We start from the raw sequence: 106148 nt of genomic DNA on the forward strand, positions 1-106148 counted from the left end.
GCAACCAGCACCATGGCGATAGCCACCATGACTTTATCCGCCACCGGATCCAGGAAGGCGCCAAACCGGGTGCTCTGATTCCAGCGACGGGCCAGAAAACCATCAAACCAGTCGGTCACGGCGGCGACAAAGAAAATCAGCGCGCAGGCAAACGGCGCCCAGCTAAAGGGGAGATAAAACGCCAGCACAAAGAACGGGATCAGGATGACGCGAAACAGAGTAAGCAACGTAGGGATATTAAATTGCATAGTGACGGGTAACTATCTGTTGTAAGTAAAAATTAGCCCTATGTTGCTACAGAGCCCCTAATGTTTCAACGAGTAGAAGATCTTTTCTGCCAGACCGTGAGAGATGCCCGGTACTTTGGCAATTTCCTCGACGCTGGCCTGCTGCAGCCCCTGCAGCCCTCCCATATACTTCAGCAGCATCTGGCGACGCTTCGGCCCCACTCCCTCGATAGTCTCAAGCGAGCTGGTGCTCTTCACTTTCGCCCGTTTTTTACGATGTCCGGAAATCGCATGATCGTGCGATTCATCGCGGATGTGCTGGATTACGTGCAGGGCGGGCGAATCCGGCGGCAGGCTAAACCCCTCACCTTCCGGTTCAAAGAATAACGTTTCCAGGCCGGCTTTACGATCGCTGCCTTTCGCCACGCCCAGCAGCAGCGGATGATGTTTATCCCAGGGAACGTCCAGTTCGGCAAACACCGCTTTCGCCTGTGCCAGCTGCCCCTTTCCGCCGTCGATCAGGATCACATCCGGAATTTTGTTGTCATCAATCACTTTACCATAGCGTCGACGCAGGACCTGATTCATCGCCGCATAGTCATCCCCAGGGGTGATGCCGGTGATATTGTAGCGTCGGTACTCCGCACGCAGTGGGCCATTGCTGTCAAACACCACGCAGGACGCCACGGTCTGCTCGCCCATAGTGTGGCTGATATCAAAGCACTCCATCCGCTTCACGGCCGGCAGCTCCAGCACGGTGGCCAGCGCCTGCAGACGCTGATGAATGGTCGACTGCTGAGACAACTTGGTGGTTAACGCCGTCGCGGCATTGGTGCGCGCCAGCTTAAGGTAACGCGCCCGGTCGCCGCGCGGTTTAGTCTGCACATTGATTCGGCGCCCCGCCAGCTCCGACAGCGAATCGGCCAGCAGCGTCTTATCGCCGAGGTTGAAGTCGAGCAAAATCTCGCCCGGCAGGGTGCGCATCTGGCTACCCTGCAGGTAGAACTGACCGACAAACGTCTCCACGACCTCTCCCAGCTCAGTGCCGCCCGGGACTTTCGGGAAGTAGCTCCGGCTGCCCAGCACTTTGCCCTGGCGGATAAACAGCACATGGACGCAGGCCATTCCGGACTCAAAGGCGACGCCGATAACGTCGAGATCGTCGCCGGTGTTAGAAACAAACTGTTTCTCCGTCACCCGGCGCACGGCCTGAATCTGGTCGCGAATGCGCGCGGCCTCTTCAAACTCCAGACTTTGGCTCGCTTTCTCCATTCTGGCGATGAGCTGGGTCAGGACCTGATCGTCCTTGCCGGCAAGGAACAGCCGTACATATTCAACCTGCTGAGCATACTCTTCTTCGCTGACCAGCCCCGCCACGCACGGCCCCAGACAGCGGCCAATCTGATACTGCAGGCAGGGACGCGAGCGGTTGCGATAGACGCTATTTTCACACTGGCGAACAGGGAAAATTTTCTGCAGCAGCGCCAGGGTCTCCCGCACGGCATAGCCGTTGGGGAAAGGACCAAAGTACTCGCCTTTCGCATGTTTGGCGCCGCGATGCATCGCCAGACGTGGATGAGTATCACCGCTGAGGAAAATAAAAGGATAAGACTTATCATCGCGCAACAGCACGTTGTAACGTGGCTGGTACAGCTTGATATAGTTGTGCTCCAGCAGTAGCGCTTCCGTCTCGGTGTGGGTGACGGTCACGTCAATCTGCGCAATCAGCGCCACCAGCGCTTCGGTTTTACGCGACGCGAGATTGCTGCGGAAATAGCTGCTGAGCCGCTTTTTCAGATCTTTGGCTTTGCCAACATAGATGACGGTCCCGCCAGCATCATACATCCGATACACACCGGGCTGGCTGGTCACCGTTTTCAGGAAAGCTTTTGCGTCAAAAACATCACTCACTGGCTTGCTAACGACTCCGCATTACACAGGCCATGGCGAATTGCCAGGTGGGTCAGCTCCACATCGCCATGAATGTTTAATTTGCTGAACATTCGGTAGCGATAGCTGTTAACCGTTTTGGGACTCAGATTGAGCTGCTCTGAGATCTCATTCACCTTCTGACCTTTGGTGATCATCAGCATAATCTGCAATTCGCGTTCAGACAAACTGGCAAACGGCGATTCCGTTTTTTCCGGTTCAATCTGACTTAGCGCCATTTGCTGAGCAATATCGGAAGCAATGTAACGTTGTCCGGACGCCACGCAACGGATCGCATTCACCACTTCCTGCGGCGCTGCCCCCTTACTGAGATAGCCCGCCGCCCCCGCCTGCATGACCTTGGCAGGTAGAGGATTCTCGGTATGCACGGTGAGCATGATCACTTTCGTGCCCGCCACGGAGCGCGCGATTTTGCGCGTGGCTTCAAGACCACCGATCCCGGGCATGTTCATGTCCATCAGGACGACATCTGCGGAATTAGCCCGGCACCACTTCACGGCGTCCTCGCCGCAACAGGCTTCGCCAGCGACTTTAATCCCTTTTATATCTTCCAGAATGCGTCGTATCCCTGCGCGCACCAGTTCGTGGTCATCAACAAGAAGAACGTTGATCAAAGGAATAATCTCCAGAATGAGGGATAACGCTACTGATACTTTATCTCCCACATATTACCGGGTTTTATTGCTAATTTAAAAGGCAAAAAAATGCCCTCGCCTCGATTTGACTCTCATTTATGGCAATGTCTGTGCACACACAGTGGAAAGTCATTGAGAACAGTCAGTTGCCATGGTCTTATTTTTTAACAATCCTCATACAGAAAGCACAAAAAACACAACAGATTACGTAGCGCATAAATAGGAGGCAAAATATGTAACAAATATTAACGTGCTAAATAAATGGAATAAATTAATGGCAGTCTGGCGGCTATTACGTATTATCCGAAGCACGGAATCATTCACAGCTCAGATGAGAGAACAGAAATTAAGCACTCCTTTTTTTTCCGTCGCTTGTGGTATACTGCGCGGCCTTCACATTGGGTAAGGCGCATTAGCGCAGCGAGTAAACGAGGATATCGATGAGCACACCAGATTTTTCCACTGCAGAAAATAATCAAGAACTGGCGCAGGAAGTCTCCTGCATGAAAGCGCTGATAACGCTGATGCTGCAGGCGATGGGCCAGGCGGATGCGGGTCGCGTGATTATTAAAATGGAAAAGCAGATCGCGCAGATGGAAGATGAGGCTCAGGCCGCCGTATTCTCCAGCACCGTTAAGCAAATTAAACAAGCTTACCGTCAGTAATCCTGTGCCGGCTGAAAGTATCCCTGACAGCCGGTGTCACGTCTGGCACGCAGAACGACAGGCGCTCTCAGATTAACCCTGTCGCCACCGCATAACAGGCTATCTGCGTTTTGTTCGGCGCATTGAATTTCCGTTGCATATTCTTCTGGTGGAAATTCACCGTATTTTCCGAAATAGAAAGAATCATCGCCACCTCCGCCGAGGTCTTCCCTTCCGCGGTCCATTTCAGAATTTCCAGTTCACGGCGGCTGAACTTCATTTCCGGCGGCATCACCATCTCATCTTCCAGACGCAGGAGCGTCAACAAGCTTAGCTCTGTCAGCATGCGCAGGCGCATCTCCAGTTCATCTTCAGGATAAGCGTCCGGCAAACGGTTATTCGCGGAGACGGAGAGAAAACCCTGCGCATGGTTGGGCAAGGTCAGGCACTGGGTCACCCCTTTTTTCAGACCATGATCGCGGGCGCCGTCCCATAATGCCGCCGCATCGCGAAACAGCCCATCCTCCCATGGCAGATGACCGCGCATAAAATTCTCCGGGCGTAATACCGGATCTATCGCGAAATAGTTCTCGGCCTGGTAGTGCGACATCCATGCGCGGGGATAGGTCGACTGGAAGGTGACGCGGGGGCGAGTGAAAGGCACCGGGTGGCGTACACAAAGCGTGTAGTAATCATATTCCAGCGCTTCGGTTTCTCGTTGCAGGAGATTATAAACCTCCTCACCAGCGGCCACGGACTGAAATTGATGCAGCATATCCCGCCGCCAGCTGAAAAAATCATTGTCCCTCATAGCTGTGCAAATAACTCCTGATTGATAATCATTATTATAAATACAGAAAACTAACACATAAATCTTATTTATATGTATAAAATATTGTCGCCGTCGCATTTATTAGTCTGAAGGCTTGCCTTTTTCCCGTTCTCAGCGCAGAACCTCGTGCCCACTTTCTTGTCATTTTCTACACCCTACAAAGGGGGGATGGGAAGCGGTGTATACGGCCACAGGGAGAAATCGCACAAAGAGGTGACGACGAGCGTGGCGCGCCGCAGGGAAGACAGGCTGTACGCGGCGGCCCTCCCCAGGAAAGCCGCCGCGCCAGCGCATAGTTTACTGCATCAGAAATTTTTCGAGGAACTGGCGAGTGCGCGGCTGCTGCGGGGAGGCGAACAACGCTTTCGCCTCTCCCTGCTCGACAATGCGCCCTTGATCCATAAAGATGGCCCGGTCGGCAACGTCACGAGCGAAACTCATCTCATGGGTCACAATGACCATGGTGCGTTTCTCCTGCGCCAGTTGCCGGATAGTGTTGAGCACCTCCCCCACCAGCTCAGGATCGAGGGCTGAGGTCGGTTCATCAAACAGGATCACGTCCGGACGCATGGCCAGCGCGCGAGCAATAGCCACCCGCTGTTGTTGACCGCCGGAGAGGCGACGCGGATAGCTATTCTCTTTACCGCTGAGACCCACTTTCGCCAGCAGATCGCGCGCCCGCACAATCGACTCCTGCTTATCTTCACCTTTTACGATGACCGGCCCCTCAATAATATTCTCCAGCACCGTACGGTGGGGAAACAGATTAAAGTTCTGGAAGACAAAGCCAACATGCTGGCGTAGTCGGCGGATGAGTCCTTTCTGTGACCCCATGCTGCGGCCGGCGTCGATGGTCACATCGCCAACGCGGATGGTGCCGCTCTCCGGTTGCTCCAGCAGGTTGATGCTGCGCAACAGCGTGGTTTTACCCGAGCCGCTGGGGCCGATGATCGCCACCACTTCCCCTTTCTGTACCTCCAGGTCGATACCGTGGAGCACCGTCTGGCCATGGAATTTCTTCACCAGGCTTTTCACTTCTATCGCACTCATTTCGGATCACGCTCCTGGCGGTTCAGCTGGTTTTCAAAATAGTTCTGCAGCGAGGAGAGGACGGTCGCCATCACCCAGTAAATCAGAGAGGCCGCCAGATACATGGTGAAGACCTCCAGGGTTCGGGAAGTGATAAGCTGCGCCTGACGGAACAGCTCCGGCACCTGGATCGTCGCCGCCAGCGAGGTATCTTTTACCAGGCTGATAAAACTGTTGGACAGCGGCGGCAAAGCGACCCGCGCCGCCTGGGGTAAGATGGCCCGGCGCATTGTCTGCCACGGCGTCATGCCGATACTGGCCGCCGCTTCCCATTGCCCTTTGTCGATCGAAGCGATGGCCGCGCGCAGGGTTTCCGCCGCGTAGGCCGCCGTATTGAGCGACAGGCCGATCATCGCCGCCGGAATCGGGTCAAGCTCGATGCCAAACTGCGGCAAGCCGTAGTAGATCATAAACAGCTGGGCGATAAGCGGCGTGCCGCGAAAAATGGAGATATACATGCGCGCCAGCCATTTTACCGGCCAGAGGGGCGACATGCGCATCAGCGCCAGGATAAAGCCCAGCACCAGGCCGAAAAACATCCCGCCAATGCTCAGCTGCAGCGTAAAGACGGCCCCTTTGAGCAGAAAAGGAGCGGAATCGATGACCAGTTGGATACTTTCTTGCATGCTGTCGTTTCTGTATTAGAGGTGAGGATGATAGGCAAACAGCGCCGGCGCCCCGCCGGTATGGACGAACAAAATCGGTCCTTCATCCTTAAAACGCTTCTGCGTAATGCCGTCGATAAGCCCGGCCATCGCTTTGCCGGTATAGACCGGATCGAGCAAAATACCTTCCAGCTCCGCCAGTAGCTTCACGGCGGCCATGCCTTCCTCGTTCGGCGTACCGTAGCCTGGGGCAAAGTAATCATCCCACAGGGTGATGTCGGCTTTCGCCTGCAGCTCGAGGCTGCTGGCCACGGCCTGCTGCAGCGCCACCACTTTTGGCAGCTGGTCAGCAACAGAGCGCGATACCGTCACCCCAATCAGTTCCGCCTGCGGCATCAACTGTTCGAGCCCCACAGCCAGCCCGGCATGCGTACCGGCGCTGCCGGAAGCCACCACCACCGATGAGATCTCCACCGCGCCTTCGCACTGCTGGGCAATTTCCAGCGCGCTTTCCACATAGCCTAACGCCCCGAGCGCATTGGATCCGCCGACCGGGATGACGTAGGGGCGATATCCCTGCGCCTCGATGCGGGTCGCCAGCTCGTCGAGCTGAGCGGCAGGATTGGAAAGGGCATCGCACATCTCAACCTGGGTGTTAAACAGATCCAGCAGCAGGCGGTTGCCATTGCTCAGATAGTTCTCCGCCCGAGTGCCGATGGGGTTTTCCAGTAGCGCCACGCAGTGCAGCCCCAGTTTCGCGGCGACCGCCGCCGTCTGACGCACATGGTTGGACTGGATCGCGCCGGCGGTAATTAAGGTATCCGCCCCTTCACGCAGCGCATCGGCGGCGAGAAACTCCAGCTTGCGCAGTTTGTTGCCCCCCATTGCCAGCGGCGTTGTATCATCGCGTTTGATAAAAATCTCGCGCCCAAGGTGATCGGACAAACGCGGCAGATACTCCAGCGGCGTCGGTGCGCCAATTAATTCCAGACGCGGAAAGCGGGTTAAATTTTGCAGTGACATGGCCCCTCCTGACTCAGTTATGCTTCATTATGCACACAGTTACGCGCTAAATAAAAAAAGGCGCTTCCAGGAGCGCCTTTTTTCACCACTGACCGTTATTTCGTCACGTCAGCGCCAAACCATTTCTCTGACAACGCCTTCAGGGAGCCATCTTTCTGCATATCCGCAATCGCGGCGTCTACCGCTTTCAGCAGATCGTCGTTGCCTTTGCGCAGCGCCACGCCAGCCTCCTGACGGGAGAACGCATCACCGGTTACCGCCAGCGTATTGTTGGTTTTCTTCACCAGATCCAGCGCGGCCAGACGGTCAACCAGAATGGCGTCAATACGGCCTACGCGCAGATCCTGGTATTTCGTCGGGTCATCATCATAGGTGCGGACATCAACGCCCTGGACGTTCTGACGCAGCCACTCTTCATAGTTAGTGCCCAGTCCGACGCCGACTTTCTTGCCTTTCAGATCCGCCGCGGTTTTAATCGCGCCTTCGTTACCTTTCTTCACCAGCGCCTGCACGCCAGAGATGGTGTACGGGGTTGAGAAATCGTATTTCTTCTTACGCTCATCGGAGATAGTGACCTGGTTAATCACTACGTCGATACGTTTGGAGTCCAGCGAAGCCAGCATACCGTCCCATTTGGTCGGTTTGAGATCGGCTTTCACACCAAGATGTTTCGCCAGCTCGTTGGCAAACTCCACTTCAAATCCGGTCAGCTTGCCGTCATCACCCTGGAAGCTAAAAGGAGGATAGGTGCCTTCGAGGCCCACACGCAGGGTACCGCGCTCTTTAACCTGATTGAGCAGGTTCTCCGCTGCAAAAGTTTTCACGCTAACGCCAGCCATCAAAACAACGGCCATCGCGCCCATCAGCGCCTGACGACCCAGAAGTGCTAATTTCATAGATACCCCGAAGGTTAGGATTTTCCTGTAGTGTAAGGCGCTTAACAGCCTCACACCAACATCGTTACGCTACATCTTATGCCAATTTATTATATATGATCCCTGTTAGGGTATAGCGAAAATCAGGGCTTTCCTCACCCGTTTTGCGGGATATCTCCCATACTGCAAAGGTCAGCCTGTTGACGTCTGGAGCATGGAAGATGAAAAACCCCACTTTGTTGCAATGTTTTCACTGGTACTACCCCGCCGGCGGCGAATTGTGGCGTGAAGTCGAAGCGCTGGCCCCCAGTCTGAATGAAATCGGCATCAATATGGTCTGGTTGCCGCCCGCCTATAAAGGCGCCTCGGGCGGTTATTCCGTCGGCTATGACACCTACGATCTCTTCGACCTCGGTGAGTTTGATCAAAAGGGCTCAGTCGCCACCAAATATGGCGATAAAGCGCAGCTGCTGGCGGCGATGAAGGCTCTGAAAGAGCATGATATCGCCGTGCTTCTGGATGTGGTGGTGAACCACAAAATGGGCGCCGATGAAAAAGAAACCCTGCAGGTGCAGCGCGTCGATGAGCAGGATCGCACCCAGATTGCCGAGGAGATCATTGAATGCGAGGCATGGACTCGCTATACCTTTCCGGTGCGAGCCGGGCAGTATTCGCAATTTGTCTGGGACTACAAATGCTTTAGCGGCATCGATCACATTGAGAACCCGACGGAAGATGGCGTGTTTAAAATCGTCAACGATTACACCGGCGAAGGCTGGAACGAGCAGGTCGACGATGAGCTTGGCAACTTCGACTACCTGATGGGTGCCAACATTGATTTTCGTAATCACGCCGTTACCGAGGAGATCAAATACTGGGCGCGCTGGGTCATGGAGCAGACCGGCTGCGATGGTTTTCGTCTTGACGCCGTGAAGCATATCCCCGCCTGGTTTTACAAAGTGTGGATCGAGCACGTCCAGGAGGTGGCGCCGCAGCCGCTGTTTATTGTCGCGGAATACTGGTCCCATGAGGTGGAAAAGCTCCAGCAGTATATCGACCTGGTCGAGGGCAAGACGATGCTGTTCGATGCCCCGCTGCAGATGAAATTTCATGAAGCCTCACGCCAGGGACGCGACTATGACATGAGCCAGATCTTCAGCGGCACGCTGGTGGAAGCCGACCCTTTTCACGCTGTGACGCTGGTGACAAACCATGATACGCAGCCGCTGCAGGCCCTTGAGGCGCCGGTTGAACCCTGGTTCAAGCCCCTTGCCTATGCGCTGATCCTGCTGCGTGAAAATGGCGTGCCGTCGGTCTTTTATGCCGATCTTTTCGGCGCATCCTATGAAGATACCGGCGGCGATGGACAAACCTACGCCATTGAGATGCCCGTTATCGAACAACTGCATGAACTGATCGACGCCCGTCAGCGCTTTGCTCACGGCGTGCAAACGCTGTGGTTCGATCACCCCAACTGTATTGCCTTCAGCCGTAGCGGCACCGACGAGGATCCCGGCTGCGTGGTAGTGATGTCCAATGGTGATGAGGGAGAAAAAAACCTGACGCTGGGTGAGAACTATGGCAATAAACGCTGGCGGGATTTTCTCGGCAACCGGGAAGAGATTGTCGAAACCGACGACGACGGTAGCGCGACCTTTACCTGCAACGGGGGCAGCGTGAGCGTGTGGGTGATGGAAGCCGTGCTGTAGTCAGCGGGCGATGTACCTGGCGGGCCGAACGGGCCCGCCGGAACCTCAGCGCGCGGAAGCCGGCGCGCTGACGGTCCCTGTCGTACGCGCTTTGGCCCACGCCTTTTCGCACTCGGGGGTGAGGCGTTCAACGCGGGTCAACGTCATACGGTCGTAGGAGAGGGTATTGCCCTCACGCTCGATCGGATAGATATCCAGGGAAGCCGTAACATTATAGATCTGGTTATCGCGGTTCATCAGTTTACCCGGCTGCGCGATTACGCGCTGCCACTGGCGGCAGTCGAAGGTATCCCCTGCTTTGGTGACGATCAGGCTGGCGATCGCGTCAGGGCTCATCATTTCACTCTGCGGCCCTTTCGATTGCCAGTAGCCCTCAAGGCCAGCCGGCGCCGGCGCTTTAACGACGTCATCGTAATGATCAACCTGCACACATCCGGCCAGCGCCAACACCATGCCAGCAAAAACTAACTGTTTCATCATTCATCCCACAAGCCGATAAAAAAGTATTGTGGCATTAAAGCGTTAAGCCTTCCACCCCCGCCCCCGGCGGAAAAACCGGGCAAGACAGAAGCCGGCAATCCGACCTTCATTTGAAATAAGGAAATTCCGAAAATAAAATATTGTTTGGGGCCTAACCATAGCATCTGTGGGCACTTTTTGTTTTTAATCCGCTCACACTACCGGTTCTCGACTTTACTTTAAGAGTTTTCCTGGCAAATTATATGCATAGATGCGGAATAGTTTAATGGAACTAATGGGTTCTTTCTTAAACCTACTATATACCGCTCGCAAGGACTGCTTCACAAAGTGAGTGTGAAGTGAATATCGTTACGTGTTGATTGAGGATGGGTCATGTCAACGATGATTATGGATTTGTGCAGCTATACCCGGTTAGGCTTAACGGGTTATCTGACCAGTCGGGGAATTAAAAAACAGGAAATCGTTGAGGTCCATTGCGCGGCAGATCTGCAAAAACATTGCGCCTCGTGCTGTCCGGCAGTGGTGTTTCTTAATGAAGACTGCTTCGTGCATGATGATGAAAGTAATGGCATTATTCGCCAGATCATTACGCAAAACCCGGCGACGCTGTTTGTTATCTTTATGTCGCTGGCAAACATTCATTTTGACCGCTATTTGCGGGTACGGAAAAACCTGCTGATCAGTTCGAAATCGATAACGCCAAAAGACCTTGATGTTATTCTGGTTAATTATCTTAAATACAAAAACAGCAGTCTGGGGCAATTAAATTTACCGACTTTATCGCTGAGTAAGACTGAATCCAATATGCTGCAAATGTGGATGGCCGGGCATGGCACGTCGCAAATTTCAACGCAAATGAACATCAAAGCGAAGACGGTATCGTCACATAAAGGCAATATTAAAAAGAAAATACAGACGCACAATAAACAGGTGATTTACCATATCGTTCGGCTTACCGAAAACGTCACTTCAGGTATTCAGGTGAACCTGCGCTGAAACAAACTGGCGGTGGTTCCGCCAGTCCCGTTTTATGAGGTTTCTTTTTCGACGAAGATCCCATCCGGGTGCCCCACTTCATTGAAAAACCAGATCCCCAAAGGATAGTCTTCCAGCGAAACCAGATACATCGTCCCTTCACTAAACGACTCAATTGCCAGCACTACCCCCGATCGACGTGGGCCACCGTCGGTCTTCACCGTGACACGATCGTTCACCTGCATATTCAATCTCCTCTATTTTTCAGCCAGTGTAGAACAAAACCACGCAACTCGCAGCGTTGCGGCCCATGACTGTTGTTTTTTTAGACTGACTATACTTAAAGAGGCTTGAGCGACGCTCAGCGAGGGGGTAATGATGAAGAATCGATTGACAGGCCAGGCCGGGAACGACGTTGATATCAATGTTGATGCTCTGCTGGCAGCGATTAATGAGATTAGCGAAAGCGAGGTCCATCGCACACTGGATGACCCGCATCGTGCCAGTATTGATGGTCGAGGAGCCCATACCTGGCGCGAACTGGCGGAGGCCTTCGAGCTCGATATTCACGATTTCAGCGCCAGTGAAGTCAACCGCTAACGGTGGGCGAAAAAAATCCCGACTCGCAGGAGTCGGGATCAAACTTGCTAATGCAAGAAGCACTTGAAAATTCGTTACACCGGGAAATCCGATGCGTTAAAACATTATCCTCAATTATTTTGCATGACAAGAGATATTCATGGCGCAAATTATTGAGAATGTTGGCGCTTTGCAAGGAACGGGGCTACAGGGCTGATGCGAGAAGGCTTCGCCGCAAACCGGTTTCATTCGATAGCGAGATCCCTGTCGAACACTTTAAGAAAAATCTCATTTTAGCTGATTCGGGCGAAACGTTTTGCTCACGCTTCGCTGTCGAAACAGACCTGATTGCGGCCGTTCTGCTTTGCCTGATAGAGACGACGATCGGCTACCGACTGCAAGGCTTCAAACTGATACTCCCCCTGCTCTTCACTGGCACTGACCCCCAGCGACGCACTGACCCGCAGCGTCACATTGTTATGCAAAAAGACCTCCCGGCGCTGGATACGCAGGCGTAGCCGCTCTGCCACCACCGCCGCTTCCTGAAGCGTGGTATCCGGCAGCACGACACAAAACTCCTCCCCACCCACGCGGCCCAGCAAATCGCCCTCACGAACGGTGCTGGCAAGGGTACTGGCCACCGTCGATAGCACTCTGTCGCCCGCCTGATGACCATAGCGATCGTTAATGCGTTTGAAGTGATCCAGATCGAGCTGGATCACCGCCAGCGGTCGTCCACTGCGCTGGCAGGCGCTGGCTACCACCATCGCCTGTTCAAACAGCGCCCCGCGATTGAGCAGACGGGTTAAGGCATCGTGCCATGCCTGCCATTCGAGGGAGGTTTGCAGGACGCTCATATTGCGGACCATGCGGCGGATCACCAGCCAGGAGAGCAATAGCATCAAGGTGAAGAGAACCCACATCAGGGTCAGAGCGATGGTGATGGTGCCAAAATTGCCCCGCACGCCTTCCCGCAGAGTGTGGATCCGCAGCAGCACGCCGTCAAAATTGCGCAGTTTGGCCCAGCTGATATAGCGCGTCAGCAAGCGCAGTCCCCCCTGGTTATAATGGACAAACGCGCGGCTGAGCAACTCCTGTTCACGGGGGGACAAAAGCGTCAGGACATTCCCCGGCGCGGAAGAGGCCAGCAGGTTCAAATGGCTATCATAAAGCTGGTACTCCCCCTCCTGCCCCCCCTGCATGGCGCTGACCAAAAATGCTTTTATTTCACTGACCGAGAAGTCCATCGCCAGCACCCCGCGCCAGTAGCCGGCGAAATCCAGCGGTATCGAGGCGGTGACCACTTGCTCTTCCAGCTGTGGATCGTCGTCAGGAAAGGTTTGCCAGATAACGCCCCGCCCCGGATTATTCCGCTGGCTCTGTCGGGTAAACCAGAGGGCGCCGATGGCTTGCGAATAGTGGGTCATCACCTGCGACTCGTCCCGCAGCGGCAGGGTCGAAGTGAAAAAGCCACTGCGGGAGATATACTGCATTCGCTCAGCGAAATCGCGGTTATGTTGCGTCAGATTCAACAGATACCCCAGCTCCAGCGTCGCCATCAGTTCATCAGCCGCGAGCGGATCGTCCTTCAGCAGCATAGGGTTGTTGCCAACGACGCTGCCCGAGACGCCAAACACCGGCAGCGTACGACGGTTCGGCAGCGCCACACGCCAGGCTTCCTGATGGCGCTGGCTCAGATAGCGCTGGCTGGCACTACGCAATACGTCGATATCGAGCGGCTGTTCAAGCGCAGACTGCATACCATGGCGAAAAAACATCATCCGGTCGATGTTGAACTGCAGCAGTCCATCCATTTCATGGGCGACATTAGCCAGATTATTACGCTGGTTGGCCACGTAGGCCTCTTCCAGGACGTTGATTTCACGCCAGATCAGTAACGTGGAGAAAAAAAGCACCACGATAAAACAAACGTTAACCACATGCGCCGGGCGAGTCAGGTGGCGGAGCTTTTTCATCTTCAACCGAAGTGGCTTATCCATCATTCTCTCGCAGTACGTAGCGCAAACCTGACGACGTCAGCGCCCCGGTTCTGTCGATGCCGGGCGCGCTTTTAGCGTAGACGACGCAGCGCCGTCGCGCTGTGTGCAACCACACTACTTCACCGACCGGCGCAGGCTGCTCACCACTTTCACGCCCGCCAGCACCACTGCACCAATGATAAAACCCAGCACCAGGTTGGCAATGACCGGCAGCAGGGAAGCCAATATCCCGCCCAGCCCCGCGCTCCAGTGCTCAATGGCATGATGCAGTGGCGCAATGCCGTGAACCACAATTCCGCCACCAACAAGGAACATGGCCAGTGTCCCGACGATGGAGAGCACTTTCATCAGCCAGGGGGCTACCACTAACAATCCTTTGCCCAGCCATTGCGCCAGCGCAGCGCGTTTCTCCGCCAGCCAGTAACCCATGTCGTCCAGCTTAACGATCACGCCCACCAGGCCATAGACCCCGATAGTGACCAGAATCGCGATCCCGGAGAGGATCAGGATCTGATTGAGCAGCGGCGCTTCCGCCACAATGCCGAGGGTGATGGCGACAATTTCCGCGGACAAAATAAAATCGGTGCGAATCGCCCCTTTCACTTTGTCACGCTCAAAGGCCAGCGGATCACGTTCCGCCAGCGCCTGAAGACGCTGCTGCCGTTGCGCAGGATCCTCTTTGTGCTTGCGCGCCTCCAGGCTGTGAAGCACCTTCTCCATCCCTTCAAAACAGAGGAACGCGCCTCCCAGCATCAACAGCGGCGTAATCGCCCAGGGAATAAAAGCGCTGATCAATAGCGCCAGCGGCACGAGGATCACTTTATTAACGAACGAACCTTTCGCCACGCCCCAGACGACCGGCAGTTCACGATTCGCTCGCACGCCGGTCACCTGCTGAGCATTGAGCGACAGATCGTCCCCCAATACCCCGGCTGTTTTTTTCGCCGCCAGCTTGCCCATCACGGAAATATCATCCAGTAGCGTGGCGATATCATCGAGTAACGTTAAAAGACTACTTCCTGCCAAAATAATTTCCTTCTCTTTTCATCAATGTCTCCCTCGAGTATGCGTTAAAAAACGGCCGGTGCCCAAGGTACAATTAGTCAATATAAATTTAACAAACTCGCGCAAATTAAGCGCTCGCCAGCACGATAGTTTTCACGTTTACTATATGTCCCCTTTCTATCTCTGCACCGTCGTGAGGAAGTATGTCTACCCGTCAGCTGTTACCGCTTATCGGGGCGCTGTTTGCGCTGTATATCATTTGGGGCTCTACCTATTTTGCCATCGCCGTCGGCGTCGCCAGCTGGCCGCCGCTGATGATGGCCGGTATTCGCTTTCTCTCTGCCGGCGTGCTACTGCTGGGCTGGCTGCTGGCCACCGGCCATAAGCTGCCAGCGCGCCGGCCGTTGCTTAACGCCGCGCTGATCGGGATTTTGTTGCTTGCCGTCGGCAACGGCTTCGTCACCCTCGCCGAACATCAGCACGTCCCGTCAGGGATCGCGGCGGTGATGGTTGCCACTGTTCCGCTGTTCACCCTGTGCTTCAGCCGCTTTTTCGGCATCGCCACCCGTAAACTGGAATGGCTGGGCATTGCCATTGGCCTGGCGGGTATCGTGATGCTCAATAGCGGTGGCAATTTAAACGGTAATCCGTGGGGCGCACTGCTGATCCTGGTGGGTTCGCTAAGCTGGGCGTTCGGTTCGGTTTACGGGTCGCGGATTGAGCTGCCAACCGGCATGATGGCGGGGGCTATCGAGATGCTCGCCGCCGGGATCGTCCTGCTGGTCGCGTCATGGCTGACCGGTGAGACGTTAACCCATGTCCCCTCATGGTCCGGGATCGCCGCCCTGGCCTACCTGGCTATCTTTGGCTCGCTAATCGCCATCAACGCCTACATGTTTTTGATCCGCAACGTCACCCCGGCGGTAGCCACCAGCTATGCCTACGTTAACCCGGTGGTGGCCGTCTTGCTCGGCACCGGGTTTGGCGGTGAAAGCCTGTCGCTCATTGAATGGTTGGCGCTGGCAGTGATTATTTTCGCCGTAGTGCTGGTGACGCTGGGAAAATATCTCTTCCCCGCTCGCAGCGAGGCTACTCCTTGTAAGGCGTCGAAGTAAACGCCAGCTCGCGGATCCCTTGCGTATCGATCTGCGCGTCGTGCCCGGCGCCGCAGATCCACTCTTCCAGACGCTCGGTGAGCGCCTCATCATTTAGTTTCAGCCGGCCGCGCAGGGCGCATTCCCAGATGATAAGCATCCGCCAGCCCTGCTCAGCCAGCTGTTGCCGGTCGCGGGCATCGCGCGCCACATTGCCGGCGATTTTATCCAGCCAAAACGCCGTCCGTGTGGCCGGTACCTTAAACAGATAACAGTCATGGTGATGCCAGAAACAGCCGTGAGTAAAGATAACGCAACGGTAGTCGGGCAAGGCGAAATCGGGGCGTCCCGGCAGCGCGCGATCCTGGGCGACAAAGGTGAATCCCGCCCCGGCCAGCAGCGCCGCTATCCGCTTTTCAATCGCCGTATCGCGCGTAGCGATAGCCCGCATATTTTTACTGCGCGTGGCTTTATCGTGAACATCCGCCATCGTTATCATCCGCTTCGCGACGCGCCACCGCCTGGGCGATACGCGGCGCCAGGAGCTTCGCCACCGCGGCGAAGACCGGAACCACCACCGAGTTGCCGAACTGACGATAGGCCTGGGTATCCGACACCGGAATGCGGAAACGCGAACCCTGGGGCGATTCAAAGCCCATCAGCCGGGCGCATTCGCGCGGTGTCAACCGGCGAGGCCGCCGCTGTTGGTTCTGCGGATCGTCAAAATGCTGCTCGCCCAACGGCCGGTCCCAGCCGCGATCGACGAGAATTTCGGCACCGTCTTTATAGTAGCGGGCAGACAGCGTTCGAGCCACGCTGTGGGGATTACCGGGGTCTACCAGGCCATAACCAAAGCCATTACCCCGCGCCTGATGCTTGCGGGCATAACGATAGAGATATTTCCACAGCACCGGCGTAAGGATAAATTTGGCATCCACTGTCGGCTCCAGCAGCTCGCCAAATGTCGGCCGCACCGCCGGATAGAGCGCAGCGATATCGCGCAGCGTAAATCCTTCATGCAGCTGCAGGTCGCGGCGGAAACCCACCAGCACGATGCGCTCCCGGTGCTGTGGTAAGAAATGGCGCCCGTCGATGACCTTAGGGTCATCCGGCCCGGTATGCCCGGCATCGGCCACCTCATACCCCAGCTCATCCAGCGTCTGCATGATGATGCGGAAGGTGCGCCCCTGATCGTGGCTTTTGAGGTTTTTGACATTCTCCAGCACAAAAATCGCCGGCTGACGCGCGGCGATGATTCTCACCACATCAAAAAACAGTGTCCCCTGGGTTTCGCAGGCAAAGCCGTGCGCGCGGCCCATGGCATTTTTTTTGGAGACGCCGGCAAGTGAAAAAGGCTGGCAGGGAAAGCCGGCCAGCAAGACATCATGCTGAGGAATAGTCTCGCGGATATGCTGCGCCGCTTCGTCATCGCTGACATCGGGGCGGTGGCTGAGCGTGACATCGCGGATATCTTCATTAAAACGATGCTGCTGCGGATCACAGTACCAGTTGGCCTTGTAGGTACGCACCGCGTGCTTGTTCCACTCGCTGGTAAAGACGCACTGCCCGCCAATGGCTTCAAAACCGTTGCGGATCCCGCCGATACCGGCAAACAGATCGACAAAGCGGAACGCATAATGCGGGTGATGAGCTGGCGGCGCCGGCAGCAGCGTCGCCAGATGGGTGACCTCCTGCGGACGCAAACGCCCCGCCGCGCGGGGGAGCGCCGCCACGCGCTTGAGGATCGCCGCGCTCCAGTGCTGTTCGCCGACGCTTACCAGTTCGGCGACCAGCGTTTTCACATCATAGATCGTCATCAGCTGACGCAGCAGCGCCTGAGCCTCTTCCCCGGCCTGCTCTGCCAGCGGCAACGACCTGTTTTCCTTAATTAACTTTTGCGGCATATCCTCAACCAGCGCGGACGATTTTTGCAGAGAGTACCATAAATCACTGGTCGGTTGACGCCTGCGGTGCAAAGCGGCGCAAAACCGCTTCATCCAGCGCCCGCGGCTCCCCCTGCAGCTCGGCGCTGAGCTTGGCCATAAATTCGACGAGGAAGCGGGCATTGTGCTGCGCCATCTCTTTTCCCCTGGCCGTCTGCATGGTCTCCGGCAGGCGCAGGAGTTTGCACTGGAAATGGTCAAGGGCATATCTGCGGTCATCCAGCGCCCGCCGGTCAGCAAACGGATCTTCAGCATCAAACAAGATGGTATTCAGGGCGCCGGCGACGGCGAAGACGCGCGCCAGACCAATCGCCCCCAGCGACTCAAGACGGTCGGCGTCCTGGACGATTTTCGCCTCCAGCGTGCGCGGGGGGATCGCCGCGCTGAAGCTGTGCGCCTCGATGGCATGGCTGACCGCCGCGTAACGCTCCACGGGAAAATCGGCAAAAGAGGATTGCAGGATCGCGAGGGTTTTCTCGGCGGCCATCATCGAGGAACGGCTACGCTCCGGATGATTCTTCGGCAAGCTGACGATGTCATGAAAATAGCAGGCTGTGAGGAGCACCAGTCGGTCGACTTCCTCCCCGGCGGCCAACTGGGTAGCCGTGGCCCAGACGCGACGAAAATGGGACAGATCGTGTGCGGCATCATCCTGCGCGTAATGCATCAGTATCCAGTGCTCAAATCGTTGCTGCCAGTCAACCAGGTCCATAGGCTTTCCTTTATGTGAAGGTCAGCCTCGAGCATAGCAACTTTACCGCTGATGATCCTGCTCGCCGCGAGACGGCCGGGTATACCAGACGACCGCCCCGAGGATCGCGCCAATGCCCGCAAGCACTAACATACCCAACAGCGCACCAAGCCACTTACCCGTCGTGGTTCCAAAATCGCCCTCCACGCTGGCGCCGGGAACGCTCTGAATTTTTCCGACCACCCACCAGTAACGCACAATGACCCAGACACAATATCCGCAAAAAGCATACAACGCCCATAACGCGAGCTTCCCTCCGGGGCTGCGTTTTGCCTGCTCTTCCATCTCATTCCTCTCCGTGACACAACACACTACCGCCACTCAAAACGTGACAAGCGTCACATTATACCGTCAACCTGCGCAGCAGGCAGCAGTTTCATCCCCATCTTCTGCGTCAACCTGCGACTTATGCTGCCGGTGAGCGCGCGCTGGAGTGCTTTATGTATTATTCGCCCCATGGACAAAGTTTATTTCGGCGCGGAAGGTCGGGTGTTGTATTGATAATTTTTTGATTATTTTCGCCGGTAGAAAATCAATTTTCGTGATGAATAATGTCTTGATGTTAATTCATACAATCCATTTCATTGAGTTAACAAAATCTATCAAATGACATCATATCCTATTGCTATATAACAAAATGATACCACACCCAAAATCATTCATAAAAAACATAAAGAACCAAATAGAAATAAATTGAAATATTTTACATTATTTATTTACATCTTTTATTTTAAATAAAAATGAACTTAGTCGTTAGTATCTGATAGTCATTCCGGAGGGATTGTCATAATTCATAGAAATTATCATTAAAAGGGAATATATAATGAAAAGAAAAGTACTGGCACTCATGGTACCGGCATTATTAATGGCCAATGCCGTTAATGCCGCGGAAATCTATAACAACAACGGCAACAAACTGGACCTTTACGGAAAAGTCGACGGCCTGCACTACTTCTCTGACGACGCTTCAGAGGATGGCGATCAGACCTATGCTCGCTTTGGTATAAAAGGCGAAACGCAGATCGCTTCCGAGTTAACTGGCTACGGTCAGTGGGAATACAACATTCAGGCAAATACCACTGAAAAAGAAGGCGCAAACTCCTGGACCCGTCTGGCCTTCGCTGGTCTGAAGTTTGCCGACTACGGCTCACTGGATTACGGTCGTAACTACGGCGTGGTGTACGACATTGAATCCTGGACCGATATGCTGCCGGAATTCGGCGGCGATACCTACACCCAGACCGACGTTTACATGACCGGCCGTACCAACGGCGTAGCGACTTACCGTAACAGCGATTTCTTCGGCCTCGTCGACGGTCTGCATTTCGCTCTGCAGTATCAGGGTAATAATGAAAACGCCGGTTCTGGCGAAGGCACTAATAACGGTGGTGAGCGTAAACTGGCGCGGGAAAATGGCGACGGTTTCGGTATCTCCAGCTACTACGATCTTGATATGGGGATCAGCGTGGGGGCAGCGTATTCGTCTTCGGACCGTACCCATAACCAACAGGCAGCGGCACACAGCAGTCAGCGCTATGCCAATGGCGATAAAGCCGATGCCTGGACCGTCGGCGCGAAATATGACGCCAACAACATCTATCTGGCCGCCATGTATGCAGAAACCCGCAACATGACCTTCTATGGCAGCGACAGTTTTGGCGGGATCGCCAACAAAACGCAGAACTTTGAAGTGGTCGCGCAGTACCAGTTCGACGACTACAATTTACCGCTGCGTCCGTCTATCGCCTATCTGCAGTCGAAGGGGAAAGATCTCTACACCTATTCTCGCTACGGCGACAAGGATCTGGTCAAGTATGTCGACGTGGGCATGACCTACTACTTCAACAAAAATATGTCCACCTATGTGGATTACAAAATCAACCTGCTGGATGAAGACGACCGCTTCTACAAAAACAGCGGTATCGCGACCGATGATATCGTCGCCCTCGGTCTGGTTTACCAGTTCTGATGCCCGTCAAAGCCCGCGTTCAGCGGGCTTTTTTATGTTCCCGCTCCGTTGAGATCACTCTTTTCGACATTGCCGCTTTCCAGGCGTACCTTCCCTCTTTATGATGCGTTTAAGCTCGTTCGGGCAAAAAGCAGCGATAAGGTCCTAAAAGGATAACGCGCGCTACCGCGTCTCTACGCTGAAACCAGGACGATGATGATGGCGATACCCCAGCGCAGGCGTTATACCTGAAGCTAACGGTGTGATCGAAGGGGAATGGTCATAAAGAGAAAAGTGGCGGAGAGAGGGGGATTTGAACCCCCGGTAGAGTTGCCCCTACTCCGGTTTTCGAGACCGGTCCGTTCAGCCGCTCCGGCATCTCTCCGCTGTTGTGGTTGCTATAATGCCAGGATCTTTGGCATTTTAATAGCTCCCGTTTCGGTAATCGTGTTCAAGTGACGACTTTGCGAGCGATATGATGTTTAAATGGCCCTGGAAAGCAGATGATGAGTCCGGCAACGCAGAGATGCCCTGGGAGCAAGCGCTTGCCATTCCGGTTTTAGCCCATCTTTCACCCACTGAGCAGCGCAAGCTTACTCAGATGGCTGCCCGTTTCTTACAGCAAAAACGTCTGGTGGCCCTCCAGGGGCTGGAGCTCACCCCGCTGCATCAGGCACGCATTGCCATGCTCTTTTGTTTGCCGGTGCTTGAGCTGGGAATAGAGTGGCTGGACGGTTTCCATGAAGTGCTGATCTACCCTGCCCCGTTCGTCGTGGATGATGAATGGGAGGATGATATTGGTCTGGTCCACAACCAGCGGGTGGTGCAATCAGGACAAAGCTGGCAGCAGGGGCCTGTGGTGCTGAACTGGCTGGATATTCAGGACTCCTTTGATGCGTCAGGCTTTAACCTCGTGGTGCACGAGGTGGCGCATAAACTGGATGCAAGGAATGGCGATCGGGCCAGCGGCGTGCCGCTTATCCCGCTACGCGAGGTCGCCGGCTGGGAACACGATCTCCATGCGGCAATGAACAATATTCAGGATGAGATAGACCTGGTGGGGGAAAGCGCTGCCAGCATTGACGCCTATGCCGCCACCGATCCTGCGGAGTGCTTTGCCGTCCTCTCGGAATATTTTTTCAGCGCGCCCGAGTTGTTCGCTCCCCGCTTCCCCGCCCTGTGGCAGCGTTTTTGCCACTTTTACCAGCAGGATCCGCTGAAGCGGATACGTGAGAATGGCCTGCAGGATGAAGACGATCGGCGCATTGTTCACTAAAACAACGCCTTGAGCTAAATTTAGCCATTTGAATCAGCAGGTTAATTTTAGTGTTGACACAAAAATACGAGGCCAGTAGTATGCGCCTCGTTCACACGATTCCTCTGTAGTTCAGTCGGTAGAACGGCGGACTGTTAATCCGTATGTCACTGGTTCGAGTCCAGTCAGAGGAGCCAAATTTAAAAAAGCCTGCTTTCGAGCAGGCTTTTTGCTTTTCGGTTTTCATGCCTCTTCACGAATCTTTATACGATGTAGATTCAACAAGTTAGCGTGAGAAGTTTTCCTGATGCATTTTCATTCCTTCCTCCGCATCAGGCAATATTCGGGGTCATTTCAGTTCGATTTTGCGGTGACCTATGTCTTTTTACGACACGAAATTCCGCAGTTTTAAGCCTACCGAAAAACTTTTTAAGTTTACTCAGCGGGACTGAGTTTCGCGCAGGCCGATGCAATGCGCCGCCCGGCTTCAGCTACCGTGGCGTTGTCTGTGGCAATCGATAATCGAAAATAGGGCGATAAGCCGTATGCGCTGCCGCCAACGCCGGACACGCCGCTTTCCAGCAGATAATCCAGCACGTCAGCTTCGTTTTCGATTTTCGCCCCGTCTGGCCGGTAACGTCCGATTAATCCGGCGCAGCGGCAAAAGACAAAGAAACCGCCCTGCGGCACCCGCAACTCCAGCCCGTCAATATTCGCCAGAATGTCGGTTATCACATCGCGCCGTTGCTGATAAGCCGCAACCTGTGGCGCAATAAAATCCAGCCCGCCGTTAAAGGCTGCCAGATTAACTTATTCTCAATAAGATAGATTGATTTTTGCTATAGCCGATAAACCCCTTGCATGCTGTGCTGGATCAAAGAAATGATAGTGTCAGTCAGGGCTAATTTAACGCAATGAAAACAGACGCATCTGGCATCTTTCCATACCTGATACGCCATTTCGATATCGTGTTTTTAATGACGATCTTAAAACAACGTTAATTATCCCTTATATAAGACGAGAGTATTATGTCCTCACATCCGATAGATTTTCTTTTACTTGGCAACAATTTTGGCACACCCGAAATGCGGGAAATCTGGTCAGAGCAAAATCGCCTGACACAGCAAATCAATGTCGAAGTTGCGCTGGCATTGGCCGAAGGTGAGCTGGGTGTGATTCCGCAACAGGCCGCGCTGAGCATTGCGGAGCTGGCCAATGCCAGCCAGCTGAATATTAAGGACATCGCCGCCTCCGGCGCGCAGATGAAACATTCTCTGATGCCGGTGCTCACCGCGTTGCAACAGCAATGCGGTGACGCAGGGGAATACATTCATTACGGCGCAACCACGCAGGATATCATCGATACCGCCACCGTTTTACAGCTGGCACAAACTCTGAAAGTGATCGTCCGTGACAGCACCGCCGTGGCGAATGAGCTGAAAGCGCTGGCGCGTGAGCATCAGTACACGCTGATGACAGGCCGCACCCACGGTATGCAGGCGTTGCCCACCACGTTTGGCTTTAAAGTCGCCGTCTGGCTGGATGAGTTTATCCGTCATCTCGACCGTCTTGCCGCCATCACGCCGCGTCTGCTGACCGGTAATATCAGCGGCGCGATCAGTACCTACGCTGCGCTTGGCGAAGTGGGTCCGGAGGTAGAACGCCGCACACTGGCGCGCCTGAACCTCAGTACGCCGAATATCGGCTGGCAGGCTGCGCGTGACCGCTTTTCAGAATACGCCTCGGTGGCGGTGCTGATCAGCGGCACTCTGGGCAAAATCGGCAACGAACTTTACAACCTGATGCGCACCGAAATTAATGAAGTCGAAGAGCCGTTCAGCAGCGGGAAAATCGGCTCCACCACCATGCCGCACAAACGCAATCCCGCTGCCCTCGAAGGTCTTGCCAGCCTGACACAGCCGCTGTTGCACAGCGCATCACTGATTTATCAGTCGATGCACGTGGAGCATGAACGTGATGCGATGAGCTGGCGCGCCGAGTGGATCGCCCTGCCGGAAATCTCGATTTATCTCTCTGCACAGCTGCAAAATGCTCAATCGATTCTCTCCGGCCTGACGGTCAATAAAGCACGCATGCTTGCGAATTTGCAAATGCAGGACGGCCTGCTACTGTCCGAAAAAGTGATGTTTGAGGTCGGTAAAAAACTCGGTAAACAAACCGCGCATCATCTGGTTTATGAATGCGCCATGCAGGCGTTTGAAAAACGACACGCTTTTAAAACCGTTCTGCTTGCGCATCCGGTGCTGGCGGCCTGTATTACTGAACGGGATCTTGACCACTGGTTAGATCCGGCTCATTACACCGGCTGCGCCGCGCAAAAAGTCGATGACGTCATCCGCTTTGCCGAGCAGTCCGGTCATCTGACTTCTCCTGAGGGATCTGGGTTATGACACAACATTTCAGGCGGCTGACGCTGGATGATAAACACGATTATCTGACACTGATGCTGGCCGCCTACGCGCCAATCAAAGCGCTCGGGATTCAGTTTGATGCTGCCACCGCCGATCTGGCACGCGTGACACAACACCTCGACGATCATGCGGTGTTTGCGCTCTTTGATGACCAGCGGATGGTGGCTTCGGTTACCCTGCGCTTCCCGTGGGGCGCAATGCCCGGCCCTTTGGGCCTGCCGCATATTGGCTGGTTTGGCACGCATCCAGATTACGCCGGTCAGAGCCTCGGCAAAAAACTGTTGGGCTGGCTGGAAGACAACATTCTGATCCGCGAACTGAAAGCCCCGGCTTACTCACTCGGCACCGCCACCAGCCATCCGTGGCTGCGCGATATGTACCTGAAACTGGGTTTTCAGCCGGTCTTTGAAAGAGACCTCGGCAAAGGACACATCACGCTGTACCTGAAAAAAATTCTCGATGAAAAAAGCCACGCCCGCTGGCTGGAACGTCAGCCACCTACAGGAGTTTAAATGTTAGATATCACGCAGGAACATCAGCCACTGGCGGCGTTTATTCAGGATTTTCGCCACCACCTGCACCGCCATCCGGAGCTGTCCAACGACGAATTTAACACCACCGCCAGTATCCGGGCGGTACTGGAGAAGTATCAAATCCGCGTGATAGATTTGCCGCTCAAAACTGGTCTGGTGGCAGAAATTGGCGGCATCAATCCCGGCGAACTGGTGGTGCTACGTTCTGATATCGATGCCCTGCCGATTGAAGAAAAATCCGCTGTGGATTACACCTCGCAAAATCCCGGAGTGATGCACGCCTGCGGCCACGATTTCCACACCTCGGCGGCACTTGGCGCGGCGATTTTGCTGAAAGCGCAGGAAGATTCGCTTTCCGGCACGGTGCGCATTCTGTTTCAGGCGGCGGAAGAAACCGGTCACGGTGCGTCGGCGCTGATTAGCACCGGCGCGCTCGATAACGCTGCCGTCATTTTCGGCATTCATAACGATCCCTCTTTGCCGGTTGGCGTTATCGGCAGCAAAGACGGCGCATTAACCGCCGGCGTGGATCGCTTTGCGATCGCCATCTCCGGTACCGGCAGCCACGCGGCGCGTCCACACGAAGGCAACGACCCGATTATTATCGCCGGACAGGTGATTTCCGCGCTGCAAACCCTGATCGCCCGCAACGTGCCGTCCGCACACAACGCGGTGGTTTCTATCACACAGGTTCACAGCGGGAGTACCTGGAACGTGATCCCGGATTCCGCCTGGCTGGAAGGTACCGTCCGCACCTTTAATCAGGACACACGGGAACTGATCGAACGCCGTTTGCGGCAGGTTCTTACGGGTATCGCTGCGGCATTTGATACCGACATCAGCCTCGACTGGCAGCCAGGCCCGCCGTCAGTGGTCAATACGGCTAAATGGGTGGATTTCGCGCTGGCGCACGGTGAAGGTTCCGGCTTTGAAGCCCGTCGCGTTGAAGCCAGCCCGATAGGGGAGGACTTCGCGTTCTATCAGCAAAAATTGCCCGGCGCATTCATCATGATCGGCTCCGGCGGTCCTTACGCGCTGCACCATCCACAATTTCGCGTTGACGATCGCGCCCTGTTTCCGACTGCACATTACCTGTCGCAACTGGCGGTACAAGCGCTGCGCACTCTCAGTGCGGAAATAAACAGCAAGGATAAAAGCGCATGAATCGACAAGCAGGCACCGACTTGCCAGGCATGGATTCTCATCGTTGACCCTTGCCGGGCGCCCGACTTCAGACGCCCTGCTGGTGCAACTGCATGCGCTCTGCGAGCGTGAACCTTTCGTTAATTTATTATCTCCGGTCGCTCAGGCCTGAAACGGGGAATACACCGATGACATTAACGCCATCGCTGGCGAAACTTATCGTCAGCTCGTCCCCTTCCCCCGCGGCTCATGAAGCAGCACGGGAAGGGTTGCTGGATTTTTTGGCGGTTACCCTGCCGGTTTTACGCGGCGACTTCCCCGATGCGGGACTGAACAGTTTGCATCAGGTTTACCGCGCTGACGATCCGCCGACCCGCGCGTTGCTGCTCGGGTATGTCGGGCACGCGCTGGATTTTGACGATTTCCATCCCGATTTTCGCGGTCACCCCAGCGTGGTGATTTTGCCCGCGCTTCTGGCGCTGGCCTCACAAAGACCCGATATCAATGGCGCACATTTTCTCGATGCGTACGTGACCGGAGTGGAAATGTCCGGACGCCTCGGGCTGGCCGTCGGTTCTCAGCATTACACCCTCGGTTTTCACAATACCGCTACGCTCGGCACGATTGCCGCCGCCGCTGCCTGCGCGCGGCTGGTGCATGCCACGGAACGGCAAACGGCAGTGATTGTGGGTATCGCGGCGACGCAGTCTGCGGGTTTACGTGCGCAGTTCGGCAGTGATGTCAAACCGTTGCACGCGGGCCTGGCGGCGCAGACCGCCGTCGTTGCCACACAGCTCACGCTGGCAGGCTTTCACGGCCAGCCGGACAACGTGCTGGACAGCTTTTTATCGACTTATTGCGCCGGTCAGCAGCAGCCCGAAAAACTTATCTCAGGCTGGGGCGCGCCGTGGCGGATTATCTCGCCCGGTCTGGAATTCAAACCCTATCCGACCTGCGGAGGCACGCATAGCGCTGCCGATGCCGCACGAGCTCTCCGCCAGGAGTGGCTGCAAACGGGCAACGGCGTGGATGTACTGATCGCAGCTATCGAACGCATTGAAGTGTCTTTTCCGCCGGGCGGTGATATTGCGGCGTCGGTGCGAAAACCCAACACCGGCGTTGAAGCCAGGTTCAGTCTGGAATACGTGATTGCGGCATGTTTGCTGCGTGGAGAACTACGCTTAGAGGATTTCTCATCGGCGCCGGTGGCGACAGATATTGCCGCGCTGGCAGAAAGTGTGGCGCGTTGCCCGGATTTCTCCGCACCGCCGGACGAGCGGAACCCGGCCGCGCGTTTTCATCAGGTGACGGTGTTTTTGCGTGACGGCAGCGTGCTGCAACAGCGCTTCACGCGGCAGCAAAGCCTGGCGATCCCGTTTGATTTACCGGCAAAACTGCGTGCCTGTTTGCCCGACCTCACAGACGCAAAGCGGGTGGAGCTGGTGGCGCTGAGCAGGCTGGAAAACCGCGACAGTCTGCCGCGGCTGGTTGATATGTTATTTGCGAAACAAATTAACGCAGCGTCATTATAAAACCGTCGACAGGAAATTACGGACACGGACGTTCTCCGTTTCATCGAGTACACTTTTCGTTGGCCCCGACGCCACAATCTTGCCACCCTCCATAAAGATGACGTTATCTGCCACTTCTCGTGCAAAGCCGATTTCGTGGGTGACAATCACCATCGTTATCCCGGAGTGCGCCAGCTTTTTGATCACCTGCAACACTTCGCCCACCAGTTCAGGATCCAGCGCGGAAGTGGGTTCATCGAACAACATCACTTCAGGATCCATCGCCAGCGCACGGGCAATGGCTACACGCTGCTGCTGCCCACCGGAAAGCTGCTGCGGCCAGTCATCTTCACGACTGGCTAACCCAACCTGCCGGAGCAACGCGCGGGCTTTACTGAGTACCTGCTCACGGTTTTGCTTCTTCACCCGCAAAGGCGCATCGGTAATATTTTGCAAAACGGTGCGGTGCGGAAACAGGTTAAATTGCTGAAATACCATGCCGGTACGGCTGCGCTGTGCGGCGATTCTGCGGCTGCTCAGTTCATACAATGCCTGCCCTTTCTGCTGATAACCCACCAGTTCGCCACCGATACGGATCGTGCCGCCATCCAGTTTTTCAAGATGATTAATGCAACGCAGCAAGGTGGATTTCCCTGAACCGGAAGGCCCGAGGATCACCGTGACCGAACCGGCCGGAATATCGAGGCTGATTTCATCCAGAATGGTATTACCGGAGAAACGCTTAGTGACTTTGCGAAATTCAATGGCTTCACCCATGGCTGGTTTCTCCTGCGCTGATACTGGGGGTACTTACCGCGCCGGATGCCGACGCTTTCCCGGCTTTGCGTTTTACCTTGCGGTGACTACTGCGGCTGAAATGTCGCTCAACGTAATACTGAATCACTGAAAGCAATGATGTCAGCAGCAGGTACCACAACGTGGCGACCAGCAGTAGCGGGATCACTTCATAGGTGCGCTGATAAATAATCTGCGCGGAGAACAGCACATCCTGTAATGAAATCACCGAGACAACCGCTGTGGTTTTCAACTGACCGATCACTTCATTCCCGGCCGGAGGCAGAATGGCGCGCATCGCCTGCGGCAAAATGGTGTGGAGGAATATTTGTGCCGGGCGATAACCCAGAGCACGTGCAGCCTCGACTTGTCCGGTGCCGACGCTCTGGATCCCAGCGCGGATAATCTCTGCGGCATAGGCAGACTGATGCATGACTAATGCAATCACGGCAGCACTGAACGGGCTAATCAGTGAGTTCGCAGAAGCGCTCCAGATTTCACCAACCCACGGCAGCGAAATCGAAATAGTCGGGTAAAGCGCGGCAATGTTGTACCAGAGAAATAACTGAACCAGCATCGGCACCCCGCGGAAAAACCAGGTATACCCCCAGCTGACAGCGACCAGCACCGGATTGGATGACAGGCGCATCAGCGCCAGGATCGTGCCGCCTGCAAAGCCAAAAATCACGGAAATTGCGGTCAGTTGCAATGTCATCAGTACGCCCTGAATGATCGACGGACCGGTAAAGTTTTCGGCAATCACCGACCATTCAAAACGCGGATTGCTGAGCATGGAGTTCCCCATAGCCAGCAATATCAGCAATACGATCAGGGCGCTTATCCAGCGCCCGATATATTTTTTACCGATGATCCGCAGTTCTTCCGGCTGCTGATCGTGTGTTTCACTGCTCATCCGAAAATCTCTTCATTACGTTTTGACTCTTTGACTGCGCCAAAACCGATGGACCATTTATCGAGGATTTTCTGGTAAGTCCCGTCCTTGATCAGCGAGTTCAGGGATGCCTGCACCGCCTCTTCCAGCCCCGACTGTTTAGGGAACGCCACGGAGACAGGCGCATCATCAACATGAATAGTGCCGGTCAGCGTCAGCGGTTTGACCTGGCTAACCTGATAGGTCAGACCTTCATACGGGCCGAAGAACATCGGTACGCGACCGCTGACCACGGCCTGTACGCCTGAAGGGCGATCCGGGAATACGGCAATCTTGATCGGCGGCTTACCCGCATCAGTACAAATTTTGCTTGCAGCTTCAAGACGCCCTATCTGCGTAGTGCCCGCGCCGGCGCCCACTTCCTGCCCGCACACAGCCTCAAAAGAGGTAAATGGCGCAATATTGGCGTCTTTACGCGAGATGACCCCCAGGCGCGACGCATCGTAGTAACTGACGAAATCGACCTGCTCGAGACGTTTTTTGGTGGCGTTGATATTGGATAGTGCGACGTCATAGCGACCCGATTTCAACCCCGGAATAATATTGTCGAAACCGCCGGTATCCTGCCAGCGCACTTCCACACCGAGCCTTGCCGCCACGGCATTCATCACATCAATCTCACGCCCGGCGAGCGTTTTATTGTCTTCCTGGAAAAAAGTGGTTGGGGGCGTATTCGGATTGGTGCCTGCAACGATATATCCGCGTTTGGCGATATCCGGCGGAAGCTTACTTTTCAGCGCCTCATCAGCGGTGACATGAAAGGTGGTAGAGGACGGAACAACCTGCCCGGCAGCCCACGCAGAAGAGAGATTCCCGGCAATCAGCAAAGGAAGCAGTAATTTAGATAACGTCATAAAGAAGCCTTTTCCTGGTTAAAACCTGTAAAAACCACAAAAGAGGTGTGGTAAAAGAGGCAAGGCCATCAGAGGGGTTTTATCATTGATAGTGCAACACCCGCCCTGCCTTAGACATGATTCTGCGGGCATATGCCTTTTACTGACAAATGAGAAAAAGAGATAAAGATTTCGAAAAAATGGGAAAGTCAGGGGCGGGCTAAAGAACGCTTTTCATTCAAACTCAAGGTCAGCGCCGCGGGCTCGCAGCACTCGCTGGCTCAAAAGAATGTTAAACCACTCCCTTTGATATTCTGCGGTTTTAACCGTGCGCTCACGCCTGCTATGCGTCAGGTAAATCGCCTTGATACCAGATGCAAGTCATTAGCCTGGCGCACGCGTACTGGTCAAACGCACCTCATGGCTTCATCACGACGCGGCCAAGCGGTTTCGCTGTCTCAGCGAATTCGTGGGCCGCAGCAGCGTTAGCCAAGGGGAAGATACGGTCAATGACCACCTTGATACGCCCTGCTGCTACAGCCTGCAACAGGTCGTCCACACTGGCCCGCACTCCAGGCCTTGCCAAAAGGGGGCCCATGAAGACTCCCATGAGTGTCTGGTTAGACTGCATTGGCGACCACAAGTCGACAGTCAGATTCCCCCCGCCCGCATTACCGACGAAGACGAGACGTCCTTCCGGGGCAAGTGCAGAAAGCGAAGCAGGCAGCGTCGTCCCCACCGGATCGATGACGAGGTCCACACCGGTACCCTGGGTGTACTGTCGGACACGGTCTACGATGTTGTGCTCGGCACGATCCACGACATGATCGGCACCCAGTTCAAGTAACCGGCTCCTGCGCTGCGTTCCGCTTGCCACGGCGATGACCGTTGCGCCGGCTTGCGAGGCAAGCTGAACGGCCGCGAGCCCCACGCCACCCGCCGCGGCCTGAATAAGGACGGCTTCTCCGTGTCGGAGCATGCCTCGGGTGAAAAGACAATGATGCGCGGTTGCAAAAGAAATCGGTACCACCGCCGCTTCAGGCATCTCCACGCCATCGGGGATAAGCCAGGTATGTTCCGCGGGTACCGCCCAACGTTCCGCATGTGATCCCTGCAGGTGAAAAGCAGCGACTCTGTCCCCAACCTTACGGCTACGGACATTCGATCCGACGGCAACCACTGTGCCCGCGGCCGCGTAGCCCACGACCCATGAAGGAAGCGGCGGCGGAGTTGAACGGCGGTTGATCAGATCGCCTCCTTCAATGGAGATTGCCTCGACAGCAATCAGGATATCGTCAGGCCCGGTGATCGGATCGGGGATATCGACATATTTCAGGACGCCGGGAGCGCCTGCCACGTCATAAACCGCTGCTTTCATAAATTGTCCTCTGTCCCCTCCGTTAATCCGCACCCGTCTGGCGCACTCTCCCGATCCGGCATAGACCCCCACAGGCAGCGCAGGCTGCCCTATTGAATTTTCGACTGGCGGAAAGACTCATAACGCTTAGGGCAGTCTGGCAATGACCTTTATCTCAAACGTGAATCCGTAAAGCCAGGTCACGCCGATCCCGGTCAACGTAGGGTAAGGCGCCTCCCCCCAATATTCTGGCAGAATACTCCAGATAGCGTCGAGATTTGACTCGGGATCGACGACAAAGAGGGTAACGTCTACCACGTCACCAAACGTGCAGCCCGCCGCCGCGAGCACAGCATTAAGATTATTGAACGCCAGCCTGACCTGAGCTTGCAGATCGTGCTCAGGCGAGCCGTCCTCGCGGCTACCAACCTGCCCCGAAACGAACAAAAAACCATCGGCTTTGATGGCCGGTGAATAGCGATTGCGCTCATAGAGCGTCTGCCGACCGAAGGGAAAAACGGCTTCGCGTGCTGTCATGTTTGTACCTTTATCGTGGGGCGAAATCAGCCCGGTGAATATAAAGACACTTTACAGCGGCGAGATCGGGCGGATAAACAAGCGACTTTGTCCCTCATTGTTTGTAATATCCAAACAATCGGTGAAAAGAGAGGATAAGGAATGGATCGTTTCGATGCGATGCGCGCCTTTGCTCGCGTGGTGGAGGCAGGTAGCTTCACGAAGGCTGCCCAAACGCTTCATATGAGCAAAACCACGGTGACGCAACTCATTCAGCAGCTGGAAGCGCGCCTGCGCGTCAAATTGCTCCATCGCACCACCCGCAAACTCGGTGTGACTCCTGATGGCGCGGTCTACTACGAACGCGTCATCCGTCTGCTGGCGGACATGGAGGATGCTGAAAACAGCCTGTCCAGTGCGTCGATGACGCCCAGGGGACGGCTACGGGTGGATGTACCCAGCCCGCTGGCCCGCCTTATTCTGGTGCCGGCGCTACCGGCTTTCCACGCCCGCTACCCTGATATCCAGTTCGACATGGGTGTGAGCGACCGGGTGGTGGATCTGATCGGCGACAACGTGGATTGCGTTCTGCGCGGTGGTGAAATCACCGACCAGTCCCTAATCGCACGCCATGTCGGCGATTTGCAAATCGGCGTCTACGTCGCCCCCCGTTATGTGGAACGCCTTGGCACCCCTGCGCACCCGCGAGAACTGCAAAACACCGACCATCGCATAGTAGGATTCGTCTCCTCACGCACCCGTAAGATTGATCCTCTGGTTCTGTGCAGTGAGAGTGAACAGATTGAAATTACGGGCAATTATGTGCTTGCCGTAGATGACGGCAATGCTTACCTCGAAGCTGGATTAGCCGGGTTAGGCATGATTGCGCTGCCAATCTATATGGCGGCAGCACATCAGGCTGTTGGCGCTTTGATTCCGTTATTTACACAATGGCGTATCAGCCCAATGCCCCTGCACCTGGCGTTTCCGCCGAACCGCCATGTCAACGGCAAACTGCGCGTTTTTATTGACTGGATCGTTGAATTGATGCAGCAGCATGTCCCCATTACCAACAATAAGTAACGACATCCCAGCTCCCTGATTCGCTTATCAACGACGATGGGGGTCATTCCCGTTGTTTTGAACGAAAGTGAATAATAGAAATCGTTTTCCCAATTTAAATATTTATAACGAATCCGAGAACTATAATGTGGGATTGCCGTCCTATTCGGGACTCGCTGGAAAAATTTCCCCTAACACTAGCCTGTTTGCCTAACTACAGTATTCATGGGATTCCCGATGAGGTACACTTTATCTTTAATATCGTCATTCCCGCATCATTCATTATAATTATAGAAAATTGCATTTAATAAAATAAGGATATTAATTTATGACAAAAGGTATAAAAATTATCATCACGGTAGTTTTCGTGATTCTGGCATTGCTGAGCGGCATGATGAGCTTCATGATCGTCGGGATGGGGGTCAGCGGTAGTGGCTGTGGTCAGGAGTGTTTTGATAATATGGATTCTGCAAAACTCATTAGTATTATATTCTGGATATTGGCTATCATAAGCGGTATCTTCGCTTTCATGGACAATGGCAGCCAAAAAAAAGATCCTCAGTAACAATATTAAGTCCATAGATATATTCGCAGATTTTATCATCTCCTCCTGAGCATCTCCTGGCACCCTCATTAAAACGCCATCACCGCCACTGCTGATAAGTTAAGGATCGGTTTCCCGATCCTTATCCCCAACAACGTTGAATGCATCGACAGCAAAAGAGCCTTCTTGCAATAACCGTTAATCAGGCTAAACGACCCGCTACAAACTCCCCTGCACCGCTGAGGCGCTGATATTCACCGGCATGCCGGAGCGGCGCTGCAGGGTTTGCTCGGCCTGCGAAGGACTCACTCCCGGCCCCTGAGTAAACTCGCGCAGCGCCGAGGTCATCGGTAGCGGGACCTTTCGGTCGGATTCAAATTCCGCCCGATTGCGCGACAGCGGCTCGTGCACCTCCAGCCAATGGCTGCCGTCCGGCTCCACGGTGTACTTCACCGGCTGATCGATCAGCTGGACGCGCGTCCCCACTGGTACGTTATCAAACAGGAATTTAATATCGTCATTGCGCAGGCGAATGCACCCCTGGCTGACGCGCAGCCCGATGCCAAAGTTAGCGTTGGTGCCGTGGATGGCATACAGCCTGCCGATGTAGATCGCATACAGCCCCATCGGATTATCAGGCCCGGGCGGCACCAGCGCCGGCAGGGTTTTGCCCTCTTTCGCATACTCGCGCCGGGTATTGGCGGTCGGAACCCAGGTGGGTCCCTCCTGCTTGCGCTCTACCGCCGTCACCCAGTTACGCGGGGTTTCGCGCCCGGCCTGGCCAATGCCTATCGGCAGCACTTCCACACTATTGCCCAGCGGCGGGTAATAATAGAGACGCATTTCGGCGACGTTGATGACGATCCCTTCGCGCACGGTGTCAGGCAGGATCAACTGTTGCGGAATAGTCAGCGTCGAACCGGAGTGCGGCAAATAGACATCGACGCCGGGATTGGCTTCCAGCATATTGCTCAACCCCTGGCCGTACTGGGCAGCAAAACTTTCCAGTGGTTGGGTGTTGTTCTCCGGGACGGCGATGGTAAATACGCTGCCCACCAGACGGCTTCCCTCCGGCGGCAGCGGGTAGCTGACGGCCAGTGCGCCGTGGCTGGCGAGCAGCATCAGCGCAGAACAAAGTAATTTCACACGCCGCATCGTCATTTTCCCTTCCTCAGTCGCGACTCTCGTGTGTGAATTATAGCGTTATTTCCTCGCCTCGATCCGCTGACCCACCATGACTTAAATCTGATAGTCGATAGCAGCCTCTTCCGGCTCCATCGCCTGACGCTTAATTTCATCCAGCGACAGTCCGGCATTGCACAGTTCGATAAAGCGCCAGACGTAGTTACGCTGGAGCTGGCCCCGCTTCAACCCCAGCCACACGGTATTGGCATCGAACAGATGGCGGGTATCGAGGCGCGTAAAGGTGTCCGCTTCCCGGGCATCCCCGGACTGCTCGGCGACCAGCCCGACGCCCAGCCCCAGCTCGACATAGGTCTTGATGACATCGGAATCCTGGGCGCTCAGCACAATATCCGGCATCAGCCCTTTGCGGTTGAAGGCCTCATCGATTCGCGAACGGCCAGTGATCCCCTGGCGATAGGTGATTAACGGCCAGCGGGCTATTGCCTCAAGCGTCAGAGGAGAAACCTGCGTCAAAGGATGATCCTTCGGCACCAGCAGGCTGTGATGCCAGCGGAACCAGGGGAAAGCCGCCAGCGTCGGGTCGTTGCTCAGGCGCTCGCTGGCGATACCGATATCCGCCCCGCCATTATGCAGCAGCGCTTCGATTTCCTGCGGGGTGCCCTGCACCAGCTCGACGCGAACATCTGAGAACAGCTCGCGGAAGGCTTTAATCACCGGCGGCAGGCTGTAGCGCGCCTGGGTGTGGGTGGTGGCGATGGTTAAGACGCCGGAGGCATCATTGGTAAAAAGATCCGCCAGCCGCCGGACGTTGCTGGCTTCATTGAGGATGCGCTCGGCAATGGATAACAGCGCTTTACCCGGCTCGGTCATGCCTAACAGGCGCTTACCGCGACGGATAAAGATCTCAATCCCCAGCTCCTCTTCCAGTTCCCGGATATGGCGGCTGACGCCTGACTGCGAGGTATAGAGCATATTCGCGACTTCCGTCAGGTTGTAATCCTGACGGGCCGCCTCACGGATAATTTTCAGTTGCTGGAAGTTCACCCTTTCCTCCGGGCCAATGGACTTAACGTATCTGCTATTGTTAAAGTCTGTTGTCCCAGGTAACAAATAATAAAAACCAGCAACTTATTCCTTAAGAGAATATAGCCTAACTAACCAGCTGCAGTTCACGGTTCTCCAGCGACGGGCGGCTCACCAGAGACAGCAGGATCTCTTTCACCGCTTGCGCCTGCGGCGACAGACTGCCGCGTGCCGACATATTCAGCGACAGCGACAGGCTCATCGACGGCGTGCTAATCCGCGCCATCCAGCCGTTTGCCGCGCCGCACAGGGAGCGGGCAGCGGATTCCGGCAGGACCGTCGCCCCCATGCCGCTGGCGATAGCCGCGGTCAGGGTGGTAATGGATTCGATCTCACCGATAATTTTCGCCGTCAGACGACGCAGGGTGAACGCCTCGGTGACCCGCGCCCGAACCGCGCTGTAATCCCGCGGCAGGAACAGGTTCATCTCCGCCACCGCCGTGAGATCCACGCTCTGTCCCGGGCAGTCGCGGGTACCCACCAGATAGAGATCCTCTTTTAGCAGCGGCTGGCTGACGATACCGGCCACTGGCGAACGCTCATACAGCACCGCCATATCCAGCTGACCCGCCAGCAGCTTGTCATTCAGCGCAGTGCCGCTGCTCTCCTGCAGATAGACCATCACCTCGGGCAACTCATTACGCACCGTCTGCAGCAACGGCATGGTAATGGCAGAAGCTGCCGTGCCCGGCGCCAGGCCAATCGAGACCTGACCACGCAGCGTCTGGCCGACATTATTGACCGCCAGCTGCGCCTGCTCACACTGGCGCAGGATGGTTCGCGCATGGGTGTAGAGAATTTTACCGGCTTCTGTTGGCGTGACCCCTCGCTTGGTGCGTATCAGCAACTGCTGGTCCATTTCACCTTCCAGGGTCGCGACCTGCTGGCTCAGGGCCGGTTGTGCGATGTGCAAGACTTCAGCGGCCTGGGTCAGACTGCCGATATCGACGATTTTCACAAAATATTTCAGTCGTCTTAAGTTCATTTTGCCTCCTGTAAGGAACGCCAGCGTCAACGCTGGAAGTATGATGTAACTGGTTCTGCAATTTGCTTGCCAGCTTTTCAATTGCGCTGCCGCTGCCCGCCAGAGGCCGTGTTATAAGGGATAGTGATAACAATCCAGCTTTTATTTGCCCGGTAAGCAGATTGTGGTATGCCCCATTAGGGGTATTTTTGCACCGCAACGGTGCGTATTGGTGAAAAAAGCGGCACCCAGCCAGGGGTTGTTGAAATTGTCAGCAGTTGAACGCAATTCTTTGAATCAGGCTTTGACAAGGCCGGATGGCATCGTTAATATGCGCCCCGTTCACACGATTCCTCTGTAGTTCAGTCGGTAGAACGGCGGACTGTTAATCCGTATGTCACTGGTTCGAGTCCAGTCAGAGGAGCCAAATTTAAAAAAGCCTGCTTTCGAGCAGGCTTTTTGCTTTTCGCTTTTCATGCGGGTTTACGGCGTCATTGCCGCGCGGCAAATCGGGCAACCTGTTCGGCGAGAAAATCAATTTCCTGCGGCGTGTTATAAAAAGCCAGCGAAGGCCGGACGGTACTCTCATAGCCCAAACGACGCAGGATCGGTTGCGCACAGTGATGCCCGGACCGCACAGCGATGCCAACCTGACTGAGATAGCGCCCCACGGCTTCATTTTCATGCCCCGCCAGCACAAAAGACAAGACGCTGGTTTTGTTCGCCGCGGTGCCGACCAGCGTCAGGCCCGGAATAGCCGACAGCTTCGCAATCCCATACTCCAGTAAGGCATGCTCATACTGCGCAATATTTTCGATCCCCAGTGAGGTCACATAGTCGATGGCCGCCCCCAGCCCGACGGCATCGGCAATATTGCCCGTTCCCGCTTCAAATTTATTCGGCGAAGGCTGATAGCGCGTCAGTTCAAAGGTCACGTCGGCAATCATGTTCCCGCCGCCCTGGTACGGGCGCGCCTCTTCCAGCACCTCCTGCTTGCCATAGACGACGCCGATCCCGGTAGGTCCAAAAATTTTATGCCCGGAGAAGACGAAGAAATCGGCATCCAGCGCCGTGACGTTAGTCGGAATATGCGAGATAGACTGCGCGCCGTCGATGGCGATACGCACGCCAAAACGATGGGCGATCTGCACCAGTTCCTGAACCGGCGTCACGGTCCCCAGGGCGTTGGAAACGTGAGTGGCGGACACAAAACGGGTTTTATCGTTGAATAACCGAATATACTCCTCGACGATCAACTGTCCGTGCTCATCAACCGGCGCAACGCGGATCGTCGCACCCGTCTCCTGCGCAATAAGTTGCCACGGCACAATGTTGGCGTGATGCTCAAGCTGCGTGAGAATAATTTCATCCCCAGGGCGTAGCAGCGGCTTCACGTAGCTGTGCGCGATAAGGTTGAGTCCCTCCGTGGTGCCGCGCACGAAGATGATATTCTCCGGGCCGCGGGCGCCAATAAAGCGCGATACTTTCTCCCGCGCGGCTTCATAAGCATCGGTGGAACGAGCGGCAAGCGTATGCGCCGCCCGATGAACGTTCGAGTTCTCGTGCAAATAATAATGGCTGATGCGATCGATAACCTGCTGCGGGCGCTGGGTCGTCGCGGCATTATCCAGCCACACCAGCGGATGCCCCTCCACCTGTTCGGCGAGGATCGGAAAATCCGCACGGATCCGCTCAACCGGGATCTGCCCAACCCGCGCCGCTGGCGCAGGCCGGGAGCCGAAAGCAGGCAATGACGCAAATCCGCGAGGGGCGATATCCGCCCTGCTCTCCTGGCCCAGTGGCACCACCCGCGGCGCGTAGGCCGCCTCCACTCCGCGCGGACGGGCGGGCGTATCGCCCAACAATCCTTGCAGATCCCGCGCGTCGGGCAGGCCATAATCGCGTGCAGAGGGGGCGTCACCCGCCTCGCCGGGCCATCCGCCCGGCGCATAGGGAAGCGTGAATAAATTACTCGTAGTCATAATATTCACCCACTTCAACATCTTCCAGCACGGCAATGGCGTCATCGGCCAGGATCGCGGCGGAGCAATAAAGTGAGAGTAAATAAGAGGCCACGCCGTTGTCATCGATCCCGCGGAAGCGCACCGACAGCCCGCGAGACTGCTCGTTTGGCAGCCCTTCCTGATAAAGTCCCAGCACGCCGCGTTTACTTTCCCCGGAGCGAATCAGCAGAATATTGGTTTTCCCGCCCTGGCTTTTTGGGTTCTTCAGTCCGTCGACAAACAGTTTATCGGAAGGGATCAGCGGAATACCGCGCCACAGAATAAAAGTCCCGCCATGCAGGTTCACGGTGACCGGCGGCACACCGCGACGCGTGGCCTCACGCTGAAAGGCGGCAATGGCCCGCGGATGGGCGAGGAAGAAGGAAGGCTCTTTCCACACTTTTGACAACAACTCATCCAGATCATCCGGCGTCGGACGGCCGTTGCGGGTCTGAATGCGCTGCGAGTCATCAATATTTTTCAGCAGTCCATATTCATCATTATTAATAAGCTGGCTTTCCTGACGTTCACGCAGGCTTTCGATCGCCAGCGCAATTTGCTCTGACGCCTGGTCATAGGGCGAACTGTAGAGATCGGCGATTTTGGTATCGACGTTAATAATGGTCGAGATCGAATCCAGCTGATATTCACGCGGTGTGGTCTGATACTCAATATAGCCCTGCGGTATCTCTACGCGCGAAGGATCCTGGCTGCATAATACGTCCAGCGGCGTCTCCCCCTCCACGACCTTGTTGACGCGATAAATTCCCGACTCCAGCCCTTTATAATCGAGAAAACGACTGACCCAGCGCGGAGTAATTGCCGCGAATTGCGGCGCCGTTTTGGTCACGTTCGCTAACTGATACGCGGCTTCACGCCCCAGTGCATTAATACTTTTTTGTTCTGCCATGTTAAGTCCTTAGTGTTTGAAAGAGTGGAGCTGAAGGTTAGTACTGCGGTAAACGGGTATCGACATCCCGCGCCCAGGCGTTTAGGCCATCTTTTAAATTCATCACGCGCCCCTGATAACCTGCGCGCTGGAGTGCCCGAATGGCGAAAATACTGCGCTGCCCTATCTTGCACAGAAACACCGCATCGACCGTCGGATCGAATTCATCGATACGTCTGACTATCTGGCCCAGCGGCATCACTTTGGCCTGCGGAAATTTTGCGATCGCTCTTTCGTGGGGCTCACGAATGTCGATCAGTTGCAGGGGTTTTCCCTCCTCTATCCAGGCGTGAAGCTCAAGCGCCGTGACGCTTTCAATGGGTACTTCTGACTCATCGGGTTTCAGCCCGCAAAACTCCTCATAGTCGATGAGTGCATGGATCGACGGATGCTCACCGCAGACCGGACAGCCGGGGTCCCTCTCCAGCCGCAGTTCACGTTGCTTCATCTGCCATACATCAAAGAGCAGCAGACGGCCGATCAGGCTCTCGCTGCCGCCGACGATAAGCTTGATGGCTTCCGCGGCCTGAATAGTGCCAATAATTCCCGGCAACACACCGACCACACCGCCTTCCGCGCAGGAGGGCACCAGACCCGGCGGCGGTGGCTCGGGATAAAGGCAGCGGTAGCAGGGTCCTTGCCCGGCATAAAAGACGCTGGCCTGTCCTTCAAACTGGAAGATGGAGCCGTAGACCAGCGGCTTACCCAGTAACACGCAGGCATCGTTGATCAGATACCGGGTGGGATAATTGTCCGTGCCGTCGACTACCAGGTCGTATTCGCGGATGATCTCGAGCGCGTTTTTACTGCTCAGGCTGGTGTTATAGGTTTCCACCTGAATCTCGGGGTTGATTGCTTTAATCTTGTCTTTCGCCGAAGCGACTTTGGGCCGGTTAATATCTTTGGTGCTGTGAATAATCTGCCTTTGCAGGTTGGAGACATCGACAAAATCAAAGTCGACAATCCCCAGCTTACCGACACCCGCCGCGGCCAGATAAAGCGCCACTGGCGCCCCCAACCCGCCGGTGCCAATAAGCAACACGCGGGCGGCCTTCAGACGCTTTTGCCCCTCAAGCCCGACTTCCGGCAGCAGCAAGTGGCGGCTGTAGCGGGCAATCTCAGCATGCGTCAGTTCCGTCAGACGGTCATCCGGGATAATGCTCGGTCTGCTCATATCGCCTTCCCGACGCCACCGGCAATGGCAGGAACCAGCAGCACTTCCGCCCCATCGCTAACCGGCGTCTCCAGCCCACCGGTAGTTTTAATATTGTGTTCTCCCACATACAGATTGATAAAGCTGCGCAACGCGCCTGCGTCGTCATACAGATGCGGCTGAATGTCCGGATATCGCGCCGCCAGCGCCGCGACCAGCTGCCCAACGGTGTGACCTTCGAGGGTCACCTTCCCCTGACCGTCGGTGAACGCGCGTAGCGCAGTGGGGATCAGTAATGTCGATGCCATAGTGATAATCTCTCCGTGTTTTGCTCTGGTTTCCGGCAACGTTGTGCCTGTTATTCACGTCATGAAACGATGTGCACTTCCTCCTGCAAAAAGCGCAGACGGTCCTGCGTGAGCCGCCAGCTGGTCAGCGCCCCCGCCTGCCGCTGCGCGACCGCCACGATGATGTAGGCGTAAAACGGCAGGGCATGTTCACGGTCAAATTCCGATGGAATGGCCGGATGATCGGGGTGCGAATGGTAATAGCCGATGACATCCACACCTTCCGCCAGCGCAGCACGCTCCGCCCGCAAGGCGTCGTCGGCGGTGATAACAAAACGGTGGTACTGCTCTTCCGATTCCCGCGCGTTGACGATGGGGAAAATGGCCGTCACGCGGCCATCGCCCTGCGCTGATAAATGGCCAAAAAGCGCACCACAGCATTCATTGGGATAGGTCTTTTCCCCTTCAGCGCCAATCTGTCTGGCGATTTCGCGAGTCAATTCAATCATGAGTTTCATTCCAGAAAGGGTCGGTCAAATAGCGGGAACCCACATCGCACAGCAGCGTGACCACCACCGAACCAGCCGGCAGGGTGCGGGCCAGTCGTGCGGCGGCGGCAACATTGGCGCCAGATGAAATACCGACAAAAATGCCGTCCCGCCGGGCGAGGCGTCGCGCGCTCGCATAGGCCTCCTCGGTGGTGACGGAAATCACATCATCAAACAGGGTTTCGTCGAGAATGCCGGGTTTAATGCTGCTGCCCATATGCTTAGTCCCTTCAATGCCATGGAATGGCGAAGCGGGCTGCACGGCGAGGGTTTTCACCCGCGGATCCTCGAACTTCAGCCGTCGGGCGGTGCCGACAAAACTGCCTGACGTACCCATCCCGGCGACAAAATGGGTGACTTGCTTTCCGCTCTGCTCCCAGATCTCTTTCCCGGTGGTCGCGAAATGCGTTTGCGGATTAACGGGATTGTTATACTGGTCGGGATAAAAATAGCGCTCCGGGTGTGCGGCGACCTGGGCCTGAACTTCAAGATAAGCGCCATCGGAACCTTCAAGCGGATCAGTCTCCACAATCGTGGCGCCATACTGACGAATTATTTTTTTACGCTCCGGGCTGGTATTCTGCGGGAGATACAGCCGAACGTGATACCCCAGCGCGGCGCCGATCATCGCGTAAGCAATTCCGGTATTACCGCTGGTCGCATCAATAATAGTTTTATCCGGCGTCAATAACCCCCGCGCAATTCCGTCCAGTACCATCGCTTTTGCCGCGCGGTCTTTCACCGAGCCGCTGGGATTCATAAATTCAGCTTTCGCCAGCAGGGTGACACCCGATAATTCTGCAGTAAAAGAGGGCAAGGCTATTAAAGGCGTCCCGCCAATCGTTTCAAGTAAATTCATAATAATGATCACGCTGCTATTTTAATGGTACAAGAACGATAGGTTTATTTATTCTTGTAATGATTAAATGCCGTCGCCGTCGCTGAAATGCCTCTGCTGAATTCGCGCCTGTTGGACATTACTGTCCGGTGGCACATCACGGGTTAGCCAGATATTTCCTCCGATGCTGGAGCGCGCCCCGATGGTAATTCTCCCAAGTATTGTCGCACCGGCATAAATCACAACGTCATCTTCAATAATAGGATGGCGAGGATAATTTTTTTGCAATTGTCCATCCTCACCGACGAGAAAACGTTTGGCTCCCAGGGTGACGGCTTGATAAATACGCACTCGTTTACCGACGATGGCGGTTTCACCAATGACCACGCCGGTTCCGTGATCGATAAAGAATCCATCATCAATCTGCGCACCGGGATGAATATCGATACCGGTCTGGCTATGCGCCTTTTCGGTGATGATGCGCGCCAGCAGCGGAAGGTCGAGCTGATGCAGCTCATGGGCCAGCCGATAGTGCATCACCGCATGAATTCCCGGGTAGCACAGCAGCACATCATCCATACTGCGTGCGGAGGGATCGCCCTGATAAGCGGCGAGGATATCACCGTCAAGACGCTGACGAATCACCGGTAAACGGTTGGCAAACTGCTGAACGCGTCTGACCGCCTCCTGCAACAGGACCTCATTTTCCGCCTGCTCATCCGACTGATAATAGAGTTCCAGAAGCGCTTCTTCGGTGAGTCTGTCCAGCGCCGTGCCGAGCAAATGGCCGACGTAATAATCTTCCCCCTCTTTGCGTAAGTCCACGTCGCCTAAGCGCATCGGATAAAGCACTTTTATCAATGTATCCGCGACGGAATTAACGCTTTCCCGGGAAGGTAAACTCCGTTTATTACGATAATTATTCTTCGCGTGCTCATCGCGCCACGCCTGGCGAACGCGACGCAATTCATTGACGACATTATTTAAATGCCAGTTATTTTCTCTTTTCGGCAAGAGATACAATTCACCCGCTTCCGGCATAATAATATCCTTCATAAAAGCACTTCGATAAAATTCTTTTTGGCGTTACCTCACTTTTATGCATTACCCACATTAAAAACAAATAACCTTATTGACTTTCAATAGCTGAAAAGAATAAATAGTTAAAAATCAAGGCATTCTCTCCCCCTCACCTCACTCAGTCGTGACATCGCGTCCCGCCAGGTCAAGCATTGCAGGTGTCACACCTCAGTAAGACGGGCGAAAAGCGGCTTCCCCGGATAGATGGAGCCTAGGGTTTGCTTTCAGAGCAACTCACCCCATCCGCCACTGTTCGCCAGTCCAGGCCGCCAACATAAAAAAGCCTGCTTCCCAGCAGGCTTTGTTTTATACGGCGGCAGAACACCGCTTCCGGAAGGCGAACCAGCCCCTTTCCAGTGCTTACGCCCGGGGCCACAGGCCATGTTTGTTAGCGCAAGCTTTCTTCCTTCAGATCTATCTCCCGCAGCACTTCATAAAAGGTCGTATCACTGATGTTATGGGCGCGCCGCAGTCGGAACAGCTCCTGGCGCTGGGCGATAATGACCTCTCTTTGCATATACTTCTCCAGCCTGGCGCGCTTCGCCAGCTCCAGCCCGACATCCTGCTCCTCGTCACTGTCGTTATAGTGCAGCCGCCGCTGGTACGTTTCCAGCAGCATATTGCCCGCATCGACCCGCAAAGCCTGCTCATTCGGATCGTCTACCGGCTCGTCCAGCAGCGCATTCAGGCGGTTAATCGCCACTTCGGTCATCACCGCACCGATATTGTCCTTCCCGGTGTCATGGGGTAAATCATCGGCAAGATACTGGGTCATGTACGGCAGGCCGACAGCCGCCACGATGAGCGACATCAGGATCACCGCCATTGAGAGAAAGATCAGCAGTTCCCGCCCCGGAAACGGCGAGCCATCCGCCAGCATCACCGGTAACGTCAGGATACCGGCCAGGGTGACGGAGCCTTTTACTCCCGCCAGCGCCATGACGGCCATGATGCTGAATCGCGGACGAATAGTGATAGCCTTGCCCCGGCGCTTGCGGCGGAAAATCGTCAGGGTCATCGACAGCCATACCCAGGCAAAGCGCATCAGGCCAAGCGCCAGCGTGATGGCCACCGCGTACAGCAGCAGATACCAGGGAGACGAGACGCCGGCCTGACTGGCCACCGCAGGAAGCGTATTCAGCATGCGCGGCAGCTGCTCGCCCAGCATGAGAAAAATCATGCCGTTGAGGGTCGTCTGCAGCATGGTCCACACCGCGCTGCTTTTCATACGCGTCGCCGGTAGTCGGGGACCCGACAGCTGCTCATAGTGCATCGCAATGCCGGCGGCCACCGCAGCAAGAATGCCTGAGACATGGAACGCCTCGGCCAGCAGGTAGGCGGCAAAGGGGATAAGCAGGCTTATCAGGATCTGAATTGCCGGCTCCTCGCGGGTGCGGCGCACGAGAAAGTTATTACATTTGCCGGTGACCCACACCACCACGAGGCCACTGAGGATCCCCCCAAACGCCATCAGGAAAAACTTCACCACCGCGTCTCCCGGGGAGAAGCTGCCGGTCAGCACCGCGGCGATGGCGAAGTTAAAGGCGACAAGGCCTGAAGCATCGTTTAACAGCGACTCCCCTTCGAGAATATGCGCCATCCTTGAGGGAAGCGGCGAGCTGGCAGTCATCGCCGATACCGCCACCGGATCGGTGGGTGACAGAATAGCCGCGAGGGCGAACCCCGCCGCCACGGTGATAGCCGGGATCAGCCAGTGTATAAACAGGCCAATGCCGAGGATCGTCACCATCACCAGGCCTATCGCCAGCGACAGAATCGGCTTCATATCCCTGAAAAAGGCGTCTTTGGGGATCCGCCAGCCATCGAGGAAAAGCAGCGGCGGGATAAACAGCAGCAAAAAGATATGCGGATCGAAATCGACCTGAAATCCGCCGGCGGCCAGCGCGGCACCTGCGGCGATCTGGATCAGCGGCAGCGGCACCTTGACGGGCAGAAGATGAGACACGAACACGGTCACGACGATGGCCATCATAAAGACCAACACAATAGTAATTAGCGACATTCGCCCCCTCCTCTGACGGCAATACTCATTCTGTACATCACGCTTTTATTCCTTTCCTTGCAGGTGTTGTTTCATCGCCGGTTTATTGCTTCAGACGCCGATAATAGAGGTCAGCAATCTCGGTATGATGGCGATGTTATTTAAACTACGGTGGCGCCTCCTGCCGAACCAGGGGTGACAATGTGTTTTATCGTACCGCCTTTGTCAATCCGCCATCGTCTGCAAATAATTGACAATCCGCGTCTGCGGCAGCGTAATGAAGGCATCTCTGGCGCTTGTCTATCCCATCTCATAGTGAACACGGATCAATATATTCTTTATATTATTAGTTCTTCTTATCGTATTTCGAATACGGATATTACCAGGCAACCTAATAGAATTCGCAGAGTAATATTTCTCTGCCGAAAACAACGGTGATAACCGTACAGTGCCAGAAAATGCTCATGCCAGGCCGCCTTCCTGACCCAGGTTGTTCGACATCCCTCTCCTCCGCCACGCTGCGCTTGCCCCATCCCGGGTTTGGGCGTACCCTGACCGACAATTAAACCACACGGTCTAAATGATGAATCCCGATACCTCCGCCATCCTGAAGCCCCGCCGCGGCCGTCCACCCAAGGTCGATCGCCAGTTTGACGATACGCGCCAGGCGCTGATTCGCTCAGGCCTTGAAGTGCTGACCGAAACGGGCTATCTCGCGGCGGGTATCGAGGCCGTTATCAGGAATATCGATGTGCCCAAGGGATCGTTTTATCACTGCTTTAAAAGCAAAGAGGCCTTTGGCCTGGCCGTGCTTAGCGCCTATGGCGACTTTTTTGCGCATAAATTAGATAAATTCCTGCTGGACGACGCCGTGCCGCCGCTGGAACGGATGGCGGCTTTTGTGCGTCATGCCGGCAAGGGGATGGAGAAATACCAGTTTCGCCGCGGCTGCCTTGTGGGCAACCTGCTGCAGGAGGCCCCGCTGTTACCCGACACCTTTCCCGGGCGATTAAAAGCGATCCTGACGGCATGGGAGTCGCGCGTGGCCCGCTGCCTGCACGAGGCGCAGGCTGCCGGAGCGATTGCCCGCGACGCCTCACCGGACGCGCTGGCCCAGGTGTTCTGGATCGGCTGGGAAGGCGCGGTGATGCGCGCCAGGCTGTGCCAGTCCGCCGCACCGCTTCACCAGTACTGGGAATTTTTTGCGCACAGTATGACAACAAAAACACCTGCACAGGACGGCGTTAGCGCCGATAACCCCCTTCCGACGAGGAATACTCTGTCATGAAAGCATTAGTTCTGGACCAGATCGACAACCGCACCGTCGCCGCCGTCAAAGCGATCGACCTGCCCGCCCTTGCCGAAGGCGACGTTCGGGTCGCTATCGACTGGTCGAGTCTCAACTATAAAGATGCCCTGGCGATCACCGGCAAAGGCAAAATCATCCGTCAGTTCCCAATGGTGCCTGGCATCGATTTTGCGGGACGGGTGAGTGAAAGCCGCGATCCGCGCTTTGTTCCCGGTCAGGACGTGATCCTCACCGGCTGGGGCGTAGGCGAAAACCACTGGGGTGGCCTGGCCACCGAAGCCTGCGTCAAAGGCGACTGGCTGGTTGCCCAGCCGGCGGCGCTCAGCGCGCGCCAGGCGATGATCATCGGCACCGCCGGCTTTACCGCAATGCTGTGCGTTGATGCCCTCGTCAGTGCGGGCGTCACTCCGGAAAGCGGGGATATCCTGGTCACCGGCGCCAGCGGCGGCGTCGGCAGCACCGCCGTGGTGTTGCTGAAAGCGCTGGGCTACCGGGTGACGGCGGTATCGGGCCGGGAATCGACGCACGATTACCTGCGTCAGCTGGGCGCCGATGCGATCCTGCCGCGCAGCGACTTCGCGGAGACCCGTCCGCTGGAGAAACAGCTGTGGGCGGGCGCGGTGGATACCGTAGGCGGCACGATGCTGGCCAAAGTGCTGGCGCAGACGCAATACCGCGGCTGCGTCGCCGCCTGCGGTCTGGCCGGGGGCTTCGATCTGCCGACCACCGTGATGCCGTTTATTCTGCGCAACGTGCGCCTGCAGGGGGTGGATTCGGTGATGGTGCCGACCGCTGAACGCGACGCCGTCTGGCAGCGTCTGGCCCAGCTCCTGCCGGAGAGCTACTACCAGCAGGCGGCCACCGAAATCACGCTGGAGCAGGCGCCAGAGTATGCCGCAGATTTTCTCAGCAACACGATTCGCGGCCGCACTCTGGTCAGCATCGGCCAGTAATCCTCTTCTCCCGGCGCCCGTGCGGCGCCGGATCCCGAGAGGATCAAGGCATATCATTTCCTTCCCCACGGGATTATGATGACGCGAACCGATGCCTTTGCGAGTGGTAAAAAAGTAAATGGATGTCATAAGCATCATTATGGCGGCGGGTAAATCATCCGTTGACGTTGCGCTGTATACGCTGTTGCCGATTATGGTGATCATGCTGATCATCATGAAATATCTGGAGGTCCGCGGCATCCTCGATGTGATTGTTCGCTGGGTTGCCCCGCTGCTGAAGCCCTTCGGCTTAACCGGGATGAGCGCCTTCGCCCTGATCCAGATTAACTTTGTCAGCTTCGCCGCCCCGCTTGCGACGCTGTCGATTATGGACAAACGCGGCGTCTCGGACCGGCAAATGACCGCCACGCTGGCCATGGTGTTCGCCATGGGGCAAGGCAACGTCTTTTATCCCCTCACCCCTTTTGGTCTGCACTGGCTGGCCTCGATCGTTATCTCGGTGGTCGGCGGGCTGTGCGCGGCCGCCGTCGCCTGGCACGTCACCGGACGGCGCTTATCGGTCGCCGAGAATCCCCGCGCGGAAGCGTTACCTAACGCCGAGCAAAACAGCCAGGGCATACTGGCGGTGATCAACAGCGCCGGCTCCGACGCCATCCGCCTGGCGCTCGGCGCAGTCCCGATGCTGATCCTGTCGTTAACCATTGTCGGACTGCTGCAGGGCGCCGGGGCCATTGACCTGCTACAGCAGGCGCTGAAGCCGGTACTTGGCTGGCTGCATATCCCGCAGAACTTTGTTCTGCCGGCGCTGGTGAAGTGCGTCGCCGGGGGCACCGCCTACTTTGGCGTTATTTCTGAGCTGATCCAGCAGGGCAAAGTGACCGTCAGCCAGGTCAACGCCTCGGCAGGCCTGCTGATCCAGACCTTTGACCTCCCCGGTATCGGTATTTTTCTCGGCATCAGCTCACGGTTCGTCCGCCTGTTTCGCTTTGTCGTTCCCGCGGCGATCGTCGGCATCCTGCTGCGTACCGTTCTGCACCTGATCCTGTTTTAACGCCTCTGCTCTGGCCTGCGCTTTCAGGCAGGCCGTCACCGCCGCCTGCTCGCCGCAGGTGATGTGCTCATCGACGCGCGCCAGCATCCACGGAAAGAAAGGATTGGAGGTGACGCGCATTAACGTCTCCAGCCCCACGCTCAGCGTTCCGGTTTCCCCACGCAGTGAAATGGTGCCCAGGCTGATGCCGTAGCGGTTCTTCTCGTCCGGCTCGCGACCATACAGCGAGTCGCTCAGGGGAAACGGCACCGCCACATGCGACAGAGAGTACATATCCGCCGGCCAGGCGAGATGCAATGGATAACGATGCTCATCCTGCTCCTGCGCCAGCGTGGTACGGGCGATGGTCTGCAGCGTGTGCGCCGTCGCGTTGGTCACCACCGTGGTGGTATAGGCCCGCGGCGCCGGGGGCAGCAGCGTATTGACTGCCGCATAGAGCGCGGGACGAAACAGGACCCGGAGATCCGCCGCCTGGTTAATATCGAACACCACCAGCTCGCTGCCGTTGTCCGGCAGGTAGCGATACAGGGACTCCACCACCGCGCGGGTGCTGACCGTGGAATCCATCACCGACTGAAAGGTCAGGACTGGCGGCAGCGCTTTCAGCTCGCCCTGACGGGACGCGCGGATAATCTGCTGCTGCAGCGCCTGGCTCAATAACCAGGACTGTCTTGCCGCCTTGACCGGAAAGGAGTTGTACTTGAAGGGATTAAACTCAGGCGCCACGTTCAGCCAGGCCGCGCGGGCGAACGCCGGGAAGATGGACGGCAGCCCGGCGAGGCCAGCGAAACGGGCAAACGCGGTCACGCCGATCATCGGCGACAGCAGGATAATCTGCTGCGGCTGACGCAGGTGGCTGTCTTCCAGGCTATCGAGGGCATACTTGAGCGCCAGCGCGCCGCCGTTAGAGTAGCCGACCAGATGCAGCGGCACGTCCTCCCCGGCCAGGCGCGTCGCTTCGCGCACCGCCAGACGCATCGCTGCCAGCCAGGTCTCCCAGTCCACCGCCGTTAACGCCCCCGGCGCGGTGCCGTGCCCCGGCAAACGCGGCACCACCGCCACATAACCCCGCTGCTGCCAGAGTTGCGCCAGATAGCGCACGCTGTAGGGCGAATCGGTCAGGCCATGGAGCAACACCACGCTGCCGCGCGGCTTGCCCTGCGGCAACAGCACAAAAGAACGATTCCAGTCCTGCTTAAACTGCCCCGGCCAGACCCGGCTGTGACGATAAAAGCGGTTGACCGGGGTTTTATCTTCTTCCGGCAAAGCCTCTGTCACCTCGCGCTGGAGATCGGCGAAAATCGTCTTCTCCCGCGCCAGATACTGGGCAAAGGTCGCCTGGTCGATCGCTTCGGCCGACATCTCGTTGGCGCTCCAGGTATGCCAGCGATGCAGGGCCGGGCCACGCTGGGACTCATAGATCCGCCCGGCGAGAAAGACCACCAGCAGCACCAGTAGCGCAATGATCCCTTTTTTTAGCAGTGAGCCAATCACGGCACCCGACGTTCGCCAGTGGCGTAAAACATGCTTCATGACGCTCCCTCTTATATTTTTCGCGTAGCCGGACTCATCTGCCCTATTCCTGACAGGCTATTTTCACTGTCTGTTTCTCAGCATAGTCATCGGTTCCGGGAAATTAAACCCGGCAGATCATTCATGTTTGGCGAAAAAAAACCTACCGATGAGATCAACGTTCGGTCGCGTATTTTTAAACACTGTATAAACCAAGGGGATAATCTTATTGTCAGACCTTGAGGAAACATGAATTATCGGCAGGGACACAAACAGGACAGGGAGATATAGATGGAGTGGTGGGTAAAAAAAGTACGAAAAAATTCAATGACCAGCCCCTGCTGCGTCGTGCTGCAGAGCGGTGCGCTGGAGATGATTGCGGAAATTGAAGCCTGTCGCCTCCTCCTGCAGGAAGGCGATAAACTCACTCCGCTGGCCAATGCTCGTTATTGCCTGAATAATAACCCGGCGCAGACGTTGAAGATCCTCAAAGCCACTCATTATAGCAGTGAGCGCTGGGCCAACCTCGGCGGATAAAGAGCACGCCAGGCCCTTAGCCAGTTTTGGTCTCAGTATCTTCGCATCCAATATATAAATTCCCCTTCGTCCTTTTCGCGCTGTGACATACTATCGGGAATGTCAGCAGACCTGAAACAAGGAGCGAATAATGAATCACAAGGCCGCCAGTCTGACCCCGGAACAAGCGCTTGCCGAGCTGGAAGCGCGCTATGAAGCCTCGGTCACGGCGTTACGCAAGGCCATCGGCGACTATATCGACCATAATACGCTCCCTGATACCGAAGCCCGTGCGGAAGGCCTTTTTGTCTACCCGCAGCTGTCGGTCTCCTGGGACGGCGCCGACCATAAGGCCCTCAAAACGCGCGCCTGGGGGCGTTTTACCCATGCCGGTTGCTATACCACCACCATTACGAATCCGAAACTGTTCCGCAGCTATTTGCTGGAACAGCTGACCCTGCTGTATCAGGACTATGGCGCGCATATCAGCGTCGAGCTGTCGCAGCATGAGATCCCCTATCCTTATGTGATAGATGGCTCCACCCTGACCCTCGACCGCTCGATGAGCGCTGGTCTGACGCGCTATTTTCCCACCACCGAGCTGTCACAGATTGGCGATGAGACCGCGGATGGCCTGTTCCACCCTACCGAGTTCTATCCGCTGTCACACTTTGACGCCCGCCGCGTCGATTTTTCGCTGGCGCGTCTGCGACACTACACCGGCACGCCGGCGGAACATTTCCAGCCCTACGTGCTGTTCACCAACTATACCCGCTATGTGGATGAGTTCGTCAGCTGGGGCTGCAGCCAGATCCTCGATCCCGACAGCCCCTATATCGCCCTCTCCTGCGCCGGCGGGATCTGGATCACCGCGGAAACGGAAGCGCCTGAGCAGGCCATTTCCGATCTGGCGTGGAAAAAGCATCAGATGCCGGCCTGGCATTTGATCACCCACGACGGCAAGGGGATCACGCTGATTAACATTGGCGTCGGCCCGGCTAACGCCAAAACCATCTGCGATCATCTGGCGGTACTGCGGCCGGACGTCTGGTTAATGATCGGCCACTGCGGCGGCCTGCGCGAAAGCCAGACTATCGGCGACTATGTGCTGGCCCACGCCTATCTGCGTGACGATCATGTGCTGGATGCCGTACTGCCGCCGGATATTCCGATCCCCAGCATTGCCGAAGTGCAGCGTGCGCTGTATGACGCCACCAAGCAGGTGAGCGGAATGCCCGGCGAGGAAGTGAAGCAGCGGCTGCGTACCGGAACGGTGGTGACCACCGACGACCGTAACTGGGAGCTGCGCTATTCCGCTTCGGCGCTGCGCTTTAATCTCAGCCGCGCGGTGGCTATCGATATGGAGAGCGCGACCATCGCCGCCCAGGGGTATCGCTTCCGCGTGCCTTACGGCACGCTGCTCTGCGTCTCGGACAAACCGCTGCACGGTGAAATCAAGCTACCGGGCCAGGCCAACCGCTTCTACGAGGGCGCCATCTCCGAGCATCTGCAGATAGGCATCCGGGCGATCGACCTGCTGCGCGCCGAGGGAGATCACATGCACTCGCGTAAGCTGCGCACCTTCAACGAGCCACCGTTCCGTTAACCGGTGACGCAGGGATAAAAAGGAAACACGCTGGCGTTCCCCGCAGGGGATCGTCAGTGTGTAGCGATATCCCCACCGGCGAGCAGAGTCATTTGGCGCTGAAGATGCCCACTTTTATTTTGTAAGCCATAAACCGGACAATATCATTCTGGGCCTTTTCAAGGCTATCTGCGGAAGAAGACTCGGTCGATTCATAGCCAATAATGTCCTGGTTTTTGAGTATGGTGCGACCATTCATACTCATCATTATTTTTCCCTTCAGGGTGGTCGTATATTCTGTTCCGCTGTAAACGGCATTTTCAGTATAAGTATAGGTGCTATTGACACAGCGGGTTTTCGTTTCACCGGTTTTCATTTTTTTCCCTTTGCCGTCGCGACTGAAAACAGGGACATCGTAACACTGCTGTGTGACGCCCTCTCTTTCTTCCGGCGCGGTCCTTCTGTAACTTCCGGATTCACGTTCGGCTTTGGTTAAGCGCAATGTAATAACAAAATTTGTACCGGTTTTTTGTGGGGCACTGGGATAGTCGAAGACATAGTGACACATACAGCTGACTTCCAGAGGGTAAGGAAGCACTTTATTCCTGTCGCTGGCTTCTTTTTTGCGTTCATCGAGTGATTTTGCCGCGTAATAGTGACGAAGTCCGGGAATAACACCTTCCCTCAATACATCTTTACCCGCGATAGCCCGGTCTCCGGCAATTTTTATAATGATATGATTGGTTGCATTGTCATAAGCCGTTTGCAGATCGTGATTAAGACCTTTACGCCATGGGCTGTAACGATAAGTTGCAAGCAGGTCATGGAGCTTCACTGTTTTATTTTTTTCTTTTTGCGCCAGTTGATAAAAAGCCTCTCCCGCCAGATCCCTTCCTTTTTGCTCGTTAGCCGTGGATGGGTAAGATTCAGGATGAATCTGCGCTTTCATTTCTGCCGTCATTAAGGGCATGACGCGGCGCATCTCCGGCATCCAGCAGGCATAGCTTTCGCCTTTTTGCCAAAGATCATTAATACTAGATTGTGCATGAATATATTTAAGATTAATTATAATTTTATTATAATTATCGACATAGGCCTGCAATACTTTGGCTTGCAGACCGGCACTCCCCTTAGCCTGCGCGATTGTCAGGGCTCCCTTCAGGTAATCAAGGCTGTCACAATAGGAAGAAGAATATGAATTCTTATTTGCCAGATAGGAAGCGCTCTCCAGGTTACGGTTGATTTTACCTCGCGAAGTCCATGCACAGGCGCTTAATAAGAGTGTAGATATCAATACTATAATAAAGCATTTACTTTTCATCGTTATTTCCATTAACAAAAAAGAGTGTAGTGAATAATCAGCTCGCAGTTCCATTCGCATCTGATTATACGAGCCCGTGCGGCAATGGAAACGGTATTTTATAGAAGTGACTGTGTGATCCGCATTGATGTGATTTCCCCCATGCAACAAATGGCCCTCGGGGTTGCTCTTACGCTTCATGACATGTAAAAAGCGGCCTGATTCCAGGCTGATCGTCCCGTTACCGACAATACCTTTGAAAATGTCGGGCTGCGTTGCAGCTAAGGTCACTCTTCACACTGCATCAATCCCTGATCTGGTTTCTCGGCACAGCTCGTAAAACTGTGAACACCTTGCATGTTATGCACAGAAATACCCGAATGCGTCTTCAGCATTGCAGTAACAACGCATGAATCCTTCATTCCATCGCTTCATTATTACCCTTATAGCTTTACATCTATATAGTATTTAACCTATATTAACCTGGAGGTCCCGTGTGGACGATTAAAACAACGGATATGTTTGATCGCTGGTTTACCTCGCTCAATGATATCGATCGGGCCAGCGTGCTGGCAGCGCTGTTGGTCTTGCGGGAAAAGGGGCCGGGTTTGTCCAGACCTTATGCCGATACGATCAGAGGTTCCCGCTACAGCAACATGAAAGAGTTGCGTGTTCAGAGCCGGGGCGATCCAATACGGGCGTTTTTTGCTTTTGACCCGGCCCGTACCGGCATTGTGCTTTGTGCCGGAAATAAGGTCGGCAATGAAAAACGGTTTTACCATGAGATGCTCGCGGTCGCAGATCGGGAATTCACGAACTGGCTTAACAGATTGAAAGAGAAGGAGTAACGCGATGGGCAGAACGCTGGAACAGCTTCTTATAGATGAAAAACCGGATGTCGTTGCCGAAGCTCAGGCTATTGCTAAGGATATCCTGCTTAATATTCATCTTGCCGAACTACGTGAGAAGGTGCAGAAGACCCAGGTAGAAATGGCTCAGGATTTAGGCATAAAACAGCCTACCGTTGCAGGAATGGAAAAACCGGGCCGCGACCTGAAGCTCTCTACCCTTAAGCGTTATGTTGAAGCGGCGGGTGGTAAGCTGCGGCTTGATGTTGAGCTCCCGGACGGGTCGCACTATGAGTTTGTTTTGTAGCGTAGGGTATCGAGAGTGGATCGATGCGCCTGCGGTGGGTAAGGAGAACCTGTAGATAGACAGATATTGTGAATGAAGTGCTGACCCGACTGGAAGCCATTATGAGCTGATACTTTTTATACGGCCAAAAGATGTTGAAAAGCAAAAAGCCTGCTCGAAAGCAGGCTTCTTAAATGTGGCTCCTCTGACTGGACTCGAACCAGTGACATACGGATTAACAGTCCGCCGTTCTACCGACTGAACTACAGAGGAATCGTGTGAACGGGGCGCATATTATCGATGACGCCCGGCGCTGTCAAAGCCTGTTTTCAATAAAATGAATCGTTTGCCGAATTATTCTTCACTTTGCGCAAAAAATGGCGTTCATCCCCGCAAACGGCTCAGGTTTTCTCCGACGTGGCCTTCACGCGCGGGTACTTCCACAGCCAGCGACCGCTCACCATGCGGAAGTAAAACAGCACACCGCGCACCGCCCAGTCGAGCACCATCCCCAACCACACGCCAATCACGCCCATCCCCAGCACGATACCCAGCGTATAGCCCGCCACCACCCGGCAGCCCCACATCCCCAGCATCGACACCCACATGGTATAGCGTACGTCGCGGGCCCCCTTAAACGCGCAGGGTAAGGTCCACGACAGCGACCAGATTGGCATAAACAGGGCGTTGAGCCACAGCAACTGCTTCACCACCTCTTTCACGTCGTCTTCATGGGTATAGAACGAGGCAATAAGACCGGCAAACGGGGCGCTACCCCAGGCGATCAGCGTCAGAATGATCGTCGACAGCCAGAACACGTGCCAGGCCTGGAATTCAGCCTGACCAATCTGCCCTTTCCCCAGTCGCTTGCCGGTGATGATCGTCGAGGCGGAGCCGAGGGCGTTGCCCGGCAGGTTAATCAGCGAGGCCACTGAAAAAGCGATAAAGTTGCCGGCGATAACGTTGGTACCCATCCCGGCGACAAACATCTGGGTCAGCAGCTTGCCGCCATTGAACAGGACCGATTCGATACTGGCCGGGATGCCGATCCCCATCACCTCCCAGATAATGGCGAAGTTAAAGGGTTTGAAGTAGCTCTTCAGCGACAACCGCAGCGCCGGATTGAGGCCCACCATCAGCACCCATATAGTCGCCACGGCGCCAATATAGCGGGCAATGGTCAGCCCGAGACCGGCGCCGACAAACCCCAGCCCCGGCCAGGAGAAGATGCCATAGATGAGCACGCTGCTGATTAAGATGTTGAGGATATTCATCCCGCCGTTGATCAGCAGCGGGATTTTGGTGGTTCCGGCGCCGCGCAGTGCACCGCTACCGATCAGCGCAATCGCCGCCGCCGGATAGCTCAGCGCCGTCAGCTCCAGATAGGTCAGCGCGAGTTCCTTGACCTGCGCAGTGGCGTCACCGGCAACAAAATCAATAATCTCCTGACCAAAGGCATGGATCACTCCCGCCAGTAAAATGGAAAACAGCGTCATAATGGCCAGCGACTGACGCGCGGCCGCTCTCGCCCGCCGCCGATCGCGCTTGCCAAGGCTAAAAGCCACCACCACCGTGGTACCAAGATCGATGGCGGCAAAGAACGACATGATCACCATGTTAAAGCTATCGGCCAGCCCCACCCCGGCCATGGCCTCTTTTCCCAGCCAGCTGACAAGGAAGGTGCTCAACACCCCCATCAACAGCACACAGGCATTTTCCAGCAGAATGGGGACAGCGAGAGGGCTGATTTCGCGCCAGTACAGCACACGATAACGCTGACGTTTTTTAAACCAGGATGTCCGTTCGACGGCCTGGCGTACGGCGGAGGTGACGTTCAAGAGAGACCTTAGTGAGAGATGTTGAAACAACATTTCAAATGATGATTGAGAAATGGATATCCTGCAAAGTATTTTTCCTGAATAATTGTCGGAAATGACAACAAATTGTTGATGGAAGCGGCAGTTGCACCTGAACAGGCGAATTGATGTTTGACAAAAGATTTTTCGCCGCTAAGATACGACTCCACACGATTCCTCTGTAGTTCAGTCGGTAGAACGGCGGACTGTTAATCCGTATGTCACTGGTTCGAGTCCAGTCAGAGGAGCCACATTTAAAAAGCCTGCTTTCGAGCAGGCTTTTTGCTTTTTTGCGTCGCTGACGTTAACTGAGAATCGCATCCAGCCTGGCAAGCACCTCATTGACAACGGCGTCAGGTATGCGTTCCAGACGCTTGCCGTTCCGGGCCGCCATATCGATAGTTCTGGGCTGGTCGCAGCGAATAACGCCTGTTGTTTTGGTCCCCGCCTCTTCCAGTGAAACAGTGAAACCTGCTGTACGTGCAAAGTGTCCGCCGCTGGTGACGGGAACCACGACCGGTAGTCGGGTCAGCTTGTTAAACGATGCCTCCAGCCGCCAGAACCCGCCGAGACTCACTGCGCCCTTCCCTGCCGCCGCCCTACGCCCCGAGTATCCTCCGTGAACGCACCCCAGCTCAGCCTGAAAAAGCCCCCGCCAGTAGGATGAATTCACTGCCGCTTGCGGGTGAGATAGCGTGGATTATCCACGCTGTCTAACGTTACACCCGGAGGCACCATGAACCTCAGACAACAGCAGGCGTTCGATCGCAGCGGAGAACCCCTTATCGTCGGCGACGTCAGCCACTGCCCGCTGCCACCAGAAACCCTCGCTGCGCTGGGCCCCGATTCACCCTATGTAGTGCAGGTATACGGCTCGGGACTGACCGGCGAGGTTTACCGGCTGCGCATCGCCGGCAAGGAGTACAATTTAAAAAAACGACGCGCCGTCGCCGGCGTCGCCAACCTCAACGGCCAGCTGTCGTTTTTAAATGAAGTGCAGCGCCGGCAAGCGTTGCAACGGCTGAAGGATAACCCGGTCACCGCCCCGCGCTTCACCCACATCGTCCCAACGCTGTATGCCGATTATCGCCTCGGCATCCTGCTCTCGCCGTGGATCGATGGCGAGCTGATTCACCATCTGACCCCGCCGCTGATCGCCCAGCTATTTACTACCCTGGAAGCCTGTGAGGAACAGGGGCTGATGGAGTGGGATCTCTGTCGTGGAAATCTGCTGGTGGACCATCAGGAGCAGCTGTGGCTGTTCGATTTTGGCTACATGTATCCCTTCGATCCGCTCAGGGAATTCAACAGCAACGGTCTGGCCGATCCGCTGTTCCACTTTGTCGAGCGCTTTGAGACCCGCTTCTTTTTTAGCTGGCTGATGACCCAGGTTCCCGGCGCGGAGCAGCAGCTGGCGCACTATCGCGATCTGAAGCGGCTGGCGGTCGAAAGCTACCGGCGCAAGCTCGCCTGGCTCCGCGCCCGACAGGCCGCCCCGCAGGTGCAGGCCCATTTTCAGCAGATAACGGCGCGCTGGGCGTCGGCGCTGGCGGACCCAGCCGCGCTGAGCCGGTTATTTGCTGTGGAGGCTTTCCGCTCCCACGTGCTGGATATCGAAGACGATCTGCATGGCCAGTCGTGTACCTTACTCACCCTGCAACGTATCGACTGGGTGATAGGCCAGCTGGAACAGCATTATCGCTTTATCGCCGACGAAGGCGGTCTGTTTTACGATAACGAAGGCAAATCACAGCAGGCGCTGCTCAGCAGCTATGCGCAGAAGCGGCAGCTGGCGCAGCGGTACCTGCAGAACGCCTCCACGCCAGGTTAGCGACGCTCGCGACCCTGCTTCTGCTTCGCCTGGTACATCAGCCGGTCAGCGGTGGCCACCAGCGCGTTGAGACTGGGATGGCTGGCGGGATCGTACTCGACGCAGCCCCAGGAGAACGCCAGCTGCCAGGGGTGAGCCGCCTGCTGGTTGAAACGGGCCACGTTGTGACTGAGCGTCTCCATCGCTGTCGCGGCATCGTGGCGACTGGTATTGGCGAACAGAATGATAAATTCGTCCCCACCCTGCCTGGCGAGGATATCGGACTCACGGAAGGCCGCTTTCATCAAATCGGCGATGGCGATCAGCGCGCGGTCGCCCTCTTCATGCCCCCAGGTATCATTGATGTGCTTGAAGCGGTCGAGGTCGACAAAGGCGAGGCTTACCGGCTCCTGGCGGCGCTGGGCCGTCAGCAGGGCATACTCCGCCAGGGTAAGGAATCCCCGGCGATTAAACAGTCCCGTCAGCTCATCAGAGGTTGCTGCATCCAGCACCTTGAACTCATCCTCCACGATCGCCGCCAGATCGCTTAAGATCTGCATTTCATGGGCGGAAAATGAACGCGGCTGGTGATCCATCAGACAGAACGATCCAACGGTCGCGCCATCCGGCAGTTGCACCGGATACCCGGCGTAAAAGCGGATATACGGCGCCGCAATGACCAGCGGGTTATCGTGAAAGCGCTCGTCCTGCTGCATGTCGTTGACGATAAGCGGGTCGGTTTGCAGGATGGTATGGGCGCAAAATGAAATATCTCTCGGCACCGTGTCCACATCGAGACCGGCACAGGACTTAATATGCAGGAGATCTTCCCCCACCAGACTGATGGACGCCACCGGCAGGTTATACAGCGAACGGGCAAGCCTGGTCAGGCGATCGAAGCGTTCTTCTTTTCCGCTATTCAACAGCCCGGAAGAGCGTAGCGATTGCAGGCGACGCTGCTCGTCGGGATGAAGTCCGGCTAATTTCATTGTCTCTCTCTTGTCTCTTGCGCAGAATTCTGCCGGGTTTCTACAGAGAAACCCGGCGTTTTATCCTGCCAGGGGGAAAATAGTCGTCAGGTATCCCATGAGTTAAGCAGATTTCCCCTGCTCGTCAACCAGCGTGCCCCGGCGACGGGCGGCCAGGGCACTGGCGGAATGCCATTAACGGCATTCTGTCCGGCAAAGGGGGAAGATCAGGCGCGGATAAACGCCAGCAGATCGGCGTTGATGGTATCGGCGTGGGTGGTGTGCATCCCGTGCGGGAAGCCAGGATAAATGATCAGCTGGCTGTTTGGCAGCAGCTTGTCCTGCAGGATGGCCGCATTTTTATAGGGAACCACCTGGTCGTCATCCCCCTGCAACACCAGCACCGGCAAGGTGATCGACTTAAGGTCTTCCGTCTGGTCGGTCTCTGAAAACGCCTTGATGCCTTCATAATGGGCCTTGGCGCTGCCGATCATTCCCTGTCGCCACCAGTTCTGGATCGTCCCCTGCGACACTTCAGCTCCGTCACGATTGAAGCCATAGAACGGGCCAGAGGCGACGTCGAGATAGAACTGGGCGCGGTTCGCCGCCAGCGCTTTGCGGAAACCGTCAAACACCTCGATCGGCGTACCGCCCGGATTCTGCTCGGTTTTCACCATCAGCGGCGGGACGGCGCTGATCAATACCGCTTTTGCCACCCGGCCCTGCGGCTGGCCGTAGCGGGCGACGTAGCGGGCGACCTGGCCGCCGCCGGTGGAGTGCCCGACGTGGACCGCATTGTGCAGATCCAGATGTTCCACTACCGCCGAAACGTCCGCCGCGTAATGGTCCATATCGTGCCCCTCGCTAACCTGATCGGAGCGGCCATGACCCCGACGGTCGATAGCGATGACCCGGAAACCTTCGGCAAGGAAAAACAACATCTGGTTATCCCAGTCGTCGGCGCTCAGGGGCCAGCCGTGATGAAAGACAATCGGCTGAGCTTCCTTTGGACCCCAGTCTTTGAAGTAAATGTTGACGCCGTCTTGGGTGGTGACAAATGCCATATTACAGACTCCTCTTTCAGGATAACCAGCCTGCAGGCCCGTGCCTGGGCTGAATGCCGACGGCGGCCGGCAGGAGTGCCGACCGCACAGGAATGTGATGCCTGTAACAGTGTAGAAGAAATTTGTCACCACGCCGGGTGACTTACCCCGTCTCGTTTCATTTGCCTCCCGGACTCACTTACGCCGCACTCTCCTGCTGCCTGATACGCACGATCAGCGCGCCGAGCAGCGACAGGTCCAGCAGCACGGCGAAGGCGAAGCACACGCCGCTGCGCCCGGCCCCGGTAGTGTGTTGGGCCAATAGCGTCGCCACGATGACAACGACCACGCTCAGCAGCGTTGCGCCACCGACTCTGGGCCCACACTGCACCGACCGTCCCGCCGCAATCCGCCAGGCGACAACCGCCCCCGCCCCGCCGCACGCCACGCCCGGCAGCATGGCGGGCCAGTCCTGCCCGCCATACCAGGCCACCAGCGCCAGCAGCCAGCCGGCCGCCGACAGCAGAAAGGCCCAGCGCGTCGCAACCAGGGGCGAGCGATAAAGCCAGGAATGCCCGCGTGTGGATCCCCACCCGGCGCCGCAGGCGGCGCTCAGTGCCGTCAGCAGACTCAGCGTGCCGGTCACTCCGATAACGGGAACCATGTTTAACAGCAAGGCTCCGGCGGCAAAAGCCACGCTCAGGGCGATGGCGCGGCCACGCGGCTCGATCATCCCCGCCGCGTCCGCGGCGGTGTAGCGGCTTACAACGTGCATAATTGACTCCTGACAGGTGAAGAAGCATGAATTTAATTCATGTTGTTGTCTTTACATGCTCGTAGCCTATCGCCACTATATTGCCTTACACAAACGCATAGTTTTCAGCAATAGATGAGAAAAACTCAGCCATGAGAACACCCCGTCTACCGCCGCTGGGGGCGCTGCGCGCCTTTCATGCCGTCGCCCGCCACCGCAGTTTTAAACAGGCCGCCGGGGCGCTCGGCGTCAGCGCGACGGCGGTCAGCCATCAGATTAAACTGCTGGAGTCGGTGCTGGAGTGCCGGGTGTGCGAACGCAGCGCACAGGGCGTTAGTCTGACTGCGGATGGCGAGATCCTCTACGCCGCCACGCAGCGCGCTTTTAGCGCCCTGGAACAGGCCGTCGTCCAGATCGCTCATGCCCGTCAGCCACCATCCTTAACTGTCACCACCACCTCCAATTTTCTCACCCACTGGCTGGTGCCACGGCTGGCGGACTTTACCGCCCGCTTTCCGGCTATCGACCTGCGTCTGCACACCAGCGTCGAACGGGTGGATCTGCAACTGGGTACCGTGGACGCCGCGATTCGCTATCGTGAAACGCCGGAGCCGGACCTGTGCTGCACGCTGCTGTATGAAGATCGTTTTATCGTGGTCGCCAGCCCGTCCCTGGGCCTCGCCCGGCCTGAAGATCTGCAGCGGGTGACGCTGTTTCACGTCGCCAACCGCCGCGTGCCGGCCGACTCGCCAAACTGGGAGAACTGGCGCCGCCGCTATGGGCCGTCGACGCTGAATATTGATACGGGGTTAACCTTTAGCGATGAGACCCATGCCCTGCAGGCGGCGGTGGCCGGCCAGGGAGTGGTGATCGCCAGCGAACTGCTGGCGCGGGATCTGCTGCAGCGTGGGGTGTTGTCCGCGCCGTTTAGCTGTGCATTACCGGGCGCCTGCTACTACCTGGTCACCACCGAGGCAGCGGCGCAGCGCGCGGATATTATCGCTCTGCGGGAGTGGCTGGTCGGCCAGATGGTATTAGGTGACGGTCGCCATCCGGCGGAAGAGTAGCGGGCTTACCAGCCGCAAACGTTGGTCTCTTCATCGGACTCGTAGCCGCGAACGATATTGATCAGATCCTTCACCGCATCAGCGGCGGTGAGCGGGTCGCGCAGCGCCGCCAGCGAGGAAAAGGTTTTATCAACCGAGACGCCGTTATTATTATTGGTGACGGTTAACACCCACTCCCCTTCTTCATTACCACCCGGCAGGTCATCCAGCAGACTATTTACCGCCTCCACCGCGTGCTGAGGAATATAAAGCGCCATCGGTTTGAGATATATTTTTTCGCGTTTTTCGTGAAGCTGGCCGTTCTCTACCGCCAAGGCATAGCCTTTATTTTCACTGTTCATCTCTGGTTATCCCTCGATGAGAATTTTCGGATCAACGTAAAAGTCGACATTAAAAACCGTGTCCTCGCTGAGCGCCTCAATACAGTGCCATTTCTCCGGCGGAAAAACGCCAAACTGCCCGGCTTCAATGGTCAGGGTTTCAACAGGATCGGGGCTGGTTTCATCGGCATAGCCGAGATAGCGGATAGCCCCCTGCATCACCGAGAGACGAGGATAGACGCCCTGCCGGGTGCCAGCATCCAGATGGCGTCGCCAGATAGAGGCCGGGGCGGTCTCTTTGGTCCACAGCGGCGTGCTGCGGGTGTGAACGTAATGGGTGGGAATAATGATTCGCTGCATGATTGTGCCTCACTTTACCGTCTCAAATGCGACGGTCAGAAATAGCCTTTATGATGCATATCATATACCCCTTTTAAACGCTAAGGATATTATTTTATTGCTGATTATACCGTCTACTCCTTTTTATACCTCTCAGGGATTAGCGGCGCGATAAAATAAAAAAGGCGATTTCAGGATCCTGAAATCGCCCGGGAGAATAAAAATAAACGCGTTAAAAATTTGTTAGCGCAGCGGACTCGGCTTGCCGATTAAATACCCCTGGACCAGGTCGCACCCCAGCGCCTGCAGCGAGGTCAACTGCTCTTCGGTTTCCACGCCTTCCGCCACAATACGCATATGCAGGCTCTTTCCCATACTGATAATCAGGCGAACGATATCCAAATCGTCTTTTTGCTCCGGAATATTGATAACAAACGAGCGGTCGATTTTGATTTTATCGAACGGGAAGTAGCTTAAACGCGACAGAGAAGAATAGCCGGTACCAAAGTCATCAATGGAAATCTGAATGCCCTGCTCGCGCAGCTGGCTGAGAATTTCCAGCGAACGGGTATTCTCATTGAACACGTCCGACTCGGTGATCTCCAGATCCAGACGTCGCGGATCGAGGCCGGTCTGCTGCAGCACGCCGATAATGGTATCGGTCAACGACGTGTTCATCAGTTGAATCGGCGAAACGTTGACCGAGACTTTTAGCGGCGTCGCCCAACTGGCCGCTTCGGCGCAGGCGGTTTTCAGCACCCACTCGCCGAGGGTATTGATCAGGCCGATTTTCTCCGCGACGGGAATAAACACCGTCGGCGGCACGGCGCCGCGCACGGGATGGAACCAGCGAACCAGCGCTTCATAGCCGTAGATTTCACGCGTAACGGTATCGGCGATCGGCTGGTAGTAGACTTTAAATTCGTCATGGGCCAGCGCCTGCAGCAGGTCATCTTCGAACGATTTATTCTCCTGCAGGCGCTGCAGCATGCCCGGCCGGAAAATTTGCACATGACCGCTACCCTCTTTTTTTGCCTCGTACAGCGCAAGGTCGGCACACTTGTACAGATAATCGGTCCGGCTTTCGCCGTCAGAGATAACGATCCCGATGCAGGCGTCGATATTAATCTGCGCATCGTAGATCTGATAGGGCTGGCTGATCTTCTCCCGAATAACATTGGCGCGCTCGAGAGCCATCTCTTCAGTCAGATCGTAAGAGAGCATCGCGAACTCATCGCCGCCAAGGCGATACAGCGTCTCGGAGGTTTTGCGGAAAAAAGAGAGACGGCTGGCCAGATCCTGCAGCAGCTTATCGCCAGCATCATGGCCGAGGGTATCGTTCACATCCTTAAAGCTGTCGAGGTCGAACAGCATCACCACCGCGCACCCCTGATAGGGACGCACCTGGTTGACAATCTCCTGCAGCCGCTGCCAGAAAGAGAGACGATTCGGCATACCGGTCAGCGAATCATGGTAGGCATCGTACTGCAGTCGGCGGTTCTGCACCTGCAGCTTCTCTTTCGAGGCCTGCAGATCGTTGGCCAGCGTCTTCATGCGCACATGGGCGCGACGCAGGTTATTATTCTGCCGGAGCATCAGCAGACCGAGAGTAATACACATGGCGATCAGCAGAATGGAGATCACCGAATAGATATAATAAAGATGCTGGATTTTATCATGCGTGATATTAACAATATTAATATCTTGCGTCAGGGTGGCGGCGGCCATTGAGGTCAGGGGGCCATCCAGTTCACTCAACACCGGAAGGATCTGTTTGACCTGCTCCGGCGTCATGGTATCAACTTGTTTATCAAGCAGATGAAGATTACGAATCAGCGTCGCGACCACCGTCTTCCGCTGTTCGCTTTTATTAATAAATTTACCCAGATCGCCCTGCTGCAGGAGTTCGATCTGGCTCATCATGATCTCCAGGCGCAGGCGCACCTCATCGTGGTCCGCCCCTTCGGCCCCGATCGCCATTCCCGCCAGACGAGACTCCAGTCGCATATATTCCGACACCATCTGCGACATTGACCACGAGTCTGTATAGCGGGTAAATTTTTGCAACTCACTCTGTCGCTCATGCACCAGATAAGTAATATATCCGGTAACAATAAATAACGACAAAATAATAGCCGTGAGTATTCGATTCAAGATCCAACCCTTACTCTATAATAATCTTAGAAACTTGCCAGGCCGATCGGGAATAATAGATCTGGTTTTGTAATTCAGCACTGCTATCGTAAGGGTAGACGATAAATAATGGACCTTTATCGCGAACACGCATATATTCGCCGTTCATTTTTAACGCCATAATGACCGGGAATTTATAAAAATCATCAATCGGAATAATGGTGGTGTAGTCGTTAAGCGCCAACACGCGGGCGGATTTGCCCTTAGCACCGACTAAATCCATGAGTTTATTAAGGGGAATACCCTCAAAACGAACCTTACCGGTGTACCAGGGGGTGGTGGTTTCCACCGTCTTCATCCCCAGTTTTTCCAGCGCCGCGAGGTCAAAAACGGCCTTGTCACCGACGTTCGTATTCCCGATTTTTCCGGAAATGGTCAGTACAGGTTTTCCTGTCGGCGCAGGCAGTTTTTCAGCATAAGCAGAAGGCAACATGACAGAACAAAATAACACTGCAAGAAGTAGACGCATTTAACTCACCATTCCAGAGAAGGAGACATGTTAAGTGTAAACCATTTACGTCAATTCTTAAAAGGTGTCCCTCTTTGTTATCCGTTGATTTAATTAAAAGTATAAGCTGGCTGGCAAATTGCCAGAATGTTTAGTACAGGGTGTGATTTAGCCCGCCTTTCCCGTCGCTTCTTTTTTGCACCATCTCCCCGCTTAGCAGGCAAACTACTTTCCTCCTGGGCCGCTGCGCGGTAGTCTCAGAGCAGACGCAATAGTAAAAGCGTCTCATTCCAATAACGACAAATTACGTGACTGACAGGACAGGGTATGGATTCAACAATAAGCGTGCAGCCCGTCGAGGCGCCAGATTCATTGCTTCGCGCCCGGCGGGCGGCATGGGGTAGTTTTGCCGGCGCGGTGGTCGACTGGTACGATTTTCTTCTCTACGGCATTACCGCCGCGCTGGTGTTCAACCGCGAATTTTTCCCGCAGATCGGCCCGGCGATGGGAACCCTTGCCGCCTTTGCCACTTTCGGCGTCGGGTTTCTTTTTCGCCCGCTCGGCGGGATTATCTTTGGCCACTTTGGCGACCGCCTCGGGCGCAAACGGATGCTGATGATGACCGTCTGGATGATGGGTATCGCCACCGCCTGCATCGGCCTGCTCCCCTCGTTCAGCCAGATCGGCTGGTGGGCGCCGGCGCTGCTGGTGTTCCTGCGGGCGGTTCAGGGGTTTGCCGTCGGCGGGGAATGGGGCGGCGCGGCACTGCTTTCGGTGGAGAACGCCCCGCAGGGAAAAAAAGCCTTTTACAGCAGCGGGGTGCAGGTGGGCTACGGCGTCGGCCTGCTGCTCTCGACCGGGCTGGTATCGCTGATCAGCAGCCTGACCACCGACGAGCAGTTCCTCAGCTGGGGCTGGCGCGTACCGTTCCTGTTCAGCGTGGTGCTGGTCCTTATTGCGCTGTGGATCCGTAACGGCATGGCGGAATCGCAGGAATTTGAAGCACAGCAGAGCCAGGCCAACCTTCAGCCAGAGAAGAAGCGATTACCGGTGGTGGAAGCGCTGCTCCGCCATCCGGGGGCGTTTTTATTGATTATTGCGCTGCGGCTGTGCGAGCTGCTGACGATGTATATCGTCACCGCCTTCGCCCTCAGTTACTCCACGCAAAACCTCGGTCTGCCGCGCGAACTGTTTCTCAACATCGGCCTGCTGGTGGGCGGGCTTAGCTGCCTGACTATCCCCTGCTTCGCCTGGCTGGCTGACCGCTATGGCCGTCGGCGGATCTATATCACCGGGGCGCTGATCGGTACCCTGAGCGGGTTTCCTTTCTTTATGGCGATGGAGAGTCAGTCCGTCTTCTGGATCCTGTTCTTCGCCCTGATGCTGGCCAATATCGCCCATGATATGGTGGTCTGCGTCCAGCAACCGATGTTTACCGAGCTGTTCGGCGCCAGCTATCGCTATAGCGGCGCCGGCGTCGGCTACCAGGTGGCGAGCGTGGTCGGCGGCGGCTTTACGCCGTTTATCGCCGCGGCACTGGTCACCTTCTCCGGCGGTTCATGGCACAGCGTGGCCCTCTATCTGACCGCGGGATGCCTGCTGTCGGCGCTCACCGCCCTGCTGATGAAAAAACAGACCGTCCACTGACCCACCTGCGGGGGGCGTGACCCGCGCCCTCCGGTAAGGAGAATGCATGTCTCTGTTGTCCCTGGCCAACTGCTGGCCTCGCCGTTTTACCCCCTCCTCGCTGGCGCTGCAGTTTTGCGAGGACCCCACCCAGGCGGAACAGCCGCTGTTTGCCAAAGCCAGCGCCGGGGAGGCCGTCGCCCAACTCTGGCAGGCGCCGCAGGGATTTGTGGTGCCCGGGAGCTATCGTCAGTTTGCGGACCTGCCAGCGGTCAGCGCGCATTTTGCCGCGCGCGGTTGGCCGGTATGGCTTCGCCGCTCCGGGGGCGGTCTGGTGCCCCAGGGGCCGGGCATTATCAACCTTAGTCTCGCCTGGCCGGTGCAGCAGCCGCTCGGCGAGGTCGCCGAACCCATCTACCTCTCGCTGTGCGCGGTGCTGCAGCGTACCCTGGCGCACTTCGGCGTTGCCAGCCACGCCCGGGCAGTAAACGGTTCCTTTTGCGATGGCCGGTATAACCTCGCCTGCGGGGAGGGCGAGGAGGCGCGCAAGATTGTCGGTACCGCCCAGTACTGGCGGCCGCTGGCGGCAGGCCGCGGCCACGTGGTGCTGGCCCATGCGGTGATCCTGATTGACGCTGACCTTACCGCCGCACATCAGGCGGCGAACGCCTTTGAAGCGCAGCTCGGCAGCGAGCGGGTCTATTGCGCCGACAAAACCGTCACCCTCGCGCAGCGGCTTCCCGGCGAGCGCCATCTGCTGCCCCGCTTTAGCGAGGCGCTGGCGCGGGAGCTGGACGCGGCTCGCTGAAGGTCGCTTTCAGGTAGCGGCTGAAGGTTTCCACCGCGCGCGACACGCGCGGGGTATAGGGCCGGATGACATACAGCCGATCGGCGAACACCTCCACCGGCTGCCACGCGGGCAGCAGCTCCTGCACCAGCCCGCGGCCAATGGCCTCCCGGGCGCTGAAATCCGGCAGCAGCGCCACCCCCAGTCCCGCCAGCACGGCATCGCGTAGCGACTCGCTGTTATTCGTGGCGAAGGGCCCCTGCACGTTGATGGTCACCCGTTCATCGGGCGCCTGGCGGGAGGCGAACGTCCACTGCGGGCGCTGTGGCCCACGGGGATAGGTCAGGCACTGGTGGTGGCGCAGATCGTCGGGGGTCTCCGGGCGGCCATGGCGGCGAATATAGTCAGCGGACGCGGCGATCAGCGTCGCGGTGTGACACAGCGGCCAGGCGACGTGGGTGTCCGGCAGCGCCTCGCGCCGACAATGGCGGATGGCGAGGTCGAACCCTTCGCTGGCCAGAGAGACCAGCCGGTCGGTCACCTCAAGCTGCAAATGCAGCTGGGGATGCTGATGCAAAAACGGCGCGATCGCCGGGACCAGCTGCTGGCGGGAAAAGGCCACCGGCGCGGTCAGGCGCAGCGTTCCCCGCAGCGGCCCGCCCTCATCACAGGCGCCGGTGAAAATATCCCGCAACTGACCAAACGGCTCGTTGAGCTCCGCCACCAGCCGCAGTCCGTCGTCGCTGAGGCTGACGCTGCGGGTAGTGCGATGGACCAGGGTTTTGCCGGTCACCCGCTCCAGCTCGCTGATTTTCTGGCTGATAGCCGACTTGCTGATCCCCAGCTTTTCCGCGGCCCGGGTATAGCTTTTTTGCTCTTCCAGCACCGTCAGCCAGTACAGATGGGCCCAGTAACTCTCTGGACGACTCTCGCTCATGTGATTGTTCACCAGTAAAAACAATGTATTCAACTATAGCGGTTTTTGCCCGCGACGGCATCGGCTAGCATCCTGTTCAGCCCGTCATTATTCCCTAACGATAAGGAACACCTGCATGCCATTACTGACATTTGACCTGATTGAAGGCCGTACGGAACAGGAGATCAGAACCCTGCTGGATGCCGCCCATCGCGCCGTGCTGCGTGCCTTCGAGGTACCGGAACGCGACCGCTACCAGATTGTTCACGAAAACAAAGCCCACCATATGGTGATTGACGATACCGGCCTCGGACTGACCCGCACGCGGGATCTGGTAGTGGTGCGGGTCTATACCAGCCCGCGCAGCGAGGCGCAGAAGCAACGCTTCTTCGCCCTGTTGCAGGAGGAGCTGGCGGAGCACTGCGGCCTGAGCGGCGATGATGTGATGGTGTCGATTATCAGTAATCAGAAAGGTGACTGGAGCTTTGGCCGCGGGGTCGCGCAGTATCTTACCGGCGATCTGTAACCCGCAGCCCGAAGCGCGCCCTTAGCGGCGGGCTGCCGTCGCGATGCGCTGGCGCGCCTGCTGCTCAATATTCTCCAGCAGTTCCTGGACATCGTCTTCATCAATGTCGAGGAACTGGCCTTCCAGCAGCGCGGCGTGAATATCCTCCCGGGTGACCGAGATGCCCAGCGGGACTGCCCGGGGCTTGACCTCCTCCGCCGCCAGCGGATGGGGGTAGCGGCGGCCAACCAGGTTATTAAACACGATGGCCAGCAGCGCCAGCATCAGCGAGTTGAGCAGCACCGGCGTCAGCACAAAGTGATAGCCTTCGCTGTGCACCCCGGCGCCGCCGAGGATCGCCGTCAGGGCCACCGCGCCGCCGGGGGGATGCAGACAGCGCAGAAAATACATCCCGGCGATCGCCAGCGCTGCCGCCAGGCCACAGGCCAGCGCCGGATGGGGAACCAGCATACCCACCGTGACGCCGATCAGCGCCGACAGCACATTACCGCCGACAATCGACCACGGCTGCGCCAGCGGGCTGCTCGGCACGCCAAATAACAGCACCGCCGACGCGCCCATGGGGGCAATAAACCACAGATTGACTTCGCCGAGAAGCCAGTGGCTGAACATGCTGGTTACCGCCAGCCCGGTGCCGGCGCCAATGGATCCCAGCACGATATGCCGGCGGGCCACCGGCAGCGCGTGCGGCTTCAGGCGCCCAAGGAAAATCCGCAGCCGTGAAAACAGCCCCGCAGAAATGACACTCAACATCGCTTTATCGCTTAGGTCATAGGAATTACTTATATTTTATTTTCTTTTTTTAACCTTACATTAACAACCATGTATTTCGCAGGGAATAGCGCGGGCAATCTCGTCCTGAGGGCACAGGGCTGTGAATTCTCGCGTGGGCTGATAGAATCCCTTTTCTGTCAGGGGGATACCCCTTTTGCGAACTGAAGGTCATAACCCAGTGAATAATAAAATCTCTTTAGCGAAAGAAGTGGCATGGGCCAGCCAGAATATGCCGCGTACCCTGCGTCAGGTCGCCGCCCTGCCCGACCTCAGCGGCGTGCGCCTGGCCTGCTGTATGCACCTCGACATGAAAATGATCCCGCTGGTGCAGGGGATCCTCGACAAGGGCGCTCAGGTCTTTTTAACCACCTGTAACCCCACCACCGTGCAAGACGACGTGGTGGCCTGGCTGGTGGAGCGCGGCGCCGAGGCCTGTGCGTGGCGCAATATGAGCGATGCCGACTGGCAACAGTCATGGGAAAAAGCGATTGCCTGGCAGCCCACTCACCTGTGCGAGATGGGCGCCGATATCACCACCCTGCTCCATCAGCGCGGCGAGTTCGGTAACATCGTGGCGGGTCTGGAAGCCACTGGCTCGGGCGTCAATCGGCTGGGCGATATTCAGCCAGGCTATCCGATCTTTAACTGGGACGATCTGCCGGTCAAAGAGGGGCTGCACAACCGCCATATGGTCGGTCTCACCGCCTGGCACACCTTCTTCCAGACCACTCATCTCACCCTGCATGAGAAAAAAGTGCTGGTGATCGGCTACGGCCTGGTCGGCCAGGGCGTCGCGGCGGCGGCAAAAGCCTTTGGCGGTCAGGTGATGGTGGCGGAGATCGATCCTGCCCGTCGTCTGCAAGCGGCCTACGACGGCTGGCACGTGGTGGATCTGCAGGAGGCTATCGCCTCGGCGGACGTGGTGGCCACGGCGACAGGCGGGAAAAACGTGGTTAATCGCCAGGCGCTGGACCGTGCGAAAGCGGGAGTCTTTATCCTTAACGTCGGCCACGTGGCGGAAGAGATCGACGGCGAGTACCTGCGCCAGTACCCTCAGGAAGAGGTGATGTCGTATATCAACGCCTACCGCATGGCTGACAAAACCATCTATCTTCTGGCCAATGGTTCGATGCTCAACCTGACCGCGGGCTTCGGCGACAGCCTGAACGCTTTTGACGTCACCCTGGCGGTGATGGCCAGCGGCATTCGCCATATTGTCACCGACGGCATGCGCGCCCCGGCGCAGGTTTACCTCCTGCCCCAGGCGGTCTGGCAGCAGGCGCTGTAAACGCAGCGCATCGTCCCCCCATCGTGGAGACGATGCGCTTTACCATCAGGACGAGGGCGCGGTATCGGGCAGTACAATGTTGCTCTGCGCCAGCGTTCCCATCTGGTTGTACATCACGCTGGCGGCATCCAGCAGGTGCATCGCCAGCGCGGCGCCGCTGCCCTCTCCCAGGCGCATGTCCATATCGAGATACGGCCGCAGACCCAGCGCGTCCAGGGCGATCTGCGCCCCTTTCTCCGCCGATAAGTGCGAAGGGACAAGATAAGGATGCGCCGCCGGAGCCATGCGACACGCCGCCAGGGCAGAGGCATAGGAGAGGAAGCCATCCAGCACCACCGGCAGACCACAGGAGGCCGTCCCGAGGATCACCCCGGTCATGCCCACCAGATCGTAACCGCCCACCTTCGCCAGGACATCCAGCCCCTCTTCCGGGTTCGGCTGGTTAAGGGCTATCGACTGGCGCACCACCGCCACCTTATGGCCCCGCTGCGCCAGCGGCAGATTGGCCCCACAGCCCACCACGGCGTCAGGATCGCTGCCCGTCAGGACACTGATCACCGCTGCGGCCGGGGTGGTATTGGCCATTCCCAGTTCGCCGACGCCAAAAACTTTCACCCCGTCGGCGGCGAGCTGGCGGGTGAGATGCATGCTGGCCAGCAGCACCGTCTCCGCCTGCTGGCGACTCATCGCCGCCGTCCGGGCGATATTCCCGCTACCGCGGGCCACCTTGAGGTTAATCAGGCCCGGCAGCGGGTCGGCATCGATGCCGACATCCACCACCTGCACCCTGGCCCCGGCCTGCGCCGCCAGCACGCAGACGCCGGTGTTGCCCCGCACCATATTGCCGGCATGAATGGCCGTCACCACCTGCGGCGAAGGCGTCACGCCTTCATGCCAGACGCCATGGTCGGCGCACATGACCACTATCGCCTTCTCCGCCAGCGCCAGCTGCCCCTGCAGCCCCGGCAGACCAGCCAGTTGCACGGCCAGCGTCTCCAGACGGCCAAGGCTACCGGGCGGCTTTAACAGGCCATCAATATGCTGCTGAGCGCGCGCCATGCCCGCCACATCGGGCTGCGGAATGGCAGCCAGTAACGCAGAAAGTGTTTCCATTCTGTTCCTCATCGTTGGCGCCAGGCCTTACAGCAGCGCCAGTAAAAAGAGTAATTCACCCAGCTCAATCGCCGCCCCGAGAGTATCCCCGGTCTGCCCGCCGAGGGTTCGCTTCAGCGCCCATCCCAGACCCCAGATCAGCACCAGGGTGATCAGCGCGGCGCGCAGACCCTGCAGCCCCAGCAGGACGGTGGCCAGCGCTACCCCCATCGCCATCGTCACCAGCGTCTGCTGCAGGCTAACTTTGCCAATAAACAGATTGCCCAGCCCCTTTTCCCGCGCGTAGCGATGACGATACATCAGCAGCACCGCCATTCCGCGACCGACGGCGCAAGCCGCCGCCAGCGCTGCGATGGGGTGGATATCGCGCAGCAACAGCTCGCCGACCACCAGCACTTTCGCCACCAGCACGAAGATCAGCGCCAGTCCGCCGTGGGTGCCCAGCCGGCTGTCGCGCATGATCTCCAGCATCCGATCGCGGGTACGGGCCGAGAAGATGCCGTCGCAGGTATCAGCCAGCCCATCAAGGTGAAATCCGCCGGTGAGCAGCGCCAGCGCCAGCACACCGAACAGCGCCGCCAGCGGGACGCCGCACCACGGTTGCAGGAGGAGCACCACCGCGCCGGCGATGGCGCCGAGCAGTAAACCGACCAGCGGAAAGGTGACGATACTGCGCTGGTACTGTTCGATCTCCAGGCCCTGAGATAACCGCGCCGGGACCGGCAGGCGGCTGATAAACGAGAGTGCAGCAAAGAATGACTTAATCACGTGAGGTTGACTCCTGTCGGCGAAAGCAGCGGAAGAGTTCGGTCGCGCCCGGTCAGCACCTGAGTTTGTCTTCTGGCGAATCGATCGTCGGAGAGGTGAGAGGTGTTGAGATATCGCCCTGACGCCGCTGCGTCAGATGCCCGGCCAGGATGAGAGAAACCCTTCCGATATCAATACGTTTTCGCGGGGCAGTATAGCAAAGAGTCGGTGAGGAGAGGCAGTTGCCGGGACAAAGTTTTGCAGAAAAAGAGACGAATGGGGAGGGAGAGCAGAACAGCCCGGCGACGTCGATCGCCGCCGGACCGGCAGGGATTAGCCTTCGACTTTGGCTTCGCCCATCACTTTCAGTTTTTTGGAGATGTCGCGGCGCTCTTTGGACAGCTCGGCATTTTTGATGATGTAATCATCAACGCGATCTTCGTAATCGCTCTTCATGCTGGCGATGATGCCCTGGATAGCTTCCACGCTCATGCCCGGTTTGATGTAGTCGCTGAGGTTGTCCAGCAGCAGAACGCGCTTCTGGTTATCACGGATCTTTTTCTCAACGTCCTGAATTTCACGCTGCAGTTTGTTCTTACGACGGTACAGACGAACAAACTCCAGTACGTCCTGGAAAGAAGGCTTAGTTGTTTCCATTTTTACACCCCTAATAATTGAGATTCGGATTCGTAAAGCGACTGCGATATAGGGCTAACATAACTGCTAGCAGTCGCTGATGACAATGTTTTTTCCTTTGCGTTTATCATAACCCTAAACGCTGCTGAATCGAAACAACCCATGCAGTTACCCGGTGCATCTGGTGCTTATTTGCGCAACGCGCGGCAGATCAGATGCGACAGCAGCTCCAGCTGACGCGCCAGTTCAATCGAGAGCCAAACATAGCCATGAATTGGGGTTTCCGCCAGGCTGTCGTCACCCTGCTCTTTCATCAGCTGGCGCAGTTCGAGAACGATCTCATTCAGCTTTTCATTGTTGGCGCGCACAGGCTGAGGGTTCCCTTCATACAAGGCGTGGGCGATGGCCAACAGCGTCTGCTGGGTCATCTGCTGCGTCTCCCGCAGGGTGTGCGCATTGAGCATCACAAAATGACCAGGACGGGTGGCCCACCAGGCGTTGATCTGCAGCTCCAGCATGCAGACGAGGTTGCGGCTGACGGTCTGGATAGCCTCGAAGATCGCCTTCTGGATGTGCGTCTCTTTGCTGGCGGGGGTGATCAGCCCGCGCATTTTGACGACGTCGTTCAGCGCCTGTTGGAGATGCTTTTCCAGCCGCGGCCGATCCACCAGATTTGGCGAGAAGCCGGCCTGGTAGAGGCGGTTAAAGTTGGTGACATAGCTGGCCATCTGGATGCGCCAGTGGATGAACGCCCGCTGCGGCCAGATACCGGTAAACAGCATCGCCAGCAGCGAGCCGAAGATCACGTCGCCGCTTCGCCACAGCGCGGTATGCATATCGCCGGGCGGCGCCCCGACCACCACCGACAGGGTAATGCCGATCAGCAGTGCCTGATAGGGTTTCTTGCCCAGCGCCAGCCAGCCGCAGAGGAACATCGCCGCCGCGCACCAGAGGACCATCAGCGGCAGGGAGATGAGCTCAAGCTTCAGCGCCACCAGCCCCAGCGCCGAGCCGAGGATCGTGCCACCGATGCGCTGAAACGCCCGCGGCACGACGTTGCCCCAGAAGGAGATCGGACCCATCACCACCACCAGGGTGATGAGAGGCCAGGTCCCCTCAGGCACGTTCAGCAGCCGCACCAGCAAAAAAGTGAGCACAAAGGCCAGCGCAATCCGCACGCCATGCACTACCCGATAATGGCGATACAAGCGGATCTCAAATGGCTTGAGTGATTTATCAGCGCGCACAACCCTCTCCGGCAAAACGAAAAGGCCAATTGTAACTGCTTTTTCGCCCGGAGCGTGCCGGGAATGTAAAAATCCTTGTCCGGAACAGGGGTAAACCGCTACGACGCTACGCGCTCAACGGGGACATACATGTCGATATCCCAGTAGCCGTCGTGGTTGCCGTCGTTGAGATAGATCTCAAAACAGGGCCTGGGGGCCACGCGATACGTTGTGCTCTGCAGCAGGCTGTCGAAAAACTGCATCCACGGGGTGGCAAAATCGTAATCCACCACCCGCGCGCGGGCGCAGGCGTAATCCCCGCCGGCAACCGCCGCCAGTATCACCCCTTCGCTGTTGGCGGGAATGACGTAATCCTCGTCAACGGCGACCACGGTGGCGCAGCGCAGTTTTTCCGCCGGCACTTCCTCCGGGTTATCGTAGTAGACGGCAAGCCATTCACGGGCGGGCACCTGATGGTTCTCAACCCACATCATCAGTTGCTCAAACCCCTGCTTGACCGTTTGATCCCAGGGCCCGACCAGATGGAAACCGGCAATGGTTTTCTTGCCGAGGGTGGTGATGCTGTAGTTCATCTTGCCTCCTTTGGAGATAAATGACTGTATGAATATACAGTTAATTTAACAGGAGATCCCCCCTCAGTATGTGCGCGAATTCACAGAGTCGCCATCACACTACTGAAAAAAGAGACGCCCCGCCAGCAGGAGCGACAGACGAAAAAAAACCGCCTGCAAAGAGGCGGTTATCATGGTTACAGCTCGTGGTGCAGGTAATCGCTCATTCGCGAGAACACCCCGCCTTTATTGATGCTTTCGAGGGTGACCAGCGGATAGTGCCCCACCACCTTGTCGCCGTCATACAGCGAAATCTCGCCGACCCGCTGGTTGGCGGCGATCGGCGCCTCCAGATCCTTCTTATCCAGCACATATTTCGCTTTAATCCGCGACACTTCCGCCTTCGGCAGCGCTAACCAGAAATCCTGATCGGTGCCGAGCTTAATCTGCTCTTTATCGCCGTACCAGATGCGTTCGGTGCCGACCTTCTGGCCTTTCTGCAGCACCTGCACGGTGTCAAAGTTCTGCTGCCCCCAGTGCAGCAGTTTAGCGGCCTGCTGCTCGCGGCCTTTCGGACTGTCCGCCCCCATCACCACGGCGATCAGCCGGCGCTGGCCATCCACCGCCGAGGCGATCAGGTTGAACCCGGCGCCCGAGGTGTGGCCCGTTTTCAGGCCATCGACGTTCATGGTTTTATCCCACAGCAGACCGTTACGGTTTTGCTGGGTGATCCCGTTCCACGTCAGGCTTTTTTGACTGTACATGTGGTAGACGTCAGGCTCGCCATGAATAATCGCCCGCGACAGCACAGCGAGGTCATAGGCCGAACTGTGCTGGCCCGGGGCGTCGAGGCCGTGGACGGTTTCGAAATGGGTGTCCTGCAGGTGCAGTTTTTCGACATACTGATTCATCAGGGCGACAAACTGCGGCTGGCCACCGGCGACATAGTCGGCCAGCGCGACGCAGGCGTCGTTACCGGAGTCGACAATCAGCCCACGGCTGAGGTCGCGGACGCTGACGCGATCCCCAGGCTTTAAGAACATCAGGGATGACCCGTCGAACACCGGGTTGCCCTTCGCCCAGGCGTCTTTACCTACGGTGACGATGTCGTCAAAGGTGATACGATGGCTGTCGATGGCGCGATCGACCACGTAGCCGGTCATCAGTTTGGTCAGACTGGCAGGATTGCGCTGCTGATGTTCGTTACCCGCGGTCAGGACCTGACCGGTGGTGTAATCCATCAGCACCCAGGAACCAGCCTGAATAGCCGGTGGCGCGACCGTAGCAGGGAAGTCGACGGCAAATGCGCAGGAAACGCTCGAAGCGAGCAAAGATACAGCAATAAACAAACGGCCTTTCAACGGCATATCCTCTAGATTTACAGATCCGCCGTCCTTTTTACGGAACTTCGCGTTTCATATCAGGGTTTAATTGCAAGAAAATATGACACAGCAGAGGATGTTGCTTGCCGTTACCCTTCTGATGCCCGGGCAAATCGTTTACCATACCCGTCGCACGCCACCACGGATAATGAACAGACTATGCAAGATAGCGTCAACCAGCCCGGATTTTTATTCCACGATTATGAAACCTTCGGCACCAGCCCTTCCCTCGACCGGCCGGCGCAGTTCGCTGCCATCCGCACCGACGCGGAGCTGAACGTGCTGGGCGAGCCCGAGGTGTTTTACTGCAAGCCTGCTGACGATTACCTGCCACAGCCGCAGGCGGTGATGATCACCGGGATCACCCCGCAGGAAGCGCTGGCCAAAGGGGATAACGAGGCCGCGTTTGCCCGCCGCATCCACGATCTGTTCACAGTGCCGCAAACCTGTATCGTCGGCTATAACAACGTGCGCTTTGATGACGAAGTGACGCGGAATATCTTTTATCGCAACTTCTATGACCCTTATGCCTGGAGCTGGCAGCACGATAACTCGCGCTGGGATCTGCTCGACGTGATGCGCGCTTGCTATGCCCTGCGTCCGGAAGGGATCACCTGGCCGGAGAATGACGAGGGTTTGCCCAGCTTCCGGCTTGAACATCTGACCGTCGCCAACGGTATTGAACACCAGAACGCTCATGATGCGATGGCCGATGTGTACGCCACCATCGCCATGGCGAAGCTGGTGAAAACCCAGCAGCCGCGGCTGTTTGATTATCTCTACAGCCATCGCAATAAGCGCAAGCTGGCGACGCTCATCGACGTGCCGCAGATGAAACCGCTGGTGCATGTCTCCGGCATGTTTGGCGCCGCGCGCGGCAACACCAGCCTGGTGGCGCCCCTGGCCTGGCATCCGGAAAACCGCAATGCGGTGATTATGGTCGATCTGGCGGGCGATATGGCGCCGCTGCTGGAGCTCGATGCCGATGCCCTGCGCGAGCGGCTTTACACCCCGCGCGCCGAGCTTGGCGATCTGTCGGCGGCGCCGATTAAGCTGGTGCATCTCAATAAATGTCCGGTGCTGGCTCAGGCCAATACTCTGCGCCCGCAGGATGCCGACCGGCTGGGGATCTCTATTGAACGCTGTCTGGAGAATGCCCAGCTGCTGCGGGCGAATCCGCAGGTGCGCGAGAAAGTGGTGGCGGTCTATGCCGAAGCCGAACCGTTCGTGCCGTCCGAGAACGTCGACGCCCAGCTTTACAATGGGTTCTTTAGCGATGCCGACCGCGCGGCGATGAAAATCGTGCTGGAAACCGAACCGCGCAATCTGCCGGCGCTGGATATTACCTTCGCCGACAAGCGTATCGAACGCCTGCTGTTTAACTACCGGGCGCGCAACTTCCCCGGCACGCTCGATGAACATGAGCAGCAGCGCTGGTTAGAGCATCGTCGTCAGGTGTTTACGCCTGAGTTTTTGCAGGCCTATGCCGATGAGCTACAGATACTGTATCAGCAGTATGCGGATGATAAAGAGAAGCTGGCGCAGCTGAAGGCGCTGTGGCAGTACGCACAGGATATTGTCTGATTGGCTGAAATTCCCGGGTTGCGGCTAACGCCTTACCCGGGCTACAAACTGCAGATGCTGTATCAGCAGTATGCGGATGATAAAGAGAAGCTGGCGCAGTTGAAGGCGCTGTGGCAATACGCACAGGATATTGTCTGATTGGCTGAAATTCCCGGGTTGCGGCTAACGCCTTACCCGGGCTACAAACGATGGCTGGACTCGTAGCCCGGGTAAGACGCCTCGCGTCGCACCCGGGAACGTTGCTTAGCTTTTCGCGCGGCTGGCGATGATTTCATCCGCCACATTACGCGGCGCTTCCGCGTAATGGTGGAACTCCATGCTGTAGGTTGCCCGTCCCTGAGACATCGAGCGCAGCGTGGTGGAATAACCAAACATCTCCGCCAGCGGCACGTCGGCGCGGATGATCTGGCTGCCGAAGCGCTCTTCCATCCCCTGCACCATCCCGCGACGGGAAGAGAGATCGCCCATAATATTCCCGGCGTACTCTTCCGGCGTCTCCACCTCGACGTGCATCACCGGCTCAAGGATCACCGGATCCGCTTTGCGCGCGCCTTCCCGGAAGCCGAATATCGCCGCCATGCGGAACGCCATCTCCGAGGAGTCCACGTCGTGGTACGACCCAAAGGTCAGGGTCGCTTTCACGTCAACCACCGGATAGCCCGCCAGCACGCCGGTGCCCATCGCTTCGCGCAGCCCTTTCTCCACGGAAGGGATGTACTCGCGCGGCACCACGCCGCCTTTGGTGGCGTCCTCGAAGACGAAACCGCTGCCCGGCTCCAGCGGCTCCAGGGTCAGCACAACGTGCCCGTACTGCCCTTTGCCGCCGGACTGGCGCACAAATTTGCCTTCCACGTCCGTCACTTTCTTGCGCAGGGTTTCGCGATAGGTGACCTGCGGACGACCAATGTTGGCCTCAACGCCAAACTCGCGCTTCATCCGGTCGACAATGATCTCCAGATGCAGCTCGCCCATACCGGAGATAATCGTCTGGCCGGACTCTTCATCGGTATGCAGACGGAACGACGGATCTTCCGCCGCCAGCCGCTGCAGCGCGATGCCCATTTTCTCCTGATCCGCTTTGGTCTTCGGCTCGATGGCCAGCGAAATCACCGGCTCCGGAAACTCCATCCGTTCGAGGGTAATGATCGCATCCGGATCGCACAGCGTATCACCGGTGGTCACATCCTTCAGACCGACGCAGGCCGCGATATCCCCGGCGTGCAGTTCGTCAACTTCGTGGCGGTCGTTGGCGTGCATCAGCACGATACGCCCGATGCGCTCTTTCTTGCCCTTCACCGGGTTCCACACCGCATCGCCTTTCTTCAGCGTCCCGGAGTAGACGCGGATAAAGGTCAGCTGGCCGACGTAGGGGTCGGTCATCAGTTTGAACGCCAGCGCCGACAGCGGCTCATCGTCGCTCGGATGGCGTTCCGCCGGCTGGCCTTTCTCATCAACGCCCTGTATCGCCGGAATATCCAGCGGCGACGGCATCAGCTCCACCACCGCATCGAGCATGCGCTGCACGCCTTTGTTTTTAAAGGCGCTCCCGCAGAGCACCGCCTGGATTTCCCCCTTCACCGTGCGCTGGCGCAGACCGGCAACGATCTCCGCCTCGTCCAGCTCGCCGGTTTCCAGGTATTTATCCATCAGCGCGTCGCTGGCTTCCGCCGCCGCCGAGACCATTTTCTCCCGCCACTGCTGTGCCGTCGCCAGCAGATCGTCAGGGACAGGCCCATAGCTGAAGGTCATGCCCTGGGTGGCGTCATCCCACAGGATGGCGCGCATTTTCACCAGATCGACAACGCCGGTGAAATGCTCTTCGGCGCCAATGGGGATCACAATCGGCACCGGGTTAGCCTTCAGACGGTCGATCATCATCTGCACCACGCGGAAGAAGTCCGCGCCGGGGCGGTCCATCTTGTTGACGAAGGCCAGCCGCGGGACGTGGTATTTATTCGCCTGGCGCCAGACGGTTTCCGACTGGGGCTGCACCCCGCCGACGGAGTCATACACCATCACCGCGCCGTCGAGCACGCGCATGGAACGTTCCACCTCAATGGTGAAATCCACATGCCCCGGGGTGTCGATGATATTGATCCGGTGCGGCTCGAAGCTGCGGTCCATACCCGGCCAGAAGCAGCTTACCGCCGCCGAGGTAATGGTGATCCCGCGCTCCTGCTCCTGGGCCATCCAGTCGGTGGTTGCCGCGCCATCGTGTACTTCACCCAGCTTATGGCTCATCCCGGTGTAAAACAGGATGCGCTCGGTGGTGGTGGTTTTACCGGCATCGATATGCGCGGAGATACCGATGTTGCGATAACGTTCGAGGGGGATGGGTCGGGGCATGATGCGTCCTTAGTCATTTTGACTGTCAGTATGCGGTCGGAATGATCCGCAGTTAATTTAACTGCCGCCTATCATAGTACAACTGTACGAGTATATTCGAACTATTTTTGCTATTATTACGATTGGTCAGGTTGCGGCGGCGCGCGTGGCATCAGAACCCGAGTTTGGGTATAGTAGCCGCCAGCCGCCGATATGGGCTGCGGCTACCATGCGCCGCGCCACCGCCGACACAGGATTATTATGATCGCCAATCACCCCGAACGAGAACAAATTCGCCTGGAAAATGTCCTTTCCGCGCTCGGTAACCCACTGCGACTGGAGATCATCCGCACGCTGGCCGACGGCAGCGAGCTGAGCTGCAACGCTCTGCGCCAGGAAGAGGTGGCCAAGTCCACCATGACCCACCACTGGCGCGTCCTGCGCGACAGCGGTGTGATCTGGCAACGGCCTCAGGGACGGGAGAACATGATTTCGCTGCGCCGGGAAGATCTGGACGCCCGTTTTCCCGGCCTGCTGGATACGCTGCTGAACGTGATGCAGCAGCCGTGAATCGCTAACCGACAGCCTATTCCTCTCCCGCCAGCCGCTGATACTGTCTGAAACGCGCCCGGGCATCGTCCTCCGTTTGCCGGAACAGCGCGTCCGCCAGATCCGGCGTGGTTTTATGCAGCGCGGCGTAGCGCACCTCGCCGAGCAAAAAGTCGCGGAAACTCTCTTCCGGCTCTTCGGAGTCCAGTATAAACGGCGTTTTGCCCTCGGCTTCCCGCTGCGGATGATAGCGCCACAGGTGCCAGTATCCCGCCTCCACCGCTCGCTTCGCCTCGCGCTGACTGCAGCGCATCCCGGCTTTCAGGCCGTGGTTGATACAGGCGGCATAGGCGATCACCAGCGACGGTCCCGGCCAGGCCTCGGCCTCGGCGATGGCCCGCAAGGTCTGATCTTTATCGGCGCCCATGGCGATCTGGGCGACGTAAACATTGCCGTAGCTCATCGCCATCATGCCGAGATCTTTTTTACGCGTGCGTTTTCCCTGAGCGGCAAATTTGGCGATCGCCGCCACCGGGGTCGACTTGGACGACTGGCCGCCGGTGTTGGAGTAGACCTCGGTATCAAACACCAGAATATTGACGTCTTCCCCACTGGCCAGCACATGATCGAGGCCGCCAAAGCCGATATCGTAGGCCCAGCCGTCGCCGCCGAAGATCCACTGCGAACGCCGGACGAAATAGTCGCGGTTCTGCCAGAGCTGCTCCAGCAGCGGGACGCCCTCTTTTTCCTCCGCCAGCAACGCACTGAGGCGGTCCGCGCGCTCGCGGGTCCCCTCCCCCTCATCCTGCTGCGCCAGCCACTGCTGCATCGCGGCGTGAAGCGCGTCGCTGACCGGCAGCGCCAGCGCGGCGGTCAGCTCCTCGGCGATCTGTTGGCGGATCGCCTGGCCGCCAAGCATCATGCCGAGACCGAACTCCGCGTTATCCTCAAACAGCGAGTTTGCCCAGGCCGGCCCGTGGCCGCGATGGTTGGTGGTATAGGGCATCGAAGGCGCGCTGGCGCCCCAGATCGAAGAGCAGCCGGTGGCGTTGGCGATCAGCATCCGGTCGCCAAACAGCTGGGTAATAAGCCGGGCATAGGGCGTTTCTCCACAGCCCGCGCAGGCGCCGGAAAACTCCAGCAGCGGCGTTTCGAACTGGCTGCCTTTGACCGTCGTTTTACGAAACGGGTTATCTTTTGGCGCCAGTCCCAGGGCGTAATCCCAGACCGGAGCCATCGCACGCTGGCTGTCGAGGGAGACCATCTGCAGCGCCTTGCCGCGCGACGGGCAGCTCTCCACGCAGTTGCCGCAGCCGGAGCAGTCCAGCGGCGAGATAGCCAGATGATAGTGATAGTCTTTGGCCCCCTGAGCGGGTTTACTCAGCAGCCCGGCGGGAGCCGTGTCCTGCTCTTCAGCGCTCAGTAACGCCGGGCGGATCGCCGCATGCGGGCAGACAAAGGCGCACTGGTTACACTGGGTACAGCCGTCAGGCTGCCAGACCGGCACCTCCAGCGCGATGCCGCGCTTCTCCCAGGCGGCGGTGCCGGAGGGAAAGGTGCCGTCTTCCATCCCGGCGAAGGCGCTCACCGGCAGCAGGTCGCCACGCTGGCGGTTCATGGGCTGCAGGATATCGCGGATGAAATCCGGCATCAGGGCGCTCGCCTGCGGTGCCGGCGCCTCGAGGGTCGCCCAGTGAGCGGGAACCGTCACCCGGTGCAGCGCCGCCATCCCCAGCTCGATAGCCCGCTGGTTCATCTCAATGACGCTCGCCCCTTTGCTGCCATAGCTTTTCTCCACCGCCTGCTTGAGATAGTCCGCCGCCGTTTGCGGCTCGATAATCGCCGTCAGCTTAAAGAACGCCGCCTGCATCAGCATGTTAAAGCGCCCGCCGAGGCCCAGCTCACGGGCGATGTCCACCGCATTGAGGGTATAAAAGTCGATCTTTTCCTGCGCCAGATAGCGCCGGACGCTGACCGGCAGGTGCTGCTCCAGCTCCGCCTCGGACCAGCTGCAGTTGAGCAGAAAAGTGCCTCCCGGCTTCAGCCCCTCCAGCAGGTCGTAGCGGTCGACATAGGATTGCTGAGAGCAGGCGATAAAATCGGCCCGGTGGATCAGGTAGGGCGAGGTGATCGGCCGGTCGCCAAAGCGCAGGTGCGAAACGGTGATCCCCCCGGACTTTTTCGAGTCGTAGGAAAAGTAAGCCTGGGCGTAGAGTGGCGTGTTATCGCCGATGATCTTGATGGCGCTTTTGTTCGCCCCGACGGTGCCATCCGAGCCCATCCCCCAGAATTTGCAGGCGGTGATCCCGGCATGGGAGACCGCCAGCGGTTCCTGCCGGGCGGGCAGCGAGGTAAAAGTGACATCATCGACAATACCCAGAGTAAAGCCGTCCTTCGGCAGCGGCTGCCTGAGGTTGTCAAACACCGCGGCGATATCGTTGGGCAGCACGTCCTTACCGCCGAGCGCGTAGCGGCCGCCGACAATCAGCGGCGCATCGTCGCGTTGATAGAAGGCGTTCTTGACGTCGAGGCACAGCGGTTCCGCCTGCGCCCCCGGCTCTTTGGTACGGTCAAGGACGGCAATACGCTGCACGCTGGCGGGCAGTTGCGCGAAAAAGTGCGCCAGCGAGAACGGCCGATAGAGATGGACGCTGAGCAGCCCCACCTTCTCCCCCGCCGCATTCAGCGTCTCCACCACCTCCTGGACGGTGTCGCACACTGAGCCCATGGCGATAATCACCCGCTCGGCATCCGGCGCGCCGTGGTAATTAAACAGGTGATATTCCCGCCCGGTCAGCGCGGTGATCTTCGCCATATAGCTTTCCACCAGATCGGGCAGCGCGAGGTAGAAGCGGTTACCGGCCTCCCGCTCCTGGAAGTAGATATCCGGATTTTGCGCGGTGCCGCGGATCACCGGATGATCCGGGTGCAGCGCCTGCCGACGAAAGCGCTCCAGCGCCGGGCGGTCCAGCAGCGTCGCCAGTTGCTCATACGCCAGCACCTCAATCTTCTGTATTTCGTGCGAGGTGCGAAAGCCGTCGAAGAAATTGATAAACGGGATCCGCCCGGCGATCGCCGTCAGGTGCGCCACCGCCGACAGGTCCATCACCTGCTGAACGTTATTCTCCACCAGCATGGCGCAGCCGGTCTGGCGTACCGCCATCACGTCCTGGTGGTCGCCAAAAATATTCAGCGAATTGGTCGCCAGCGCCCGCGCGCTGACGTGAAAAACGCCTGGCAGCAGTTCACCGGCAATTTTGTACAAATTGGGGATCATCAGCAGCAGCCCCTGCGACGCGGTGTAGGTGGTGGTGAGCGCTCCCGCCTGCAGCGCGCCGTGCACCGCCCCGGCGGCACCGGCTTCGGATTGCATCTCCATCAGGCGCACCGGCTGGCCAAACAGATTCTTTTTCCCCTTAGCGGCCCATTCATCGACATTTTCCGCCATCGGCGTGGAGGGGGTGATGGGGTAGATGGCCGCCACGTCGGTAAAGGCGTAGGAGATCCAGGCCGCCGCCGTGTTGCCATCCATTGTTTTCATGTTTCCGGACATCGTTCAATCCTCAAAGGTGAGCGTTCTCTTTACCGCGGCAGCCCGCGGCAAACCCTGTCACCTCTCCAAGCACAGCCTGTGCCAGCTCGCAAATTGCCGCCTGTCACTCATCAATTCAACAGGTTAAGGGAAGAAACGCGCAGGCCCGTCCGGCGGGATTGCGGGGAATAAGACACTGTGCGCGACAAGCTGTTGAACAGGTGACAAAGCGCCGCGCCGGGCCCGTGGGGGGAAATTGTTCTGTTTCGCACATTTGGTGGCGTTATTGTGCCGTTTGCTCAGCCTCCCGGCGCGGCCGGTTTACAAAAAACATTTATTTATCAAATGGCTGAACAAAAATTCGCAGCTGGTACGTTCCCTGCACTTCTCTGCTGGCAAACACTCAACAACAGGAGAAGTCACCATGACCATGCGTCAATGCGCTATCTACGGTAAAGGCGGTATCGGTAAATCCACCACCACCCAGAATCTCGTCGCGGCCCTCGCCGAGATGGGTAAGAAAGTGATGATCGTCGGCTGCGATCCGAAAGCGGACTCCACCCGTCTGATCCTTCACGCTAAAGCCCAGAACACCATCATGGAGATGGCGGCGGAAGTGGGCTCGGTCGAGGATCTGGAGCTCGAAGACGTTCTGCAAATCGGCTATGGCGATGTCCGTTGCGCCGAATCCGGCGGCCCGGAGCCAGGCGTCGGCTGCGCCGGACGCGGGGTGATCACCGCCATCAACTTCCTCGAGGAAGAAGGCGCCTATGAAGAAGATTTGGATTTCGTCTTCTATGACGTCCTCGGCGACGTGGTCTGCGGCGGCTTCGCTATGCCGATCCGCGAAAACAAAGCTCAGGAGATCTACATCGTCTGCTCCGGCGAGATGATGGCGATGTATGCCGCCAACAATATCTCCAAAGGGATCGTGAAGTACGCCAAATCCGGCAAGGTGCGCCTCGGCGGCCTGATCTGTAACTCGCGCAAAACCGACCGGGAAGACGAACTGATCATCGCCCTGGCGGAGAAGCTTGGCACGCAGATGATCCACTTCGTTCCCCGCGACAACATTGTGCAGCGCGCGGAGATCCGCCGGATGACGGTGATCGAGTACGACCCGACCTGTCAGCAGGCCAACGAATATCGTCAACTGGCGCAGAAGATCGTCAATAACACCAAAAAAGTGGTGCCGACGCCGTGCACCATGGACGAGCTGGAATCGCTGCTGATGGAGTTCGGCATCATGGAAGAAGAAGACACCAGCATCATTGGTAAAACCGCCGCTGAAGAAAACGCGGCCTGAGCACAGGATCCTCACCATGACCAACGCAACAGGCGAACGTAACCTTGCGCTCATCCAGGAAGTCCTGGAGGTGTTTCCCGAAACCGCGCGCAAAGAGCGCAGAAAGCACATGATGATCAGCGATCCGCAGATGGAGAGCGTCGGCAAGTGCATTATCTCGAACCGTAAATCGCAGCCCGGGGTGATGACCGTGCGTGGCTGCGCCTATGCGGGCTCGAAAGGGGTGGTGTTTGGGCCAATCAAAGACATGGCCCATATCTCGCACGGCCCCATCGGCTGCGGCCAGTATTCGCGCGCCGGACGGCGCAACTACTATACCGGCGTCAGCGGCGTCGACAGCTTCGGCACCCTGAACTTCACCTCTGATTTTCAGGAGCGCGATATTGTTTTCGGCGGCGATAAAAAGCTGACCAAACTGATCGAAGAGATGGAGCTGCTGTTCCCGCTGACCAAAGGGATCACCATCCAGTCGGAGTGCCCGGTGGGCCTGATCGGCGATGACATCAGCGCCGTGGCCAACACCAGCAGCAAGGCGCTGGATAAACCGGTGATCCCGGTGCGCTGCGAAGGCTTTCGCGGCGTATCGCAATCGCTGGGCCACCATATCGCCAACGACGTGGTGCGCGACTGGGTGCTGAACAATCGCGAAGGGCAGCCGTTTGCCAGCACCCCGTACGATGTTGCCATCATTGGCGATTACAACATCGGCGGCGACGCCTGGGCCTCGCGCATTCTGCTGGAGGAGATGGGGCTGCGCGTAGTGGCGCAGTGGTCCGGCGACGGCACCCTGGTGGAGATGGAGAACACCCCGTTCGTTAAGCTCAACCTCGTCCACTGCTACCGTTCGATGAACTATATCGCCCGCCATATGGAGGAGAAACATCAGATCCCGTGGATGGAATATAACTTCTTCGGCCCGACCAAAATCGCCGAATCGCTGCGCAAGATCGCCGATCAATTTGATGACACCATTCGCGCCAATGCGGAAGCGGTGATCGCCAAATATGAGGGGCAGATGGCGGCCATCATCGCCAAATATCGCCCGCGGCTGGAGGGGCGCAAAGTGCTGCTGTACATGGGGGGGCTGCGGCCGCGCCACGTCATCGGCGCCTATGAGGATCTCGGGATGGAGATCATCGCCGCCGGCTACGAGTTTGCCCATAACGATGATTACGACCGCACCCTGCCGGACCTGAAAGAGGGCACCCTGCTGTTTGACGATGCCAGCAGCTATGAGCTGGAGGCCTTCGTCAAAGCGCTGAAACCTGACCTCATCGGCTCCGGGATCAAAGAGAAATATATCTTTCAGAAAATGGGGGTGCCGTTCCGCCAGATGCACTCCTGGGACTATTCCGGCCCCTATCACGGCTATGACGGCTTCGCCATCTTTGCCCGCGATATGGATATGACCCTGAACAATCCAGCGTGGAACGAACTGACTGCCCCGTGGCTGAAGTCTGCGTGATTGCCCCTTCACTGTCCCGTCAGTCCACCGATTTGTGGCGCGGGAGGAGAACACCATGAGCCAAACGATCGATAAAATTCACAGCTGTTATCCGCTGTTTGAACAGGATGAATACCAGACCCTGTTCCAGAATAAAAAGACCCTTGAAGAGGCGCACGACGCGCAGCGTGTACAGGAGGTTTTTGCCTGGACCACCACCGCCGAGTATGAAGCGCTGAACTTCCAGCGCGAGGCGCTGACCGTCGACCCGGCAAAAGCCTGCCAGCCGCTCGGCGCCGTACTCTGCGCGCTGGGGTTCGCCGGCACCCTGCCCTACGTGCACGGCTCCCAGGGCTGCGTCGCCTATTTTCGCACCTACTTTAACCGCCATTTTAAAGAACCGGTCGCCTGCGTCTCCGACTCCATGACCGAGGACGCGGCGGTGTTCGGCGGCAACAACAACATGAATCTGGGCCTGCAGAATGCCAGCGCGCTGTATAAACCCGAGATTATCGCCGTCTCCACCACCTGCATGGCCGAGGTGATCGGCGACGATCTGCAGGCGTTTATCGCCAACGCCAAAAAAGAGGGATTTGTTGACGACAGCATCGCCATTCCTTACGCCCATACCCCCAGCTTTATCGGCAGCCATGTCACCGGCTGGGACAATATGTTCGAAGGGTTCGCGAAGACCTTTACCGCTGACTACGCCGGGCAGCCGGGCAAACAGCAAAAGCTCAATCTGGTGACCGGATTTGAGACCTATCTCGGCAACTTCCGCGTGCTGAAGCGGATGATGGCGCAGATGGATGTCCCGTGCAGCCTGCTCTCCGACCCATCAGAGGTGCTCGACACCCCCGCCGACGGCCATTACCGGATGTACGCCGGCGGCACCAGCCAGCAGGAGATCAAAACCGCGCCGGACGCCATTGACACCCTGCTGCTGCAGCCGTGGCAGCTGGTGAAAAGCAAAAAGGTGGTTCAGGAGATGTGGAACCAGCCCGCCACCGAGGTGGCCGTTCCGCTGGGCCTGGCCGCCACCGACGCGCTGCTAATGACCGTCAGTCAGCTGACCGGCAAACCGATCGCCGACGCTCTGACCCTGGAGCGCGGCCGGCTGGTCGACATGATGCTGGATTCCCACACCTGGCTGCATGGCAAAAAATTCGGCCTCTACGGCGATCCGGATTTCGTGATGGGGCTGACGCGCTTCCTGCTGGAGCTGGGCTGCGAGCCGACGGTGATCCTCAGTCATAACGCCAATAAACGCTGGCAAAAAGCGATGAAGAAAATGCTCGATGCCTCGCCGTACGGTCAGGAAAGCGAAGTGTTCATCAACTGCGACCTGTGGCACTTCCGGTCGCTGATGTTCACCCGTCAGCCGGACTTTATGATCGGTAACTCCTACGGCAAGTTTATCCAGCGCGATACCCTGGCGAAAGGCAAAGCCTTCGAAGTGCCGCTGATCCGTCTGGGCTTTCCGCTGTTCGACCGCCATCATCTGCACCGCCAGACCACCTGGGGCTATGAAGGCGCAATGAACATCGTCACGACGCTGGTGAACGCCGTGCTGGAAAAACTGGACCACGACACCAGCCAGTTGGGCAAAACCGATTACAGCTTCGACCTCGTTCGTTAACCATCAGGCGCCCCGCCGCAGGCGGGGCCAGGAGGGAGTATGCCCATCGTGATTTTCCGTGAGCGCGGCGAGGCGTTGTATGCCTATATCGCCAAACAGGATCTGGAGGCCCGGGTGCTCCAGGTCGAACATGACGAGACGGACCGCTGGGGCGGCGCGATTGCCCTCGAGGGGGGACGTCGCTACTACGTCAATCCGCAGCCGGGGCGACCCGTCTTCCCGATAAGCCTGCGCGCCACCCGCAGCACGCTGCTATAAGGAGCTGGAAATGTCCGACAACGATACCCTTTTCTGGCGTCTGCTGGCGCTGTTCCAGACGCTGCCGGAGCTGCAGCCGGTGCAAGTCGTCGACTGGCTGGCGCAGGAGTGCGGCGAAACGTTGACCCCGGCACGGTTAACCACCCTGACGCAGCCTCAGCTGGCCGCCAGTTTTCCTTCGGCGACGGCGGTGATGTCCCCGGCCCGCTGGGCGCGGGTCATCGCCTGCCTGCAGGGGGTGCTGCCCGGCCATTTGCGCATCGCCCGCCATCCTCAGCGAACGCCGCAGCTGAGGGTCGCTTTTTGCTCGCAGGATGGCCTGGCCATCAATGGTCATTTTGGCCAGAACCGGCTGTTTTTTATCTATGCCTTCGATGACCAGGGCGGCTGGCTGGAGGATTTGCGCCGCTATGCCTCTTCTTCTGCCGCGTCTGACGCCAGTGAGATGCGCGCCAGGCTGCTGGAAGATTGCCATCTGCTGTTTTGTCAGGAGATTGGCGGGCCTGCTGCCGCGAGGTTGATCCGCCATCAAATCCATCCGATGAAAGCGCCGCCGGGCACGACGATTCAGGCTCAGTGCGACGCGGTAAGCGCGATGCTGGCCGGTCGGCTGCCGCCGTGGCTGGCGAAGCGCCTCAACCGGGATAACCCTCTGGAGGAACGTGTTTTTTAATCGTTGCGTTTTGCTTGTTGCCCGCCGACCCCGCGGGCTTTTTTTTCTGGCCAGATTATCGCAAACCACTGCCGCACGAAGGCAAAAAAATTCTGTTTAACAGAAGGTTCCGTTCACATTCACTCCTTAGTCATAAATAAACTTCTCAACAGGTGAACGGCATGGGGGGCGTTTCGCTCGCCCCCCATGACCCCCGGCATTGCGCTGAAAATTGCCGCTGCGCGGTACGCTCCACTCCGGCTTCATCTGGCGGGACGGGCGGCCAGCCCTTGATGTGCGCCTGCGTTCTCGCCAATTTTCTTTACGCGCCCCAACCCCCTCGCGGCGAGTCATTCGCCAATATGCGGCAATACTGTCGCGGTAAATCCAGTTATCAGCGCGATAAATCATGCCTTCCCCCTGTTTGATTGTTGCCTTTGTCGCAAAACCCACAACCCTTTTCCCTTAAAAATCAATCTCCCTCTCCCTGGAGCGCGAATTGCATCACCTCTCCGGTCTCCCACCGTCAACGAGGTCACTATGAAGGGAAAGGAAATTCTGGCGCTGCTGGACGAACCCGCCTGCGAGCACAACCAGAAGCAAAAATCCGGCTGCAGCGCTCCTAAGCCCGGCGCTACCGCCGGCGGCTGCGCCTTCGACGGCGCGCAGATAACGCTCCTGCCCATCGCCGACGTCGCGCACCTGGTGCACGGCCCCATCGGCTGCGCGGGCAGCTCGTGGGATAACCGCGGCAGCGTCAGCGCCGGCCCGGCCCTCAACCGGCTCGGCTTTACCACCGATCTTAACGAACAGGATGTGATTATGGGCCGCGGCGAACGCCGCCTGTTCCACGCCGTGCGTCACATCGTCGACCGCTATCATCCGGCGGCGGTCTTTATCTACAACACCTGCGTACCGGCGATGGAGGGCGATGACATCGAGGCGGTCTGCCAGGCCGCACAGACCGCCACCGGCGTCCCGGTCATCGCCATTGACGCCGCCGGTTTCTACGGCAGTAAAAATCTTGGCAACCGAATGGCGGGCGACGTGATGCTCAGGCAGGTGATTGGCCAGCGCGAACCGGCCCCGTGGCCGGACAACACGCCCTTTGCCCCGGCCCAGCGCCACGATATCGGCCTGATTGGCGAATTCAATATCGCCGGCGAGTTCTGGCAGGTCCAGCCGCTGCTCGACGAGCTGGGGATCCGCGTCCTCGGCAGCCTCTCCGGCGACGGCCGCTTTGCCGAGATCCAGACCCTGCACCGGGCGCAGGCCAATATGCTGGTGTGCTCGCGCGCGCTGATCAACGTCGCCCGGGGGCTGGAGCTGCGCTACGGCACGCCGTGGTTTGAAGGCAGCTTCTACGGGATCCGCGCCACCTCCGACGCCTTGCGCCAGCTGGCGACGCTGCTGGGGGATGACGACCTGCGCCGCCGCACCGACGCGCTAATCGCCCGCGAAGAGCAGGCGGCGGAGCAGGCCCTTGCGCCGTGGCGTGAGCAGCTCCGCGGGCGCAAAGTGCTGCTCTATACCGGCGGCGTGAAATCCTGGTCGGTGGTATCGGCCCTGCAGGATCTCGGCATGACCGTGGTGGCCACCGGCACGCGGAAATCCACCGAGGAGGACAAACAGCGGATCCGTGAGCTGATGGGCGACGAGGCGGTGATGCTTGAGGAGGGCAATGCCCGCACCCTGCTCGACGTGGTGTACCGCTATCAGGCGGACCTGATGATCGCCGGCGGGCGCAATATGTACACCGCCTGGAAAGCCCGGCTGCCGTTTCTCGATATCAATCAGGAGCGCGAGCACGCCTACGCCGGCTATCAGGGCATCATCACCCTCGCCCGCCAGCTCTGTCTGACCCTCGCCAGCCCCGTCTGGCCGCAAACGCATGCCCGCGCCCCGTGGCGCTAGGAGAACACCATGGCAGATATTATCCGCAGTGAAAAACCGCTGGCGGTGAGCCCGATTAAAACCGGGCAACCGCTCGGGGCAATCCTCGCCAGCCTCGGGCTGGCCCAGGCCATCCCGCTGGTCCACGGCGCCCAGGGCTGCAGCGCCTTCGCCAAAGTTTTCTTTATTCAGCATTTCCATGACCCGGTGCCGCTGCAGTCGACGGCTATGGATCCGACCGCCACGATCATGGGGGCCGACGGCAATATCTTCACCGCGCTCGACACCCTCTGCCAGCGCCACAGCCCGCAGGCCATCGTGCTGCTCAGCACCGGTCTGGCGGAAGCGCAGGGCAGCGATATCGCCCGGGTGGTGCGCCAGTTTCGCGAGGCGCATCCGCGCCATAACGGCGTGGCGATCCTCACCGTCAATACCCCGGATTTTTTTGGCTCTATGGAAAACGGCTACAGCGCGGTGATCGAGAGCGTGATCGAGCAGTGGGTCGCGCCGACACCGCGTCCAGGGCAGCGGCCCCGGCGGGTCAACCTGCTGGTCAGCCACCTCTGTTCGCCAGGGGACATCGAATGGCTGGGCCGCTGCGTGGAGGCCTTTGGCCTGCAGCCGGTGATCCTGCCGGACCTCTCGCAGTCAATGGATGGCCACCTCGGTGAAGGGGATTTTACGCCCCTGACCCAGGGCGGCGCCTCGCTGCGCCAGATTGCCCAGATGGGCCAGAGTCTGGGCAGCTTCGCCATTGGCGTGTCGCTCCAGCGGGCGGCATCGCTCCTGACCCAACGCAGCCGCGGCGACGTGATCGCCCTGCCGCATCTGATGACCCTCGACCATTGCGATACCTTTATCCATCAGCTGGCGAAGATGTCCGGACGCCGCGTACCGGCCTGGATTGAGCGCCAGCGCGGCCAGCTGCAGGATGCGATGATCGACTGCCATATGTGGCTTCAGGGCCAGCGCATGGCGATGGCGGCGGAGGGCGACCTGCTGGCGGCGTGGTGTGATTTCGCCCGCAGCCAGGGGATGCAGCCCGGCCCGCTGGTCGCCCCCACCAGCCACCCCAGCCTGCGCCAGCTGCCGGTCGATCAGGTCGTGCCGGGGGATCTTGAGGATCTGCAGCAGCTGCTGAGCCACCACCCCGCCGATCTGCTGGTGGCTAACTCTCACGCCCGCGATCTGGCGGAGCAGTTTGCCCTGCCGCTGATCCGCGTCGGTTTTCCCCTCTTCGACCGGCTCGGTGAGTTTCGTCGCGTCCGCCAGGGGTACGCCGGTATGCGAGATACGCTGTTTGAGCTGGCCAATCTGCTGCGCGACCGCCATCACCACACCGCCCTCTACCGCTCGCCGCTTCGCCAGGGCGCCGACCCCCAGCCGGCTTCAGGAGACGCTTATGCCGCCCATTAACCGTCAGTTTGATATGGTCCACGCCGACGAGTGGTCGATGAAAGTCGCCTTCGCCAGCTCCGATTACCGCCACGTCGATCAGCATTTCGGCGCCACGCCGCGGCTGGTGGTCTACGGCGTCAAAGCCGACCGGGTCACCCTGCTGCGGGTGGTGGAGTTCCCGGTCGCCAGCGGTCACCAGACCGAGAAGATAGCCGAGCGCATCCATGCCCTTGAGGATTGCGTCACCCTGTTCTGCGTGGCGATTGGCGAGGCGGTTTTTCGCCAGCTGCTGCAGGTGGGCGTCCGCGCCGAACGCGTCCCAGACCAGACCACCATCCTCGGCTTGCTGCAGGAGATCCAACTCTCCTGGTATGAAAAAGCGCAGCGCCGCAGCGCGCGGCAACGCGATCCGCAGCGCTTTAACCGCCTGCTGGAGGAGCAGGCGTGGCGGGAGGAGCCCGACCCGCTCCCCTGATCCTGTCGTTTATGTGACAAAGCCCACAAAACGCCACAACAGTGTCGGCCCTGTCGGGGGCGCTTAACCCGCCAGGTCATTAACAAATAAGGTTTTTATGCGTTGGTATCGCAATTGCTTGGGGGTCAGTACCACCGCCAGTCTGCGGTGTACCGCGCCCCGGCGTTTTCGTCATCATCCCTGGAGCTGACAGCATGTGGAACTACTCCGAGAAAGTGAAAGACCATTTTTTTCATCCCCGCAACGCGCGCGTGGTCGACAACGCCAACGCGGTGGGCGATGTGGGTTCATTAAGCTGCGGCGATGCGCTGCGCCTGATGCTGCGGGTTGATCCGCAGACCGAGATCATCGAGGAGGCGGGCTTCCAGACCTTCGGCTGCGGCAGCGCCATCGCCTCCTCTTCCGCGCTGACGGAGCTGATTATCGGCCACACCCTGACCGAAGCCGGGCAGATCACCAACCAGCAGATCGCCGACTACCTCGACGGTCTGCCGCCGGAAAAAATGCACTGCTCGGTGATGGGCCAGGAAGCGCTGCGTGCGGCCATCGCCCATTTTCGCGGCGAAAGCCTTGAGGAGGAGCATGAGGAGGGCAAGCTGATCTGTAAATGCTTCGGCGTCGACGAAGGGCATATTCGCCGGGCCGTGGTGAACAACGGCCTGACCACCCTCGAGGAAGTGATCAACTACACCAAAGCTGGCGGCGGCTGCACCGCCTGCCATGAAAAAATTGAGCTGGCGCTGGCGGCGATCCTCGCCCAACAGCCGCCAGCCCCCCTGCCAGCGGAGACGGCCCACGATGCGCACTGGCAAAGCGTGGTCGATACCATCAACGAACTGCGTCCGCACATTCAGGCCGACGGTGGCGACATGACGTTGCTCAACGTCACCCCGCGTCAGGTGACCGTCAGCCTCTCCGGCAGCTGCAGCGGCTGCATGATGACCGACATGACCCTCGCCTGGCTGCAGCAAAAGCTGATGGAGCGTACCGGAAGTTACATGGACGTGGTGGCGGCCCCGGCCGCGGTTAACTAACCCAAGGGGGATACGATGAAACCTGTTTATCTCGATAACAACGCCACCACCCGTCTCGACCCGATGGTTCTCGACGCGATGATGCCCTTTTTAACCGACTTTTACGGCAACCCTTCGTCGATACACGATTTTGGTCTGCCGGCGCAGGCGGCCCTTGAACGGGCGCACCAGCAGGTGGCCACCCTGCTCGGGGCCGACTACCCCAGCGAGATCATCTTTACCTCCTGCGCCACCGAGGCCACCACCACCGCTATCGCCTCGGCGGTGGCCCTGATGCCGGAGCGGCGCGAGATCATCACCAGCGCGGTCGAACATCCCGCCACTCTGGCGGTGTGCGAACAGCTGGAGCGCCAGGGATATCTGATCCACCGTATCGCCGTGGATCAGCAGGGCGCCCTGGATATGGCGCAGTTTCGGGCGGCGCTTAGCCCACGCGTGGCGCTGGTCAGCATCATGTGGGCCAATAACGAAACCGGCGTCATGTTCCCGGTGCCCGAACTGGCGGAGCTGGCTCATGAGCAGGGCGCGCTGTTTCACTGCGACGCGGTGCAGGTGGTGGGCAAAATCCCGATGGCGCTCAGCCAGACGCGGATCGATATGCTCTCCTGCTCGGCGCATAAATTCCACGGCCCCAAAGGGGTGGGCTGCCTCTGGCTACGCCGGGGAACGCGTTTTCGCCCGCTGCTGCGCGGCGGCCACCAGGCGCATGGCCGGCGGGCCGGTACGGAAAATATCAGCGGCATTGTCGGGATGGGCGCCGCCAGCGAGCTGGCGCAGGTTCATCTGCCGGGCATGGCGCAGATTAGCCAGCTGCGCGATCGTCTTGAACAGCATCTCCAGGCCACTATCCCTGCGGTGACGGTGATGGGCGGCAGCCAGCCGCGGGTGCCCGGCACCCTCAATCTGGCCTTCGAGTGTATCGAGGGCGAGGCAATCCTGCTGCTGATGAATCAGGCCGGGATCGCCGCCTCCAGCGGCAGCGCCTGCACCTCCGGCTCGCTGGAGCCGTCGCACGTCATGCGGGCAATGAATATCCCCTACACTGCGGCCCACGGTACCATCCGCTTCTCCCTCTCACGCTATACCCGGGAAAAAGAGATCGACTACGTCATCGCCACCCTGCCGTCGGTTATCGACCGGCTGCGCGCCCTGTCGCCTTACTGGCGACAGGGTCAGCCGCACCTGCAGGATGGCGCCTTCACGCCGGTCTACGGCTAAGGCGGGGGAGACAATGATGGGACGCGTACTGATTAACGACACCACCCTGCGCGATGGTGAACAGAGTCCCGGCGTGGCCTTTCAGGCCAGCGAAAAGATCGCTATCGCCGAGGCGCTGTACGCGGCGGGGATCGAAGCCATGGAGGTCGGCACCCCGGCGATGGGCGAGGAGGAGTGCGTCCGCATCCGGCAGGTGCGCCGACAGCTCCCGGGCGCCACGCTGATGACCTGGTGCCGGATGCAGGCGGGAGAAATTCGCCAGAGCGCCGACCTGGGCATGGACTGGGTGGATATCTCCATCCCCGCCTCCGACAAGCTGCGGCAGTACAAACTGCGCGAAGGCTTACCGCTGCTGCTGGAGCGGCTGGCGGCCCTGATCCACCTCGCCCACACCCTTGGCCTGAAGGTCTGCATTGGCTGTGAGGACGCCTCGCGAGCCAGCGACGCGACGCTGCAGGACATTGCCCGCCTGGCCCGGGAGGCGGGAGCCACCCGTCTGCGCTATGCCGATACCGTCGGTATCCTCGACCCGTTCACCACCGCGGCGCAGATCACCGCCCTGCGCCGCGTCTGGCCCGGCGAACTCGAAATGCACGCCCATAACGATCTGGGTCTGGCCACCGCCAACACCCTGGCGGCGGTGCGCGCCGGGGCCACCAGCGTCAACACCACCGTGCTGGGCCTGGGCGAACGCGCGGGCAACGCGGCGCTGGAAACCGTGGCGCTCGGGCTGGAGCGCTGCCTGGGCGTCGAGACCGGCGTGCGTTTCACCGCCCTGCCGGCGCTGTGCGAGCAGGTGGCCCTTGCCACCCGCCGCCCGGTGGATCCCCAGCAGCCGCTGGTGGGCGAGCTGGTTTTTACCCACGAATCCGGCGTGCATGTTGCGGCACTGCTGCGCGACAGCGAGAGCTATCAGGCGATCGACCCCGCCCTGCTGGGCCGCGGCTATCGGCTGGTGCTGGGGAAACACTCCGGTCGCCAGGCGGTTAACGGCGTCTTCGATCGGATGGGCTATCACCTGACGTCAGCGCAAATTGACCAGCTGCTGCCAGCGCTGCGTCGCTTTGCCGAAAACGGCAAACGCAGCCCGCGGGATGATGAGCTGGCGGCAATCTACCACGCGCTCTGCGGCGCCGAAACGCTGCAGGCCAGGGGGTGAGTATGGAGTGGTTTTATCAGATCCCCGGCGTGGGCGACCTGCGCTCCGCCGATGCATTCTTTCAGTTTTTCGCCGTTCCCTACCAGCCCGAGCGCCTGGCCCACTGCAGCCTGCCGGTGCTGGCCACCTTTCACCGCAAGCTGAAGGCGGAAGTGCCTCTGCTCAACCAGCTGGAGGAGAACCCGCGCGCGCACTGGCTGCTGGCGCGCCGACTGCTGGCGGAGAGTTATCAGCAACAGTTCGAGGAGAACACGCCATGAGACCCCAATTTACCTTTAGCGAAGCGGTCCGCGTCGTGCGCGCCATCCGTAACGATGGCACCTATGCGGGCCTGCCGTCCGGCGCCCTGCTGGTGCGCCGGGGCAGCATCGGCTATGTCCGCGACTGGGGGGTATTCTTGCAGGACCAGATCATCTACCAGATCCACTTCCCGGACTGCGACCGGGTGGTCGGCTGCCGCGAACAGGAGCTGATTGCCGGCGATCGACCCTGGCTGGCCGGCAATCTGCAGTATGGCGATAGCGTAATCTGTCAGACGGCGCTGGCGATGCAGGGCGAGATGGTGGTCAGCGTCGGGCAGTTGGGGCGCATCGAAGCCACCGACCGGGGCGAGCATGGCGACGGCTATATCGTCGACTTCGGCGGCCGCTGGTTCCAGGTCCCGGTAAGCGCGCTGGCGCTGGCAGAGGAGGAAGGATAATGGAGCCATGGCAACGATTTGGCCGACAGCGGCTGGCGCAGAGCCGCTGGAACTGCAAGCCGGCGGCCATCGACGCGGTCGACCGGCAGGCCTTCGAGGCGGCCTGGCAGCGCCAGGCCCAGATGGAGCAGCTCATCGTCGCCCAAATTGCGCCGGAGGCGATCCCCGCCGCGCTGCTGGAGGGCCTCGCCACTTCGCTGGGCGCCTGGCTGGATGAGGGAGGATTTACGCCAGCGGAGCGGGCGGCGATCGTTCTGCACCACGCCCGGCTGGAAACCGCCTTCGCCGGGATTGCCAGCCAGGCGCCGCGGCCGGATCCCGCCACGGTGCAGGCCTGGTATCTGCGGCATCAGGCGCAGTTTATACGCCCGGAACAGCGCCTGACCCGCCATCTGCTGCTCACCGTCGATGGCGACGACCAGGCGATTTACTCGCGCATACGGGAGCTTCATGGGCAAATCGAAGCCTCTCGTGAGGCGTTTGCGCCGCTGGCCCAGCGACACTCCCACTGCCCGAGCGCACTGGACGGCGGACTGCTGGGCTGGATCGGCCGGGGGCTGCTCTATCCGCAGCTGGAGGAGGCGCTGTTTGCGCTGGAGGAACATGCGCTGAGCGCGCCGGTGGCCAGTGAGCTCGGCTGGCATCTGATCTGGTGTGAGGCCATTCGCCCTGCCGCGCCGATGACGCCTGAGCAGGCGCTGGAAAGCGCCCGCGATTACCTCAGTCAACAGAGCCAGCGCCGCCACCAGCGCCAGTGGCTGGCCGAGATGTTAGCGCGCCAGCCGGGGCTGTGCGGGTAGCCGACAGGCTACCCGCCATCACCTACAGCAGATGCGGTTTAATCTCCTCAAGCCAGGTCGCCAGACGCGCGTCGGTCTCGTCGAACTGGTTATCCTGGTCCAGCACCAGCCCGACAAAGCGATCCCCCTCCAGCGCCGATGAGGCGCTGAACTCATACCCCTCGTTCGGCCAGCTGCCGATCATCGTCGCCCCGCGGGCAAGCAGGGCGTCGTACAGCGGCCGCAGCCCGCTGGCGAAGTTATCCGGATAGCCACGCTGATCGCCGAGGCCAAACAGCGCCACCGTTTTTCCCTGCAGACTGACGTCGCCGAGGTTGCGGATAAACTCGGCCCACGACTCGCTCTCGCCCCCGGCCTCAAGGCCCGGCAGCTGGCCGTCGCCCAGCGTCGGCGTCCCCAGCAGCAGGGCCGGGTAGGCCAGCAGGTCCGCCAGCGTGGCGCGGTTAATATTGACCGGGGCAGCGGCGGCCTCCCCCAGCTGCTTGTGGATCAGTTTCGCGATCTTGCGGGTTTTACCGGTGTCGGTACCAAAGAAAATGCCAATGTTCGCCATAGTACGCTCCTGTCGGAATGGTGTTGAAAAAAGGAATGACGACAGAGGTATTGCGAAGGCTGTGCCAGGTTGCCCTGCACCGCGACGGCCCATCCCTGCCCCATCAGGATCGCTTCGCCTCACGATGCCGTGCGCCAAAGGCGCCCCCGGCGGGGCGAAAGGTAAAAATCCGTGAATTTTCCCCCTGTCGGATCAATGTTTCGCGTGGTCGCTCCGATAAGGGCGCACACTTTGCATGGTTATCCGGGTTCGGCTTACCCCGCCGCGTTCCGCGCACGGTGTCGGACAATTTGTCATAACTGCGACACAGGAGTTTGCGATGACCCTGAACATGATGCTCGATAACGCCGCGCCGGAGGCCATCGCCGGCGCGCTGATTCAACAACATCCGGGGCTGTTTTTTACCATGGTGGAACAGGCCTCGGTGGCCATCTCCCTCACCGATGCCAGCGCCAGGATCATTTACGCCAACCCGGCGTTTTGCCGCCAGACTGGCTATTCGCTGGCGCAATTGTTAAACCAGAACCCGCGCCTGCTGGCCAGCAGCCAGACGCCGCGCGAGATCTATCAGGAGATGTGGCATACCCTGCTCCAGCGTCAGCCCTGGCGCGGTCAGCTGATTAATCAGCGTCGGGACGGCGGCCTGTACCTGGTGGAGATTGACATCACCCCGGTGCTTAGCCCGCAAGGGGAACTGGAGCATTATCTGGCGATGCAGCGGGATATCAGCGTCAACTACACCCTCGAACAGCGGCTGCGCAACCATATGACCCTGATGGAGGCGGTGCTGAATAATATCCCCGCCGCCGTGGTGGTGGTGGACGAGCAGGATCGGGTGGTGATGGACAACCTCGCCTATAAAACCTTCTGCGCTGACTGCGGCGGCCGGGAGCTGCTCACCGAGCTGCAGGTCTCCCCTGGCCGGATGACGCCCGGCGTGGAGGCGATCCTGCCGGTGGCGCTCCGCGGGGCCGCGCGCTGGCTGTCGGTGACCTGCTGGCCGTTGCCCGGCGTCAGTGAAGAGGCCAGCCGCTACTTTATCGACAGCGCGCTGGCGCGGACCCTGGTGGTGATCGCCGACTGTACCCAGCAGCGTCAGCAGCAGGAGCAAGGGCGCCTTGACCGGCTGAAGCAGCAAATGACCGCCGGCAAGCTGCTGGCGGCGATCCGCGAGTCGCTGGACGCCGCGCTGATCCAGTTGAACTGCCCGATTAACATGCTGGCGGCAGCCCGTCGGCTGAACGGCGAGGGAAGCGGGAATGTGGCGCTGGAGGCCGCCTGGCGTGAAGGAGAAGAGGCGATGGCGCGGCTCCAGCGTTGTCGCCCCTCGCTGGATCTCGAAAACCCCGCCGTCTGGCCGCTGCAGCCCTTTTTCGACGATCTGTGCGCCCTCTACCGTACCCGCTTCGATCCCGACGGGCTGCAGGTCGACATGGCCTCACCGCATCTGATCGGCTTTGGCCAGCGCACCCCGCTGCTGGCGTGCTTAAGCCTGTGGCTCGACCGCACCCTGGCCCTCGCCGCCGAATTGCCCTCTGTGCCGCTGGCGATGCAGCTCTATGCCGAGGAGAACGACGGCTGGCTGTCGCTGTACCTGACTGACAACGTGCCGCTGCTGCAGGTGCGCTACGCCCACTCCCCCGACGCGCTGAACTCGCCGGGCAAAGGCATGGAGTTGCGGCTGATCCAGACCCTGGTGGCGCACCATCGCGGGGCCATTGAGCTGGCTTCCCGACCGCAGGGCGGCACCTGCCTGACCCTGCGTTTCCCGCTGTTTAACACCCTGACCGGAGGTGAAGCATGATCCCTGAATCCGACCCGGACACCACCGTCAGACGCTTCGATCTCTCTCAGCAGTTCACCGCCATGCAGCGGATAAGCGTGGTGCTGAGCCGGGCCACCGAGGCCAGCAAAACGCTGCAGGAGGTGCTCAGCGTATTGCACAACGATGCTTTTATGCAGCACGGGATGATTTGCCTGTACGACAGCGAGCAGGAGATCCTCAGTATCGAAGCGCTGCAGCAAACCGGCCAGCAGCCCCTCCCCGGCAGCACGCAGATCCGCTATCGCCCCGGCGAGGGACTGGTGGGGACCGTGCTGGCCCAGGGGCAGTCGCTGGTGCTGCCCCGGGTCGCCGACGATCAGCGTTTTCTCGACCGCCTGAGCCTCTACGATTACGATCTGCCGTTTATCGCCGTACCGTTGATGGGGCCCAACGCCCGGCCAATAGGGGTGCTGGCGGCCCAACCGATGGCGCGCCAGGAAGAGCGACTGCCGGCCTGCACCCGTTTTCTCGAAACCGTCGCCAACCTCGTCGCCCAGACCATCCGGCTGATGATCCTTCCGGCCTCACCCGCCCTGTCGAGCCGCCAGCCGCCGAAGGTGGAACGGCCGCCGGCCTGCTCGTCGTCGCGCGGCGTGGGCCTTGACAATATGGTCGGCAAGAGCCCGGCGATGCGCCAGATCGTGGAGGTGATCCGTCAGGTTTCGCGCTGGGACACCACCGTGCTGGTGCGCGGCGAAAGCGGCACCGGGAAAGAGCTGATCGCTAATGCCATCCATCACCATTCGCCGCGGGCTGGCGCCGCCTTCGTCAAATTTAACTGCGCGGCGCTGCCGGACACCCTGCTGGAAAGCGAACTGTTCGGCCATGAGAAAGGCGCCTTTACCGGGGCGGTGCGTCAGCGTAAAGGACGTTTTGAGCTGGCGGATGGCGGCACCCTGTTCCTCGATGAGATTGGTGAAAGCAGCGCCTCGTTCCAGGCCAAGCTGCTGCGTATCCTCCAGGAGGGGGAGATGGAGCGGGTCGGCGGCGATGAGACCCTGCGGGTGAACGTCCGCATCATCGCCGCCACCAACCGTCACCTGGAGGAGGAGGTCCGGCTGGGCCATTTCCGTGAGGATCTCTACTATCGTCTGAACGTGATGCCCATCGCCCTGCCCCCGCTGCGCGAGCGTCAGGAGGACATCGCCGAGCTGGCGCACTTCCTGGTGCGCAAAATCGGCCAGCATCAGGGGCGCACGCTACGGATCAGCGAGGGCGCGATCCGCCTGCTGATGGAGTACAGCTGGCCGGGTAATGTTCGCGAACTGGAGAACTGCCTCGAACGATCGGCGGTGATGTCGGAGAGTGGCCTGATCGATCGCGACGTGATCCTCTTCACTCACCAGGATCGTCCCGCCAAAGCCCTGCCTGCCAGCGGGCCAGCGGAAGACAGCTGGCTGGACAACAGCCTGGACGAACGCCAGCGACTGATCGCCGCGCTGGAAAAAGCCGGCTGGGTGCAGGCCAAGGCGGCACGGCTGCTGGGGATGACGCCGCGCCAGGTCGCTTACCGGATCCAGATCATGGATATCACCCTGCCGCGTCTGTAGGCAGCGGTGTCAGGTTCAGGACATTGTCGTCAGTGCGGCAGGAACGCGACAATGTTGTGCCGCAGGGATGCGGGATAACGCTTTATTTTTCAGCCAGATAAAAAATTCGTCACTGGTACGTCGTTTGCAGCAGGAAGGTATCGCCCAACCATGAAGGTACGACCATGACTTCCTGCTCTTCTTTTTCCGGCGGTAACGCCTGTCAGTCGGCGGACGCCAGCGCGTTAGCGCCGCGGGTGGCCGACAAGGTCGCCGCGCACCCCTGCTACTCCCGCAGCGGGCACCACCGTTTCGCCCGGATGCATCTTCCGGTCGCCCCGGCCTGCAATCTGCAGTGCAACTACTGCAACCGTAAATTCGACTGCAGCAATGAGTCCCGTCCCGGGGTGTCATCGACGCTGCTGACCCCCGAGCAGGCGGTGTTGAAAGTGCGCCAGGTGGCCCAGGCCATCCCGCAGCTGTCGGTGGTCGGCATAGCCGGGCCCGGCGATCCGCTGGCCAATATGACCCGCACCTTCCGCACCCTGGAGCTGGTCCGCGACCAGCTTCCGGACCTCAAATTATGCCTGTCGACCAACGGGCTGATGCTGCCCGACGCGGTCGATCACCTGCTGGAGGTCGGCGTGGATCACGTCACGGTGACCATTAATACCCTGGATGCCGATATCGCCGGGCAAATCTATGCCTGGCTGTGGCTCGACGGCGAACGCTACCGCGGCCGGGAAGCTGGGGAGATCCTGATTGCCCGCCAGCTTGAAGGGGTCCGCAGGCTGACCGCCGCGGGGGTGCTGGTCAAGATAAACTCGGTGCTGATCCCGGGGATCAACGACGGCGGCATGGCCGAGGTCGGCCGTCGTTTGCGGGAAAGCGGCGCGTTTATTCACAATATTATGCCGCTGATTGCCAGACCGGAGCACGGCACGGTCTTTGGTCTCAACGGCCAGCCGGAGCCGGACGCCGGGATGCTCGCCGCGATCCGCAGCCAGTGCGGGGAGGTGATGCCGCAGATGACCCACTGCCACCAGTGCCGTGCCGACGCCATCGGCATGCTGGGCGAAGATCGCAGCCAGCAGTTCACCCGGCTGCCGGACCCGGACAGCCTCCCCGACTGGCTGCCCATCCTCCACCAGCGCGCCGAACTTCATGCCAGCCTCGCTACGCAGGGGGAGTCGGACGCGGATGACGCCTGTCTGGTGGCCGTGGCCTCCCGCCACGGCGAGGTCATTGACTGTCATTTTGGCCATGCCGACCGCTTCTCGATCTACAGCCTGTCGGCCGCCGGTATGGTGCTGGTGGGCGAGCGCTTTACGCCAAAATATTGCCGCGGCGAAGAGGAGTGTGAGCCACAGGAGAACGAGGCCAGACTGGCGGCGCTGCTGGCGCTGCTCGCCGACGTGAAAGCGGTGTTCTGCGTGCGTATCGGCCATACGCCATGGCAGCAGCTGGAATTGCAGGGTATTGAGCCGCAGGTGGACGGCGCGTGGCGTTCGGTCGCCGAGGTGCTGCCCGCCTGGTGGCAGCAGCGGCGCCAAAGCCTGGCGGCATCGCGCCTGCGTCAGGGAGTCGCCTGATGGCGCCGGTCGACTGGTTAACTCGCCTGTGGCGACTGTATCACGCCGGAAAAGGCTGCTTTCCGCTGCGGATGGGGCTGACTCCCGGAGCGTGGCGGTCACTGCAGCAGCGGCTGGGCGAGGTGGCGACGCCACTGGACAGCGCGACGCTGAGCCGCCGTCGGCTGATGACCGAGCTGAATGCCACCCGTGACGAAGAGCGTCGGCAGCTGGGACAGTGGCTGACGGAGTGGATGGCGCCGGGGGCTGAACCGATGGCGCAGATCGTTGCCGAGGTGTCGCTGGCGTTTAACCATCTGTGGGAGGATCTGGGACTCGATTCGCGGGCGGAACTGGGCCGGCTGATGAGCGACTGCTTTCCGCAGCTGGTGGTGCAGAACGTCCACCATATGCGCTGGAAAAAGTTCTTTTACCGCCAGCGCTGCCTGCAGTCGCAGGGGGAGATTGTCTGCCGATCGCCGAGCTGCGACGAATGCCTGGAGCGCAGCCTCTGCTTCGAACCGCCGCCGCTATAAACAAGCCGCAGCCCCCTGCGGCTGACCCAACCACACACGCGTTTTACCCCTTTACGCGGGTTTCTGCCGGGTGGCGCTTCGCTTACCCGGCCTACAACCCCAAATCACCACTGGATCAGGGGCTACTGAAACTGCCGGTGCTGGCGGCCTCAAAATCGCTGAGACGTTCCCGGCAGGCCGGGGCAGCCCGCATGGATGCGGGCTGAGGGCCGTGTTTTGCACGGACGCTGCCTCGGCCCGACCCGAAGCCTGCAGGGAAAAGTCGAAGGTACCACGAAGTGGCGATTTTGCTGGCCGGAGCCCGGGGGTACAGGGGGCGGCGGCGACTGGCCGCCCCCTGTGCGCTCCCTGCGCCATGAGAGACATAACGCAGAAGACTAACCGGGAGCGCAATGTGCGCTGGAGCCACAGATAACATAAATGACTGCACGACGGTGCTTTCCCTCACCCTAACCCTCTCCCGGAGGGAGAGGGAACCGTCCGGTCGTCGTTTCCGTAGCCAACATATTGCCGGGTGGCGGCTGCGCCTGACCCGGCCTACGGAGTCTGAGAACGTGGTAAACCGATAACAGTCTCCACCGCCGCCGGGCAATACATCAGGCTCCGTGCCCAACATGTTGCCGGGTAGCGCTTCGCTTACCCGGCCTACAAAGCCATTTATATATCAGAAGGTTACTCAACACCGTAGGCCCGGCAAGCGCAGCGCCGCCGGGCAATATATCAAGCTCCGAGCCCAGCATATTGCCGGGTGGCGCTTCGCTTACCCGGCCTACAAAGCCATTTATATATCACAAGGTTAACCATCACCGTAGGCCCGGCAAGCGCAGCGCCGCCGGGCAAGGACAGCGGGCGCGGAGCCGCTTTTGTGCCGGGTGGCGCTTCGCTTACCCGGCCTACGGGGTTCAGACCCAGTATGTGTATCGCCGCCGGACCTGGGGCCGCTGAAACTGCCGGTGCTGGCGGCCTCAAAATCGCTGAGACGTTCCCGGAAGGCCGGGGCAGCCCGCATGGATGCGGGCTGAGGGCCGTGTTTTGCACGGACGCTGCCTCGGCCCGACCCGAAGCCT

General features: G+C 58.3%; 101 protein-coding genes, 5 tRNA genes and 3 pseudogenes (1 of these 109 cut by a window edge). 51 read left to right on the top strand and 58 right to left on the bottom strand.

Annotated features, from left to right (window positions below; translation table 11 throughout):
- The 3 genes in view from pgsA to uvrY are tightly spaced (at most 57 nt apart) and all read right to left on the bottom strand, a layout consistent with a single transcriptional unit that may run on beyond the window.
- On the bottom strand, positions 1-248 hold the beginning of the coding sequence (pgsA, locus tag CWM58_RS15055; protein ID WP_008804219.1) for a CDP-diacylglycerol--glycerol-3-phosphate 3-phosphatidyltransferase. 301 nt of this gene lie to the left of the window's left edge; 248 of the gene's 549 nt are visible here — the first part of the coding sequence; it begins with the start codon at positions 246-248; its stop codon lies beyond the left edge, outside the window.
- Positions 249-305: 57 nt separating this feature from the next.
- Positions 306-2138, bottom strand: a complete 1833-nt coding sequence (gene uvrC, locus CWM58_RS15060; protein WP_074385435.1) for an excinuclease ABC subunit UvrC — start codon at positions 2136-2138, stop codon at positions 306-308.
- Positions 2135-2791, bottom strand: coding sequence for a UvrY/SirA/GacA family response regulator transcription factor (gene uvrY / locus CWM58_RS15065; RefSeq protein ID WP_002911539.1), 657 nt, complete (start codon positions 2789-2791; stop codon positions 2135-2137). The genes uvrC and uvrY overlap by 4 nt, the downstream gene beginning before the upstream one ends.
- A 461-nt stretch (positions 2792-3252) precedes the next feature.
- Here uvrY and CWM58_RS15070 point away from each other — a divergent pair, with 461 nt between their 5' ends.
- A complete protein-coding gene (locus CWM58_RS15070; RefSeq protein ID WP_061154045.1) occupies positions 3253-3477 on the top strand; it encodes a DUF2594 family protein in 225 nt (74 codons plus the stop codon).
- 67 nt (positions 3478-3544) lie between these two features.
- On the opposite strand, the gene sdiA is transcribed toward CWM58_RS15070, so the two are convergent.
- The 5 genes from sdiA to tcyJ form a co-directional block, all read right to left on the bottom strand.
- Positions 3545-4267: a transcriptional regulator SdiA gene (sdiA, locus tag CWM58_RS15075; protein WP_074385434.1), complete on the bottom strand. Its 723-nt coding sequence runs from the start codon at positions 4265-4267 to the stop codon at positions 3545-3547.
- A 318-nt stretch (positions 4268-4585) separates the two neighbouring features.
- On the bottom strand, positions 4586-5338 hold the full coding sequence (gene tcyN / locus CWM58_RS15080; RefSeq protein ID WP_061154043.1) for an L-cystine ABC transporter ATP-binding protein TcyN: 753 nt from the start codon (positions 5336-5338) through the stop codon (positions 4586-4588).
- Positions 5335-6003 (bottom strand): cystine ABC transporter permease, encoded by a 669-nt coding sequence (gene tcyL, locus CWM58_RS15085; RefSeq protein WP_008804215.1) that lies wholly within the window; start codon positions 6001-6003, stop codon positions 5335-5337. The genes tcyN and tcyL overlap by 4 nt, the downstream gene beginning before the upstream one ends.
- Positions 6004-6018: 15 nt before the next feature.
- Positions 6019-7005, bottom strand: coding sequence for a D-cysteine desulfhydrase (dcyD, locus tag CWM58_RS15090; RefSeq protein ID WP_100681230.1), 987 nt, complete (start codon positions 7003-7005; stop codon positions 6019-6021).
- A gap of 95 nt (positions 7006-7100) precedes the next feature.
- On the bottom strand, positions 7101-7901 hold the full coding sequence (gene tcyJ / locus CWM58_RS15095) for a cystine ABC transporter substrate-binding protein (RefSeq protein WP_061154041.1): 801 nt from the start codon (positions 7899-7901) through the stop codon (positions 7101-7103).
- Between the two features lie 200 nt (positions 7902-8101).
- On the opposite strand from tcyJ, the gene amyA reads away from it, so the two are divergent.
- The gene (gene amyA, locus CWM58_RS15100) at positions 8102-9589 is read left to right on the top strand and encodes an alpha-amylase (RefSeq protein ID WP_100681231.1); all 1488 of its coding nucleotides are present in this window, start codon (positions 8102-8104) and stop codon (positions 9587-9589) included.
- A 45-nt stretch (positions 9590-9634) separates the two neighbouring features.
- Here the strand turns inward: amyA and yedD are convergent, their stop codons facing one another.
- Positions 9635-10069, bottom strand: coding sequence for a lipoprotein YedD (gene yedD / locus CWM58_RS15105; protein WP_165785798.1), 435 nt, complete (start codon positions 10067-10069; stop codon positions 9635-9637).
- 372 nt (positions 10070-10441) lie between these two features.
- On the opposite strand from yedD, the gene rcsA reads away from it, so the two are divergent.
- A complete protein-coding gene (rcsA, locus tag CWM58_RS15110) occupies positions 10442-11065 on the top strand; it encodes a transcriptional regulator RcsA (protein ID WP_061154038.1) in 624 nt (207 codons plus the stop codon).
- A gap of 32 nt (positions 11066-11097) precedes the next feature.
- Here the strand turns inward: rcsA and dsrB are convergent, their stop codons facing one another.
- Complete coding sequence (dsrB, locus tag CWM58_RS15115; RefSeq protein WP_061154037.1) at positions 11098-11289, bottom strand: protein DsrB; 192 nt, start codon at positions 11287-11289, stop codon at positions 11098-11100.
- A gap of 133 nt (positions 11290-11422) precedes the next feature.
- On the opposite strand from dsrB, the gene CWM58_RS15120 reads away from it, so the two are divergent.
- A complete protein-coding gene (locus CWM58_RS15120; protein ID WP_165784174.1) occupies positions 11423-11644 on the top strand; it encodes a YodD family protein in 222 nt (73 codons plus the stop codon).
- Between the two features lie 299 nt (positions 11645-11943).
- Here CWM58_RS15120 and dgcQ read toward each other — a convergent pair whose 3' ends face one another.
- Both dgcQ and CWM58_RS15130 read right to left on the bottom strand, forming a co-directional pair.
- On the bottom strand, positions 11944-13623 hold the full coding sequence (gene dgcQ, locus CWM58_RS15125; protein WP_100681290.1) for a cellulose biosynthesis regulator diguanylate cyclase DgcQ: 1680 nt from the start codon (positions 13621-13623) through the stop codon (positions 11944-11946).
- 114 nt (positions 13624-13737) lie between these two features.
- Positions 13738-14649: a DUF808 domain-containing protein gene (locus CWM58_RS15130; RefSeq protein ID WP_100681233.1), complete on the bottom strand. Its 912-nt coding sequence runs from the start codon at positions 14647-14649 to the stop codon at positions 13738-13740.
- 182 nt (positions 14650-14831) lie between these two features.
- Between CWM58_RS15130 and yedA the strand changes: the two genes are divergently transcribed.
- The gene (yedA, locus tag CWM58_RS15135) at positions 14832-15743 is read left to right on the top strand and encodes a drug/metabolite exporter YedA (RefSeq protein ID WP_100681234.1); all 912 of its coding nucleotides are present in this window, start codon (positions 14832-14834) and stop codon (positions 15741-15743) included.
- Here yedA and CWM58_RS15140 read toward each other — a convergent pair.
- From CWM58_RS15140 to drpB, 4 genes are all read right to left on the bottom strand, one after another.
- Positions 15718-16212, bottom strand: a complete 495-nt coding sequence (locus tag CWM58_RS15140; protein WP_100681235.1) for a very short patch repair endonuclease — start codon at positions 16210-16212, stop codon at positions 15718-15720. The two genes, yedA and CWM58_RS15140, sit on opposite strands and share 26 nt — an antisense overlap.
- Entirely contained in the window at positions 16193-17593 is a 1401-nt protein-coding gene (locus CWM58_RS15145; RefSeq protein ID WP_162678268.1) for a DNA cytosine methyltransferase, read from the bottom strand. Before CWM58_RS15145 ends, CWM58_RS15140 begins: the two co-directional genes overlap by 20 nt.
- A gap of 76 nt (positions 17594-17669) precedes the next feature.
- Positions 17670-18377 carry a phosphohydrolase gene (locus CWM58_RS15150; RefSeq protein ID WP_100681237.1) on the bottom strand — a complete coding sequence of 236 codons (708 nt, stop codon included), beginning with the start codon at positions 18375-18377 and terminating at the stop codon, positions 17670-17672.
- A 42-nt stretch (positions 18378-18419) separates the two neighbouring features.
- Complete coding sequence (gene drpB, locus CWM58_RS15155) at positions 18420-18701, bottom strand: cell division protein DrpB (RefSeq protein ID WP_100681239.1); 282 nt, start codon at positions 18699-18701, stop codon at positions 18420-18422.
- 538 nt (positions 18702-19239) lie between these two features.
- Between drpB and ompC the strand changes: the two genes are divergently transcribed.
- A complete protein-coding gene (ompC, locus tag CWM58_RS15160; protein ID WP_100681240.1) occupies positions 19240-20385 on the top strand; it encodes a porin OmpC in 1146 nt (381 codons plus the stop codon).
- Positions 20386-20659: 274 nt separating this feature from the next.
- On the opposite strand, the gene CWM58_RS15165 is transcribed toward ompC, so the two are convergent.
- Positions 20660-20749, bottom strand: a tRNA-Ser gene (locus tag CWM58_RS15165).
- 90 nt (positions 20750-20839) lie between these two features.
- On the opposite strand from CWM58_RS15165, the gene mtfA reads away from it, so the two are divergent.
- Both mtfA and CWM58_RS15175 read left to right on the top strand, forming a co-directional pair.
- A complete protein-coding gene (gene mtfA, locus CWM58_RS15170; RefSeq protein WP_162677286.1) occupies positions 20840-21640 on the top strand; it encodes a DgsA anti-repressor MtfA in 801 nt (266 codons plus the stop codon).
- Between the two features lie 100 nt (positions 21641-21740).
- A tRNA-Asn gene (locus CWM58_RS15175) sits at positions 21741-21816 on the top strand.
- Between the two features lie 238 nt (positions 21817-22054).
- Here CWM58_RS15175 and CWM58_RS15180 read toward each other — a convergent pair.
- A pseudogene (locus CWM58_RS15180) lies at positions 22055-22423 on the bottom strand (aminotransferase class I/II-fold pyridoxal phosphate-dependent enzyme); the annotation flags it as partial.
- 224 nt (positions 22424-22647) lie between these two features.
- Between CWM58_RS15180 and purB the strand changes: the two are divergent.
- The 4 genes from purB to CWM58_RS15200 all read left to right on the top strand — a co-directional run bounded on the left by purB (position 22648) and on the right by CWM58_RS15200 (position 27259).
- Complete coding sequence (gene purB, locus CWM58_RS15185; RefSeq protein WP_049156838.1) at positions 22648-24030, top strand: adenylosuccinate lyase; 1383 nt, start codon at positions 22648-22650, stop codon at positions 24028-24030.
- The gene (locus tag CWM58_RS15190) at positions 24027-24563 is read left to right on the top strand and encodes a GNAT family N-acetyltransferase (RefSeq protein ID WP_100681241.1); all 537 of its coding nucleotides are present in this window, start codon (positions 24027-24029) and stop codon (positions 24561-24563) included. Before purB ends, CWM58_RS15190 begins: the two co-directional genes overlap by 4 nt.
- Positions 24564-25748: an amidohydrolase gene (locus CWM58_RS15195; RefSeq protein ID WP_100681242.1), complete on the top strand. Its 1185-nt coding sequence runs from the start codon at positions 24564-24566 to the stop codon at positions 25746-25748.
- 167 nt (positions 25749-25915) lie between these two features.
- The gene (locus tag CWM58_RS15200) at positions 25916-27259 is read left to right on the top strand and encodes an MmgE/PrpD family protein (protein ID WP_100681243.1); all 1344 of its coding nucleotides are present in this window, start codon (positions 25916-25918) and stop codon (positions 27257-27259) included.
- Here CWM58_RS15200 and CWM58_RS15205 read toward each other — a convergent pair.
- The 5 genes from CWM58_RS15205 to CWM58_RS15225 form a co-directional block, all read right to left on the bottom strand.
- Positions 27254-28015 carry an amino acid ABC transporter ATP-binding protein gene (locus CWM58_RS15205; protein ID WP_008804191.1) on the bottom strand — a complete coding sequence of 254 codons (762 nt, stop codon included), beginning with the start codon at positions 28013-28015 and terminating at the stop codon, positions 27254-27256. The two genes, CWM58_RS15200 and CWM58_RS15205, sit on opposite strands and share 6 nt — an antisense overlap.
- Positions 28008-28946, bottom strand: coding sequence for an amino acid ABC transporter permease (locus CWM58_RS15210; RefSeq protein ID WP_008804190.1), 939 nt, complete (start codon positions 28944-28946; stop codon positions 28008-28010). Before CWM58_RS15210 ends, CWM58_RS15205 begins: the two co-directional genes overlap by 8 nt.
- Positions 28943-29839 carry an ABC transporter substrate-binding protein gene (locus CWM58_RS15215; protein WP_008804189.1) on the bottom strand — a complete coding sequence of 299 codons (897 nt, stop codon included), beginning with the start codon at positions 29837-29839 and terminating at the stop codon, positions 28943-28945. The genes CWM58_RS15210 and CWM58_RS15215 overlap by 4 nt, the downstream gene beginning before the upstream one ends.
- 397 nt (positions 29840-30236) lie before the next feature.
- A complete protein-coding gene (locus CWM58_RS15220) occupies positions 30237-31196 on the bottom strand; it encodes a quinone oxidoreductase family protein (protein WP_100681244.1) in 960 nt (319 codons plus the stop codon).
- Positions 31197-31322: 126 nt separating this feature from the next.
- The gene (locus tag CWM58_RS15225) at positions 31323-31712 is read right to left on the bottom strand and encodes a RidA family protein (RefSeq protein WP_100681245.1); all 390 of its coding nucleotides are present in this window, start codon (positions 31710-31712) and stop codon (positions 31323-31325) included.
- A gap of 141 nt (positions 31713-31853) precedes the next feature.
- On the opposite strand from CWM58_RS15225, the gene CWM58_RS15230 reads away from it, so the two are divergent.
- Positions 31854-32774 (top strand): LysR family transcriptional regulator, encoded by a 921-nt coding sequence (locus tag CWM58_RS15230; RefSeq protein ID WP_100681246.1) that lies wholly within the window; start codon positions 31854-31856, stop codon positions 32772-32774.
- A 307-nt stretch (positions 32775-33081) separates the two neighbouring features.
- Positions 33082-33318, top strand: coding sequence for a hypothetical protein (locus tag CWM58_RS15235; protein ID WP_100681247.1), 237 nt, complete (start codon positions 33082-33084; stop codon positions 33316-33318).
- A gap of 198 nt (positions 33319-33516) precedes the next feature.
- On the opposite strand, the gene ldtA is transcribed toward CWM58_RS15235, so the two are convergent.
- The 3 genes from ldtA to nac form a co-directional block, all read right to left on the bottom strand.
- A complete protein-coding gene (gene ldtA, locus CWM58_RS15240; RefSeq protein ID WP_100681248.1) occupies positions 33517-34458 on the bottom strand; it encodes a L,D-transpeptidase in 942 nt (313 codons plus the stop codon).
- A gap of 78 nt (positions 34459-34536) precedes the next feature.
- The gene (cbl, locus tag CWM58_RS15245) at positions 34537-35487 is read right to left on the bottom strand and encodes an HTH-type transcriptional regulator Cbl (RefSeq protein ID WP_004180456.1); all 951 of its coding nucleotides are present in this window, start codon (positions 35485-35487) and stop codon (positions 34537-34539) included.
- A 106-nt stretch (positions 35488-35593) separates the two neighbouring features.
- Positions 35594-36511: a nitrogen assimilation transcriptional regulator NAC gene (nac, locus tag CWM58_RS15250; RefSeq protein ID WP_061153988.1), complete on the bottom strand. Its 918-nt coding sequence runs from the start codon at positions 36509-36511 to the stop codon at positions 35594-35596.
- Positions 36512-36841: 330 nt separating this feature from the next.
- Between nac and CWM58_RS15255 the strand changes: the two genes are divergently transcribed.
- A tRNA-Asn gene (locus CWM58_RS15255) sits at positions 36842-36917 on the top strand.
- A 64-nt stretch (positions 36918-36981) separates the two neighbouring features.
- Here CWM58_RS15255 and CWM58_RS15260 read toward each other — a convergent pair.
- The 8 genes from CWM58_RS15260 to CWM58_RS15295 all read right to left on the bottom strand — a co-directional run bounded on the left by CWM58_RS15260 (position 36982) and on the right by CWM58_RS15295 (position 45371).
- Entirely contained in the window at positions 36982-38472 is a 1491-nt protein-coding gene (locus CWM58_RS15260) for a cysteine desulfurase (RefSeq protein WP_100681249.1), read from the bottom strand.
- Complete coding sequence (locus CWM58_RS15265; protein WP_008804182.1) at positions 38459-39403, bottom strand: family 2A encapsulin nanocompartment shell protein; 945 nt, start codon at positions 39401-39403, stop codon at positions 38459-38461. The genes CWM58_RS15260 and CWM58_RS15265 overlap by 14 nt, the downstream gene beginning before the upstream one ends.
- 37 nt (positions 39404-39440) lie before the next feature.
- Positions 39441-40616, bottom strand: a complete 1176-nt coding sequence (gene moeB, locus CWM58_RS15270) for a molybdopterin-synthase adenylyltransferase MoeB (RefSeq protein ID WP_100681250.1) — start codon at positions 40614-40616, stop codon at positions 39441-39443.
- A complete protein-coding gene (locus tag CWM58_RS15275) occupies positions 40613-40903 on the bottom strand; it encodes a MoaD/ThiS family protein (RefSeq protein ID WP_008804180.1) in 291 nt (96 codons plus the stop codon). Before CWM58_RS15275 ends, moeB begins: the two co-directional genes overlap by 4 nt.
- A 59-nt stretch (positions 40904-40962) precedes the next feature.
- Complete coding sequence (locus CWM58_RS15280; protein ID WP_012541140.1) at positions 40963-41391, bottom strand: Mov34/MPN/PAD-1 family protein; 429 nt, start codon at positions 41389-41391, stop codon at positions 40963-40965.
- Positions 41384-42289, bottom strand: a complete 906-nt coding sequence (locus CWM58_RS15285) for a PLP-dependent cysteine synthase family protein (protein WP_100681291.1) — start codon at positions 42287-42289, stop codon at positions 41384-41386. The genes CWM58_RS15280 and CWM58_RS15285 overlap by 8 nt, the downstream gene beginning before the upstream one ends.
- 63 nt (positions 42290-42352) lie before the next feature.
- Positions 42353-43282 carry a serine O-acetyltransferase EpsC gene (gene epsC, locus CWM58_RS15290; RefSeq protein WP_008804177.1) on the bottom strand — a complete coding sequence of 310 codons (930 nt, stop codon included), beginning with the start codon at positions 43280-43282 and terminating at the stop codon, positions 42353-42355.
- Between the two features lie 454 nt (positions 43283-43736).
- On the bottom strand, positions 43737-45371 hold the full coding sequence (locus CWM58_RS15295) for a Na+/H+ antiporter (RefSeq protein WP_100681251.1): 1635 nt from the start codon (positions 45369-45371) through the stop codon (positions 43737-43739).
- Between the two features lie 562 nt (positions 45372-45933).
- On the opposite strand from CWM58_RS15295, the pseudogene CWM58_RS15300 reads away from it, so the two are divergent.
- From CWM58_RS15300 to CWM58_RS15310, 3 genes and pseudogenes are all read left to right on the top strand, one after another.
- Positions 45934-46759: pseudogene (locus CWM58_RS15300) on the top strand (TetR family transcriptional regulator C-terminal domain-containing protein).
- Positions 46692-47612 (top strand): MDR family oxidoreductase, encoded by a 921-nt coding sequence (locus CWM58_RS15305; protein WP_264755271.1) that lies wholly within the window; start codon positions 46692-46694, stop codon positions 47610-47612. The pseudogene CWM58_RS15300 and the gene CWM58_RS15305 overlap by 68 nt, the downstream one beginning before the upstream one ends.
- Before the next feature lie 118 nt (positions 47613-47730).
- Positions 47731-48663, top strand: coding sequence for a nucleoside recognition domain-containing protein (locus CWM58_RS15310; protein ID WP_023322917.1), 933 nt, complete (start codon positions 47731-47733; stop codon positions 48661-48663).
- On the opposite strand, the gene CWM58_RS15315 is transcribed toward CWM58_RS15310, so the two are convergent.
- Positions 48574-50196 (bottom strand): alpha/beta hydrolase, encoded by a 1623-nt coding sequence (locus tag CWM58_RS15315; RefSeq protein WP_100681254.1) that lies wholly within the window; start codon positions 50194-50196, stop codon positions 48574-48576. The genes CWM58_RS15310 and CWM58_RS15315 overlap by 90 nt on opposite strands.
- Before the next feature lie 270 nt (positions 50197-50466).
- Between CWM58_RS15315 and pmrD the strand changes: the two genes are divergently transcribed.
- Together pmrD and CWM58_RS15325 are read left to right on the top strand one after the other, a co-directional pair.
- Positions 50467-50712 (top strand): signal transduction protein PmrD, encoded by a 246-nt coding sequence (gene pmrD, locus CWM58_RS15320; RefSeq protein ID WP_074385364.1) that lies wholly within the window; start codon positions 50467-50469, stop codon positions 50710-50712.
- 130 nt (positions 50713-50842) lie between these two features.
- Positions 50843-52297: an AMP nucleosidase gene (locus CWM58_RS15325; RefSeq protein WP_061153980.1), complete on the top strand. Its 1455-nt coding sequence runs from the start codon at positions 50843-50845 to the stop codon at positions 52295-52297.
- A gap of 88 nt (positions 52298-52385) precedes the next feature.
- On the opposite strand, the gene CWM58_RS15330 is transcribed toward CWM58_RS15325, so the two are convergent.
- Positions 52386-53867: a hypothetical protein gene (locus CWM58_RS15330; RefSeq protein WP_133122426.1), complete on the bottom strand. Its 1482-nt coding sequence runs from the start codon at positions 53865-53867 to the stop codon at positions 52386-52388.
- 203 nt (positions 53868-54070) lie between these two features.
- On the opposite strand from CWM58_RS15330, the gene CWM58_RS15335 reads away from it, so the two are divergent.
- Together CWM58_RS15335 and CWM58_RS15340 are read left to right on the top strand one after the other, a co-directional pair.
- Positions 54071-54424, top strand: a complete 354-nt coding sequence (locus CWM58_RS15335; RefSeq protein WP_008804168.1) for a type II toxin-antitoxin system RelE/ParE family toxin — start codon at positions 54071-54073, stop codon at positions 54422-54424.
- A gap of 4 nt (positions 54425-54428) precedes the next feature.
- Positions 54429-54731 (top strand): helix-turn-helix domain-containing protein, encoded by a 303-nt coding sequence (locus tag CWM58_RS15340; RefSeq protein ID WP_061153979.1) that lies wholly within the window; start codon positions 54429-54431, stop codon positions 54729-54731.
- 176 nt (positions 54732-54907) lie between these two features.
- On the opposite strand, the gene CWM58_RS15345 is transcribed toward CWM58_RS15340, so the two are convergent.
- The 3 genes from CWM58_RS15345 to CWM58_RS29555 form a co-directional block, all read right to left on the bottom strand.
- A tRNA-Asn gene (locus CWM58_RS15345) sits at positions 54908-54983 on the bottom strand.
- Positions 54984-55111: 128 nt separating this feature from the next.
- Positions 55112-56548: an EmmdR/YeeO family multidrug/toxin efflux MATE transporter gene (locus tag CWM58_RS15350; protein WP_165785799.1), complete on the bottom strand. Its 1437-nt coding sequence runs from the start codon at positions 56546-56548 to the stop codon at positions 55112-55114.
- 8 nt (positions 56549-56556) lie between these two features.
- Entirely contained in the window at positions 56557-56736 is a 180-nt protein-coding gene (locus CWM58_RS29555) for a DUF5951 family protein (RefSeq protein ID WP_219163281.1), read from the bottom strand.
- Positions 56737-56741: 5 nt separating this feature from the next.
- Here CWM58_RS29555 and CWM58_RS15355 point away from each other — a divergent pair.
- Positions 56742-56817: transfer RNA gene (locus CWM58_RS15355), tRNA-Asn, on the top strand.
- A 53-nt stretch (positions 56818-56870) separates the two neighbouring features.
- Here the strand turns inward: CWM58_RS15355 and CWM58_RS15360 are convergent.
- On the bottom strand, positions 56871-57143 hold the full coding sequence (locus CWM58_RS15360) for a type II toxin-antitoxin system PemK/MazF family toxin (RefSeq protein WP_319826645.1): 273 nt from the start codon (positions 57141-57143) through the stop codon (positions 56871-56873).
- 159 nt (positions 57144-57302) lie between these two features.
- Between CWM58_RS15360 and CWM58_RS15365 the strand changes: the two genes are divergently transcribed.
- Positions 57303-58397 carry a phosphotransferase gene (locus tag CWM58_RS15365; protein WP_100681257.1) on the top strand — a complete coding sequence of 365 codons (1095 nt, stop codon included), beginning with the start codon at positions 57303-57305 and terminating at the stop codon, positions 58395-58397.
- Here CWM58_RS15365 and CWM58_RS15370 read toward each other — a convergent pair.
- The 3 genes from CWM58_RS15370 to CWM58_RS15380 form a co-directional block, all read right to left on the bottom strand.
- The gene (locus CWM58_RS15370) at positions 58394-59365 is read right to left on the bottom strand and encodes a sensor domain-containing diguanylate cyclase (protein ID WP_012541130.1); all 972 of its coding nucleotides are present in this window, start codon (positions 59363-59365) and stop codon (positions 58394-58396) included. The genes CWM58_RS15365 and CWM58_RS15370 overlap by 4 nt on opposite strands.
- A gap of 206 nt (positions 59366-59571) precedes the next feature.
- A complete protein-coding gene (locus CWM58_RS15375; protein WP_064323654.1) occupies positions 59572-60408 on the bottom strand; it encodes an alpha/beta fold hydrolase in 837 nt (278 codons plus the stop codon).
- Positions 60409-60586: 178 nt separating this feature from the next.
- Positions 60587-61162: a hypothetical protein gene (locus CWM58_RS15380; protein WP_100681258.1), complete on the bottom strand. Its 576-nt coding sequence runs from the start codon at positions 61160-61162 to the stop codon at positions 60587-60589.
- A 131-nt stretch (positions 61163-61293) separates the two neighbouring features.
- Here CWM58_RS15380 and CWM58_RS15385 point away from each other — a divergent pair, with 131 nt between their 5' ends.
- Entirely contained in the window at positions 61294-62208 is a 915-nt protein-coding gene (locus tag CWM58_RS15385) for a LysR substrate-binding domain-containing protein (RefSeq protein ID WP_012541128.1), read from the top strand.
- 5 nt (positions 62209-62213) lie between these two features.
- Here the strand turns inward: CWM58_RS15385 and CWM58_RS15390 are convergent, their stop codons facing one another.
- Positions 62214-62549 (bottom strand): DUF1869 domain-containing protein, encoded by a 336-nt coding sequence (locus CWM58_RS15390; protein ID WP_100681259.1) that lies wholly within the window; start codon positions 62547-62549, stop codon positions 62214-62216.
- Positions 62550-62555: 6 nt separating this feature from the next.
- Positions 62556-62888 (bottom strand): DUF1971 domain-containing protein, encoded by a 333-nt coding sequence (locus CWM58_RS15395; protein ID WP_061153971.1) that lies wholly within the window; start codon positions 62886-62888, stop codon positions 62556-62558.
- Between the two features lie 97 nt (positions 62889-62985).
- On the opposite strand from CWM58_RS15395, the pseudogene CWM58_RS29045 reads away from it, so the two are divergent.
- Positions 62986-63114: pseudogene (locus CWM58_RS29045) on the top strand (hypothetical protein).
- Here CWM58_RS29045 and CWM58_RS15400 read toward each other — a convergent pair.
- Positions 63111-65021, bottom strand: a complete 1911-nt coding sequence (locus CWM58_RS15400; RefSeq protein ID WP_012967625.1) for a putative bifunctional diguanylate cyclase/phosphodiesterase — start codon at positions 65019-65021, stop codon at positions 63111-63113. The pseudogene CWM58_RS29045 and the gene CWM58_RS15400 sit on opposite strands and share 4 nt — an antisense overlap.
- A 10-nt stretch (positions 65022-65031) precedes the next feature.
- The gene (locus CWM58_RS15405; RefSeq protein ID WP_061153970.1) at positions 65032-65529 is read right to left on the bottom strand and encodes a molybdopterin-dependent oxidoreductase; all 498 of its coding nucleotides are present in this window, start codon (positions 65527-65529) and stop codon (positions 65032-65034) included.
- 306 nt (positions 65530-65835) lie between these two features.
- Here CWM58_RS15405 and shiA point away from each other — a divergent pair, with 306 nt between their 5' ends.
- Together shiA and CWM58_RS15420 are read left to right on the top strand one after the other, a co-directional pair.
- Complete coding sequence (gene shiA / locus CWM58_RS15415) at positions 65836-67155, top strand: shikimate transporter (RefSeq protein WP_100681260.1); 1320 nt, start codon at positions 65836-65838, stop codon at positions 67153-67155.
- A gap of 46 nt (positions 67156-67201) precedes the next feature.
- Positions 67202-67942: a lipoyl protein ligase domain-containing protein gene (locus CWM58_RS15420; RefSeq protein WP_100681261.1), complete on the top strand. Its 741-nt coding sequence runs from the start codon at positions 67202-67204 to the stop codon at positions 67940-67942.
- On the opposite strand, the gene CWM58_RS15425 is transcribed toward CWM58_RS15420, so the two are convergent.
- Positions 67902-68858, bottom strand: a complete 957-nt coding sequence (locus CWM58_RS15425; RefSeq protein WP_100681262.1) for a LysR family transcriptional regulator — start codon at positions 68856-68858, stop codon at positions 67902-67904. The two genes, CWM58_RS15420 and CWM58_RS15425, sit on opposite strands and share 41 nt — an antisense overlap.
- A gap of 115 nt (positions 68859-68973) precedes the next feature.
- Between CWM58_RS15425 and CWM58_RS15430 the strand changes: the two genes are divergently transcribed.
- A complete protein-coding gene (locus tag CWM58_RS15430; RefSeq protein ID WP_008804146.1) occupies positions 68974-69363 on the top strand; it encodes a tautomerase family protein in 390 nt (129 codons plus the stop codon).
- A 21-nt stretch (positions 69364-69384) separates the two neighbouring features.
- On the opposite strand, the gene CWM58_RS15435 is transcribed toward CWM58_RS15430, so the two are convergent.
- Positions 69385-70116, bottom strand: coding sequence for an HPP family protein (locus CWM58_RS15435; protein WP_061153966.1), 732 nt, complete (start codon positions 70114-70116; stop codon positions 69385-69387).
- 199 nt (positions 70117-70315) lie between these two features.
- Between CWM58_RS15435 and CWM58_RS15440 the strand changes: the two genes are divergently transcribed.
- A complete protein-coding gene (locus tag CWM58_RS15440) occupies positions 70316-71425 on the top strand; it encodes an adenosylhomocysteinase (protein ID WP_100681263.1) in 1110 nt (369 codons plus the stop codon).
- 45 nt (positions 71426-71470) lie between these two features.
- Here the strand turns inward: CWM58_RS15440 and cobT are convergent, their stop codons facing one another.
- From cobT to dacD, 6 genes are all read right to left on the bottom strand, one after another.
- Positions 71471-72538: a nicotinate-nucleotide--dimethylbenzimidazole phosphoribosyltransferase gene (gene cobT / locus CWM58_RS15445; RefSeq protein WP_100681264.1), complete on the bottom strand. Its 1068-nt coding sequence runs from the start codon at positions 72536-72538 to the stop codon at positions 71471-71473.
- Positions 72539-72565: 27 nt separating this feature from the next.
- Positions 72566-73306, bottom strand: a complete 741-nt coding sequence (gene cobS / locus CWM58_RS15450; RefSeq protein WP_100681265.1) for an adenosylcobinamide-GDP ribazoletransferase — start codon at positions 73304-73306, stop codon at positions 72566-72568.
- A 312-nt stretch (positions 73307-73618) separates the two neighbouring features.
- Positions 73619-73942 carry a DUF496 family protein gene (locus tag CWM58_RS15455; protein ID WP_002911883.1) on the bottom strand — a complete coding sequence of 108 codons (324 nt, stop codon included), beginning with the start codon at positions 73940-73942 and terminating at the stop codon, positions 73619-73621.
- Positions 73943-74109: 167 nt separating this feature from the next.
- Positions 74110-75168, bottom strand: coding sequence for an FUSC family protein (locus tag CWM58_RS15460; RefSeq protein ID WP_004203544.1), 1059 nt, complete (start codon positions 75166-75168; stop codon positions 74110-74112).
- 98 nt (positions 75169-75266) lie between these two features.
- A complete protein-coding gene (sbmC, locus tag CWM58_RS15465) occupies positions 75267-75740 on the bottom strand; it encodes a DNA gyrase inhibitor SbmC (RefSeq protein ID WP_012967620.1) in 474 nt (157 codons plus the stop codon).
- Positions 75741-75916: 176 nt separating this feature from the next.
- On the bottom strand, positions 75917-77080 hold the full coding sequence (gene dacD, locus CWM58_RS15470; RefSeq protein ID WP_008804139.1) for a serine-type D-Ala-D-Ala carboxypeptidase DacD: 1164 nt from the start codon (positions 77078-77080) through the stop codon (positions 75917-75919).
- A gap of 180 nt (positions 77081-77260) precedes the next feature.
- On the opposite strand from dacD, the gene sbcB reads away from it, so the two are divergent.
- Both sbcB and CWM58_RS28660 read left to right on the top strand, forming a co-directional pair.
- Positions 77261-78685: an exodeoxyribonuclease I gene (gene sbcB / locus CWM58_RS15475; protein WP_100681266.1), complete on the top strand. Its 1425-nt coding sequence runs from the start codon at positions 77261-77263 to the stop codon at positions 78683-78685.
- On the top strand, positions 78686-78823 hold the full coding sequence (locus tag CWM58_RS28660; protein ID WP_165785800.1) for a hypothetical protein: 138 nt from the start codon (positions 78686-78688) through the stop codon (positions 78821-78823).
- A gap of 105 nt (positions 78824-78928) precedes the next feature.
- On the opposite strand, the gene fusA is transcribed toward CWM58_RS28660, so the two are convergent.
- Positions 78929-81031: an elongation factor G gene (fusA, locus tag CWM58_RS15480; RefSeq protein WP_100681267.1), complete on the bottom strand. Its 2103-nt coding sequence runs from the start codon at positions 81029-81031 to the stop codon at positions 78929-78931.
- Between the two features lie 240 nt (positions 81032-81271).
- Between fusA and CWM58_RS15485 the strand changes: the two genes are divergently transcribed.
- Positions 81272-81580, top strand: coding sequence for an ArsR/SmtB family transcription factor (locus CWM58_RS15485; RefSeq protein ID WP_008804136.1), 309 nt, complete (start codon positions 81272-81274; stop codon positions 81578-81580).
- Between the two features lie 16 nt (positions 81581-81596).
- Here CWM58_RS15485 and nifJ read toward each other — a convergent pair whose 3' ends face one another.
- The gene (nifJ, locus tag CWM58_RS15490; RefSeq protein WP_100681268.1) at positions 81597-85112 is read right to left on the bottom strand and encodes a pyruvate:ferredoxin (flavodoxin) oxidoreductase; all 3516 of its coding nucleotides are present in this window, start codon (positions 85110-85112) and stop codon (positions 81597-81599) included.
- 403 nt (positions 85113-85515) lie between these two features.
- Between nifJ and nifH the strand changes: the two genes are divergently transcribed.
- The 14 genes from nifH to nifM all read left to right on the top strand — a co-directional run bounded on the left by nifH (position 85516) and on the right by nifM (position 99067).
- Entirely contained in the window at positions 85516-86397 is an 882-nt protein-coding gene (gene nifH / locus CWM58_RS15495; RefSeq protein ID WP_004203553.1) for a nitrogenase iron protein, read from the top strand.
- A gap of 16 nt (positions 86398-86413) precedes the next feature.
- A complete protein-coding gene (nifD, locus tag CWM58_RS15500; protein ID WP_100681269.1) occupies positions 86414-87862 on the top strand; it encodes a nitrogenase molybdenum-iron protein alpha chain in 1449 nt (482 codons plus the stop codon).
- A 55-nt stretch (positions 87863-87917) separates the two neighbouring features.
- Positions 87918-89480, top strand: a complete 1563-nt coding sequence (gene nifK / locus CWM58_RS15505) for a nitrogenase molybdenum-iron protein subunit beta (protein WP_008804133.1) — start codon at positions 87918-87920, stop codon at positions 89478-89480.
- A 39-nt stretch (positions 89481-89519) separates the two neighbouring features.
- Positions 89520-89738, top strand: coding sequence for a putative nitrogen fixation protein NifT (nifT, locus tag CWM58_RS15510; protein ID WP_004203557.1), 219 nt, complete (start codon positions 89520-89522; stop codon positions 89736-89738).
- Between the two features lie 10 nt (positions 89739-89748).
- Complete coding sequence (locus CWM58_RS15515) at positions 89749-90411, top strand: NifB/NifX family molybdenum-iron cluster-binding protein (protein ID WP_074385344.1); 663 nt, start codon at positions 89749-89751, stop codon at positions 90409-90411.
- A gap of 519 nt (positions 90412-90930) precedes the next feature.
- The gene (nifE, locus tag CWM58_RS15520) at positions 90931-92304 is read left to right on the top strand and encodes a nitrogenase iron-molybdenum cofactor biosynthesis protein NifE (protein WP_100681270.1); all 1374 of its coding nucleotides are present in this window, start codon (positions 90931-90933) and stop codon (positions 92302-92304) included.
- Between the two features lie 9 nt (positions 92305-92313).
- Positions 92314-93699: a nitrogenase iron-molybdenum cofactor biosynthesis protein NifN gene (gene nifN, locus CWM58_RS15525; protein ID WP_100681271.1), complete on the top strand. Its 1386-nt coding sequence runs from the start codon at positions 92314-92316 to the stop codon at positions 93697-93699.
- Positions 93686-94156, top strand: coding sequence for a NifB/NifX family molybdenum-iron cluster-binding protein (locus CWM58_RS15530; protein WP_061153952.1), 471 nt, complete (start codon positions 93686-93688; stop codon positions 94154-94156). The genes nifN and CWM58_RS15530 overlap by 14 nt, the downstream gene beginning before the upstream one ends.
- A gap of 194 nt (positions 94157-94350) precedes the next feature.
- On the top strand, positions 94351-95190 hold the full coding sequence (gene nifU, locus CWM58_RS15535; RefSeq protein WP_061153951.1) for a Fe-S cluster assembly protein NifU: 840 nt from the start codon (positions 94351-94353) through the stop codon (positions 95188-95190).
- Between the two features lie 15 nt (positions 95191-95205).
- On the top strand, positions 95206-96408 hold the full coding sequence (gene nifS, locus CWM58_RS15540) for a cysteine desulfurase NifS (protein WP_100681272.1): 1203 nt from the start codon (positions 95206-95208) through the stop codon (positions 96406-96408).
- A 16-nt stretch (positions 96409-96424) separates the two neighbouring features.
- A complete protein-coding gene (nifV, locus tag CWM58_RS15545) occupies positions 96425-97567 on the top strand; it encodes a homocitrate synthase (protein WP_100681293.1) in 1143 nt (380 codons plus the stop codon).
- A 2-nt stretch (positions 97568-97569) separates the two neighbouring features.
- Positions 97570-97827 (top strand): nitrogenase-stabilizing/protective protein NifW, encoded by a 258-nt coding sequence (locus CWM58_RS15550; protein WP_061153949.1) that lies wholly within the window; start codon positions 97570-97572, stop codon positions 97825-97827.
- The gene (locus CWM58_RS15555; RefSeq protein ID WP_100681273.1) at positions 97824-98267 is read left to right on the top strand and encodes a nitrogen fixation protein NifZ; all 444 of its coding nucleotides are present in this window, start codon (positions 97824-97826) and stop codon (positions 98265-98267) included. Before CWM58_RS15550 ends, CWM58_RS15555 begins: the two co-directional genes overlap by 4 nt.
- Complete coding sequence (gene nifM, locus CWM58_RS15560) at positions 98267-99067, top strand: nitrogen fixation protein NifM (protein ID WP_100681274.1); 801 nt, start codon at positions 98267-98269, stop codon at positions 99065-99067. Before CWM58_RS15555 ends, nifM begins: the two co-directional genes overlap by 1 nt.
- 22 nt (positions 99068-99089) lie before the next feature.
- On the opposite strand, the gene CWM58_RS15565 is transcribed toward nifM, so the two are convergent.
- On the bottom strand, positions 99090-99620 hold the full coding sequence (locus tag CWM58_RS15565) for a flavodoxin (protein WP_100681275.1): 531 nt from the start codon (positions 99618-99620) through the stop codon (positions 99090-99092).
- A gap of 319 nt (positions 99621-99939) precedes the next feature.
- On the opposite strand from CWM58_RS15565, the gene nifL reads away from it, so the two are divergent.
- The 4 genes from nifL (at position 99940) to CWM58_RS15585 (ending at position 105081) form a co-directional block, all read left to right on the top strand.
- The gene (gene nifL, locus CWM58_RS15570) at positions 99940-101424 is read left to right on the top strand and encodes a nitrogen fixation negative regulator NifL (RefSeq protein ID WP_100681276.1); all 1485 of its coding nucleotides are present in this window, start codon (positions 99940-99942) and stop codon (positions 101422-101424) included.
- Positions 101421-102995, top strand: a complete 1575-nt coding sequence (nifA, locus tag CWM58_RS15575) for a nif-specific transcriptional activator NifA (protein WP_008804120.1) — start codon at positions 101421-101423, stop codon at positions 102993-102995. Before nifL ends, nifA begins: the two co-directional genes overlap by 4 nt.
- A 164-nt stretch (positions 102996-103159) precedes the next feature.
- Positions 103160-104566: a nitrogenase cofactor biosynthesis protein NifB gene (gene nifB, locus CWM58_RS15580; protein WP_100681277.1), complete on the top strand. Its 1407-nt coding sequence runs from the start codon at positions 103160-103162 to the stop codon at positions 104564-104566.
- Positions 104566-105081 carry a nitrogen fixation protein NifQ gene (locus tag CWM58_RS15585; protein ID WP_100681278.1) on the top strand — a complete coding sequence of 172 codons (516 nt, stop codon included), beginning with the start codon at positions 104566-104568 and terminating at the stop codon, positions 105079-105081. The genes nifB and CWM58_RS15585 overlap by 1 nt, the downstream gene beginning before the upstream one ends.
- The last annotated feature ends 1067 nt before the right edge of the window (positions 105082-106148 follow it).

This window comes from Klebsiella sp. H-Nf2, from assembly GCF_002806645.1.
GTDB classification, from domain to species: Bacteria; Pseudomonadota; Gammaproteobacteria; order Enterobacterales; family Enterobacteriaceae; genus Klebsiella; species Klebsiella variicola.

Excerpts from the sequence above, each read along its gene's own strand:
- ldtA (WP_100681248.1), bottom strand. The coding sequence starts at position 34,458 with ATGACGATGCGGCGTGTGAAATTACTTTGTTCTGCGCTGATGCTGCTC.
- CWM58_RS15220 (WP_100681244.1), bottom strand. The coding sequence starts at position 31,196 with ATGAAAGCAGCGGTTTATGACGTGGCAGGCGCTCCCGGCGTCCTGAAA.
- CWM58_RS15195 (WP_100681242.1), top strand. The coding sequence starts at position 24,564 with ATGTTAGATATCACGCAGGAACATCAGCCACTGGCGGCGTTTATTCAG.
- dgcQ (WP_100681290.1), bottom strand. The coding sequence starts at position 13,623 with ATGGATAAGCCACTTCGGTTGAAGATGAAAAAGCTCCGCCACCTGACT.
- CWM58_RS15280 (WP_012541140.1), bottom strand. The coding sequence starts at position 41,391 with ATGATTGAATTGACTCGCGAAATCGCCAGACAGATTGGCGCTGAAGGG.
- nifV (WP_100681293.1), top strand. The coding sequence starts at position 96,425 with ATGGGACGCGTACTGATTAACGACACCACCCTGCGCGATGGTGAACAG.
- nifD (WP_100681269.1), top strand. The coding sequence starts at position 86,414 with ATGACCAACGCAACAGGCGAACGTAACCTTGCGCTCATCCAGGAAGTC.
- CWM58_RS15275 (WP_008804180.1), bottom strand. The coding sequence starts at position 40,903 with ATGGCATCGACATTACTGATCCCCACTGCGCTACGCGCGTTCACCGAC.
- CWM58_RS15390 (WP_100681259.1), bottom strand. The coding sequence starts at position 62,549 with ATGAACAGTGAAAATAAAGGCTATGCCTTGGCGGTAGAGAACGGCCAG.
- tcyN (WP_061154043.1), bottom strand. The coding sequence starts at position 5,338 with ATGAGTGCGATAGAAGTGAAAAGCCTGGTGAAGAAATTCCATGGCCAG.
- CWM58_RS15380 (WP_100681258.1), bottom strand. The coding sequence starts at position 61,162 with ATGCACGTTGTAAGCCGCTACACCGCCGCGGACGCGGCGGGGATGATC.
- CWM58_RS15585 (WP_100681278.1), top strand. The coding sequence starts at position 104,566 with ATGGCGCCGGTCGACTGGTTAACTCGCCTGTGGCGACTGTATCACGCC.
- drpB (WP_100681239.1), bottom strand. The coding sequence starts at position 18,701 with ATGGAAGAGCAGGCAAAACGCAGCCCCGGAGGGAAGCTCGCGTTATGG.
- CWM58_RS15295 (WP_100681251.1), bottom strand. The coding sequence starts at position 45,371 with ATGTCGCTAATTACTATTGTGTTGGTCTTTATGATGGCCATCGTCGTG.
- CWM58_RS15485 (WP_008804136.1), top strand. The coding sequence starts at position 81,272 with ATGATCGCCAATCACCCCGAACGAGAACAAATTCGCCTGGAAAATGTC.
- CWM58_RS15210 (WP_008804190.1), bottom strand. The coding sequence starts at position 28,946 with ATGAGCAGTGAAACACACGATCAGCAGCCGGAAGAACTGCGGATCATC.
- sdiA (WP_074385434.1), bottom strand. The coding sequence starts at position 4,267 with ATGAGGGACAATGATTTTTTCAGCTGGCGGCGGGATATGCTGCATCAA.
- nifL (WP_100681276.1), top strand. The coding sequence starts at position 99,940 with ATGACCCTGAACATGATGCTCGATAACGCCGCGCCGGAGGCCATCGCC.
- nifE (WP_100681270.1), top strand. The coding sequence starts at position 90,931 with ATGAAGGGAAAGGAAATTCTGGCGCTGCTGGACGAACCCGCCTGCGAG.
- nifT (WP_004203557.1), top strand. The coding sequence starts at position 89,520 with ATGCCCATCGTGATTTTCCGTGAGCGCGGCGAGGCGTTGTATGCCTAT.
- dsrB (WP_061154037.1), bottom strand. The coding sequence starts at position 11,289 with ATGCAGGTGAACGATCGTGTCACGGTGAAGACCGACGGTGGCCCACGT.
- CWM58_RS15315 (WP_100681254.1), bottom strand. The coding sequence starts at position 50,196 with ATGAAGCATGTTTTACGCCACTGGCGAACGTCGGGTGCCGTGATTGGC.
- nifK (WP_008804133.1), top strand. The coding sequence starts at position 87,918 with ATGAGCCAAACGATCGATAAAATTCACAGCTGTTATCCGCTGTTTGAA.
- sbcB (WP_100681266.1), top strand. The coding sequence starts at position 77,261 with ATGCAAGATAGCGTCAACCAGCCCGGATTTTTATTCCACGATTATGAA.
- purB (WP_049156838.1), top strand. The coding sequence starts at position 22,648 with ATGTCCTCACATCCGATAGATTTTCTTTTACTTGGCAACAATTTTGGC.
- nifN (WP_100681271.1), top strand. The coding sequence starts at position 92,314 with ATGGCAGATATTATCCGCAGTGAAAAACCGCTGGCGGTGAGCCCGATT.
- CWM58_RS15435 (WP_061153966.1), bottom strand. The coding sequence starts at position 70,116 with ATGTTGAGTGTCATTTCTGCGGGGCTGTTTTCACGGCTGCGGATTTTC.
- CWM58_RS15310 (WP_023322917.1), top strand. The coding sequence starts at position 47,731 with ATGGATGTCATAAGCATCATTATGGCGGCGGGTAAATCATCCGTTGAC.
- CWM58_RS15375 (WP_064323654.1), bottom strand. The coding sequence starts at position 60,408 with ATGGCATTTGTCACCACCCAAGACGGCGTCAACATTTACTTCAAAGAC.
- CWM58_RS15225 (WP_100681245.1), bottom strand. The coding sequence starts at position 31,712 with ATGACAGCACGCGAAGCCGTTTTTCCCTTCGGTCGGCAGACGCTCTAT.
- mtfA (WP_162677286.1), top strand. The coding sequence starts at position 20,840 with ATGATGTTTAAATGGCCCTGGAAAGCAGATGATGAGTCCGGCAACGCA.
- CWM58_RS15285 (WP_100681291.1), bottom strand. The coding sequence starts at position 42,289 with ATGAATTTACTTGAAACGATTGGCGGGACGCCTTTAATAGCCTTGCCC.
- CWM58_RS15340 (WP_061153979.1), top strand. The coding sequence starts at position 54,429 with ATGGGCAGAACGCTGGAACAGCTTCTTATAGATGAAAAACCGGATGTC.
- CWM58_RS15070 (WP_061154045.1), top strand. The coding sequence starts at position 3,253 with ATGAGCACACCAGATTTTTCCACTGCAGAAAATAATCAAGAACTGGCG.
- CWM58_RS15425 (WP_100681262.1), bottom strand. The coding sequence starts at position 68,858 with ATGAGCGAGAGTCGTCCAGAGAGTTACTGGGCCCATCTGTACTGGCTG.
- CWM58_RS15455 (WP_002911883.1), bottom strand. The coding sequence starts at position 73,942 with ATGGAAACAACTAAGCCTTCTTTCCAGGACGTACTGGAGTTTGTTCGT.
- ompC (WP_100681240.1), top strand. The coding sequence starts at position 19,240 with ATGAAAAGAAAAGTACTGGCACTCATGGTACCGGCATTATTAATGGCC.
- CWM58_RS15365 (WP_100681257.1), top strand. The coding sequence starts at position 57,303 with ATGAACCTCAGACAACAGCAGGCGTTCGATCGCAGCGGAGAACCCCTT.
- nifS (WP_100681272.1), top strand. The coding sequence starts at position 95,206 with ATGAAACCTGTTTATCTCGATAACAACGCCACCACCCGTCTCGACCCG.
- fusA (WP_100681267.1), bottom strand. The coding sequence starts at position 81,031 with ATGCCCCGACCCATCCCCCTCGAACGTTATCGCAACATCGGTATCTCC.
- nifJ (WP_100681268.1), bottom strand. The coding sequence starts at position 85,112 with ATGTCCGGAAACATGAAAACAATGGATGGCAACACGGCGGCGGCCTGG.
- CWM58_RS15215 (WP_008804189.1), bottom strand. The coding sequence starts at position 29,839 with ATGACGTTATCTAAATTACTGCTTCCTTTGCTGATTGCCGGGAATCTC.
- CWM58_RS15260 (WP_100681249.1), bottom strand. The coding sequence starts at position 38,472 with ATGACTACGAGTAATTTATTCACGCTTCCCTATGCGCCGGGCGGATGG.
- CWM58_RS15200 (WP_100681243.1), top strand. The coding sequence starts at position 25,916 with ATGACATTAACGCCATCGCTGGCGAAACTTATCGTCAGCTCGTCCCCT.
- CWM58_RS15190 (WP_100681241.1), top strand. The coding sequence starts at position 24,027 with ATGACACAACATTTCAGGCGGCTGACGCTGGATGATAAACACGATTAT.
- yedD (WP_165785798.1), bottom strand. The coding sequence starts at position 10,069 with ATGATGAAACAGTTAGTTTTTGCTGGCATGGTGTTGGCGCTGGCCGGA.
- CWM58_RS15395 (WP_061153971.1), bottom strand. The coding sequence starts at position 62,888 with ATGCAGCGAATCATTATTCCCACCCATTACGTTCACACCCGCAGCACG.
- CWM58_RS15565 (WP_100681275.1), bottom strand. The coding sequence starts at position 99,620 with ATGGCGAACATTGGCATTTTCTTTGGTACCGACACCGGTAAAACCCGC.
- CWM58_RS15150 (WP_100681237.1), bottom strand. The coding sequence starts at position 18,377 with ATGGACCTGGTTGACTGGCAGCAACGATTTGAGCACTGGATACTGATG.
- CWM58_RS15515 (WP_074385344.1), top strand. The coding sequence starts at position 89,749 with ATGTCCGACAACGATACCCTTTTCTGGCGTCTGCTGGCGCTGTTCCAG.
- tcyL (WP_008804215.1), bottom strand. The coding sequence starts at position 6,003 with ATGCAAGAAAGTATCCAACTGGTCATCGATTCCGCTCCTTTTCTGCTC.
- nifM (WP_100681274.1), top strand. The coding sequence starts at position 98,267 with ATGGAGCCATGGCAACGATTTGGCCGACAGCGGCTGGCGCAGAGCCGC.
- CWM58_RS15385 (WP_012541128.1), top strand. The coding sequence starts at position 61,294 with ATGAGAACACCCCGTCTACCGCCGCTGGGGGCGCTGCGCGCCTTTCAT.
- CWM58_RS15530 (WP_061153952.1), top strand. The coding sequence starts at position 93,686 with ATGCCGCCCATTAACCGTCAGTTTGATATGGTCCACGCCGACGAGTGG.
- nac (WP_061153988.1), bottom strand. The coding sequence starts at position 36,511 with ATGAACTTAAGACGACTGAAATATTTTGTGAAAATCGTCGATATCGGC.
- yedA (WP_100681234.1), top strand. The coding sequence starts at position 14,832 with ATGTCTACCCGTCAGCTGTTACCGCTTATCGGGGCGCTGTTTGCGCTG.
- CWM58_RS15555 (WP_100681273.1), top strand. The coding sequence starts at position 97,824 with ATGAGACCCCAATTTACCTTTAGCGAAGCGGTCCGCGTCGTGCGCGCC.
- CWM58_RS15420 (WP_100681261.1), top strand. The coding sequence starts at position 67,202 with ATGTCTCTGTTGTCCCTGGCCAACTGCTGGCCTCGCCGTTTTACCCCC.
- nifA (WP_008804120.1), top strand. The coding sequence starts at position 101,421 with ATGATCCCTGAATCCGACCCGGACACCACCGTCAGACGCTTCGATCTC.
- CWM58_RS15230 (WP_100681246.1), top strand. The coding sequence starts at position 31,854 with ATGGATCGTTTCGATGCGATGCGCGCCTTTGCTCGCGTGGTGGAGGCA.
- CWM58_RS15430 (WP_008804146.1), top strand. The coding sequence starts at position 68,974 with ATGCCATTACTGACATTTGACCTGATTGAAGGCCGTACGGAACAGGAG.
- amyA (WP_100681231.1), top strand. The coding sequence starts at position 8,102 with ATGAAAAACCCCACTTTGTTGCAATGTTTTCACTGGTACTACCCCGCC.
- CWM58_RS15325 (WP_061153980.1), top strand. The coding sequence starts at position 50,843 with ATGAATCACAAGGCCGCCAGTCTGACCCCGGAACAAGCGCTTGCCGAG.
- CWM58_RS15550 (WP_061153949.1), top strand. The coding sequence starts at position 97,570 with ATGGAGTGGTTTTATCAGATCCCCGGCGTGGGCGACCTGCGCTCCGCC.
- CWM58_RS15235 (WP_100681247.1), top strand. The coding sequence starts at position 33,082 with ATGACAAAAGGTATAAAAATTATCATCACGGTAGTTTTCGTGATTCTG.
- moeB (WP_100681250.1), bottom strand. The coding sequence starts at position 40,616 with ATGAGCAGACCGAGCATTATCCCGGATGACCGTCTGACGGAACTGACG.
- pmrD (WP_074385364.1), top strand. The coding sequence starts at position 50,467 with ATGGAGTGGTGGGTAAAAAAAGTACGAAAAAATTCAATGACCAGCCCC.
- CWM58_RS15405 (WP_061153970.1), bottom strand. The coding sequence starts at position 65,529 with ATGCGTCTACTTCTTGCAGTGTTATTTTGTTCTGTCATGTTGCCTTCT.
- sbmC (WP_012967620.1), bottom strand. The coding sequence starts at position 75,740 with ATGAACTACAGCATCACCACCCTCGGCAAGAAAACCATTGCCGGTTTC.
- CWM58_RS15370 (WP_012541130.1), bottom strand. The coding sequence starts at position 59,365 with ATGAAATTAGCCGGACTTCATCCCGACGAGCAGCGTCGCCTGCAATCG.
- CWM58_RS15265 (WP_008804182.1), bottom strand. The coding sequence starts at position 39,403 with ATGGCAGAACAAAAAAGTATTAATGCACTGGGGCGTGAAGCCGCGTAT.
- CWM58_RS15205 (WP_008804191.1), bottom strand. The coding sequence starts at position 28,015 with ATGGGTGAAGCCATTGAATTTCGCAAAGTCACTAAGCGTTTCTCCGGT.
- tcyJ (WP_061154041.1), bottom strand. The coding sequence starts at position 7,901 with ATGAAATTAGCACTTCTGGGTCGTCAGGCGCTGATGGGCGCGATGGCC.
- CWM58_RS15120 (WP_165784174.1), top strand. The coding sequence starts at position 11,423 with ATGAAGAATCGATTGACAGGCCAGGCCGGGAACGACGTTGATATCAAT.
- nifU (WP_061153951.1), top strand. The coding sequence starts at position 94,351 with ATGTGGAACTACTCCGAGAAAGTGAAAGACCATTTTTTTCATCCCCGC.
- CWM58_RS15140 (WP_100681235.1), bottom strand. The coding sequence starts at position 16,212 with ATGGCGGATGTTCACGATAAAGCCACGCGCAGTAAAAATATGCGGGCT.
- dcyD (WP_100681230.1), bottom strand. The coding sequence starts at position 7,005 with ATGTCACTGCAAAATTTAACCCGCTTTCCGCGTCTGGAATTAATTGGC.
- rcsA (WP_061154038.1), top strand. The coding sequence starts at position 10,442 with ATGTCAACGATGATTATGGATTTGTGCAGCTATACCCGGTTAGGCTTA.
- nifB (WP_100681277.1), top strand. The coding sequence starts at position 103,160 with ATGACTTCCTGCTCTTCTTTTTCCGGCGGTAACGCCTGTCAGTCGGCG.
- nifH (WP_004203553.1), top strand. The coding sequence starts at position 85,516 with ATGACCATGCGTCAATGCGCTATCTACGGTAAAGGCGGTATCGGTAAA.
- shiA (WP_100681260.1), top strand. The coding sequence starts at position 65,836 with ATGGATTCAACAATAAGCGTGCAGCCCGTCGAGGCGCCAGATTCATTG.
- cobT (WP_100681264.1), bottom strand. The coding sequence starts at position 72,538 with ATGGAAACACTTTCTGCGTTACTGGCTGCCATTCCGCAGCCCGATGTG.